Here is a 115,343-nt window from a genome sequence, read left to right on the forward strand (position 1 = left end):
GAGGATGTCTCGGCTATCATTGCTGATCTTAATGGTGATGGAAAACATGATCTTTTTGTAGGGTCAGGGGGGGCAGGATTTCACATCAACACAAAACCTCTTCAAGACAGCTACCTGATCCAAAATGACACAGCCTTGTTCAAGGCCCAATTGCCCGATTATTTTGGAAACGCATCGGTCATTAAAGCACATGATATTGATCAGGACGGTGATTTGGACCTTTTTGTGGGCAGCCATGTGGTTTCCAACGAATTTGGAAAAATTCCTGAATCATATCTGCTTATAAATAACAATGGACAGTTTGAATTACAGGAACAGCCGGAACTAAAAAACGTGGGTTTTGTAACAGATGCCGTCTGGACTGATTTTGACTCAGACGGTCTTAGCGATCTCATTGTGGTAGGTGAATGGATGGAGCCAACTTTTTTTAAAAACAATCAAGGCCTTTTGCAAAAAACAACGTTGATGGATCAATCGCTAAACGGCCTTTGGCAGAAAATTTACCCTTTTGATATCGACAGGGACGGGGATCTTGATTTTCTTTTGGGCAACTGGGGAACCAACACAAAGTTTAAGTCAAGCGCGACTTATCCCATGAAGATGTATTATCATGATTTTGATCAGGATGGAAAAACTGAAACCATTGTTGCCATCGAAAAAGACGGAAAATATTATCCGCTGCCCGGTTTAGACGAGTTAAGCGGACAAATGGTCAGGTTTAGAAGAAAATATACCAGCTACAAGGATTTTGCGGGAAAAACAATGGAGCAAATATTTGATAAAAGTGTTTTAAAAGAGGCAAAAGTTCTAAGCGTTGATGATTTGCATTCGGGGTATTTAAAAAATGAACAGGGAAAATTTATATTTGTTCCATTCCCTGTCAAAATGCAAGTTTCACCCATTACGTCTTTTTGCAGTTTTGACTTCGACAAAGACGGTCAAAATGAAGTCCTTGCGGCAGGAAATTATTTTGGAGTGCAACCTTTTCATGGCAGGTTTGACTCTTTCTCGGGAGCACTGATCAAAAATGAAACTGATATGCAACTTGGGTTTCAAATTGGGCTTGACTTTACCGAAAAAGCTGTTCGGCAACTCAATATCATTACATTAAAAAACAAACCCTACTTGCTGGTAACCGTCAATAGCGGAATGACCGAAGTATACGATCTTAAAAATTATTAAACTGACAAAAATGAAACACCTATTATTCCTTTTACTAAGCTTAAGCATTTTAGCTGCCTGCTCTAAAAAAAGTGAGCCCATTGTAATTACAGCAGAAGATTTTCATCACTCTGTAGATAAGGTAGGAGAAATCATGGTACATGATATATTTTCTCCACCAGTGGCAAGCAGGGTTTTTGCGTATCCGAGTATTGCTGCCTACGAAATTATTGCAAAAAATAATGATACATACCGATCTCTTGAAAACCAATTGACCGGTCTAACTCCAATTCCTGAGCCTCCTGCCGATCAACCCATCAATTTTCAGCTCGCTGCCTTGATTGCCCATATGGACCTTAACAAACGACTCATATTTTCAGAAGAAATTATCGAGGTTTACAGGGATAGCCTGTACGAAGTCTGGGAAAAGAAAAATTCAAATGAATTTAAGGCATCCAAGACCTATGGCCTTCAGGTTGCAGCACATATTTATTGGTGGATGGATCAGGATAATTACAAACAAACGAGAACCATGTCGAAGTTTTCAGTAGATACTGAAGATCCTTCAAGATGGCAACCCACGCCCCCCTCCTATATGGATGGTTTAGAACCTCACTGGAATAAAATAAGGCCTTTTGTAATCGATTCTGCCGCCCAGTTTAAACCAGTGCCTCCACCACCTTTCAGTATGGAGAAAGATTCTGATTTTTATAAAGAACTGAAAGAAGTATACGATATCAGTAATGAGATTACCAAAAGCGGAGATGAATCTGAAGAAGTGGCCATGGCCCAATTCTGGGATTGTAACCCCTATGTTTCTGTATCGCGCGGCCACCTGATGTTTGCGACAAAAAAAATCACACCAGGAGCCCACTGGATCGGCATTACCAAGATTGCCTGCAGACAGAGCAATTACGATTTTGACGACACGGTTCACGCCTATGCCAAAACTTCTGTGGCCATAGCTGATGCATTTATTAGTTGTTGGGATGAAAAATACCGCAGTAACCTGATCAGGCCTGAAACCCTGATTAATCAATATATTGATGAGTCATGGAAACCTGTATTGCAAACACCTCCTTTTCCTGAATACGTAAGCGGTCATTCAGTGGCTTCGGGTGCTGCCGCAGTTGCCTTAACAGATATTTTCGGTGATAATTTCGAATTTGACGATGATACCGAATTGCCCTATGGCTTACCCGTGAGAAAATTTAAATCTTTCAATGAAGCCGCGAACGAAGCTGCCATTAGCAGAATGTACGGAGGGATTCACTATCGTGCAGCCGTTGAAGTAGGTATTGAGCAAGGCAGGAATATTGGCGGTTTTGTGGTTGAAAATTTACATATGTTTAATTAAAAAATATCTCTTGAAAAAAAGTATCGTATTAATTAGTGTGTTATTATCGGGGTTCCTGGTTTGGTACTTGTTTATAAAACCTTATGACTATTTGGTAACCTTCAAAGCCAAGACCATTCCCGGAGTCATTAATCAAAGCCTTAAATTGTGGAATACTTCACTCGAAGGAGCCAAAATTGAGAGTACAGAGGATATCTCAGTGCTTAAACAAACCGTTCCTTACCGTGATTCGACATTTTTATATCAGTATAAAATTAAACCCATTAGTGATTCAACATCGATCGTTAAAGTTTATGTTACTGATCTAGACCACAGTTTTATGAACAAGCTAAGCCACCCATTTTCGCATACAGATTTTGAAAAAAGGGTTAAAAACAGCATGGTTGAGTTCTCTGATAAATTAAATGAGCATATTTCAAGGTTTACAGTAAAAGTTGAAGGTGAATCTGAAATTAAAGAAACGTATTGCGCTTATATCAGTATAGAATGCCGGCAGATAGAAAAAGCCCTGGGCATGATGAAAAACTTTACCTTATTAAGCGGCACTTTACTTGCCAACAATATAGAATTGAACGGGAGACCCTTTATTTCTGTTAATAACTGGGACATGAAGAATGATCGTATTCAATACGATTTTTGTTATCCTGTGAAAAACAATGATTCATCCTTTCAACATCCAAAGATTGCTTTCAAAAAAATCAACAGAAAAAAAGCCCTGAAGGCTATTTATAACGGAAACTATATCACGTCAGACCGAGCCTGGTATGCCTTGTTGGACTATGCAAACAAAAACAATATCAAACTTGAACAAAAACCATTTGAGGTGTTTCAAAATAATCCGAATATGGGAGGCGATGAACTTCTGTGGACCACTGAAGTATATTTGCCAATCATCGAAAATTGATTATAGGTTTTAAGAATTAAAAAAACTGTTTCAAACAAAAAAGCCTCTGCACATGTGCAGAGGCTTTTTTGTTTAAGGAAATAAAGTTTATAACTCCTTTATCTTTATATTTTTATAATGCACTTCATTATCATGATCCTGGAAACCAATTTTACCAGGCCCAGGACTGGCAAAATCCTCCAATTCTGAAAATTTACTTTTGGATATCATGTCATTCCATTCTTCAGAATTTATATCATAACTTACTACCTTGGTACCATTGAGCCAATGCTCTATTTTACCTTCCTTCTTAATGATTCGTACTTTATTCCACTCACCAAAAGGTTTTACACGCACGGGGTCAGCAGCTATTAAATCATAAAGATCTCCAGCTCTATGCTTGTAAATAAGTCCATCTCTGTGACCTTCATTATCCATAACCTGCATTTCCGGGCTTGTCTTCCAAATTTCATCATATTTTGGATCTTCTTTTACAGTGTAAAACAATCCGTTATTTCCTGCTTTTGATATTTTCCATTCCAGATTGAGCTCAAAGTTTTCATACGACTCATCAGAAACAATGTCTTCACCACCATCTTGTACTTTATCCACAGGTCCTATTTCAACCTTTCTTCCTGCGACATAAAACTCAAACCTTTCTCTGCCTTCAAAAACCAAAGCCCCATTTTCGGCCTTCCACTTTCTTCCGATGGTACCAGGTTTGTTATATGTATGCCATCCATTAGTTGTTTTCCCGTCAAATAATAATTTCCATCCTTCCTTAATCTCATCGTCCGACAGGCTATTGTCCGCCTGGCGGGCAACTGTCGTTGATTCTTCTTCCCCTTCCCAAGGATGCACCGTCAGCGCATCTAAATTATTGAAAACATTATCAGGAACCACTTCAAAATTCTCTCCATCTTTTGACCATTCCAGAACAAGATAAGGATCCATGTTTCCGGGAAAATACTCAAACTCAAAAATGGTTGGGCCTGAATCAAGATACATTTTACCTTCATTGACCTGTTTCTTGTCTGTATCCTCTACCTTAACAATTTCCTTGTTATTTAATCTCATTAAAATCTTACCAGCACTGTTAAGCCTGAAATAGTAAGTTCCTTTTTCCTCTATATCGAGACTTCCCATCCCATAAGCATAAAAATTTTGTTTGTCGCCCCAAAACTGATCAGGGTCTGTCAAGTTTAAATTTCTAAGCAATCGGGTCTCCTTTAAAATGTTTTTATCCACATCATCCGGAATCATTGTGTTATTCACATCAATAAAAATAGCCTCATAAATACCCTGGGGTTTGTCTACAGTTACCAAGTCCTGTTTCTTTTCATTTTTACAGGCAACAATTGATACAATAATCGCAAGCAGCATAAATATCTTATTCATAAATGAATTTTAGTTGTTATTAATTTTCTTAAGTTTCAAAAGAAAAGATTACATTTCTTTAACCTTGATACTTCTGAACCAAACATCATCTCCATGATCCTGAAGCCCAATCAATCCTTTTTTAGCAACGTTTGCCCAATCAGGATTATACTCTGGGAATTTACTGTTTTTGATCATTTCATTCCATTCAGGTGTCCATAAATGATACTCTACAACCTGTTCACCGTTTTGTCTGTGAATAACAGTTCCCTTATAAACAAGAATTTCCACACTATTCCATTCCCCTGCCGGTTTAGTGTTCTGTGGTTTGGCCGGTATAAGATCATACAACGATCCTGCCTTATGATTTCCATCTTTCCCTAACTCGGCGTCAATGTGTCTCTCATTATCCAGTACCTGCATTTCTGGAGCTGTTCTCCAAATTTTATCCTTTCCTTCCTGCGCCAGATAAAAAATACCTGAATTTCCTCCCTCTCCAATTTTCCACTCAAGCTTTAGCTTAAAATTCTCAAAGGGTTTATCATAAACTATATCCCCTCCGTTTTCTGCCCCGGCTTCTCCCCGACCGGATGCAACACAATATAGGGTACCATCCACAATTTTCCAGTTTTCCGGAAACGTTTCTTGGTTATAACCTCTCCAACCCGTTGACGATGTTCCGTCAAACAGTAACATCCAACCATCTGCTTTCTCTGCCTCTGTTAGGGTATTAGGAGCAGCTACTTCAACAACTTCCACAACTTCTTCAACAACTTCTTCTGCAGGTGCTTCCTTTTTGGCACCTCCTCCGCAACTCACCATAAATGCAGTTGTTGCGATTCCAATGGCAATTACAAAAATTCTTTTTTTCATTTTATTTGAATTTTATTCGTTTTTAAGTTAATTATTAATCTTATTGTAAAATACTGAACCTTAAATTTTTGAAGTTAATTCTTCAAAACTAAAGCTCAGTATTTCATGCTGTATAACATTTATTATTTAGGCATTGGTGGTAATTCCCAGCCATCTCTATACGTATGCTTAACCAATTCCTCAGCATAGGCACGTGCATTCATTGGGTCGGTATAATCCTTTTTAAAGGTTGGATGCCCTTCATGAATTTCAAATCCATCTTTGATGATATTTGTGATCTTTTCATCGGCTCCAATATTGGTAAACTTCATGTTTTCACCATCCCATTCAAGCGTCTTGTTGAGATCCTGAAGACGAACAGCCAACACACCCATAACCACCATTTCATTAAACGGACCTGCCTCAGCAAAATCTGAAGTACAGGGTTTTCTGTTTTCCGGGCTTTCTTTACAAGCTCTAACCCAGTCCATTTCATGTGCACCTTTGTTCCAGGCCAATCCTGTTTCTTCTTCCACGCGTCGTTCTGTTTTTGCAGGAGTCACTTTTTTACCTGATAACAATTCCGGCTCGACACCGTAACAGCCTGTATGAAGAATATCTTTTGTACCATAGAAGTAAGTACCTCCACCGCTTTTATTTGGATTCTTACCTGCTGGCCAGTTATCCGGTAATTCAGGTTTAATTCCACCGTCATACCAATGAACATCTACCTCAGGTAATTTTATCTTACCAACGCTTCCTCTGTCAGGGAAGGTTAATTTGGCTGCCTGAGCCACAGGAGCAGAATCGTTCAGCAATAAAGACGAACTCGCCTGAACCTTTGTAGGATAACCTAATTTTAAACCTTCAAATACAGGGTGAAGTATATGACAAGCCATATCTCCTAAAGCTCCAGTACCGTAATCCCACCAACCTCTCCAGTTCCATGGATGGTAAACCTCATTAAACGGACGCATTTTTGCAGGCCCTGTAAACAAATCCCAATTCAAAGTGTCAGGAATCGGATCTACAGTTTCAGGTGTGTTTAATCCCTGAGGCCAGATTGGGCGGTCAGTAAAAGATTCTACTTTTACGACGTCTCCCAAAGCACCACTCCACAAAATTTCACAAGTCTCAGCAACACCGGCACCTGAAGCACCTTGATTACCCATTTGAGTCGCCACTTTGTGAGTTGCAGCCAGTTTGGTCAATAATCTTGATTCATAAACAGAATGTGTCAAAGGTTTTTGAAGGTATACGTGTTTTCCCATGGTCATGGCATGGGCAGCTGTGATGGCATGTGTATGGTCTGCTGTTGCAATGACTACTGCATCAAACTGATCTTCCATTTCTTCATACATCTTACGCCAATCCCAGTACTTTTTAGCTTTTGGAAATTCATCGAAGGCACCTTTGGCATACTTCCAGTCAACATCGCATAAGCCCACAATGTTTTGTGATGTTAAATTCCTGAGGTTTGCTAATCCCATACCCCCAACACCAACGCCGACAATATTTAATTTATCACTTGGTGCCATATGACCTAATCCACTTACAGCGAACGAGGGCACAATGGTAAAAGCCGCACTTGCGGCAAGGGTCCGGTTTACAAAATCCCTTCTGGAAATTGAACTCTTTTTATCATTCTTACTCATAATATTATAAAACTTAATTAATTAGAAAAAATCGGTGATCTATATGTGTTTATTTTAAATTCTGATTTATGCTCAGGCGAAATTTAATGAAAACCTCCTGAAAAAATATCATCCTCATACCAACTATCTGATCCTTAAGGTGACATTATCTTGTTTTTTTTATCGCAAAAGGTAAATATACTAACTTATACTTAAAAATCTTTGATTCTGAATTAGAAATATGCCCCTTTAGCAGCCAGTATTCTTCCCTTTCACATGGCGCCATCGACACAAGAGAATATTATTCCAACTCCCTGATCTTTATATTTCTGAACCAAACCCCATGAGCGTGATCCTGAAGCCCGATATGACCCTTTCTCTGAGTTCCAAAATTCTCCCAGCCTTTAAATTTCGAATCATTGACAAGTGCCTCCCAAGCCTCACCGTTTACCGGATATGATACAATCTCCTTCCCATTAAGACTTACACTTCCTTTATTGTTCTTATGATCAATACGAATCAAGAAATGATTCCATTCGCCTGCCTTATGCATCAGATCCTTTTCGGGCCCTGTGATGCCAAAAATCGCCCCTGACATTTGCTTCTTATCGTTAAATTCAGGAATATTGGTATAATCTCTTATCTGAATTTCGGGAGCCGTCATATAGGGAACTACGTATTTCTCATCTTCAAGTATGCCGTAAAAAACACCACTGTTACCATCTACAGAGATTTTCCATTCCAGGGAAAGTTCAAAATCTCCATATTGTTTATCTGTAATCAGGTTGTTCATACCCTGATTCTGGTCCGGATCGGGAAGGTAGTACATGACCCCGTCCTTAATCTTCCACTGATCTGAAATCGTATCTGTTAAATAGGTATGCCAGCCGTCAAAGCTTTTGCCGTCAAAGAGATGGGTCCATGCATCTTCGGTAACAACCTCTGTACGTTGTTCGATTCCTTCAGAAGCCTTGTCCTTTTGTTTACACCCCCAGACCAGCGCAATGACTGACATTAGAATTATATATTTTCTCATGCTGATGTGTTCATTTATTCGATCATAACTTATCCAAAGTTTTCCAAACATTCCCTTCTGCATTCGATGCAACGGTTTGTTCTATAAAATTCATTCCCCTTATTCCATCGGTTATGGTTGGAAATTCTCCCGGGTCATAGGGCTCGCACTTGATGGCTTTTGCAACCCCTTTATAGATATTACCCATCGCGTCAAATATTCCTTCAGGATGTCCGGGAGGTAATTTTGTTCCCCCCAATGACAAGTCACTGTTGTAAGCATGTCCCGGTTTAAGTATCCTTAATGGCTGCCCGTCTTCCAACAGAAACAGATAATTAGGATTTTCCTGTTCCCATTTTACACCGGCTTTTTCGCCGTATATTTTTACTATAAAACTATTTTCTTCACCCGTGGCAATCTGACTGGCCCTGATGACACCCTTGACTCCATTAGAACAGCGGATCAAGACAGTGCCGTCGACGTCCATTTTATTATCTTCATACAGGTAATTTAAATCTGAAAGCACCTTGCTAATATGCAAGCCTGATACAAATTCAATCATGTCAAAGGCATGGGTTCCAATATCACCAATACAGCAACTGATCCCGGACTTTTCTGGCTGTAAACGCCATGTTGCCGCTCTTTTTGCCGGATCGTGAATTACAGGATTGATCCATCCCTGATAATATTGAACATCTATTTTTTGAATCTTACCCAATTGCCCTTCTTCGATCATTTTTCTCATTTGACGAACCATCGGATAACCGGTATAGGTATAAGTTACCGCAAATACAGAATTCGAAAGATCCTGAGTTTGCTTTAATATAAGCGCTTCCTTATATGAGGTGGTCAATGGTTTTTCACAAATAACATTAAAACCGTTTTCCAATAGTTTTTTTGCCATTGGAAAATGAAGAAAATTAGGGGTGAGAATCGAAATCACCTGCATCCGCTTATTTTCGGGCAACCTGACCTCCTCACTCACCAATTCGTCAAAATCCTTGTAAATACGATCGGCAGGGATACCAATTTTTTTAGCGAAACCTATGTTCTCTTCCCATACTGGGTTAAAAACACCCCCTACAATCTCATACTGGTCAAACATATTTGAAGCTACCCGATGCAGCACACCGATTAGGGAGTCACCTCCACCGCCTAAAATACCCAGCCTGATTTTTACACTCATATCGCTTTTCAAGTAGATGGGCTATTTGAGCTTCGCAGCCGAGTCAAGTAATAATTTTTTTGTAGCATTGATCCCGTCAATTTCAGATAGATTTTCCCCTTCGTATTCTACCCCAATAAAACCTTTATAACCTGCATCTTTTACGATCTGTAACATTTTGGTATAATCGATTTTTGGCTGCTTCCCATTTTCGTCAAAGTCATAACTTTTAGCGCTCACCGCTTTTGCATAAGGCATCAACTCACCAACACCTTTATAAATATCATAAGGATCTTCACATTCTTCACTGTTGATCGACCCATACCCTTCTGTCATACAGAAATTACCAAAGTCAGGCAAGGTGCCGCAATTCGGCATATTTACCCTGGCCATTACTTCGGCTAACCATTGCCCATTGGAAGTGTATTCGCCATGATTCTCAACCAATACATTTATTCCCTGCGTAGCTGCATAGGTCGACAAAGCTGTTAAACCTTTGACTGCAGCTTCAGCAACTTCCTCGGCAGTTCCTACGCCATGAGCATTCACCCTGATCGAATGACAACCTAAGAATTTGGCAGCATCGACCCATTTCTTATGATTTTCTATCGTTTGAGCCTGTTCTTCTTCGTTTAATGTCGCCAGGTCCCCTTCCTCGTCTACCATGATCAAAACATTGGTTACATTATATGTTTCGCTCTTTTCCTTTAATATTTTTAGCATCATGTCCATGGCTACTTTTGGGTCTGCATCCTTTTTCAATTCATCAGTATATAACTGGCTCACATATTCAATGCCTTCAAACCCAAGTTCACTGGCTTTTTGAGCAAAATCATAAGGGCTCATTCCCTCTTCCTGAATGGCATTATGAAGCGACCATTGTGCCAAAGACAATTTAAAAAAGGGTTCCTTAACTTCTTCTACCTCCTCATTAACTACATCAGGAGTAGCTTCTTTTTGTTTGTTTCCACAACTAAAAAATGTGAACATCAAAATTGCCATCAACAGGTAAGATCCTTTTACCATTATATTTGCTTTTTTCATTTTTAAAAATTTATTGGATTTGTGAGTGTGAATGTAATGGATAATTCACTGATTAATGTGTGTTTTTATTCAGTGAAAGAAATTATACAATATGAACCCTAAACTGTTTTATATTAACTTCTTGTATATAGGGCAAAGATGAAGATGAAACGTCTGTATCATAAATTTTCAACTAAATATCAAACATTCGTTTTAAACTCCAGTGGCGTGCATTTTTCCTGTCTCTTAAATACAGTCGAAAAGTATTGACTGGTTGCAAAACCACAACTATAGGCCACTTCGGCCACACTAAGTTCAGGGTTTTTACTCAATATTCCTTTCGCCATTTCTATCCTTTTCATGGCAAGGTACCTCATCGGTGTAGTGTTTGTCAACTGACGGCAATGATAGGTGAATCTTGTAAGCCCCACACCTGCCGATTCTGCCATTCGTTCTATGGTCCAGTTTTCGGATAAATTCTTATCCAGTTCGCCCAGAAACAATTTGACGCTTCTCGAACTGTCGGTCAGCGCTTCATTAAATACCACTTCTTTTGAATCGACCAATTCCAACAATAAAATTAACAATTCATTGACCAGTAATCGGATTTTAGAGGCACTGCTCCCCTCGACATCACGATCAACTGCTGTTCCGATTTTATAAAAACACTCTCTGATCCTGCTGTTTGACTGCCATAGCCATTGATCGTCCTGCCTGAGGATTTTTGTCAACCTGCTAAGGTCATTTTGAGTCATCATGATCCATTCGGGCCATACCCATTCCTGATGGGGCCTCCTTATTCCCAGGTCAATAATGACCCAATAAAATTTACCCATTCCTATGGCAGGGTTCCCAACTTTATGAGCCTCCCAGGGGCGCGTAATGGTAAGGTGATTAGGCAAAAGGTCAGTCTTTTTGTTCTCTTGAGAATAAGGCATTGAGCCAGATTCCAAAAAATGAATTTCAATCCCTTCATTTCGATGCCAGTTCAGCCCCCAATCCTGAGGTTCCATTGCATTCCAGTAGCCTATAGAGTTTAACCCAAGTGTATCTTCAGTTAACCGGTCTCCCGGGTAGGTGTATCGGGCAAGGGCCTTAAATTTTAACTTTTCTCTGGAAACGGCATCGATCAGAGGCTGACAGGTGTCAGCATGATACACTATTCCTTCTGCCCTGTAGGGTTCTATTTCATGTATACTGTGTTTCACTGAAGTATTTTGAACATTTCCAATTCACAAAGTAATTGATTTGGTTTGGATTTTACAACATTATTTTGAAAATCAGATTTTTTGGCCTGTTGATATATGTTGTAAAACTTTACAGGAATTTTGTAGAAAAGAAAATATACCATCCTAACTTGCTAAAAGAACAGGTTTGAGGATTTCTTATGAAAGCACTTCTGAATATCACAATTAGTGTCTTAATGTTGGTTTTTTTATCAAATTGTAAAAAAACGAAGCAACCATTAAAAGATAGTGCATCTTCAAAACAAACCTGGGTGTCTTTATTTAATGGAATAGATCTTGACAACTGGAAAATTAAAATTAAAGGTCATCCTTTAGGAGATAATTGGAATCAAACTTTTCGGGTTGTTGACAGTGCGATAAGGGTAGATTACAGCAGTTATGAAAAATTCGGGAATTCGTTCGGTCATATTTTTTATGAAACTCCTTATAGTAATTACAGATTGAAATTAAAATACAGATTTATCGGAGAACAGGTTGAAGGCGGCGAAAGTTGGGCCTTGCGCAACAGTGGCGTTATGATACATTGTCAAGCTCCAGAATCCATGGATTTGAATCAGGACTTTCCTGTATCTATCGAAGTACAGTTATTAGGTGGCCTGGATAAGGGCAAAAAAAGAAGCACTGCGAATTTATGCACCCCGGGAACACATGTTTGTATGAATAAAGAATTGTTGACCACGCACTGTATTGATTCAAATTCGGACACTTTTTATGGTGATCAATGGGTTGAATTAGAGGTGGAAGTTAGACATGATTCTCTTATCTCACATTATGTGAATGGGAAAAAAGTAATTGAATATGAACATCCTGTTATTGGTGGTGAATACAATTCATTGACTGAACTTGAAGGAAAGCGCCTAACAACGGGCTATATCTCATTGCAAAGTGAAAGTCATCCAGTGGAATTTAAAAATATATTTTTGCTTTCATTGAATAAATAAAATTTATATATTGCATGGTCAATTTTAAGAAAAATTTAACTCATTTGGATAACTATTTCTTTAGTTGGTAAAAAAATGTTATCCATCGTTTATATGATGTTATTTGTATAGTAAATTATATGGTCAATCTTAAAACTTCTATTCTTATGCTGTGAAAATATTTTTTTGCGTTTTTTTTATTAAAAAAAGCGTTCGCTTACAATCAATTTATTAATTAATAATTATTATTATGGGAAAACAATTATTTAAAAGTTTAATGATTCTGGGGATCTTCTTCACCTGTAGCTTTACAATGGCGCAGAAGACGGTCACAGGAACAGTTTCAGACGCTGATGGGCCGCTGCCTGGAGCAACTGTTGTTGTTCAAGGCACCACAACAGGTGTGACAACTGATTTCGATGGAAATTATTCTATTGAAGCCAATGAAGGTGATGTTTTAGAATACAGCTTTATCGGGATGACTTCTACTACTGCTACTATTGGTAGTGAAGATGTAATTAACATCACGCTTGAAATGGGTGACAACCAACTTGAAGAAGTAGTGGTTGTTGGTTATTCAACTCAAACAAGAGGTGACATTACAGGTTCTGTTTCTTCCGTTGACATGGACGAAGCCTTAAAAGTACCTGTAGCGAACGCTTCAGAAGCCTTGCAAGGCCGTGTTACTGGTGTAACGGTAACTACTTCGGGTTCTCCGGGTGCCTCGCCAAAAATTGCTATTCGTGGTTTTGGAACAGGTAACAATACAGATCCACTGTTTATTATTGATGGTGTTCAAACAACAGATGCAAATATTTTAAACTCTATCAATCCTGCTGACATCGCACAGATGAACGTATTGAAAGATGGAGCAGCTGCCATTTATGGAGCAAGAGCTTCGAATGGGGTAATTATCGTGACCACAAAAAGTGGGGGTTACAATCAAGACAAGGCCACTTTGACCTTAGATGTCTGGACAGGTAGCTCACAACCCACCAAATTGGTTAAAACGCTAAACATTCAACAACACGCTGATATGTTATGGCAAAGTTACAATAATGATGGTGTAGATACAACACACCCTCAATATGGTAGCGGTGACACTCCTGTAATTCCTTCAACAGTTCAGGGGATTCCTGTAACTGCAACAGTGAAACCGGGAGGAACCAATTGGGGAAAAGAACTTACCCAAACAGCGCCTACCAGTAACATTTCCTTGTCTGCATCTAACGGTACTGAATCAGGAAAATACTACATGTCTGCCAATTACTTCACAAGAGACGGTGTTGTAAAATACACTGGATTTGAAAGAGCCGCAGTTGCTGTGAACTCTGAATTTAAAGTGATAGACAGAATACGTGTTGGTGAGCACATGAATGTGGCTTACACTAACGGTAATGGTGGAGATCCAGTGACTATGGAGTATGCGATAAGAAGTTCTCCGGTGCTGCCTGTATATGATGACGCAGGGAACTTTGTTGGGCCTTACAGCAATTCAACTGGACTTGGAAACTCACCTAATGCTTATGCGGGTCTTTACCGAGGCCGAGATGATTACAATAAATCATTAAGGGTTTTTGGTGATATTTACGCCGAGGTTGATATTATTGACGGACTTACCCTTAAATCAAGTTTTGGGGTGTCTATGCAGCATTTTGACAGAAGACAGTTTTTGGCCTTAAACCCTGAAGCTGCCGAGCCTAGATCAACTAACACATTGATCAATCAAGACTTAAGCAGTTATGAATGGACATGGTCAAACACGCTGGTTTATAACAAGCAATTTGGAGATCACAATGTCTCTGCCGTACTTGGTATTGAAGCCGTTGAAGGCGGTGGAGTGGGAAAAGAAGTACAACGTAATGAATTTTTGTTTGAGGATCCTGAATATTACAACCTGCAAACAGGTACGGACCCTGCAATTGTAAATTATGCCTATGAATATAAAAACACTTTGTTTTCATATTTCTTAAGTGCTAATTACAACTACAAGGACAAATATTTTGCAACATTTACGTTGAGAAATGATAAGTCCTCAAGATTTAGAGGTGACAACAGGTCTCAAACTTTCCCTTCGTTCAGTGCGGGATGGTTGATGAGTAAAGAAGACTGGTTTGACAGCAATGCTGTGAGCCGGGTTAAGTTAAAAGCTTCCTATGGTCAACTTGGTAACCAGGATTTACCTGGTAGTAACCCAACTTTGAACATTTCAAATTTGGATCAGGCTTATGCCGACTACGCGATTAACGGAACTAACATCACAACAGGTGCTATATTATCGTCTTTTGGTAATGCAGATCTTAAATGGGAAACATCAGTAAGTATCAATGGTGGGGTCGATTTTGGCTTTATCAATGACAAACTGACTGCGTCATTTGAATTTTGGCAAATTACCACAACAGATCTAATTGCACAGGATTTCAGTTTGATCAGTACTACAGCGATCGATGCTGCGGCTCCTTATGTAAATTTAGGTGAAATCCAAAATACTGGTATTGATATCAGCCTTGGCTATAACAACACCTGGGACAGCGGACTTACATTCAGCGCTTTAGCGAACATTTCTCATTATAAAAATGAAGTTAAAGAATTGATTAGTGCCTTCCAAACCGGTCGAAACGACCTGAGAAGTGGTGCCATGACAAGAACTGAGGTAGGAAGATCAATCTCTGAATTTTACGGTAGAAAAGTGATCGGATATACAGATGAGGGAAGGTTTGAATACGAGGATATCAACGGAGACGGAGTCACCAATGATGAAGACCGTGCTTACATTGGATCTCCGCATCCTGATTTTACCTGGGGTCTTAACCTTAGCGCTGCCTATAAAGGGTTTGATGCTTCTCTTTTCTTTACGGGATCAGTTGGTAATGAGATTTACAATTATCAAAAGGTCTACTCTGATTTTCCTTCTTTCGTGGATGGAAACAGAAGTACAAGAGTTTTAGACTCATGGACACCTGATAACACAAATGCCAGTTTACCAGCCTTGAGTACGACGATCAAGAATGATGAAATCAATCCAAATTCCTATTTTGTTGAAGATGGTACGTATATGAGATTGAAGAACATGCAAATTGGATACACATTCTCTGATGACATCGCTGAAAAAATAGCCATGGAATCATTAAGGATTTATGTTGTAGGTACAAATTTATTCACAGTTACTGGTTATGACGGTATCGATCCTGAAGTTGTTGCTTATGACAACCTGACTTTAGGCGTTGATAACGATATTTATCCTCAGTCTAAAATTTATACCATTGGTGTAACTTTCAAATTTTAAAAACAAATGAAAAATAAAATAATATATCTATTTATTATGCTAGTGGGAGTACTAGCATGTAGTGATGACTTTAGTGAAGTTCCGGCTTACGGTGCCCTTAGTGATGAGGCGCTGCAAAATGCCCAGGGAGTTGATCTATTGCTTATCGGAGCTTACTCATTATTAGATGGTAACAGTAATACCGGAGGCTCTGATTATGCAAGAGCAGCTGACGGATGGTGGACAGATGTAATGTCTGACGATGCCCATAAGGGTAGTACAAACTCTGATCAACCTGATCTGTACGCTTTTGAAGTAATGAACTGGCAAACCAGTAACGGTTACATCGACGCAAGATGGGTTGGACTTTTTGCAGGTGTAAACAGAGCCAATGCCGTGATCGATTTGATCGGGAAACTGGACCCTTCTGAAGGAGACTTTTCAGCTCAATTGGCACAGGCCAGGTTCTTAAGAGGTCACTTTAACTTTGAATTACAAGTCATGTGGGGGAATGTTCCTTATATTTCTGATGTTAACTTCGCGGATGTTGAGTTCAATCAACCGAATCCGGGACCAATCTGGGATAAAATAATAGACGACATGTCTTACGCAGAAACAAACCTTCCAGAGACACAAGATGAAGTAGGCCGTCCTACAAGCTGGGCTGCTAAAGCTTACCTTGGAAAGGTTTACTTACACAAAGGAGACACTGGACCAGCCTTGGCAAAATTAACAGAAGTCATTAATGGTAATCATCGTTTCGGATTACTTACTGAATATGCTGATAACTTTCGTTTAGCTGGTGACAACAGTGATGAATCACTGCTTGCCATTCAATTTACAGCTGATGACGGTTTATCATTCAATGGAAATATTGGGGGAACTCTGAATTTTCCCGGCCCGATCAACTGTTGTGGATTCTATAATCCAACACAGGATTTATTGAATGCATTCCAGACTGATGCAAATGGTTTACCTCTTTTGGATACCTACAATCAGACTGATGTAACCAGTGATTACGGAATCAACAGTGATGAGCCGTTTACTCCTTTTGCCGGAAACCTGGATCCAAGAGCTGATTATACAGTTGGAAGACGTGGTATAGAATTTAACGGATACGGAGTGCATCCTGGTAAAGATTGGCAAAGAGCTAATTTCAGTGACCTTAGTGGGCCATATACACCTAAGAAAAATGTTTATCAAGCTTCAGAAACTGCCAATCAAGGTGCTGGTGGATGGGGAGAGCAAAGATCAGGTGTAAATTACCACATCATAAGATTTGCTGATGTTCTATTAATGGGAGCTGAAGCTGCCGCTGAAGAGAATCAATTGGAATTGGCTACAGACTGGGTCAATGAGGTTAGAAGAAGAGCTAAAAATAGCACCTACGTTTCTAACGATGGTACGAATCCGGCTGCTAATTATAAAATAGAAGAGTATCCAGCAACTTTCCCAAATCAAGAATATGCTATTAAAGCTGTAAGATTTGAAAGAAGGCTTGAATTAGGTATGGAAGGTAAACGATTGTTTGACATCAGAAGATGGGGAGCAACAGATATCATGAATGCTTATTTCGTAAATGAAGGTAGAACTATTACGTCATTCGCAGGATTACCTGCACCTTATGACCCACATTTCGACCTGAGCCCGATTCCTTTAAGAGCTATTGATTTAAGTGGTGGAATTCTAACACAGAATCCTGGCTATTAATTTTTTTAGTTATTATTAATAAAGAAAAAGAGCATTTTTTAATGCTCTTTTTTTTTTATTCATTTCCTACTAATTCTTACCTTTACCGCCTTCAAATTTTCTTTACATGAACAGACAGTTTACGCTTTTGATAGCCGTATTGGCCCTATGGTCCTGCACGAAAAACACAGATAATCCAAATACAAACAAGGAGGTTAAAATATTCAAGGCACTCGATTCTGACAGATCGGGAATTCTCTTTGCCAATAATCTTGTTGAAAATGATTCTTTGAATTACTTGAGTTACCCCTATATCTATATGGGTGGCGGAGTTGCTGCCGGTGACATTAATAATGACGGGCTTGTCGATTTGTTTTTTACTGCAAATATGGTCGAGAACAGGCTTTATCTGAACAAAGGGGGGCTAAACTTTGAAGATATTTCGGGAACGGCACATATATCGGGAGATCAAAGATGGTTTACAGGAGTAACAATGGCTGATGTAAACAATGACGGCTATTTAGATATCTATTGTTCTGTAGCCGGTAAGTTCAACCCGAAATCAAATCTTTTATACATTAATAATGGTGACCTGACATTTACAGAACAAGCCGAAGCATATGGAGTCGCAGATGTTGGAAACAGCATACAGTCAACATTCTTTGATTATGACCTCGATGGCGATCTGGATCTTTATGTGGCAAACTACCCCCCTACTAACTTTAATGCGCCAAATGATTATTATGTGTTTAAAATGTACAACGCGCAAGATACGGAAACCGATAAATTATTCAGAAATGACGGAGATCGATTTACTGATGTGACCGACGCAGCCGGCTTAAGATCATTTGGTCTTAGCAATAGTGTTACGGTGAGTGACATCAACAGCGACGGATGGCCCGATATTTATATTTCCAATGATTTCAAAGTACCTGATTATTTATGGATCAATAATAAAAACGGGACTTTTAAAGAAGTCTCTCAAAAATCGACACAGCAAACGGCTCTTTACGGGATGGGCGTTGATATAGCCGATTTCAATAATGATCAGCTGCTTGATATTATCCAAATGGATATGACCCCGGGGGACAACAGAAGGTCCAAGGCGAATATGGCAGGAATGAATCCTGACCTTTTCTGGCAAACCGTAAAATCAGGGTTTCACTACCAGTATATGCAAAACCAGCTGCAAATAAACAATGGAAACCTAATCGATTCCCTGCCCTCTTTTAGCAATGTGGCCAGGCTTGGCGGATTGGCAACAACAGATTGGAGCTGGGGGCCTTTAATGATGGATCTTGACAATGATGGTTGGAAAGATATATTTATCTCCAACGGAACAAGAAGGGAAATCAACAACAAAGACTACTTTAATAAATTATCCAAAGAACGTTTGACCAAAGAACAATGGCTCGAAAAATCTCTGGCAATTCCCTCCGAAAAAATTGACAATTTCGTTTTTAAGAACAACGGAGACTTAAGCTTTTCTAAAATGAACAAAGAATGGGGCCTCGAATTTGTGGGTTGGTCAAATGGCTGTGTTTATGCAGATCTCGATAATGATGGAGACCTTGAAATCGTTCTGAACAATATTGACGATATCGCCGCCGTATTTGAAAACTTTAGTTCGGAGAAAAATAATTTTATCTCTTTGAAATTTAAGGGCCCCGATAAAAACAGATCCGGGGTGGGCGTAAAGGCTTTACTCAAAGCAAATAACATGACTCAGTTTCAGGAAATGACCTTAACAAGAGGATTTCAGTCTTCTGTTGCTCCTCAGTTACACTTTGGAATTGGAGATGCCCTTTTGGCAGAGGAACTTAAGATTACCTGGCCCGACGGTAAAATCCAGGTGCTTAAAGACCTTGATAAGAATCAATTTATCACGATCGATCATGCTGATGCTTCCATAGTCAATACCAACGAAGAACCTGAGCTTAAACCGCTGTTTGCAACAGTTACCGATACCGCACTCACAGTTGTCCATAAACACGTTGAAAACGATTATGATGATTTTAAAGATCAGGTGTTACTGCCACATAAAACGTCGACCTTTGGGCCCGGTGTCTCTGTTGGGGACCTTAGTGGTAACGGCATGGATGATTTTGTTGTAGGTGGTGCCCATAACAACCAAACCGCCGTTTATTACCAAACAGAAAATGGTTTTAGAAAACAAAGTTTTAATGATTTGAATGATGACAGTGATCGTGAGGATCTGGGAAGTCTGATCTTCGACGCGGACGGAGATGGTTTCAACGATCTGTATATAGTAAGCGGAGGAAGTGAATTTGACCCTGATTCAGAATTATTGCAAGACAGACTCTATGTAAATGATGGAAAAGGCAACCTGAGCAAGTCTAGCTCTGCCCTGCCCCAAATGTTTGTCAGTGGTTCTCGTGTACAAAGTTTTGACTACGACAAAGACGGAGACCTTGATCTTTTCGTGGGAGGCAGGTTAATGCCCAAAAACTATCCTTTGCCTACTCATAGTTATATACTGGAAAATGTAAGTACGGCAGGAAATCCAAAGTTTAACGATGTTACTGATAAAATTGCTCCGGGACTCCAAAGCCTTGGTATGGTTACTGATGCCAGTTGGACAGATTATGATAAAGACGGTTGGGTAGACCTTATTGTCGTTGGAGAATGGATGCCCATTACCGTATTTAGAAATAACCGCGGTGTTTTTGAAAATATCACGGAGAAATTGAACCTTAGTACTTCAACCGGCTGGTGGTTTAGCATTGAAGAGGGTGATTTTGACCAGGATGGCGACATAGATTTCATCGTTGGCAATTTAGGACTCAACTATAAGTATCAAGCCAGTGAGGAAGAAACTTTTGATATCTACATCAATGATTTTGACAAAAACCAATCAAATGACATCGTTTTAAGCTATTATGACCAGGGTGAGAAATTTCCCGTTCGTGGGCGTCAGTGTTCTTCACAACAAATCCCTGCCATAAAGAATAAGTTTAAAGATTATGACGCTTTTGCTGTTGCGACTCTTGAAGATGTATATACCAAGCAAGATCTTGAAAAATCACTTCATTATCAAGTAAATACCTTTGCAAGTATCTATCTGGAAAACAAAGACGGTGAATTTGTGCTGCACAAGCTGCCCAACCTGTCTCAGGTGTCGAGTGTGAATCAGATCATCGTAAGAGATTTTAATCAGGATACGCATTTGGATATGGTAATCGCCGGTAATTTATACGGTTCAGAAGTTGAGACACCAAGAAATGATGCAGGAATAGGGCTTTATCTCGAAGGTAATGGCCAAGGAGAGTTTAATGCCGTACCGGCAAGGGAAAGTGGCCTTTTTATACCGGGAGACACAAAGGATCTTTCTTTAATTAAGATCAAAGAAAAGAATTATATTCTGGCGGTCAAAAATTATGATTATATACAATTTATAGAGCTTGTTTCAGGATTATAAACCGGCTGATACTGTTTAGATATCATGATATGATTTCAGGTCTAAGGGTGCGCTAAGAATGCTTAAGAACCTTGTTTTTTTAATGAATGCTGTAATTACTTCATGGTTTTGGCCTTGAAAAAAGGTTGATGTTTTTTAGAGAGTTTTATGTTTAAAAAATTGTTTTCGGAATTTAGAATACCCATCAGGTACCATCTGCTCTTTTGGCTGATTTATTTTGTCTTCAATTTTTTCCGATTCGCCACAATCAATAATGATTACTGGTATTCATTAAAATCAAATTTGATTGAATTTCCTTTAAATATTGTCATCACCTATTTTACGATCTATTACCTGATTCCAAAATACATACTTCCAAAAAAATACCTGCAGTTCTTCGTTCTGTTTACCCTGTCATTAATGCTGTTTTACTTAACGAGAACGGGCTTAAACTATATTCTTGTTACAAAAAATATTTGGCCCGAAGCTCAGGGCAGTCAAGAACCATTTACGGTGATTCACATTGTCGAACTCATCATTGGAGCGGTTTATGTTATTGCTCTGGTATCGGCCATCAAACTTACTTATGACTGGCTGAACGAAAAAAAACGAAATGATGACCTTCAAAGAATGCAACTTGAAACCGAATTAAATTTTCTGAAATCACAGATACAGCCTCACTTCTTTTTCAACACACTGAACAACCTTTATGCACTGGTTATCAAAAAGTCGCCCAAAGCACCAAATGTTGTTTTGAAACTTTCGGAGATTATGCAGTATGTTTTATACGAAGTCAAGGAACCGAAGATCAGTTTGATGAAATCGATCAACTACCTTTACAGCTATTTGGAACTGGAACGATTGCGCTATGGCGAAAGAGTCAAATCGGAAATCAATATAGAAGGAAATATTGACGATATTGAGATTCCTCCCTTGCTTTTTCTTCCATTTTTAGAGAATTGTTTTAAGCATGGAACCAATCACAATGAAGATATAAAAGTCTCCATTGACTTTGTTGTTAAAGACAATTTTCTTTACTTTACGGTTGAGAACAACTTTGTCAAAAATAACAATGAAGCCCCAAAACACGGTATCGGGATTGAAAATGTCAAGAGAAGATTGCAACTGCTTTATGGTACTGCATATAGTTTAAAGACCAGATCAAAATCGAATACGTATACTGTCAATTTGAAACTTCCACTTTATGAAGATTAATTGCATAATAATAGATGATGAACCTCTTGCTGCAGAGGTCATAGAAACTCATCTTAAGGAGTTTCCCCATATGAATCTCCAGGGTAGTTATGTGAATCCTTTTGAAGCACTTGCCATGATTGAAAGTGGCCAGATCGATGTGGTTTTTATCGATATCAACATGCCAAAAATGAATGGTCTTGATTTTATCAAAAGCCTTGATTCAAGTCCATACTTTATTATCACAACTGCTTACAGGGAATACGCTGTCGAAAGTTTTGATCTTGATGTACTTGATTATCTGGTCAAACCGGTTCCTTTTACCAGATTCTTAAAATCGATCAACAAATTGTCGCAAAAATTTATCATTGACAGATCGACGGGACCAGTACTTCCAACCACAGAGAAATCATTTATCTTTCTAAAAGTGGATAAAAAATTGATCAAGATTAAATTTGAGGATATCTATTTTATTGAAAGCCTCAAGGATTATATCAAGGTATTCACAAAGTCTGGCGACTATCTTGCTCATAAATCGTTATCCGGGATTACTGAAGAATTGCCTAAAAATCAATTTTTAAGACTTCACAGGTCATTTACGGTGGCACTTGATAAGATACAGGCCTTGGAGGGCAACTCCGTACTGGTGACCGATAAACGAATACCTATAGGACGTAAATATATAAATCACGCCAAAGACGTGATTTTAAATACTCCAATTTAAGAAGATTGATCAACCGGTAACCTGGCTCACACTTCCGCCTGAGTTCTTGTGCCTATCAATTCTTTCAGGATTCCCTATAAACTTAATATCAGCGCCACTGCTGGCATTTCCTTCAAATGACTTTGTGACGTTTAACTTTATCACTGAGCCGCTGCTGGCACTGGCGATACAGTTTTTTGCAATTAACTCATAAGCTTTTATATCGCTTCCACTGGAAGAAGAGGCGTTAAGCGAATTTGCCTCTCCTCTTAATTCCATACCGGCTCCGCTTGAACTCTCGCAAATGAGCTGGTCAACCTTGAGGTCCATTCTTACGTGGGCGCCGCTACTCACACTTAAAACCAGTTTTTCTGAAGTAAACGTATTCTCTGAATACACTTCGGCCCCACTGTTTACTTGAATCTCATTGATATGGTCAGCCGAAACATGAATCTTTTTGGCGCTTGACGTATAGATGTTTTTTTTAGCCGTTATATAAAGGGTCCCGTCTTTTACTTCAGTTTCAATGAGGTCATGCAGGTTTTGATCTGCCTCAACCTCCAATGAGATATTTTTGCTCTTGGTGATATACACATCGAGGCCTCTGCTGGCATTGATACGAACAAAATCATTTGAGATTTTCCTTTTCTTTGAAACGACGTTTCCATCTCCTCTTACGCCATTATACATACATGAACTTGTTGAAAAAATAAGCAGGGCGACAGTTGCGAGTTTGATAAAATATTTCATAATAAAGATTTTTTGATTAGGCTTAAATAATATTTGATGTGTTTGTTTTAAAAAAGGTTACATGCAGGTGTGAAAATAAAATTAAAAACTATATAGTGTCTTTTGTACTTCTTACAACAACTCCCGAAGCATCAATTTTCACTTCTGACTTTTCCTTCCCGTCTTCTTGTATTTCAATGCGTACCCCTTCTTCATCAATTTTCATGTTGAACGAATCGTTATTGTTTTCAATATTGATGATACCTTCTGAACAATCAAGACAATAAAATCCTTCACGAGTCATTTTAAAATAGTGTTTGGCCATATCGTTATCATAGATATTTTGTGCGTTGTCAACGTCATAAAGAAAGGTCCTGGTTGAATGGTCAAGGAAAACAACCTGATTTTCGGGTAAATACAGATCCACATAGATCCTTTGTTCACTGAATCTATTGTTCAATTGTGCTAAAAAGTAGCCATTGATCCTTAGTTCATCCTCCGAAAGTTCGTATTCATATTCAATCAAATCAGCATTATCCCTGGCATCTTTGCGGCTTTTACCTTGAGAAAGCTTTCTCACCTTTACATACATTGTCTCATTATCCGAAGGCAGAATATTGAATCTTATATTATTTGAATAAATTTTCTCCTGATTGTTGTTGTCAATGATAATTTCGGACCTCCAACTGCGTTTCAATTCGCGGCGATTCGATAAATCTTTGTTGTCAACCATTTTTATTTCCAGGGTATCGCTTGGGCTGTATATAAGCTCTTGTGTATTAATCACTGATCCGTCATAGGCCGAATTCATGAATTGACGCGTACCAAAGAAAATAGCTATCAAAAGTGCAACGATCCATACTCCAAGCAAGGAAAGCTTGGTGGTTTTACCAATGGATTTGGTATTGTTTGACAATATTCTTAATCCAAGGGAAAACAGAAAAAAGAAAGGTATCGCGACCAAAACAAAGATCAAGGCAGACAGGACCCACACAGGTAATCCAGAATTATTGTAGATTACTGAGTTGCGAAACAACCAATCGTCATGCATAAAATCCAAAGATCCAAGTGTAAACATGCCGATTAACATGCCAAGAATGGTCAGTACTGCTAGAACGATCAATAAGACTCCGATAAATTTACCAATGATCATAAAGATGGTTACAAAAATCTTACCTAAAGTATCGACAAAATCTTGTGAACCTGATTTTGCCCTTGCGCCATATTTTTTATAATCAGCGTTTTTTACTTTTTCAGATACTTCGTCGATGCCGTATTTGACTCTAGTTGATGCCTCTGAGATCTCATCACGAATTTTTTTTTCAATATTGCTTATATTGACTTCAGCGCCTTCCATTTCCAATTTCTCGGCTGTTGTATTGGCTTCGGGAAGCAATATCCATAAAAGCGGGTATAAGATGAACCCAAACCCAAATCCAAAAGCTGCAACCAACCAAGCCAGTCTGATCCAAATCACATCAATATTAAGATAATGTGCCATACCAGATGAAACACCACCCAGGAACTTGTCACTTCCGTCTCTGTATAATTTTTTGCGCCTTTGACTACTGTAACTGCCATAAGCATCATCATTAAAGATCTCTTCGTCAACCATATAGTCTTCAGGTTTACCCATGACTTCTATCACTTCATCTATATCCTGCTCATTGATGACTTGTCTTACATCTTTGACTTTTGCCGATAATAATTCACCAATTCTGGTTTCTATATCAGTTATGATTTCATCCCTGCCCTTGGGGTCATCACTTAAAGAACGTCGAATAGCATCTAAATAGCCTTTCAGTTTTTGATAAGCAACTTCATCAATATGAAAAAATATACCACCTAGATTTATATTTATAGTCTTGTTCATTTTGTTGTATTTTTTGATTTATTATTCTTTGTTACCAGGTTCACTGCTTTAACCAATTCGCTCCAGGTAGTGTTTAAACCTGCTAAAAATATCTTTCCGGTTTCGGTTAAACCATAATATTTTCTTGGCGGTCCGGAAGTTGATTCTTCCCAGCGATATGTCAAAAGTCCTGCATTTTTCAATCTTGTTAGTAAAGGATACACAGTACCCTCAACCACAAGCAGTTTTGCGTCTTTTAACTGGACCAGGATTTCAGAAGTATAAGCATCCCCACCTTCCAAAATTGATAGGATGCAGAATTCTAGAACTCCTTTACGCATTTGTGCTTTTGTGTTTTCAATCTTCATGTTTTTCTCTTTTAATCTTTTAATTAATGATTTATAAGACCCATTCCTTTTAGAACAATACCGACTGTATGGTATTGGCAATAAATATTACGATTGAGATTAGTATAGTGATCATAATGTCTTTATTTAATAAACTTAATTGTTAGGGGGTACTCATACACTTCACCTTGATTGGCCTTAATCGCAGCAAAAATGATCAATACGAATTTTACCATGGCCAATATGCCAATGAGTGAACCAACACTGATCATTCCGAAAAGATCCAAATGATGAAAATCATCCATGATGGTTCTGATCGCAAAAGGCACAATTGACAAACCAAGAATAAAAGTGTACAATAAATAACTCAGGTTAAAATTGATGGCCTCTTTACCATTCCTGTCAATAAAATCACTTTTCCTTTTGTTCAATTCCCAAATCACAAGTGGGCCTACAACGGCTCCAAAAGGAAATATATATCCAAAGAAAGCAGATAAGTGTAATAAAAATGCGTTGTTGTTATCGTTTCGTGTTGCCATAATATAAAAGTGTATAATACTTTCTTATGCAAATATATATACAAAAGATAATACCATGCAATACCAAGTACTGTAATTTAACATTTTTTTAACATTTAAATCATACGAATAAATCACATTTTTTGTTGTATTTTAGGGGCTTAAAGAAAGAAAATGCCAAAATTTACAGTAAGCAATTTAAATCGGTTTTTAGCAATAAAATTACCTTCTGCCTTTATATCCGGGGTCAGGGTCAGCGCTATTTCGGCTACTGAAGCTCATGCCAGAGTCACTCATAAATGGATTAATCAAAACCCATTTAAGTCACTTTACTGGGCAACACAAGGAATGGCAGCCGAATTGGTTACCGGCATCCTAATGATGAAAAAAATCAAGGAATCCAACCATAAAATATCTATGTTGGTGGTGAAACAGGAAGGCAGTTTTCATAAAAAAGCTACCGGTAAAATTGTTTTTTCTTGCCTTCAGGGAAAAGAGATTGATACGGTTATTGCAAAGGCCATAGAAACTGGAGAAGGCCAGAGTATCGTGCTTAAAGCCGCCGGGTTTAACCAGGAAAATGATATGGTCTCAGATTTTGAATTCACCTGGAGCCTAAAATTAAAAGATTAATGAATCCTTTTAAATATCCCGCCATATGAACGCACACGAAATAGACTACAAAATTTATGGAGAAGAAATGCAATTTGTCGAAATTGAACTTGATCCCCAAGAAGGAGTTGTAGCTGAAGCAGGCAGTTTTATGATGATGGATGATCAGATAAAAATGGACACGATACTCGGAGATGGTTCAGGACAGTCAAAAGATATCCTGGGAAATTTGTTCTCAGCCGGAAAGAGGCTTTTGACAGGTGAAAGCCTTTTTATGACAGTGTATACGAACTTATCAAATATCAGGAGAAAAGTTTCTTTTGCCTCTCCTTATCCTGGTAAGATTATACCAATTGACCTTAAAAGTTATCAAGGTGTATTTATCTGTCAAAAAGATGCGTTTCTCTGCGCCGCAAAAGGAGTTTCCATCAGCATAGAATTCTCAAAAAGATTGGGCAGAGGTTTTTTTGGAGGTGAAGGATTTATTATGCAAAAAATAGAAGGAGATGGCATGTCGTTCTTACATGCAAGTGGTACCGTAGTGCAGCGCGAATTAAAAGAAGGTGAAATCCTAAAGGTAGACACCGGTTGTATTGTGGGTTTTAGCCAAACGGTAAATTACGATATCGAATACATCGGAGGAATCAGGAATACTGTATTTGGAGGTGAAGGTTTCTTTTTTGCCACCCTTAAAGGTCCTGGAACCATTGCAATACAGTCTCTTCCATTCAGCCGGCTTGCAGATCGCATCATTGCGAGTGCCCCTTCTCAGGGAGGAAAACGAAAAGATGAAGGAAGTATTTTAGGAGGCTTAGGAGATTTGTTAGATGGCGACAACAGAATTTAGCCCTTCCCTACTCCTTCTCTGAAACCTTGATCTCGCTGATAAAGGCATCCAGCTGTTTACCGTATTTTGACGCCTTTACTTCAGGAGTCAAAGAGTTGTTAATCGTATCGAGCAATTTTATATTCGCATTGACCAATTCTGTCAGGGCTATATAAGGAGCAACTTCATAATTCGCATTTTTTACAGCAAAATTCGTTGTGTACAGGTACTTCTTTCTTTGCCAGTTTTTTAATTTTTTAGCCACTATATCAATAGAATCCTGACTTCCGGCCTTTCTGGCCTCAAATTCTTCCTTTACAAGATCGAGTTTCTGGTTGTTGAACTGTTGCTGCATGGCACTGAAATCGTCTAACAATTTCTGGTTTTCAGAACCTGTAACTTTTGCCTTTAAAGCAAAAAGATCAAGTTGAGTCTCGATCATGACAGTATCCTTTTCTCCAAAGAAGGCAATCCTTTTACTACTGTTACCAAGCGTAAGGTAATACATCTCGGGACTTTCTACTTCATCGGTCAGTAAAAAGTCTTCTTTTCCGCTGACATCAACTGAATCAACAGATATGATCATTGAATCGAGTTGTTTCTGTAAATAAAAAGTTCCCTTTTTAAGCCCTTTTACAGAAGTTTTAACATACATGGTGTTTTCATTTTCCTTTGAACAAGCCATTACAGTTATCGCGATGACCATGATCATACCTATCTTCTTCATATAAATTGGGTTTTACAGTGGGCAAATATATTAGAAAAAATGAATAATTCTACACTATTTTAACTGATTTAAGGAGATACCAATTGCATTAAAATTGTGCAGCCAATGGCAGCAATGGTTCCAACCGCATAACCAAATACGGCAAGCAACACCCCAACTGTTGCAAGCGAGGGATGAAAAGCCGCGGCTACGATAGGTGCAGACGCTGCTCCCCCCACATTTGCCTGGCTGCCAACGGCAAGAAAGAAATACGGCGCTCTAATCAATTTGGCCACGACAATAAGCAACACGGCATGAATACTCATCCAAATAAGGCCTATGGCTACAAGACCCACATTATCCAGGATCAGGGTAAGGTCCATTTTCATTCCAATCGAGGCAACAAGGATATAAATAAATACACTCCCTATTTTGCTCGCACCTGCTCCTTCGTAATTCCTCGCTTTGGTAAATGACAGCAAAATGGCTGCCACTGTTGATAAACTGATCATCCAGAAGAAAGAAGAGCCTAAAAAAGTAAAAATGTTTTTTACGGTTGGATTATCTATCCCATTTACAAAATCACTAAAAAATTCACTCAGATAACCGGCCCCCAGATGCGCCAGGCTCACTGTTCCAAATGACAGGGCCAGCATGATCATCAAATCGGTCAAACTAGGATTGCGTTCAACTTTTTTTGAAAAAGAGCTTACTTTTTCCTTTAATGCTTCAATAGCCGCTGTATCAGACTTTAACCATTTATCAATACCTTTTGACTTTCCTACCCCAATCAATATAATGGCCATCCAGATATTGGCTACCACGATATCGACAAAAACCATTCCGCCATAAAGTTTTTGGTTATATCCATAGATCTCCAACATCGCCGTTTGGTTGGCTCCTCCTCCTATCCAGCTTCCGGCAAGAGTTGACAACCCGCGCCAAACTGCATCAGGTCCGGCTCCGTTCAAAGCCTCCGGATAAATGACCGAAATAATCATTATTGCAATGGGGCCACCAATAATGATTCCTACAGTCCCTGTAAAAAACATGGCTAATGCCTTCCATCCCAGATTAAAAACTGCCTTTAAATCAATACTCAAGGTCATTAGCACCAGGGCCGCAGGCAATAAATACCTGCTGGACATAAAATACAGGTTAGAAGAATGTTTCTCAATATCCCCGGATGCAGTAACTGTCTCCCATTCAGGAGCTATTAATCCCAAAGTAGTTAAAACAGCAGGAAGCATATAAGCCATAAATAAGGCTGGTACCACTTTGTAAAATTTGTACCAAAACCCTTTTTTTCTTGAGGAAGTATAAAATATGATCCCCAAAGAGATCATCAATAAACCAAAAACAATTGTATCACTAGTAAATATAGGGGCGTTTTCCATGGTATATTTTTCTGTTTAAATTATTCATTGCCAACCGTAAAGGGAGCATTATTAAAAAGCAGTTTGGCAAACATAGAAATTCCCTGCCCTATTACCAATAATTTACCTCCACATTTTTACTGAGATGTTGAGCCGATTTATCTCATCTTTCGAACGCATTTCTTTATACGTCTCATTCAGCAGGATTCAAGTGCTGTCTTTGCTGCAGATCACCTGATTAAAATTATCAATCGCACCTGGATAATCCGCAAACTGGTCTCACAATTCATATCCTAGAATGCCTGCCGGTCAATTTGCCTGCGAAAAACTGAGTCATAGATAAAACATGTAAAACATTTTGACCATAAATTGAATCCATTGGATCATGAAATTTTTACAAAAAAGAATGATCGAAAATCTTGTTAGGGTCATTGTTAAAATGTTAGTGGTAAAAAATTGATTATTTAGGATGAATCAATGGATGATTCTTTAATATTGCTTTATATTTATTGTAGGATTTACGCCTGAAAACATGACCCGATTTTTGTTTATTTTTCTAGTCATACTACCTGTAATTTCATTAGCTCAAATGCAGGAAGATTTTACCTCCAACAGTTATTTTACGAAAATGAACAATACACTAAACTTGAGATTGGATCTTGATAACGATGTGCGATCATTTGAGTACGAAGGGATTGATGAAAATTATTCCATAGAGCCAAATACAAATTTGAGAATGGGCATCGCAATTAATTATCGATTCATTTCTCTCAAAATTGGTTTTTCACCAAAATTTTTGGAAGCAGACGATTCAAACCTAAAAGGAAGTACTAAAATATTCAAATTGAGCCTGAATATCTTTTTCAAAGACCTGATGCAGAATTTTGATTTTAATAAGGTGAAGGGATATTATGTAACCGGTATAAACGACCCTATCCCGGGAAATTTAGAAGATACTAACGAGTATTTAATTCTTCCTGATCTCAAGACTTTGTCCTTTACAGGGACTACCTGGTATAGATTCAATGAAAATTATTCATTTAAAGCGGTCATAAATCAGAATGAAATTCAAACAAAAAGTACCGGTAGTTTTATCCCCAGCCTATATTACGGTTATTTCGAAATTACTGATCAAAGCACCCCTGAGGATATTAAAAGTTTTTTCGTACTCTTAAATGCAGGATATTACCACACCTTTGTTTTTAGCAAAAACTGGTACTCAAACCTGGGTTTGTCAACTGGCATGGGGGTCGAATTCAACAAATTGATTACCAGGTCTGATGAAAATCTTAAAGATATTATCAGCTATCACAATAACCTGGCGCTTAACATCAGTACCCAAATAGGATTGGGATTTAATTCAACCCGATTTTACGGGGGTACAAGTCTCAACGGAAGTGCCATGAACAGGGATGAGAAATCGGTGATTAAATTCAACAGCGTACGGGGATATTTCAAGGTTTATGTCGGATACAGGTTTGATGCACCAAAATCATTTGAAAAAGGCATGGACTGGATTGAAGACAAAAACCCTTTTAAAAAGAAATAATTTTTCGAACATATTTCGAACATATTAGGACTCAAAAAGAGTATAAAATGCTAACTTTGGCCGATATTTTCTAAAAGTTAAAATTCTATGAAATACCTAAAAATACTTTTCTTATTCCTTGCCGTTCAGATGATGGCCCAGCAAGGGGGAATGTGGATACCCTCTCTTTTGGAAGGGATGAATGAGCAGGAAATGAAAAGCCTTGGCAGTGAGCTAAGTGCATCAGACATTTACGATGTAAATCATTCAAGTTTAAAGGATGCCATTGTGCATTTCAACGGAGGTTGTACATCAGAAATCATTTCAGACAGTGGCTTGCTCCTTACGAACCATCATTGCGGATACGGAGCTATTCAATCTCATTCTTCTGTAGATCACGATTATTTACAAGATGGATTTTGGGCTAAGACAATGAACGAGGAACTTCCCAATAAAGGAATGGTCGCTACGCTTATTATCAGGATTGATGATGTCACAAAAGACATCTTGCAAAACATTCCGGATACTTTGAGCCTTCAGGAAAAGCAGCAGCTCATCGATAAAAATATATCGGTTGCCAAAAAAAATGCAATAAAAGAAGATTGGCAGGAGACAAGGGTTAAATCGATATTTCAGGGAAACCAGTACCTTTTGTTTGTCACCGAGACCTTTAAAGATATTAGGCTTGTCGGGGCACCACCAACTTCAATTGGTAAATTTGGGTCTGATACAGATAACTGGATGTGGCCCAGGCATACAGGGGATTTCTCCTTGTTCAGGATCTATGCCGATAAACAAAACCGACCTGCAGAGTACAGCGCCGAAAATGTACCCTATGACCCAAAACACTTCCTGCCTGTATCTTTAGACGGTATCACGGAAAATGATTTTACAATGGTATTTGGTTTCCCTGGAAGCACAAATGAATATTTACCTGCCATAGCCATAGACCAAATTGTTTACAAACTGAATCCTCCAAAAATTAAAATAAGGGAAGAAGCATTGAAAATCGTTGATGAGTACATGAGAAATGACACTGAGATCAAAATTCAATATGCCTCCAAATATGCCCGAATTGCCAATTATTGGAAAAAATGGATTGGAGAAAATCAAGGGCTTAAGCAGTCTAATGCAATTGATAAGAAGAAAGCGCTTGAAGCTGTTTTTCAAGAAAAAAACAATAACAACGAGGCATATAACCACTTGCTAAGTGATTTTGAAACACTATACACCGAGATAGAGGAAGTATCAGTTGCTCGTAATTACTGGACTGAAGTAGTATACAGAAACGTTGAATTACTAAATGCATCGGTCAGGCTGTATCAGTTTGAAAGAAAGCTTTTAAAGACTCCCGAAAATTTTGAAGAGGACAGGTCAAACCTTTTGAAAAGTTTTGAAGGCTTCTATAAAAACTACAACGCCAGTGTAGACAAAGATGTTTTTGAAAAATTGCTCACACTTTATAAAGAAGAAAGTCCTGACTCCTATTTGACCCCTGCCCTCAAAAGTACAGATATTGAAGCGCTGACCCAAGATGTATATACAAATTCTGCCCTGACTAATATGGATGGAATGAAAACTTTGATGGAAGGTTCTTATGAAGATATCATGAAAAAACTACATGAGGATCCAGGATATCAGTTTGGAAAGGATCTGGTTGAAAACTACTATCAAAACATTAGCCCTAAATTTCAGGAATTGAACCTTCAAATAAAAGCTGTTCAAAAAGTGTATATGAAAGCCTTGATAGAAACCTTCCCGGATGAACGTTTTTTTCCTGATGCCAATGGTACCCTTAGGGTAACTTATGGAAAGGTTAAGGGGTATCGACCTAAAGACGCTGTTGTGTATGAGCCGGTTTCTTATCTGGAGGGAGTAATCGAAAAATATCAGCCCGGTGACTATGAGTTTGATGTTCCTGAAAAATTAATTCAACTGTATAACAATAAAGATTACGGTGATTATGGTATTGAAGGAAGGATGCCGGTAAATTTTATTGGAACAAATCATACTACAGGAGGGAACTCGGGAAGCCCTGTAATTGATGCCAAAGGAAATCTGATTGGTTTAAATTTCGACCGCGTATGGGAAGGCACCATGAGTGACTATAATTATGACCCTTCGATATGTCGTAATATCATGGTAGACGCCCGTTATATATTATTTATCATCGATAAATATGCCGACTGTCAAAGATTGATAGATGAAATGAAATTGGTTCACCCCAAGAAAAAATAATGAGTAAGGGCCTCACTTAGTTGAGGCCCTCTTTATCGTCATCAACAGGAAGTCTTCCGGATTCCTTTAATTGTTTGCTAAGCATCCACTCAATTTGGCCATTGGTAGAACGAAACTCCTCCTTAGCCAGCTTTTCTACTTCCCTGAAAATATCAGCTTCAATTCTCAGAGCAAATGCTTTTTTACTTTTCATATCAATAACTTAGTTACACGCTTGATAAAAACATCGGGTTCATATCATTCAATCAAGATTCTTCTTCCTTTTTATCCCTTTCAATAAGGGCTTTTAGTATACCGCGATGCGTAAACATATTGATCACAGTCCAATTCATTTTTGCATAGCTATTAATCAGATCTTCAAAGTTCTGTTGTGATTTTACAGCAGTGCCCGTTTGTTTGATTATTTTATATTCTTTCATATCTACTCTTTTGTCTTTGGTTCTACTTATAACATATACTCACTATTTGTATCGGTTATAACAAAATTATCAATTTTTTATCGAAAATGACCACTTCTGAATATCAGGCCTATAAGTATTCAAAAATCTAACTTTTTGATTCATTTAAAGCCAATTGTTGTTAATATATGCTTTATGACATATTATTTTAATACCACAAATATATTATTTTAATATCATATTATCTTATTTATTATGAAATTATCCCTTAGAATATTGAGGATATAAAAATAAATGCATTTTTTATTCATATACCCCAATTTTTATAGGGGTCTTTTTCATATATATATAATTTTTCATGTCATACCCTCTTTTTTTTTGGGGTAATGCTTTAAAAAATTACTTTTACCCCGATTAATCAATTGAAATTTAATTATTACTAACAAATTATTAATTACTTAAAATTAAAACATGAAAAATCTATTTACCCTTGCAATGTTATTCTCAGTTTTTATAATGTATGCACAAGACTCAATACCTGAGTCAGAAGAAGCTCCAAAAAAGAAATTTTCTTTTAGTGGTAGTGTAGATGGCTATTACAGAACAAATTTAGGAGCTCCAAATGGAGGAGAAAATAGCCAAACACCTAATACCTCTTTTGCTAATGGAAATGGTTTTGCTATTGGAATGGCAAATGCGATCATATCTTTTGAAGGTAAAAAAGTTGGTGCCGTTGCTGACCTTGTATTCGGACCACGTGGAACAGACGCTGTATTTGGATCCTTACAGTGGGATCTTGATGGTGATGGCACACCTGATTTAGGGAACAGCTCACAAGTTGTGAACCAACTATATGTATACTGGAATGTATCAGACAAAGTAACGTTGACCTTTGGTAATTTCAATACCTTTCTAGGTTATGAAGTAATTTCGCCAACAGGGAACTTTAACTATTCTACTTCTTATATGTTCTCTTATGGTCCATTTTCGCACTCTGGTTTAAAACTGGATTATGCAATTAACGATGACTGGTCTTTAATGGGGGCTATTATGAATGACAATGATTTAACCAATTTTAACCTTACCAACAATTACACTTTAGGTGCACAAGTAGGATATAAAGGAACTTACCTAAACTTCTTATATGGTCCTCAGTTTCAAGTTGATTTGACTACAGGTTTTGACATCACAGATTCCTTCTATTTAGGATTGAACTCAACTTATTATGTTGACAATGATTCAGATGCCTCATTTTATGGAGTAGCCATTTATCCTCAATTAAAAACTTCAGAGTCTTTTGTTCTTGGATTCAGAGCTGAGTACTTCGGAGAAGGTAAAGGCGGGGTTGGTGCTATCGGTGGATATGATGATGACGGAGATGCAAATGCATTCGAATTCACTTTAACAGGAAACTATGCTATTGGAGATCTAATGATCATTCCTGAATTCAGGATAGACACCACAAGTGAAGATACTTTCTTGAATGATGACCTTGAACCAACAGGTTCTTTGGCATCCTTCTTAGTAGCAGCAGTATACAAATTCTAAACAATAATTCATTATGAAAAAAATCGAAGCAATTATCAGAAAATCAAAATATTCTGATGTAAAAGAAGCGCTGCACAGCGTTGGAGTTAATTTTTTCTCTTATTGGGATGCTACGGGTCGTGGCAACGAAAAAGAAGGCCATGTTTACAGGGGCGTTACCTATAGCACAAGCAGTATTCAACGACGTTTCCTGTCTATAGTAGTCAACGATGATTTTGAAGAAGTTACCATTAAGGCCATCCTTGAGGCCGGCGCAACCGGGGAGGTTGGAGATGGAAAGATCTTTGTATCAGAAATTACTGACTGCTATAGAATAAGAACCGGTGAAAAAGGTGGTGAAACACTTTAAAATAAAAACTAACCTATAATTAATTTAGACATGGAATTACTTACTATAAATAATGTATGGATGATGATCTGTACAGCACTGGTTTTCTTTATGCACCTGGGCTTTGCTTTCCTTGAAATAGGCTTAACCAGACAAAAGAATACTATTAATATTTTATTCAAAAACATCTTTATCATTACCGTAGGGCTTTTGCTTTACTGCCTTGTTGGCTTCAATTTGATGTACCCGGGGTTCGCAGAAGGATCTTCAGGGTTTTTCGGATTCGCCGGTTTTGGCATCACAGCCCCTGAAGGAGGGATGACTGCAGCTTATGCAGACGGTGGCTATACATGGTGGACAGATTTTCTTTTCCAGGGAATGTTTGCAGCAACAGCAGCAACGATAGTTTCCGGTGCCGTAGCTGAAAGAATCAAGATTGTTCCTTTTATGATTTTTGTTATCGTTTATGTCGGGCTCATCTATCCATTGGCTGGCTCTTGGAAATGGGGTGGCGGATTTTTGGACATGAGAGAAACTCCTTTCTACGACTTTGCAGGTTCTACTTTGGTTCACTCTGTAGGAGGATGGGCTGCTTTAGTTGCCGTGTGGTTGCTGGGAGCCCGTATTGGAAAATTCAAAGACGGAAAGCCTATGGCAATTCCCGGTCACAATATTCCATTAGCAACTGCTGGTGTATTGATCCTTTGGTTAGGATGGTTCGGATTTAACGGTGGCTCTGTGCTTTCTGCTGATCCTGAGTTGACCTCTTTAACCTTGGTGACTACATGTTTGGCTGCCGCTGCAGGTGGGGTGGTGTCATTCTTGGTATCAACTGCAATGTATAAAAACCTTGACCTTACCATGTATTTAAATGGTATTCTTGGAGGACTGGTAAGTATAACAGCAGGGGCCGATCAAATGTCGCCTACAGATGCTATCTTAATAGGAAGTATTGGTGGTGCAATTATTGTTTTTGCGGTAGCATTTGTAGATAAAATTAAACTTGATGATCCTGTTGGAGCCATTGCCGTTCACTTAATCTGTGGTATATGGGGAACATTAGCCGTTGGAATATTCGGCGCCCTGGCAGGCGTAGATCAATTAATCAGCCAATTGGTTGGAATTGCATCATATGCCGGTATTTGTATCCTTTCTTCTTTTATTATACTATATGCTTTGAAGAAGACGGTAGGTATCAGGGTTTCTGAAAAAGAAGAACTTGAAGGTCTTGACGGATTTGAGCATGGAATGGATGCTTACCCTGATTTCAGGATGAATGAACACTAAGACTGTGTTCTTTTGTAAGAATCTCTTGGCGTAAATGCGTTGATTAGATTAAATTTGTGTAATGAGAGGGTTTATTTTAAATAAACCCTCTTTTTTTTTATAACTTTATCGCCGTTAAAACCCTGCCATGAAGCAAATCACCATCTTTTTTGTCATTTTATTTATTTCCCAATACAATACAGTGGCTGCGAGCCCTGAATGGGGTGCCACGGGCCATCGAACTATTGGTGAAATTGCCGAAAAACACTTAAGTAAAAAAGCGAAAAAACAGATCGAAACATTATTACAGGGCCAGGGCCTGGCCATTGTATCTACCTTTGGAGATGACATTAAATCAGATGACGCCTACGACAAGTTCTACACCTGGCATTTTGTCAACTTTCCTTTTGATCAGAAATACAAAGACAGTGAGAAAGAAAAAAGGGGAGACATTGTTATGGGTATAACATATTGCATCGACATTCTCAAAGACACGAATGCTTCTCAGGAAGATAAAATCTTTTATCTTAAATTTTTAGTACACCTTATGGGAGACCTCCACCAACCATTGCACGTTGGCCGGGCAGAAGACAAAGGCGGAAATGACATCAAAGTATTATGGCATTATAAAAAATCAAATCTTCATAGAGTATGGGATTCTGACATGATTGAATTTTACAATATGAGTTATTCTGAATTAGCCCGTAATACCTCAGATTTATCCAAGGCTCAAATCCAGAGTATTCAACAAGGATCTGTTCTTGATTGGACATATGAATCTCAGTCTTTGGCCAAAAAAGTTTATAATTCAGCGCAACCGGATGAAAAATTGAGTTACAGGTATTCATATGACCACTTTCAAATTGTAAGGTCTCAATTGCAAAAATCCGGAATAAGGCTCGCCAAGGTCTTAAATGATATTTTTGATTAATCAGCACTCTTTCTGGTGCCTGAACTCATTCTTTTAGAAATACAGGTCATCGGTATACCCTTCCAATTTATTTTCAAAGTCCTGAAGGAATCTAATTTATGAAGTCAATACAATACTTATGAACCAATCAACTGAAATTACCAAGATAAACACCGTAATAATAGATAAAGTATTATTTTCGTTTTGAAACTGAGCCTTCAAATGTTAAAAAATTGAGAGAATAAAATACTAAAAATGTTAAAACTTCGTTCTAAACAAGCATTCTTAACAATTGCAATAATGAAATTGAATATAATTTTAAAAAGTATCGTAGTATTTGCGCTACTAAGTTTTTCTACTTTAAGCGATGGGGGGCCTACCAACCCGCCTTCGAAAGAAGATTTTATCGACTTAAAAGAAATCATGCCAAACCTTAGATCAGATTTAAGGTATTATGGATCCAATAACTTCGTAGGCCAACCCATTGAGGGTTATAACCAACCTAAGGTTTATCTGACCAAAGATGCAGCGTATGCACTTAAAAAAGTTCAGGATGAATTGGAAAGGCTCGGTTTTGGACTGCTTGTATATGACGCCTATCGTCCTCAGCGCGCTACTGACCATTTTGTCAAATGGGCTCAAGATGAAAGTGATACAACCATGAAATTACAATATTATCCAAATATTGATAAAAAAGATTTGTTTTCTAAAGGCTATCTCTCTATGAAATCAGGTCATAGCCGCGGAAGTACCGTAGATTTGACCATTGTTTCATTAAAAACAAAGCAGATCCTTAATATGGGAAGTCCTTATGATCTTTTTGATGAAGTATCGAATACTTCACATACCCAATCGATCACAAAGAATCAACACTCCTTAAGGTTGTTGCTGAAAAGAAGAATGGAAAAACACGGATGGCAATCTTATGACCAGGAATGGTGGCATTTTACTTTAATAAACGAACCTTTTCCGGAAACCTATTTTGATTTTCCGATTGAATAAGGATATATATAATGATAAAACAAAGCCCGATTGAACATTCAATCGGGCTTTTTGTTTACAATGACCACTGAGAGGTTTTTCTGCAATTCGGCAGCATTGTTTATTTTAAAGCCCCAACAGCTGTACCTTCAAATCAAAACCCTCGATATAGATCTATCTAAAACAAATCATTTGCAAGTCATTGCAGCAGTCAATCAGCTCGTTGTCACGCTATAATATTGAAATAAAAAAAGCCCTCTTTTCAAAGGGCCCTTTAACTCTTAAGGAGCAGGATATCAGTTATTCATCAAATCATAACTGCGCTTGATAAATTCAGTCATTTCCTTACCCTGTAAAAGGTTTTGAGATAACCTGGCAAGATCAAGTGCCTGATTAATGTATTCACTTCGCTTTCCTTTTGCCTTTAGGATTTTTTGCATCAGATCATTGTTGGTATTTACCACCAGATTGTACATTTCGGGGAATCCACCCATTCCCATCATGCCACCGCCACCGGTTTGTTGCATTTCCTTCATCCTTCTCATAAACTCAGGCTGGGTTATAATAAATGGGTTAGACTTTGAATCCATGGCCTCCAACTGAACAGAATACTTTTCTTTTGGTACTATCTCCTCGATATACCCTTTAAGTTTCTCTTGATCAGCATCAGTAAGCTTTGATATCTGTGCGTCTTCTTTTTGAATCAACTTATCAATAGGATCAGCATCAACCCTGGCGAACTTCACCTTTTCTCCTTCTGATTCCAGTTTCTGAATTAAGTGTGAAATAATCGGAGAATCCAATAACAAGACCTCATAACCTTTTGCTTCAGCCTCTTCTATAAAACCATGCTGTGCCTCTTTATCATTAGCATATAGCATAATAAGATTTCCATCCTTATCGGTCTGTGCTGCCTTTGTTTTTTCCTGAAATTCCTCAAATGTAAAATATTCATCTTTTGTTGTAGGAAACAACGCGAATTTCTGTGCTTTTTCGAAGAATTTAGGCTCAGATAACATACCGTATTCAATAACAATCTTGATATCGTTCCATTTTTTCTCGTAGCCTTCTCTGTCATTCTTAAACAGAGAGCTCAGTTTATCAGCTACTTTTTTAGTGATATATGACGAAATTTTCTTCACTGCCCCATCAGCCTGCAAATAACTTCTTGAAACATTCAGTGGAATATCAGGCGAGTCGATGACTCCTCTTAACATCTGAAGAAAATCCGGTACAATACCTTCCACATTATCAGTTACAAATACCTGATTTTGATACAATTGTATTTTATCCTTTTGAACATCGATATTGGTGGTCAACTTCGGAAAATAAAGGATCCCGGTAAGGTTAAAAGGATAATCCACATTCAAATGAATATGAAATAGCGGTTCCTCAAACTGCATTGGATACAATTCTCTGTAAAAACTTTTGTATTCTTCATCGCTCAAATCACTTGGCTGTTTGGTCCAGGCCGGATTCGGATTATTAATGATTCTGTCTACAGTGATCATTTTTTGAGCCTCCTTTGTTTCTTTGCCATCCTTATCAGTGATCGTTTTAGGCTCATGATCCGGATCTGCTATCTCCTTGGTTCCGAATTTAATAGGAACAGGCATAAATTTATTGTATTTATTCAATAATTCATTGATCCTGCTTTCTTCCAGAAATTCCAAAGAATCATCATCAATATGTAGGATAATCTCAGTACCTCTTTCTTTTTTATCTGCTTTTTTCAGTGAATATTCGGGTGAACCATCACAAATCCAATGTGCACCAGCCTCTTCCTCTTTAAATGATTTTGTAAGAATCTCAACCTCCTTAGCTACCATAAAAGCCGAATAGAAACCTAAACCAAAATGTCCGATAATGCCAGAGTCATTTTTTTCATCCTTGAATTTTTCAAGAAACTCTTCTGCACCTGAAAAAGCAATATCATTGATGTATTTCTTCACCTCATCCTGAGACATCCCAATACCCTGATCAATAATATGCAGCTTTTTGCCTTCCTTATCAATCTTAACTTCGAGCTGCAGGTTATCTACATCTCCTTTGAATTCTCCAATGGATGCCAAGTGTTTTAACTTTAGAGTTGCATCCGTGGCATTCGAGATCAATTCCCTTAAAAATATTTCATGATCTGAATATAAAAACCGTTTGATCAGAGGAAAGATATTCTCCACTGCCACATTTATTTTTCCTTTTGCCATAATTATTTACTTTATAATTTTAATATGTACATCTTACCTAATCAAAACGAATACCAAAAAAGCTATTATGACAAGATGACATAATAATACATTATAAAGTGATCCTGCATCAAAGATATACCTCATTAAAAAAATCGAATGAATTGCGTATCTTTGATTATTGGAACAAAACGAAGCGAAACTCACTAACTGGCATTGAGGCCTAAATAAGGAAAGTACTTCATTTTCAAATAACTGAAAACTAAGCAATATTACCCATGTATAACTCTAAAATTACCGGTCTGGGCTTTTACGTGCCTGACAATATTGTAACCAATGATGACCTGTCAAAAATAATGGAAACCAGCGACGAATGGATCCAGGAAAGAACAGGTATCAAACAACGACATTGGATCAAAGAAGGCAGTGATGAAACCTCTGCCTCCATGGGTGCCAAGGCAGCCAAAATCGCCATAGAAAGAGCAGGAATGACCAAGGATGATATCGATTTCATCATCTTTGCCACTTTAAGTCCTGATTTTTACTTCCCCGGATGTGGTGTTCAGATACAGGATATGCTCGATATGGATACTGTTGGCGCATTGGATATTAGAAATCAATGCTCCGGTTTTGTATATGCCCTGTCTACGGGAGACCAATTTATCAAAACAGGAATGTATAAAAATATTCTTGTAATCGGTTCAGAATACCACAGCAACGGACTGGATAAAACCACCCGCGGAAGGGGTGTATCGGTTATATTTGGTGATGGAGCAGGTGCCTGTGTCCTTTCAAGAACCGATGATAACAAAAAAGGTATTCTTTCATCCCATCTTCACAGTCAGGGTAAATTTGCAGACAAACTCATTGTAGAATCACCAAGCATCAAGCACTGGGTTCCCGAAATACTGAATTCAAAAGAAGAGGATGTTTCTTATTTCCCCTATATGGATGGGACTTTTGTATTTAAAAACGCTGTCGTGAGGTTTAGTGAGGTTATCATGGAAGCCTTGGGAAACAACAATATGACTTCGGCCGATATAGACCTTTTTATTCCGCATCAGGCAAACTTAAGGATCTCTCAGTTCATACAGCAAAAATTTCAACTAAGGGATGATCAGGTTTATAACAATATCATGGATTATGGAAACACCACAGCGGCGTCTATTATAATTGCGCTTAGCGAAGCCTGGGAAAAAGGAAAAGTCAAAGAAGGAGATATTGTCTTACTGGCTGCCTTTGGTAGTGGATTCACATGGGGTAGCGTATTAATGCGCTGGTAGGCCCTGTACCTCTGCCACCATAAACAGGGGCCTTCCTTTAATTTTTTTGGAGTATTGCTCTTAATTTTAAAGCCCTGTCAGAAGTTTTATCACTGGTGACCAATACGTGCCGGTCAATTTTGGTATAAAGGGTTTCTGTGATCTGGAGTTTATTTTCATCCCTAATAATGTCAATTGTATAAGAATCCCCTACTTTCATTGTATTGATACTGTCCATGATAGCCCTATAATTGGCATTGTTAAAATCCTTATTCAGCACCCTTACAATTTTGTCGCCAACTTGTAAAAGATCTCCCTTGTATTCTGGTAAAAACTCCTTAATGACAACATTGCCAGCCTTGTCAGCATCCCACATCAGGCCCATGACAGGAAGTTTATCAATATTTTCTCTTTGTTCAATATAGGTCACCCCGATAACCCCCAGAAGCTCTTGAAAATCAAATGCTGTATTGTTCTTTATATGACTCTCTATAAATTGTGCTATCTGAGGATAGGTCATTTGAACAAATTCATCGAAAAATTCATTATTATCAAAAGGTTTATCTTTTCCATAACCGGAGATCAATTCAAGATATACTTCTCTAAGGCCTTTCTTACCATCCGACAAGTCAAGTAACTTCAGATCTAACATTGCCGCTGTTAACGCTCCCAGCTGATATATGTTACCGTATTGTTTATTTCCCTCATCGGTTGACCATTCCTTGCTAATTCTTACAAGACTGTAATCACTGCTATAATCCTGACTTTTGTTAATCTTCTCAGATAAATAATTTAAATAATCCCGGAAAGAAACCAATCCATTTGTAAGCTGCATTTTATAAGAAACCCATTCGGTGACCCCTTCATATAACCAGACGTGCATATCATTAGAAACCGGATCAGAATAATCGAAATTGGCAAGTACATCACTGTGTAAATGAAGCGGACTCAAGATATGCATGAATTCATGCGCAATAATATCTTTTAGAAAATGCAGATATTCAGGATTATCCGGAAGCGCATAAGTAGAGCTTAACGAATGCTCCAAGGCCCCGCCAAAATTAAACACTTTCATTTGATCAACATCTTGATGATCAGCAAAATAAAACAAAAAAGTGTAGCGGTCGACTGGAGAATAGCCTATAAATTCTTTGGCAGCATTCAGTATGGGTTGGGCCTGCTCCAGAATCATTGAGGCGGTAATATTGTTTTTTGAATGAACATAAGCTTCTACCTTTATTTCATCCACAAGTACTGAGGCATATGATAAACTATCTCCAATCAATATGGGTGAATCAGTGAATTGATAGTATGAATCAATCTCATATACTCCTCTATTATTCAGATGTAATGAAGTGCCTACTTTTGGGTCGCCATTAAGTTTAAGTTTTAACTCAATTGGCCTGTCTTTGAGCTTTTCAAAATAACCAAAAACACCATGAGTGTTAATGACCGTATAATCTTTGGTAATACCCGTACCACTCATTGGGTATACAGGATGATGCTCAATACTCATATCAAACGAATCATCTATTTCATAAACGATCCTTGCCACTTTTTCGGGTTCAAGAATTCGAAAATCATTCAATGATATTTTTTGCACCATCAGCTCTTCACCATTTTTGTCAAAAACCTTGAATAACCTTATAAACCTTCCAAAATCCAATGGCTGATGAACCCCCGGAGCAAATGACACAAAACTGTAAACCTTATCCTCTGGTCCTAATTCAGGTGCGTTTAAAATGACATTAAACGCGTCGTTCTTTTTAGTCAGATCGAGCTCATATCGAAAAACACTTTCCTGAGCATTGAGGGGAAATGTTTCTAAAACTATTAAACAAAAAATCAAAATGGAATAAGCAAGTTTCATTTCTTTTAAGTTTTTATTGATTTTCCTTCGTCATATTCACAAATATGTTCCTATCCTTTATAATTATCGTCCCAGTCCTTGACCTTGGGTTCACTTAACTTATTTTCTGATTTGGCCACCAACAACGAAACCGTAGCATCACCGGTCACATTGACCACAGTTCTGCACATATCCAAAGGCCTGTCGACGGCAAATATAAGTGCCAATCCTGCTTCAGGTATTCCTGCCTGGGCCAAAACGATCACCAGCATAACCATACCGGCTCCTGGAACGGCAGCCGAACCTATGCTTGCCAAAGTTGCGGTAGCCACTATGCCTAACTGCACTCCCAACGACAGATCCATTCCAAAAGCCTGAGCAATAAATACAGCAGCAACTGCCTGGTACAAGCTCGTGCCGTCCATATTAATCGTGGCACCTATGGGTAACACAAAACTTGAAACCTCTTCATCGACACCTAAATGCTCATGTACTCTTTCCATCGTAACGGGCAGGGTAGCGGCGCTGGAGCTTGTCGAAAATGCAAGTAGTTGCGCCGGAGATATGCCATTTAAAAATTCTTTTGGATTTTTACCTGTAAAGATCATAACCAAGGTTGTATAGAATACAATCATAAGAAACAGACCTGACACGACACATAAGGCATACCATCCGAGTGCTTTAAAAAGATCCGCACTTGGAGATTCAACGATGAGCGCTGCCAATAGGGCAAAGACTCCATAAGGCGCAGCCAGCATGATCAGATCAATCATTTTTAAAATAACCTCATTAAAACTGGAGAAAAAATCTTTAACCGGTTTTGCCTTGTCTTCAGGCAACAGAATTAACCCTACGCCAAAAAATATCGCAAAAAAGATCACCTGCAACATGTTTTTATTCTCTCCCGAAGCTCCAATGATATTATCAGGGACAAGGTCTTCCAGAGCCCTTAATGGGCCGCTTTCTTTTTGGTTAGCCGCTTCTTCCTTGTATTTTTCAGTGCTTTGCGAATAATTGGCAACCAATTCTGTTCTGGTTTCCTCACTAATCGATTCACCGGGTCGCACCACATTCACCAAAATCAGTCCTAAAGTGACGGCAACAACTGTTGTAATCAAATAAATCAAGACCGTCTTCCCTCCCATTTTTGATAATTTTGAAATGTCTTTTAAATCGGAGACCCCGGTAATCAAAGATCCTAAAATCAGCGGTACCGCTATCAATTTTAAGGCATTTATAAAAATGGTGCCAAAGGGTTTGATCCAATCCTCAACAATATCCTTTCCTCCGGAGAAACTGACCATCAAGAAGCCAAAGGCGACGCCAAGAAGCATTCCTAACAAGATTTTCCAGTGTAAAGCCAATTTCCTCATAATGTTGATATTTTGAGGGAAGATACTAAAAAAAATACTTGCCGTTATTTATAAAAAGTACTTCTCCTGAAATATTCATAAGAGGTTTATTCTTTTTCAAAATTTGTTGATTTATATATTATACTTACATTTGCCGAAAAGAAAGAATTTAATGGAAAAATTAAAAAAAAGATGGGGAATCAGTTCTAATTGGCAGCTCATTGCCATTATTTTGGTTTTCTCTGTTAATGGTTCTTTTGCCTCCTGGGTTGCAGGCCCTGTGACACATTTCTTTGGATTGAATCCCGAAACCACCAAACCCTATTTACTCTATATCCTTTTTAGAATTCTATTGATTTTTCCGATATATCAAATTACACTTCCTTTGGTAGGATGGATTTTCGGACAATTTACTTTTTTCTGGAATTTTGAAAAAAAAATGCTTCAGCGCATGGGATTAGGCCGCTTTTTTAAGTAGTGCTTTTTTTGTTGATTAAGAAAACATAACACCAAACAAGGGTAAATGAAGGGAAAAAATCAAGCCCTGGAATTGCTTCCTCCAAAAATGAAATGAGCCCTCCAATCTTACCCGTATTTCCCTTGTACATTTTCACCATCAGATAAGCTGATAAAGGTGCCCATACAACGTCTAAACCGGGAAAAACATACGAGAGCATTCCTATCAAATCAAACAGGATGCCAATGATCAACTTTTGCTTTTTAGTAAGTAATTCCATTTGAATTTACTGATCCCAGCTTCTCTTAGCCCTGATCTGTTTGTATAATTTTATTCCAAGCATCAGCAAAACTGACACACCAACAATGCCTGCTACGCCAAAAACCCAACCTAAGGTAGTTTTAAGGACCACAAGAAAAACACAGGCAAAAAGAATAATCGTGGCTACTTCATTCCATATCCTAAGGCCAAAGGAAGAGAAATTCAAGTGCCCTTTAGCCATTTGATTATACATGACCTGGCATGACCAATGATAGGCATACAGCAGGGCCACAAACACCAGTTTTATGATCATCCAATTGGCTTCAAGCCAGTAAGGTTGCAAAACCAACATCCAAATCGCAAAAATAGTAGCCAAAACGGCCGAAGGCCAGGTAATGATATACCAAAGCCTTTTACTCATAAGCACATATTGCTTTTTAAGAATTCCCTGAGCAGGTTCTTCCTTTTCTTCCGACTCTTTATAGTAGATAAATAAACGAATGATATAAAATAATCCTGCAAACCAAGTAGTTACAAAGATTATATGCAGCGATTTTACATATAAATATGCCATAAAGACCCCTTTAAGATTTCCACTTTTCAATCCAGTCAACCATTACCTCAACCCAGGCATCATCATCATTTAAACAACTTATATGCTTAAAATCTTCACCGCCAAAAGATAAAAACTCGCTTTTGCCTTCCATGGCAATCTCTTCAAGGGTTTCCAAACAATCAGATACGAATGCCGGTGTAATTACAGCCAGTTTTTTAATTCCTTGTTCCGGCATGGCCTCAAGTTCATGATCTGTATAGGGCCTTAGCCAAGGGTCTTTAAGTAATCTGGACTGAAAAGAGTTTCTATATGTTCCTTCTTTTAACCCAAGTTCTTTTACTACACCTTTTGTGGTTTCAAAACACTGATGCCTGTAACAGGTCTTATGAGCTTCTGATTTAATTTCACAACAGGTTCCATTGAGTTTACAATGGGATCCGGTCGGGTCACCCTTATAAATATGCCTTTCGGGAATTCCGTGATATGAAAACAAAATATGATCGTAATCAAATCCTTCCAACTCCTTGGAAAGATGCTGGGCCATCACTTTAATATAATCAGGTTTATCATAAAATGGAGCCATAACGTCCATTTGCATTTCCTTAAAAGAGTCTTCAAGTAACTCCTTGGCTTTCTCGACAACTGTTTCAAAAGATGACATAGCATAATGAGGATAAAGAGGAACCAAATACACGTCAGTAACGTTTTGTTCTTGTAATTCCCGGAATGCTTTTTCCATGCTCATTGAACCATATCTCATCCCCAAAGCCACGGGAAGGTCAATTTTGTCTCGAATTTTTTTAGTAAATCTTTCTGAAATTACCACCAACGGAGATCCTTCTTTCCACCAGATTTTTTTATAGGCCTCAGCAGATTTTTTTGGCCGAACGTTCAAAATGATTCCTTTGATCAATAAAAACCTTTTCCAATACGGAATATCAATAACTCTTTCGTCCATTAAAAACTCATCCAGATAGCGCCTCACATCTTTTACTTCGGTACTATCCGGAGATCCTAAATTTACCAACAACACACCTTTCTTTCCCAAATTAAAGCTCTTTAAATTTTACAAATTTGAAGCGTAAATATAATAGTTTTCAATCTTGAAACTTGTATATGATGTAATTTTTTTTCTCATACGGCTTTTAACTTTTATCGTTATTTTTTTTATTTCAAGCGATATCTTTTCCCGTGCTATCTATCTATTTTTGTCTGATACAGTTTTTTTTATTGTTTATGAAACCACCTATATTCATTGTAGTCTACCGTATTTATTGACAATTAATACTATGGGTTTAGAATATGATAAAAATCATGGTTTAAAAAATTCTTGTAGCGTAATTTTGGTTTGAATTTATTGACAATAATAATACAAACTACGATTTAAAGAATCATCCTGATATGACGAAAAATTCAGATTGCAAAAAGTTCTATGTTATTGGATTAAATTACCAAAAAGCGGATGTCGTTACAAGAAGTAATTTTAGTCTGAGCAAAGAAAATCAAAAGCAGCTTTTATCTGAGGCAAAAAAGATCAATATAAAAAGTGTTGTCATCCTGTCTACTTGTAATCGCATTGAAATCATGGGATTTGCCAAGCACCCATTTCAATTGATTTCTTTATTGTGTAAATATTCAAAAGGTACTGTTGAAGAATTTGCCAAAGTTTCATATGTGTATAAAAATAGTGATGCTGCCGAACATGTGATTAGAATCGCCACCGGAATTGAAAGTCAGATACTTGGTGATTATGAGATTGTAGGCCAGCTAAAAGATGCTTTTGCCATGGCAAAAGAAGCTGATACTGTTAATGCATATCTTGAAAGGCTTTTTAATGTAGCGCTACACGCGAGTAAGGAAACGAAAAACAAAACAAGTATTAGTTCAGGGACTACTACCGTATCCTACGCCGCGATTCAGTATATTAAGGAAAATTACAGCAAAAAAAATCCACAAAACATTCTTGTTTATGGCCTGGGAGACATCGGACAAAGTACTGCCAGAAGTTGTGCTAAATATTTAAAGGCTCACCATATCACTGTGATCAACCGCACGGGAAGTGTTGCGAAAGAATTGGCAGAGGAAGTTTGTTTAGAGGTTGCCGAACACGATGACTTAAGTGAGCAGGTCAGGTTTTCGGATATTGTTATCGTTGCAACCGGAGCTTCGAATCCAACCGTAACTTCAGACATGATCTCGGAGGAAAAGAAAAAGCTCATTATTGACTTGTCGATTCCCAGAAATGCCGACCCTGAAATCAATGATAAGGAAAATGTCAAGGTAATAGATGTAGATGTTTTATCGAAGAAAACTAAAAAGACACTTGAGGAAAGAAAGCAGCAAATTCCACAGGTAGAAAAAATTATTAAAAAGTATAAATCTGAATTTTACGAATGGCTAATGTTTAGACGAAGTACTCCCGCAATAAATTCTCTTAAAAAATCCCTGGAAGTCATACAGCAGGACGCCATTTCTTCACATTCTAAAAAGCATCAAGACATGGATGCTGAACTTATTGAAGACGTCACATCTCAAATGATCAATAAGATTGTATCTAAATTTGCCATGCATCTTAAATCAGAAAACACCCAGGCCAATCAGAGTATCAAAGTGATGAAGGACGTTTTTAATTTAGAGGCTACAGAACATTAATATGAAAAAAATTATTAGAATTGGAACCAGGTCCAGTGAATTGGCACTTTGGCAGGCAGATACTGTCTCTAATCAACTGCAATATCTCGGGCATGACACTGAAATCGTAAAGATAGATTCAATTGGAGATGCTGTTCTTAATAAACCATTATATGAACTTGGAACTACTGGTGTTTTTACAAAAAACCTTGATGTGGCTTTGTTGAATGACAAAATCGATATTGCTGTTCATTCATTAAAAGATGTTCCTACAGTATTGCCCAAAGGCATCGTGCAGGCTGCAGTTCTTAAAAGAGGTTTGCACCATGATATTCTTGCATTAAAAACTGATGAGGAATTCTTTACGAGAAAAAAAGCCGTGATTGCCACTGGTAGCCTAAGACGCAAGGCACAATGGCTGCATAGGTTTCCTCACCATGAAATTACAGGTTTGAGAGGGAATGTAAATACCCGGTTGAGGAAGTTAAAGGAAAATGACTGGAATGGCGCAATTTTCGCCATGGCAGGGCTTAAAAGGATTGGGCTCTTACCTGATAATCTTTTGAAACTTGACTGGATGATTCCTGCTCCGGCACAGGGTGCTGTTATGATTGCAGCGCTTGAAAAAGACAAGGAATTACTTGAGATTTGTGCAGAACTCAACGATAAGGAAACTGAAATTTGTGTGGGTGTAGAAAGAGATTTCCTCAATAAACTCGAAGGAGGATGTTCTGCCCCGATCGGTGCTCTTGCCATGATCAAGGACGAAGAATTGAAGTTTAAAGGAGCACTGTTTAGTGACGATGGAGAACAGAAAATAGAATTTTCAAAGACTGTGCCTGTAAATCATATTTCAGATCTCGCATCGTTTGCAGCGAATTATATTCTGGATCGGGGTGGTAAAAAAATAATGAGGAAAAAAGGTGAAGTCGAGAAAGAAATCAATATTTTTTCTACAAAAAACCTGTCCATTGCCCAAAAAAGCATCCTCAATCAGAACATAGGAACTGATATGAGTGATTTTATAACGATCAGGTTCAACCGGATCAAAGCGGCTGTTGTAAAACAACCTATAAAACACGTAATCTTTACAAGTCAAAACGCAGTAGAAGGAATAACCGATAGCTTTATGGCCTCAGAACTTAATTTTGACAATATATATTGTGTAGGAAGAAGAACCAAAAGACTGATTGAAAGAAAAATAGGAAAAGTTGCACATGTTGAGAATTCAGCTGCAAAATTGGCCGAATATCTGGTAGATCACATTAAAAAAGAAGAGATTACCTATTTTTGCGGTAACAAAAGAAGAGATGAATTACCCGGCATTCTTAAGCGTAATGGAATCAGTTTACATGAAGTTATCACATATCAGACCATACTGACTCCTGATCAACTCACGAAAAAGTATCAAGGGCTGCTATTTTTCAGCCCTTCTGGAATCGAAAGTTATCTTACAAAAAACAGTGTTGATCAGGAAGTAGCATTTTGCATCGGAGCCACAACTGCCAAGGAGGCACAGAAGCATTTTAAAACTGTTGTGGAAGCTAAACAACCGTCAGTTGACAGTTTACTGAATGAGGTAAATTCATATTTTATATAGTAAATTAGATTATGATAAACAGAACAAGGCGACTTCGAAAAACCGAAAATATCAGAAGGCTTGTCAGAGAAAACAGCCTTCAAGTCAGTGATCTTATCTATCCTGTTTTTATTGAGGAAGGAAAAGATATCGAAACTGAGATTACTTCTATGCCCGGCATCAAAAGATTCTCCCTCGACAAACTTTCAAAAGAACTTGATGAGGTTAGTCAATTAGACATACCGGCTATTCTTCTATTTGGCATTCCAAGTTCAAAAGATGAGGTTGGCTCAGAAACCTGGAACGATCAGGGGATTATTCAAAAATCAATTCGCTTTATAAAAAGGCACTATCCTCATTTATATGTCATTACGGATGTTTGTTTTTGCGAATACACGAATCATGGACACTGCGGAATCATTAATGACAACGATGTAGACAATGATGCAACCTTAGTCAATTTGGCCAAACAGGTTATTTCCCATGCTAAAGCCGGGGCTGACATGGTTGCTCCTTCAGGAATGATGGATGGAATGATTACTGCTATACGCACAGCCCTGGATGAATCAGGGTTTCCAAACCTTCCCGTCATGTCATATGCCGTTAAATACGCTTCTGCCTTTTATGGACCGTTTCGTGACGCGGCAGATTCTACACCAAGTTTTGGCGACCGAAGAACATATCAAATGGATCCGTCAAATCGTGATGAAGCTCTGAGAGAAGCGAATTTTGACGATCAGGAAGGTGCTGATATTTTAATGGTGAAGCCGGCACTCTCTTATCTCGATATCATCCGCGACATTAAAAACAATTTTGATCGCCCCGTTGCCTGTTACAACGTGAGTGGAGAGTATTCAATGATAAAAGCTGCGTCGGAAAAAGGATGGATTGACGAAGAAAGAGTTATGATGGAAAGTTTACTTTCGATGAAAAGAGCAGGTGCAGACATCATTATAACCTATTTTGCAAAAGATGTGGCAAAACTGCTCTTGAAAAAATAAAAATCGCTAACGAAATAATCAAATAATGAAATTAGAAAAATCTGCAGAACTGTTCAGAAAAGGTCAAAAACATCTTGTTGGCGCCGTGAATTCGCCTGTCAGGGCGTTTAAGTCGGTTGGTGGTGTACCCGTTTTTATCGATCACGCCAGAGGAAGCAGGATCTTTGATGTTGACGAAAATGAATATGTAGACCTTGTCCTTTCCTATGGTCCGATGATTCTCGGCCATCGACATAAAAAAGTAGAGAGGTCCATAAAGAAAGCTCTTAAAAAGGGATACACTTTTGGTGCGTCAACCAATAAGGAGATCAAGCTTGCAAAAATAGTTTGCGACGCATTTCCAGGCATGGATAAGGTCCGCTTTGTCAATTCGGGTACAGAGGCTGTGCTCAGTGCTATAAGGCTTGCCAGAGCTTTTACCGGACATAATAAGATTATAAAATTTTCGGGTTGTTATCACGGTCATTCGGATGCCTTGCTAGTTGCTGCAGGATCAGGTTTGGCCACTTTGAGTATGCCAGGGAGCAAAGGTGTTCCGGACGAAGCCGTAAAAAATACATTGATCGCAGAATTCAACAATCTCGACAGTGTTAAAAAACACATGGATGCCCAGAATGATATCGCAGCCGTTATCATTGAACCCATTGCAGGCAATATGGGTGTGGTAACACCTGATCAGGCTTTTATTGACGACCTGCGAACCATAACCAGAGATAAGGGGATTCTGCTCATAGCTGATGAAGTCATGACCGGGTTCCGATCGAAATTTGGAGGCGCTCAGGAATTATTGGGATTTGAAGCCGATATCACCTGTCTTGGAAAAGTGATCGGTGGTGGATTTCCTGTGGGGGCTTATGGAGCAAGAAACGAAATCATGGAATTAGTAGCGCCTTTAGGTGGCATGTATCAGGCAGGAACTCTGTCGGGTAACCCGATTGCCATGGCATGTGGAATTGCCACATTAAAAGAGCTAAAAAGACAAAATCCTTATAAATCATTTGACAAAAAAGCTAAAAAAATCAAGGCGATGTTGCTTGAATCAGCCGAAAAACATGGTATTGACATCCAGGTAAACCATTTTGGATCGATGGTCAATGTCTTTTTTACAAAACAGGAGGTTACAGATTTTAAATCTGCTCAATCGTGCAATACTGAAAACTTTAAGGTATTCTTCTGGCAGATGATGGAGCATGGCGTGTTTTTGCCACCTTCCCAATTTGAAGCGTGGTTTCTTTCATCAGCATTAGGAAAAGCAGATCTTAAAAAGATCGAACAAGCGATCGATATATCCATGGCAAAAGTAGCAGAGAAACAAAAATAAAAATTAGATAGAGAAAACAGTATATACTGTTTCGTGATACAGCATTATAATTATGATCAAAAACGATTTATTTTTAAGAGCCTTAAGGGGCGAAACCGTTTCAAGACCTCCAGTCTGGATGATGCGACAAGCGGGTAGATATTTACCAGAATTTATTGCAATTAGAGAAAAATATGATTTCTTTACAAGGTGCCAAACTCCTGAACTTGCATCTGAAATTACGGTTCAGCCCATTCGAAGATACGGAATGGATGCAGCCATATTGTTTTCGGATATTCTGGTGGTTCCTCAGGCGATGAACATTCCCTTTGAAATGAAACCCGGGGTTGGCCCATACCTGCCAAATCCGATTCGATCGCAAAAAGACGTCGATCAAACCATCTTACCCGACATCAACGAACGATTAGGTTATGTGATGGAAGCAATAAAAATGACCAAGGAAATGCTGAATGATGAAATTCCCTTAATTGGTTTTGCTGGCTCGCCCTGGACGGTATTCTGTTATTGCGTTCAAGGCCAGGGTTCCAAGTCTTTTGACAAAGCGAAGGAATTTTGTTTTACCCAACCTGTAGCCGCACATCAATTGCTTCAAAGAATTACCGATACCACAATAGCATATTTAAAAGAAAAAGTTAAGGCTGGTGTTGATGCCGTTCAGGTTTTTGATTCCTGGGGAGGCATGCTTTCACCTGCTGATTATCAGGAATTCTCTTGGAGATATATCAAACAAATTGTTGATGCACTTCACGGAGAAGCCCCTGTTATCGCTTTTGGTAAAGGATGCTGGTTTGCTTTGGAAGAAATGTCAAAATCAAAGGTGTCTGCCTTGGGTGTTGACTGGACAGTTAGCCCTAAAACAGCTCGTGAACTTACGCATAACAGTGTTACTTTACAAGGAAACATGGATCCTTCAAGGTTATTGTCACCGCCAAAAGAAATTAAAAAGCTTGTGACTCAAATGATCAATGATTTTGGAAAAGATAAATATATTGTAAATTTAGGGCATGGCATTTTGCCTAATATTCCTTTGGATCATGCCAAGGCATTTATTGATGCAGTAAAAGAATACAAGGCTTAACAGGTCATATAAGAACCGTGAAATGAATAAAGAACTCATCCAAAAATACAATATTCCAGGGCCAAGATATACGAGTTACCCAACAGTTCCGTTTTGGGACGAGGAGGGTATCGATCTTGAAGACTGGAAACGAACCACAGTGAAGGCCTTTAAGGAAAGTAACGATCTTGAAGGCATTAGCTTGTACATCCATTTACCCTTTTGCGAAAATTTGTGCACATTTTGTGCCTGCCATAAAAGAATCACCAAGCGGCACAGTGTTGAGCAACCTTATATTGAAACCCTGCTAAAAGAATGGGACCTGTATTGCGACCTATTGGTTGACAGGCCTAAGATCAGGGAAATCCATTTGGGCGGAGGCACACCGACCTTCTTTTCTTCAGAAAACCTAAAGAAATTAATCGATGGAATTTTCAAAAGGGCCGATAAATTTGACGATTTTGAATTTAGCTATGAAGCGCATCCTAACCATACGTCTGAGGATCAGTTAAAAACCCTGTTTGATTTGGGTTCCCGCAGAAACAGTTTTGGAATTCAAGACTACGACCCGGTAGTTCAAAAAGCGATTAACCGAGTTCAAAGTTTTGAACAGATAGAAAGAATTCACAATTTGTCAAAAGAAGTCGGATATACTTCTATCAGTCATGATCTGGTTTTTGGTCTCCCCTTTCAAAATGAACAAAGCATAAGAAACACCATTAAGAACACAATTGCGCTAAAACCTGATCGTATAGCATATTACAGCTACGCACATGTTCCCTGGATCAAGGGTGTCGGACAACGTGGATTTGATGATAATGACCTTCCAAAAGACAAGGAAAAACGTCATTTATACGAATTGGGTAAACAACTTTTCTTTGATGCAGGCTACGTTGAAATTGGTATGGATCACTTTGCCTTGCCCAGTGATTCGCTTTACAAGGCAATGGAATCGAAAAAGTTGCACAGGAATTTCATGGGCTATACTGCCGGAAAGACCGAACTTATGATCGGCCTGGGCATGTCTTCGATCAGTGATTCCTGGTATGCTTTTGCTCAAAATGAAAAATCAGTTGAAGCTTATACCGAAAAAGTGAATCAAGGCATTATTCCAATTTTCAGGGGGCATTTACTCAGTAAGAACGACCTTATCATCAGAAAACACATCCTGAATTTAATGTGTAATTTAGAGACTGAATGGAACCTTGATCTTGACGAAGACACCAAAGCAGGAATTTTAGATCGATTAAGTGAGATCTTTGAAGACGGACTTATAGAATTGTCAGAAAACAAACTCATCGTTAAAGAGGCAGGACGGATGTTCGTAAGAAACATATGCATGGCATTTGACCTGAGGTTGATCAACAACAAACCCGAAACCAGGATCTTTTCAATGACGATTTGATTGACGTTCAAAAACGCCCTGTGTTAAAAGCTGTTATTTGGTCTTGGAACCGTATTTCTTCATGAATTTGTCTAACTTGGGATTGATCACAGCCCTGCAATAGCCCTGATTCTTATTGTTTTTATAATAATTCCTGTGATAGTCTTCGGCCTGATAAAATACATCAATAGGCGAAACTTCTGTAACAATCGGATCATCATAAACACCTTCTTCAGTTAATTGGGCAATAATAATTTTTGCATCAGATTCTTGCTCTTTATTGTGAAAAAAAATGGCAGACCTGTACTGGGTACCCACGTCACCACCTTGTCGGTTAAGGGTTGTGGGATCATGCGTATAGAAAAATACATCCAGTAATTCCCGGTAAGAAATGACTGCAGGATCATAGGTAATCTGTATCGCTTCAGCATGTCCGGTTGAGCCCGTGCAGACTTCCTTATAAGTAGGATTTTTTACTTCACCTCCCGTATATCCGGGAAGAACAGTTTCCACCCCCTTTAATTGTTGAAATATGGCTTCTGTACACCAAAAACATCCATTTCCAAAAGTGGCCACAGCCAATTGATCATTCATATTTTTACTATTTTTTTGAGCGGATAAACTTATTGTTAGTATTAAAATCAAAGGTAAAACAAATCTCACTTTTTTCATCTTTCAGTTTTTTTTAATCTCTGACGACCAAAGAACCATAACATTACAAAATTAACCTATTTTAAGCTTCTTCTCATGTACTGATTTATTCATATTGGCATATGCTCGAGAACATGTACAACCTTTTCAAGCATCGCATCGGTAAAATCAAGATGGGTCACGATTCTCAATTTGCCCTCCCCCATGGATATAATCCTGATCCGGTGCTTTTCCAGCTCACTCAAAAACAACATTTCATCAAGCTCCTTGTGTAATTGAAAAATAATGATATTTGTTTCAACAGGCTCTACTTTAGCCACCCAGTCAGATTTTTTCAACGCCTCACCAAGGCTCGTTGCCCTATGATGGTCTTCACTCAATCGATCCACATGATGATCAAGAGCATAAATACCTGCTGCAGCGAGATACCCCACCTGCCTCATGCCTCCGCCAAATAACTTTCTGATGCGGATAGCCTTTTGAATATTCTCTTCTGAAGACAGTAATAATGAGCCTATTGGCGCTCCCAGGCCCTTTGACAGGCAGATTGAAATAGAATCGAATAACTTCCCGTACTGGGCAGGTGTTTGATTTTTAGCGACCAGGGCATTGAATAAACGTGCTCCGTCAAGGTGATAAGACAGGCCATTTTCAGCGCATATCCGCTGAATTTTCCCTAATTCAGCATAATCCCAGCAGGCGCCACCACCTTTATTGGTTGTGTTTTCCACCACAACCAGACTGGATAATGGCAGGTAATACTGCTTTGGATCATTGATCACCTCTTTTAATTGATTGGATTTGAACATACCCCTGTTTCCATCAATGAGTTTACAGGAAACACCTGAATGAAATGACGCCCCGCCACTTTCATAATTATACACATGCGACCACTTATCACAAATTAATTGTTCAGCAGGCTGAGTATGTAATTTAATAGCCGTTTGATTGGCCATTGTTCCACTGGGGAAAAACAGGGCTGCCTCCATACCAAATAAACTCGATATTTTTTGCTGAAGTTCAATAACAGTGGGATCCGAATTAAAGACATCATCTCCTACCTCCGCCTTCATCATAAAGGCCAGCATTTCTTTGGTAGGACGGGTGATGGTATCACTTATCAGGTTTATTTCTTCCTTAATCATAACGGTTAAATTTAAAGGATCAGTCTTTGAAACGACTCACCAATCTGCCCAGAAAGTTAAAACTGCTTTCCAAATCAAATTTAAACGTGTCATTTTCCTTTTTCTGTGCCAACTGATTAATTGCTAAATCAGTTAATTGTAAAATTCTTGGATACCCGCCGGTTGTCGGACAATCTCTCATCATGATAATTAATTTTCCACTGGGCGTTAATTGAACAGTGCCAGGAATAATGGCAGAAGTAATTATTTCTGAATCCTTTATGGGCGGAAACTTATTCTTTAACCGATATCCCATCCTGTTGTTAAGTTTGTCAATTTTAAACTGTTTCGAAAAAAGCAACTCACGATGTTTCTTGGTGAGGCGGTTAAATTCCGGACCTTTGGTCACTTCGAGTTTCTTGAGGTTGAAATGTGAGCTTTTTACCTTAATCTTCGAAGAAGTTACTTCAAGGTTTGCATCATAACTAGCAATTTTCAACCTTTCTCCTTTAATGATTTTATTTTTTGAGGTAATGCCGTCATAATATGAATAACTATTCATTATTTTTTCCGTCTGAAATCCTCCCTTAACCCCGAGATAAGTTCGAACACCCGCTTTAAGAGCACCAAAACTTAAAACGTCACTCGTTTTCACCTCATACACATAATTCATTTCGATAGGTGTTCCATTGAGTTCAGGAGACATATCAGCGCCTGTCAATACAATAAGAGAGTGGTCTTCGAACATCATTTTAGGTCCGACAAGAGTGATCTCCATTACAGGTAATTTTTCATCGTTATTGAGGAGCTTATTGGCAAGGATAGCACTGTATTTGTCCATGGCACCTGCTATGGGTACGCCAAACGACCTGTAGCCTTTCCTTCCAAGATCCTGTATGGAACAATGCATCCCTTCTGATAATATCAAAATATTGTTATCCATACATCTCGCTTTCTATTTCATAACTGCCTGCCTCCACTTCTTTCATGATTTCCGCATGCGTTAATGTATCTATAGGAATGAATTTTAATTTATCCCCAGAAACCGCGAAACAAGGCGGGAATTCATCCTTGTTAAAAAAATTTAGGGGGGAATTCCCAATAACATTCCAGCCGCCCGGACTCACTCTGGGATATATCCCGGTTTGATTTCCTGCCACGGCCACATCACCCTTATTGACCTTTATCCTGGGATTGGCTTTTCGGGGATATTCCAATTCCGGTACCAAGCCCCCGAGGTATAAAAATCCCGGTAAAAACCCTATAAAATATACATCATACAGAGGTTTACTATGAAGTTCAATAATTTTCTTCTTGGTCATTTTTTTAGACTTAGCCATCTTTTCCAGATCAATACCATATTCATCGTCATAACAAACCGGTATTTTCCAAATTTTATTTGCAGTTAAAAGTTTCTGATCCTTAGAGGTATATATCTCTTTAAGGTCAGTAACTACAGATGAATACTTGATCTTAGTTGTATCGAAAAAAACGGCAAGAGAATTATAGGCAGGAGTCATTTCTAATATATACTCCCCCATATCAGCCCGGATTTTGTGCCTGAACAGATTGATATTTTTTAAAATATCGGTATGTATCATTTTAGGCCACGAAACGAGAACAGCTATACTTCCCAACGGCTTATATGTTAATTTATATAAATTCAATTTTTTTTTATTTTAATATCACGCAACTCCTTTAGAATTTCCAATGCTTCGGGATGGTCTCCATGAACACATATCGTATCAAAATCAATATTCAACTCATGACGGGTACTGGTGATCACTGATTTTTCGTTTATCATTCTATACACTCTTTTCTTAATTTCTTTTGGGTCGTTAATCACCGCGTTCGGAACTGACCTTGGCAATAACTGTAAGCGATCATCATAATTTCTGTCTGCAAAAACTTCAACCCAGTGCCTTATCCCTTTCCTCCTGACCTCCTCCTCCAACATGGATCCGTACGGAACGAATATACAAAGATCTTCTTTGAAAAAATTAACTGCTTCAATCAAAATATTTGCCATTTCTCTTGAATGAGCTGTCTCATGGTATAAAGCTCCATGTGCTTTTACATGATATAATTTCATCCCTTCTGCCTTGGCAAGTTCATTCAATGAAGCTATTTGATGAATCAATTGAGATTTCAGCGCATTCAAAGGTACACGTAATACAACTCTTCCAAAGTTCTCCTTATCCTCAAAAGAGGGATGGGCCCCTGCCTTCACCCCATACCGCTTCGCAAGCCTCAGAGTTTCCAACATTGATTGCTTGTCTCCGGCATGGCCGCCACAAGCTATATTGCAAGAATCGACTTTAGCCATAAGTTCGGCGTCATTTGTCATTCCTTCACCCAAATCACAATTGATATCCATAAAATAATTTCAACAACAATTCCTATCCAATCGTTTCAGCAAATACCTAGTCGAAGATAAGAAATCTCAAAATATTTCTAACCAATTGATTTATTCATTTAACATCTGTTAATTCCTCAATCCCACCAACAGATAATTCTTGAATGTAAACGTGAATTATCGTAAGAAAAATAAAAGGAAAAATAAGTTTGGTCATCATAGGTTGGTTTTGCTAAACCTATAAAAATAAGGCAACAAATTCAATTTCATTTAAATTTCTAATGTCGTTTTTTAGTTTATTTTTGCCCTATGGTTACATCCGATCAAATAAAAGACATTATTGAACGCATAGATAATTTGAAAGATTATCTCGACATAGATAAGAAACTCATAGAAATTTCTAATGAGGAAGAAAAGGCATCTGATCCTGATTTTTGGAACAATTCAAAAGAGGCAGAACGTGTCATGAGAATCCTGAGAGGAAAGAAAAAGTGGGTCGAAGACTACAACCAGTTAAAATCATACGGGGAAGACCTGAATGTTCTTTATGATTTTTTTAAAGAAGATGAAGCTTCTGAGCAGGACGTGAACGACCAATACGACAAAACGATGAATTTACTCGAGTCGCTGGAGTTCAAGAATATGTTGTCGGAAGAAGGCGATAGCTTAAGTGCAGTGCTTCAGATTACTGCAGGAGCCGGAGGAACAGAAAGTTGTGACTGGGCCCAGATGCTTATGCGCATGTATATGATGTGGAGCGAAAAACAAGGGTTTAAGATTAAAGAACTGAACTATCAGGAAGGTGACGTTGCCGGGATAAAAACAGTAACCCTGGAAATTGATGGAGAATATGCCTTTGGTTATCTCAAAGGAGAAAACGGAGTCCACAGGCTTGTCAGGATCTCTCCATTTGACAGTAATGCAAAACGCCATACCTCGTTTGCCTCTGTTTATGTATATCCCTTGGCCGATGACACTATCGAAATTGAGATCAATCCAGCAGATATCACCTGGGACTTTGCCAGATCGGGCGGCGCCGGCGGGCAAAATGTCAATAAAGTTGAAACCAAGGCTATTTTGAGGCATAAACCCTCTGGTATCATGGTAGTAAACTCAGAAACACGCTCCCAACTTGAAAACAGGGAAAAGGCGATGCAGATGCTAAAATCACAACTTTACGAGATCGAACTTCAAAAACAGCGTGAAAAAAGAGACAGTATCGAAGCAGGTAAAATGAAAATTGACTTTGGGTCTCAAATTCGGAATTATGTGATGCATCCTTACAAATTGGTCAAAGATGTCCGTACCCAGGAAGAAACGGCTAATGTAGATGCGGTAATGAATGGTGACATTGACAATTTTATCAAGGCTTTTTTAATGATAAATTCTGACAAGGCCAACTCTAAAAACGAGCTTTGAACATGAAAATGCCTAAAATAGAAGCAGTAATATTTGATCTTGGAGGCGTTCTTGTTGACTGGAATCCTGAATATTTATATGCAAAAATCTTCAAGAATGATGCGAAAAAGATGACATGGTTTCTCAATACAGTTTGTACCCCTGCCTGGAACATGGAGCAGGACGCCGGCAGAACCTTTGAAGAAGGCATTGAAATTTTGACGACAGCGTACCCGGAATACGAACCGGAGATCAGGTCATTTTTTGAGAGGTGGGAAGAAATGATCAAAAGTGAAAATCAGGATACAGTTGTGATTTTAAAATCATTAAGTGAATTGAACAAAGTAAAACTTTATGCTTTAACAAATTGGAGTTCGGAGACTTTTCCCATCGCCCAACGCAGGTTTGACTTTCTGAAACGCTTCGAAGGCATCGTGGTATCGGGAGAGGAAAAAACCCGAAAACCCTTTTCAAAAATTTATGAAATTACCCTTGACAGATATGGACTAAAAGCTGAAAATTGTCTTTTTATAGACGACAGCTTTGAGAATATAGAAGCAGCAAAACTACTGGGATTCAATACAGTACACTTTACAAATGCTTTGCAATTAAACATGGATTTAAAAGAATTTGGGCTTATTTAGACAAGCTCTTCCTTTGTATATACACTATTGCTAAAATCTTGATTCTCATAATTCGGGGCTTTAAGACCTCGGTTAATTCTGCGTTTATTTTATTGTTATATCTCATGAAAAAACAAGCGTCCGAACCCGTGAAAATCAAAGAAAAACAAGCAAAAATGATCATTTTACAACTATAGACAATATTTATAGCTATAATCTATAAATTTATATATCAGTATAATATGAAGCTTATTTGAAGTTTTAAATTAGTATGTTTATGATTTTCTGAAAAATTAGTTTTAGCGCTCATTTTACCATGATGAAGAGCAAAAACCCTTATAAAAAAAATAAAATTTTTACTGTTTAGCATACAAATCCGAAAGACCTTACATCAAGATTATATTGCTATTAGTCGATCACTTTTATCCTTCTGTCTAGATATATTTTCTTCTCTTATTATAATTTTTAGTTTAGCTTTATCAAATGCAAATCTTAAAATAACTTCTATGCCTCTTTTAATCGTTGTTCTTGGAATCATCTTATTATTCGTTTTGATTGCCGTAGTTAAGCTCAACGCATTTCTGTCTTTTGTGATTGTTTGCCTGCTTGTTGGATTTTTTCAGGGTATGGAACTGAACAGCATTATAGAATCCATTCAAACCGGCATCGGGAATACCCTTGGTTTTCTTGTTTTAATTCTGGGCCTGGGTGCCATGCTGGGAAAATTAGTTGCCGACAGCGGCGCAGCTCAACGAATCACCACCAAACTTGTTGACAGTTTTGGAATTAAATACATTCAATGGGCAGTTGTTTTAGCCGGGTTTATAGTCGGGATACCGATGTTCTATACCGTAGGTTTTGTCATTCTGATTCCATTAGTTTTCACTGTTGCAGCTGCAACGAATCTTCCGCTCATCTATGTGGGGCTGCCCATGCTTACATCGTTGTCTGTAACACACGGGTTTTTACCTCCTCATCCGGCTCCGACAGCTATTGCAGGAATGTTTGATGCCAGTATTGGCAAAACGATGCTCTATGGCATCATCGTGGCAGTTCCTGCGATAATAATCGCAGGGCCCCTATTCTCAAGAACGATAAAAAAAGTAGTGGCCACCCCTTTACCCGAGTTTTACAATCCGGTAATTTTAACTGATGAGGAGATGCCAAAAATGGGCGTTAGCGTCTTGACGGCCCTTTTACCAGTGATTCTCATTGGTCTTTCAACCCTTCTTGATTATGCATTACCCACTGAATTCCCTTTGAGAAACTTCCTTATTTTTATAGGAAATCCCGTTATGGCTATGCTGATATCAGTGTTGGTAGCCATTTATACATTGGGCTTGTCCAGAGGAAGAAAAATGACCGAGGTCATGAGTTCCGTAGCCACTTCAATTGCCAGTATCACCATGGTTTTACTGATCATTGCAGGCGCGGGTGCCCTTAAACAGATCCTTGTAGACAGTGGTGTTAGCGATTATTTAGGGACTCTTTTAAAAGGTTTCAGCATTTCTCCACTCCTTCTGGGTTGGTTGATAGCCACGGTCCTGAGAGTCTGCATAGGCTCGGCAACAGTAGCGGGCCTCACTGCTGCCGGTATTGTACTCCCCCTGGTATCAGGAACAGGAGTAAAACCGGAACTGATGGTACTGGCCATCGGATCAGGAAGCTTAATGCTTTCTCACGTCAACGATGGCGGGTTTTGGCTTTTTAAAGAATATTTCAATTTATCTGTAAAAGAAACACTGTCTACCTGGACGGTTATGGAAACAATGGTAGGTGTCATCGGTATTACAGGTGTCCTTATTTTAAATCTAATTGTATAAATCTAAACATTTTATGAGCAAATTAGTATCTGAACGAATTAAAGAACTGAATTTACAATTTCCTCCGGCACCTAAACCTGCCGGGGTTTACCGCCCGCTATTGGTCATAGACAAGTTTTTATATGTCTCCGGGCAAGCTCCCGTCAATTTTGACGGCTCTTTGATGCAGGGCCGCGTAGGAGACACCCTGGATACCGAACAAGGGAAACTGGCTGCGAGACAGGTTGGGCTTACAATGCTTTCAACCATACGCACGCATTTTGGAGATATCGACAAGGTAAAAAGAGTGGTAAAAGTGCTTGGCATGGTCAATTGCACGCCTGATTTTCAGCGCCAGCCTCTGGTAATGAATGGCTTCAGCGAGTTAATGGCAGAGGTATTCGGCAATGAATTTGGAATAGGTGCGAGAAGTGCCGTAGGAATGATGCTTCCCGATGGGATCCCAGTCGAAGTGGAAGCCATGTTTGAACTTTACTAAATCACTTATGAGAAATTCCAAATGGTATGAATTAAGCGACAACAGCAAGGTTATAAGTCCTTCATTACTTGTTTACCCTCAAAGGATACAGCAAAATGCAGAACTTATGTTGCATATCGCTAAGAACCCCGAACGCCTTCGACCTCATATCAAAACCCATAAGATGGTTGAAATTATTCAACTGCAACTAGAGCTGGGTATTTCCAAATTCAAATGCGCTACTCTCTCAGAGGCCGAAATTTTGGCCAAGGCAGGAGCAAAAGATGTGCTCCTGGCGATGCAACCTGTATCAGTACAACTGGAAAAATTTACCGAGCTTATAGTCAAATACCCCCGAACGGGTTTTTCAACCCTGGTTGACAGTATGGCAGCCAGAAATGCTTTTGAAGAAGTAGCTTTGGCAAAAGATATGATGATCGCTCTTTGGCTGGATATCAATAATGGCATGAACAGAACAGGCATAATTCCGGGAGAAGAAGCTAAGAATCTTTATATATCGCTTAAAAATTGCCCTTCACTTGATGTAAAAGGCCTTCATGTTTATGACGGGCATATTCATGATTCCGATCCAATATTGAGAGCCCGGAACTGTGATCAAGACTATCAGGCTGTACTAAACTTACAAAGGGATCTTGAATTGCAGGGGCATGCAATCCCTGTGGTTATTGCCGGAGGAACCCCTACTTTTCCTATTCATGAGAAAAGAAAAAACGTAGAATTAAGCCCGGGAACGCCAATGCTGTGGGATGAAGGATATGGCAGGAATTATACCGATCTTGCTTTTCTTCCAGCAGCGGTTCTGCTAACCAGAATCATCAGCAAACCGGATAAAAACCTGCTGTGTTTTGATCTGGGCCATAAATCTGTGGCATCTGAAATGACACTTCCGAGAGTTAAATTTTTAGGAAATCACGACTTCCTGCAAGTCTCACAGAGCGAAGAGCACCTTGTGGTAAAGTGCAGGAATAGCCATCTTTATGATCTTGGCCAAGCCCTGTATGCAGTTCCAGTTCATATTTGCCCAACGGTTTCCAAATATCCTGAAGCGCTTACTGTTGAAAATCATGTAATAACCGGGACATGGACCGTGGCTGCCAGAGACCACACTTTAAATGAATACTAAATCAGAATTGATGAAACCGATTGTAATAATGCTGCTAGCAATCTTTTTGCTGCCTTCCTGTTCCGACAATAACGAGGAAACTAAACATTTAAAACCCAAAATCATAAATCCAATAGAAGGCTCATGGAAACTCGTTTATGCCCACATCCTTGAAAAAGACTCCTTGCAGGTCAAAGACCTTAGCAAAACTGATTTTATAAAAATCATCAACGCTACTCATTTTGCTTTTTTCAATCAGGAAGAAGGCACGAGTGAAAATTTCATGGCGGGAGGCGGTTCCTATACTTTTAATGGATCCGACTATGCAGAGACTCTTGAATTTATAAATGCCCCTGATTACAGAGGGCATGTATTCCCATTCAAAGCAGAGATCAAAGGGGATTCCCTCATTCAGCAAGGCCATGAAAAATTAGAAGCGGCCGGCTTAGACCGGTATATCCTTGAAAAATATGTTAGAATTAAATCTAAAAATTAAATTATGCTGATTTTTGATGCTCATTTAGACCTGTCAATGAACGCCCTGGAATGGAACCGCGACCTGCGCTGGCCAATCAAAGAAATCAGGGAAAGTGAACAGGGAATGAACGATAAACCCGATCGTGGAAACAACACGGTTTCATTCGACGAAATGAGAAAGGGTCATATTGGTTTGTGTGTAGCTACTCAAATAGGGAGATACGTCAAAAAAGAGAGCACGCTTCCGGGTTGGCATTCTCCGGAGCAGGCATGGGCCCAAACCCAGGGTCAGTTGGCCTGGTACAAAGAAATGGAAAGAGCAGGTGAAATGAGGTCAATTTGTAATCTCAATGACTTGGAGAGTCATCTGGATCTGTGGAAAAACCCTAAGCCTGATAGCCCAATAGGATATATTTTAAGTCTTGAGGGGGCTGATTCCATAGTCAGGCCTGATTATTTGGAACATGCATGGGAGAATGGATTACGCGCAATCGGTCCGGCTCATTACGGCCCTGGAACCTATGCGCATGGAACGGATTCGGTAGGAGGAATCGGTCAAAAAGGGCGTGAATTATTAAAAAAAATAACTGATCTGGGGCTAATTCTTGACGCTACACACCTTTGTGATCAAAGTTTCTGGGAGACCATGAAAATATACGAGGGACCTGTTTGGGCCAGCCATAACAATTGCAGAACCTTCGTAGATCACAACCGTCAATTTTCTGATGAACAAATACGTGAACTCGTTCAAAGAAAAGCCGTGATTGGGATAGCCCTTGACGCCTGGATGATGGTTCCTAAATGGGTAAGAGGTAAGTCAACCCCAATAGATATGGGAGTCACGCTTGATCAGATGATTGATAATATTGATCATATTTGCCAGTTGGCAGGCAACTCAGAACACGTTGGTATAGGAACCGACCTTGATGGGGCTTTTGGCAAAGAACAATGCCCTTCAGATCTTGATACGATTGCCGATCTTCAAAAAATCCCCGCTAAATTGAAGAAGAGAGGCTATTCACAAACAGATATTGAAAATATCACGTCCGGAAATTTTATTTCCTTTCTAAAAAGAACCTGGAAATAAGCCTGTTTCATATTCTTCGAAAGACTCAATTTTATTAAGATTCATTAAGAATAAAAAATCATAAATTTTATCTAAATTTTAGTTAAATCCTTTATGGTTTTGCCAAGAATTCTATACATTTGGATTGACAAAATTCTTTTACAAAACCATAATTATTTCAAAATTTGTTTCGTATGAAAAAAATAGTATTTGTTTTGACCTTAGGTATATTTTTAATCACAGGAAGTTGTCAAAAAGAGCTTCGTGTTAAAAAATCAAAAATCAAATTAGACAGGAGAGTGTTGATGTTGGACGGTGAGGCATTTACAGGTGTTGCCTATGAAAATTACTCGAACGGATCGCTTAAAAGTGAGTGGAACGTTTTAAAAGGCAAAGAAAATGGTTTCAGTACCACCTATTATTCCAACGGCCAGATGGATGAAAAAGTGATTTGGAAGGATGGTATAAAAGAAGGCCCGTATGAAAAATATTACGAAAACGGACAATTACAGATTAAGGCCCAGTATTTGTCAGATCAAAAAGATGGCTACTTTGAAACCTTTTACAAAAATGGCAATCCATGGAGGAAAGGTTACTATGACAAAGGGCTTCTTGAAGGCAGTATAGAAGAATATTATGAAAACGGCCAGCTAAAGTCATCTATCACATGGAAAGATTCCAAAAAAGAAGGGCCTTATGAAGAATATTATGAAAATGGCCAGCTTAAAACCATCGGGTATTTTAAAAATGACAGGAAGGATGGAACTTTTGAAGCCTATTCCGAAACAGGTGAATTAATAGAGAAAGCCAGTTTCGAGAACGGAAGACCAATTTAATCGGTTACGATAATCTGAATTGCGACCCCTGATAAGCCACAAAATTTTAGGGAGCAAGAAAGAAACTTCTAATAAAAAGACGCTACCCTTAACCGGTAGCGTTTTTCTTTTTTTAGAGATTGTATCGAATCTAATCCAACCTTGGCTTTTGAACTGCTTTACCTGCCCCCTCTTATGATGCCTGGCTCATGTTTCTTTTTAGGGAATTTCTCACATACTTGTGAACTTATTTACTTTATGTTTCATGAACCAATACCCAAAGATACCTTTCGTTAATGACATACATGACGACACATCATGTCATAACCTAAGCAAGTCATGTTTTCTTACATACAACGATGCATATTAAAGATACTTATCCAAAGAAACAGGACCTTCTAAAATAGTTTTTATAATACCATTTGCCGGCCCATCTTCGCTGTCCTGGTGCCATTTAACCAGTGAAATATGAAAATCATTTATTTCTATACCTATAATAGATTCAGGATGAACGCAACTGCCGTCATTGAACAAAGGAATATCTCCCGGGTCTGGAAAACGCGGGCGATGCGTATGTCCACATACTATCATTTGCTGATTATTGTTAACAATCCATTGGTTTAGTTTTCTTTCAACTTTAATGAGACTCTTGTAATTTTTTGCGGGACTTGTCGGGTCATTTATTCCAAACCATTTTTGCACATACTTCCAAAAATATCGCACAAAGAACCTGTTGAACTTCCAATGCCGATAATTCATATAATCGGCCTGATGCCCATGAATGGCAAAAATTGTTCTGCGATTATTTTCAAACTCCAGCAGTAAGCTTTCATGGTATTCGAGATCAAAAAACGCTTCTTTATGCACAATGTTCTTTGGCGTAAAAAAAGTGCGCAACACTCTTTCAACTGTAATTGGATCTCTAAATTCCATGTCGTGATTTCCCCATATAAGCTAGAGTCGCTTTTGAGCCTGAAATTTTTCAAGAAGTTCAAAAATGGGTTTATATGTTTCAAAAATAGGTTTGAAAGAATTATTTTCCCAAAGCTCTATCCCATCACCCAATTCTATATAGGTAAAACCCTGATCGAAATAGGTTTTTAAGGCGTATTTATAAATTTTAATGTTATGCCGGAAATCATCCGCATAGCTATTGTCACCCTTGTGTAGATCGCTAAAAAAAATGATTTTAGCTTCTCTTGAAAGTATTACTTTTTTAGCCTTTTTAAAGGCTTTGTCAAGAATTGAACTGACCATGCGAAAAATAAAGGTTTAAATTACTATATTTTAACTTACAATTCAGCACAGCGGTATCCGATCAGCTTCATCCAATAATGCCTGTCTAAGCAAATGGATTAAACTAGTTTGTAAATTTCTTATATTTACGAAAACCGCTCGGTACTCTTAAATGCTTTTTTTACAAATTATAAAAATCACATATATCAGCATAAAAAATGTTCAATTAATACCCGTACAAAAATGAAAAATATTGAGAAGGAAGATTTGAACCAGGAGGTTTTTGACCTTTACGATGATTACGCCCATAACAAAATTCAAAGACGCGACTTTGTAAAAAAATTGTCCGTCTATGCCGTAGGTGGTTTAACAGTTTCTTCACTCATGGGTTTTTTGATGCCCGATTATATCAGTTCAGTTCAGGTTCAACCTGATGATCCAAGGCTTGAATCCGGCTATATCAATTATGAATCGGCCAAAGGCGGAGGAAATATCAAGGCATTAGTATCAAAACCTGCTAAAACAAAGGGTAAACTAGGCGGTATCGTGGTAGTTCATGAAAACAGAGGGTTAAATTCTTATATCGAAGACACGGCAAGGATTGCCGCACTTGAAGGGTTTCTTACCATAGCGCCCGATGCATTGACCCCGCTTGGCGGTTATCCCGGAAATGATGATGAGGGAAGGGAATTACAAAGGAAAAGGGACAGAAATGAAATGCTGGAAGATTTTATAGCTGCTTATGACTATTTAAAAGTGCATCCGGATTGTAATGGCAAAATTGGTGTTGTCGGTTTTTGCTTCGGAGGGTGGATTTCTAATATGATGGCTGTCAAATTACCTGGCTTATCTGCGGCAGTTCCATTTTACGGAGGACAGCCCAAAGAGGACATCGATAAGATCAAAGCTCCTCTGATACTTCAATATGCAGGTTTAGACAAAAGGATTAACGAAGGCTGGCCGGCTTATGAAACGGCTCTGAAATCATCTAATATTGAATATACAGCCTATGTGTACCCTGAGGTTAATCATGGGTTTCACAATAACACCACCCCAAGGTACAATAAAGAAGCCGCTGAACTCGCATGGAAAAGAACAATTGATTTTTTCAGGGAGAAACTGAAATAAATAACATCCCTTGAAAATAACATATAAGAACGTTTTATAATGAAAAATTACCCCGCCGGATTAGTACTTGTTTTCTTGATACTTCTCAGTTGTACAGAATCAAACCAGCACCAAAAAGAATCTATTCTGCCCAAAACAGAGCAAATTGAATCATTCAAAATTATTGATCTGTCTCATGATTATTCCAAGGAAACCATTTATTGGGTTACAGCCAAGCAATTTGAGCTTGATACGGTTTACATGGGAGAAACAGAACAGGGGTTTTATTATTCAGCAAACAATTTCAGCACGGCAGAACACGGAGGCACGCATATAGACGCTCCGATTCATTTTGCAAAAGGAGGACAGACAGTTGATGAAATTCCATTGGAAAAATTGATTGGGCCAGCCATTAAAATAGATGTGTCTGAGAAAGCGATTCAAGATGTTGACTATTTGATCGGTATTGAGGATTTTGTGAATTGGGAAGCACAGCAGCAAATGACCATCCCTGAAGGATCTATCGTTCTTTTACAAACAGGCCATTCAACGTATTATCCGCTTAAAGAAAAGTATCTGGGAACCGATCAACGGGGAGCTGAAGCCATTGCCCTGCTGCATTTTCCGGGATTATCTGCCGAAGCAGCAAGCTGGCTGGTTGAAAAACGGAATATCAACGCCATTGGCATCGACACCCCGAGTATTGACTACGGGCAATCACAGGATTTTAAAAGTCATGTCATCCTTCTCTCGAAAAACATACCTGCTTTTGAAAACCTGACCCACCTCGATCAATTACCAAACAAAGATTTTGAAGTCATAGCCCTTCCCATGAAAATAAAGGGTGGCAGTGGCGCTCCCCTTCGGATTGTGGCGATGTTAAAAGAGTGAATAAAAAGACCTTTTATACATATCGAACTGTATTCAACTAAAAAAGTATCAGTTAGAAAAATGCAAGGTTATGCGCACATATAATAATATGAAGAAAATAAATGCCATCATAAATTTTTGAGAGTGACTAAAATCGTTCAATAATGAACATCCCAGAATTAGTTCAGGCTTTTTTACATGTCGAAAGAAGGCTGAGACCTTAATGTAAGTTCCTTTATTTTGTTGGAAATTCTTTCGTAATAAATACTTCTGGCAAGAATACGTTTGTCCCCGTCCATTTCGATCAGGACATAGGTATGGTCTTTGAATTCCACCGCCAAACGTAAATATTCGCATTCAAATCTGTATTCAGAAACTCTTTTCCAAAGACTCATGTTAAGCAAATTAGGATGTGGTACAAAAGCAGAAGATTTATACATGGTATCGGTTGACGACTCAATGCGATCTTCGGGCCTTTCATGGAACTGGGACCACATCGGTAAAGACATGAAAAAGAAAAGGAATATTGGTACGAGGGTCTTCATGTATAAATTTAAAAAAATCACTTCTAATTTACCCTTCCATCGACTACTTCTTAAAATGATTTTTACATAAAGTAAAGTTAATTAACAATTGCTTAACCTGCAATGATTCTATCAAATAAATAAAATTTTAATCACTTTGGAATACTTCAGCTAAATCCACTTATACACTTCACCGAACGCCTTTTGTTCTGTAATCCATTTTGAGCAGCTGTCCAATGTCATATATGTAATAAATCTGTCTGTTTAAAGATGCATAAGAAAATTTATAAAAGCATTGATTTTATCTTAAAACCAGCTGTTTCAATTTATTTATGCGTTTATCCTAACCACCCCTCTCTATCCAAACTCCTGTATTGAATGGCTTCTGCTATGTGCTCAGGTAAAATATCGTCACTCTTTGCGAGATCAGAAATCGTTCTTGAAACTTTCAATATCCTGTCATAGGCCCTGGCTGACAAATTAAGGTGCTGCATGGCATGTTTTAATAATTGCTGTGAAGTTTTATCAAGCCGGCAATATTTTCGTATTTGTTTTACGCTCATTTGAGCATTGTAATGAATATGATTCTTGGAGCTGTATCGCTCCGATTGTATATTTCTGGCGACCATGACTCTTTCCCTGATTTGTTTGCTTTTTTCACCGGATCTTTTTCCCGATAGTTTTTCAAATGGAACAGGCTGTAATTCAATATGCAAATCGATACGATCTAACAAAGGACCGGAAATCTTACTTAAATATCTTTGGGCCTCCATAACCGTGGCGCTTGATACCTGATCCTTATCAATAAAAAATCCTCCCGGACTGGGATTCATGCTTGCAACCAGCATAAAACTGCTGGGATAAGTAATCGTAAATCGTGCACGTGATATGGTGACTTCTCTATCTTCCAGGGGTTGCCTCATGACCTCCAAGACACTTCGCTTGAATTCCGGTAATTCATCGAGAAACAGAACACCATTGTGGGATAAGGAAATTTCTCCCGGTTGCGGATAGGTGCCTCCACCAACAAGTGCAACATCACTAATGGTATGATGAGGCGACCTAAAGGGCCTGCTGTACATTAAACCTGTATTTCCATTTAATTTTCCGACTACCGAATGAATTTTTGTAGTCTCCATGGCTTCTGTCAATGACATAGGAGGTAAAATTGTGGGTAATCTTTTGGCCAGCATGGTTTTTCCTGAACCCGGCGGTCCAATAAGAATGATATTATGACCCCCTGCAGCAGCAATCTCCATGCAGCGTTTGATCGTTTCCTGGCCTTTTACATCAGCAAAATCAAGGTCTTCCGAATTCGTTTTTTCATAAAATTCCCTTTTGATATCCACACATAATGGTGCTATGCGATTTTCTCCCTTTAACAAATTGATGACTTCTTTGATGTTGCTCAAAGCATAAACGTTAAGCCCTTCTACTACTGCAGCTTCCTTGCCGTTTTGACTTGGAAGTATAAATCCTTTAAAGCCATCTTTTTTTGCCTGTATCGCTATGGGAAGGGCACCTTTGACAGGGTTTAAACTTCCATCAAGTGACAACTCTCCCATAATCACAAATTCACTGAGTCTCGCAGATTCCATTTGACCCGAGGCGGCCATAATACCCACTGCAAGTGCAAGGTCATAGGCAGATCCTTCCTTTCTCAAATCGGCAGGCGCCATATTAATCGTAATCTTTTTACCCGGAAATTTATACCCTGAATTTTTAAGTGCTCCTGAAATCCTGTAACTGCTTTCCTTGATGGCACTATCCGGTAAGCCTACCAAATGATAACCGATTCCTTTATCTATATTGACTTCTACCGTGATTGTTGTTGCTTCTACCCCAATAACAGCGCTCCCATAAACTTTGACTAACATCGATTATCGTATTTACTATTAAGTGTTCTAAAACCTTAAAGTAAACATGTAACGGCATTGTTAGTGTTAGAATTCGAACCGCACCCTTAGCAGGTTCATGATAAGCTCAACCGGGAGATCCTCAGGTCAGGGATACAACGCAAAAAATAAAAAAAACCGTTATTAAAAATAACGGTTCTCTATCTGTTCAATAATCAGTTCCTATTTATTCCTGCCCGTGCAAATGCATCATCATTCCTGTAAAATCTCCGTAAACCTGTTGGTATCTGATTTTACCTTCCTCATTAAAATCAAAAGATTCATACAATTTAATGACACCTGATTTTGCCTCTGTAGAATCTGTAGCAGAAAGTGTAATTTCCCATTCACTATAATGGCGAACGGAGCCATCAACAGCTTTGGTAGCCGCATTTACTCCAGGCAATAAAACAGGCTCATTCAACATTTTGAAATCGTAGGTTTGCCACATTTTTTTGTCCATTTCCATCATCTCCGTGAGTGATATAGAATCTTTTTCTGAACCAAAACCTGTTTCCAGCATGGCAAAATCTTCAGCATACATGGAATAGTCTAAATTCTCATTTTGCCAACCTTCCAAATTTGCTAAAACTGTTTTTGAGTTCTTTTCAAAAGCTTCGTTTGCAGAGTTATCTGCAGGAGGAGGCGTGCAACTTACCATGATCAGGACAGCGCACAGATAAAAAATAATTTGTTTCATAAGATTTAAAGTTTTACGTTAATTAATTGTTTGGAAAGTTAGAAATTATATCTAACTAATTTGATAAAAAGGATGAAATATGTTAATTAGTGTCCAAAAGTCCTGATTTTTTTATACATGAAAAAAAAAACAGCATTACAATAAATCTCCAAATTAAAAGGTGAACCCCTCGGAAGTGAGAGGTTCACGTCCGAGGGGTTCACGTCAAAGGCCTCATCTCTGAGGGCCTCAGATAAACATATTATAAGGTTCCGCGCTTGGCCTGTTCTCTTTCAATACTTTCAAAAAGTGCTTTAAAGTTACCGGCTCCAAACCCTCGAGCTCCCATTCTTTGTATGATCTCAAAGAACAAAGTTGGTCTGTCTTCTACAGGTTTGGTGAAAATCTGTAATAAATACCCTTCCTCATCCGCATCGATCATGATACCTAAGTTTTTTAACGTTTCAATATCCTCTTTTAACTCATGACTAAATTCCTCCAATCTACCGGGAACCGCTCTGTAATATTCTTCAGGAGGCGTACTTAAAAACTCTATTCCCCTGGATCTCAACTTAGAAACTGTGGAAATAATATCATCTGTAGCCACTGCAATATGTTGTACTCCAGGGCCTTCATAGAAATCGAGATATTCCTCAATTTGAGATTTCTTTTTCCCTTCTGCCGGTTCATTTATTGGGAATTTAATTCTGCCATTACCGTTACTCATTACTTTACTCATCAAAGCTGAATATTCTGTGTGGATTTGCTTATCATCAAAAGACAAGAAATTTTCAAAACCCATAACGTCTTCATACCATTTTACCCATGTATTCATCTCTCCCCAACCTACATTACCAACCATATGGTCAATAAATTTTAAACCACAGGGTTCCGGGTTGTAATCAGATTTCCATTCAGTAAATCCCGGTAAAAATGTTCCCTTATAGTTTTTTCGCTCCACAAACATATGCACAGTTTCTCCGTAAGTGTAGATACCCGATCTTACAACCTCACCATGTTTGTCTTTTTCTGTAACTGGTTTTAGATATGATTTTGCACCACGAGAAGTCGTTTCTTCCCAAGCTTTTTTAGCATCCTCTACCCAAAGTGCCACAACTTTAACACCATCACCGTGTTTTACGATATGTTCGTTGATTTTTGATTTTGAATTTAAAGGCGTGGTTAAAACTATTCTAATTTTATCTTGTTTTAACACGTATGAAACAGCTTCCCTACTTCCTGTTTCAAGTCCTTTGTAAGCCAAAGATTGAAAACCAAATGCTGATTTATAAAAATGGGCTGCCTGCTTCGCATTACCCACATAAAACTCCACATAATCTGTTCCCAGTAATGGTAAAAAATCTTTTGCTCCTTTAAATATTTTTTCCAATCCGTATTCTACATTTTTTATATCACTCATCATTTCAATTTTAATGATTTAACCAACTTTTATAATAATCATCATCGGCCATTTTCATAGCAGCTTCAGTAACCATCAAAGGTTTAAAAGTATCCACCATCACGGCAAGTTCTTCTGTTGATTTCTTGCCAATACTTCTTTCCATAGCACCGGGGTGCGGCCCATGAGGGATTCCTGCAGGATGCAAGGTGATCTGACCCTTTTCAATATTATTTCGGCTCATAAAATCTCCATCAACATAATACAGTACCTCATCGGAGTCAATATTACTGTGATTATAAGGAGCCGGAACAGCTTTAGGATGATAATCGTATAATCTTGGAACAAATGAACAGATTACGAAACCTGCAGACTCAAAAGTTTGGTGAATTGGGGGAGGCTGATGTATCCTTCCTGTTATAGGTTCAAAATCATGGATCGAAAACTTGTAAGGGAAATTATATCCATCCCAGCCTACAACACTGAAAGGATGTGCTGCATAAATATATTCATGCATGGTATCCTGTTTTTTTACCTTCACTAAGAAATCACCCTGTTCATTAAATGTTTCCAACTCACTGGGGGGATGCATATCTCTTTCACAAAATGGTGCATGTTCAAGCATCTGACCAAACCAGTTCCTGTATCTTTTTGGTGTATAAATTGGATTTTTTGACTCAACAATAAAAAGTCTATTTTCATGAGTATCAAAATCGACCTGATAGATCATGCCTCTGGGAATCACCAAATAATCTCCATAAGAAAATTCAATATTTCCCAGCATGGTTCTGAGTTTCCCCGAGCCTTTGTGTATAAATATTACCTCATCAGCATCTGTATTTTTGTAAAAATAATCTCGCAGGGAATGAGTCGGTGCCGCCAAACTGATCTGACAGTCACTATTTACTAAAATTGGTACGCGACTCTTCAAAAAGTCTTTTTCAGAAGCCACCTCGAAACCTTTTAAACTTATAGATTTCATATTCTTCTCAACAGCCACTTTGGGGCTAACATCATAAGATGAGACAATTTTTTTTACCTGAGTAGGCCTTTGGGTATGATAGAGCAAGGTAGACATCCCATCGAAACCAACAGTTCCAAACAGTTCTTCATAGAGGAAATTATCTTCTGCATCTTTAAAAACAGTATGTCGTTTTGAAGGAATGCTGCCTAAAGTATGATATCTCGGCATATTTACAATTTTAATATTTATAAAAGAAAGAAGTACTTATAAAGAAGCTAAATTACTCCGGCTTTCTCTTTATCAGGAATTTTTGAAGTGATAATAATTCGGCAAAAATGTAGCTCATATTATACCTGTTCTTTCGATCTTAACAAAGATAACGAATATTATTTAAGAATATGAGAATATAGTTTCTGAGAAGGCTATTTGACCTCCACAACTTTCCTGATCTGGGGCGCATACTTTTTTACAGTTGCCTCCACTCCATTTCGAAGGGTCATCTGATTCACATTGCAACCGATACAGGCTCCGTGGAATTTAACATTCACGACGTCATCTTCCAATGAAACAAAGGAGATATCTCCTCCGTCAGTCAGCAGATAAGGACGAATCTCGCTCAGTGCCTTTTCAATGTTATCCATTAGCTTCTTTTTGCCCATTTTAAAAATATTTTCTCATTATACGTTTATCGTATCATGGCTATTTTATTTTGTACTGCAACCCGACATGGTTGTAATTCTAACTATTTCAGTTGGAGGTAAATCTTCGTTTCGTTTTACCAATTGAGACAACATTTTCTTGGTGGTTTCAGCAAAGGCTTTTTCCAATGCTGAATCTTCCTGTAAAGCCACAGGATGCCCTACATCTCCGGCCTCTCTGATGCTTTGTACAAGTGGAATCTCTCCAAGAAGCGTTGTTTTAAGGTCTTCAGCCAGGTGTTTAGCTCCGTCTTTTCCAAATATATAATACTTATGATCAGGTAATTCGGCAGGGCTGAAATAACTCATATTCTCAACGATGCCTAAAACAGGCACCATAATATTTTCCTGCTCAAACATGGCAACGCCTCTTTTCGCATCAGCCAAAGCGATGGCTTGAGGAGTGCTGACAATAACAGCTCCCGTAATGGGAACCGCCTGCACCATAGAAAGATGTATATCCCCTGTTCCCGGAGGAAGGTCAATCAAAAGGAAATCCAATTCCCCCCAGTTGGCGTCAAATATCATTTGGTTCAGCGCTTTGGACGCCATGGCTCCCCGCCAGATTACTGCCTGATTTGGATCTGTAAAAAAGCCCAGCGACAATAATTTAACTCCGTAATTTTCAATAGGTTGCATTTTCGATTTTCCATCTACATTAATCGATAATGGCCTTTCTTTGGCCACGTCAAACATGATAGGCATGGAAGGCCCGTAAACATCGGCATCAAGAATACCAACACTAAAACCCATTTTAGCCAAAGAAACTGCAATATTGGCAGTAACTGTTGATTTTCCAACACCACCTTTACCCGAAGCCACGGCAATAATATTCTTTACTCCAGGAATCTGATTACCTCTCATGGGAGCAGGCTTTGCCGGAGCATCAACCTTTACATTAACCTTAACATCGGTTTTTTCATCGACCTTGTCGTGTATGACCTTCATGATCTCCACTTCAACCTTCTTTTTCGCCTGAAGCGACGGGTTTTTGATCGTAACGTCAACAACAATCTCTTTTCCAAAAACAACAACATTTGTAACTGCTTTGCTTTCGATAAGATTCATTCCTTCACCTGGAGCCGTAATACCTTCCAGTGCTTTATATATGTCTTGTTTCTTAAAACTCATTGATATGCTTAATTAAAATGATTCTAAACAACAAAGATACTAACTTCTTACAAAGTAAAAAGAAATATAAATCACATTACAGCATTTAAAACAACATTCAGTCGAAAAAAAAAATAAAAGTGCATCAGGGTTGAAGTAAAATGTTCTCTTCCACCTCCCAATTGGCCTTCGCTTCGATGATTGTTTTTACATAATGTACCTTTTCAGGTTGTTGGTTGCGCAAAAAATTTCCAGTATCCCACTTTTTGTTGCCATTGTCGTCATAAATGATTCTAATCATGAATCTGGAAGGATTCAAATTCCGAAATTCGAATTCACGGGGTCCTTCAGCGAAGGTTTTCGCTACAATATCTCCTTTCTCATTTATCAGGTCAATAATCACGGGAAATCTTTCGATATTTCTTATTGTCAGAAAGATTGAGCAGTAATCGGATACCTTTCCGGTCTTTATGGCGGATTTGATCGTGTCATTTTGAATACCTAAAATATCTTCGATTCCACCGGGTTCTATAAAGAGTTTATAGTTCTGCTGAAATTCCTTTTCAAAATCGATATCTATTCTGTCATGACTTTTGGATAATTCAAGTCGAAAGGGAATCTTGACTGAATCATTGTCTATAAAATGAAATTTAGAGGTGTCAATTTTTATTATCGGAACCGTTGAACCCAGTTGTAAAGTATCTCTTATATGCAACAACCCATAAGTCGATAACTGTATGCGCATAGAATCTATTTCCTCTTCGTCTATTTTGATTTTTACCGTATCAATAAACTGATCCTTGCTTACTTTTAATATCAAAGTGTCCAGTTCAAAACGATTGAACCAATAATTCAATGTATCCGTCTCTCTGTCTTTGGCATAAAAGGATTTAAAGTCTTCCGGCACATTGGATAGAACCTGAATATCCACGTCATCTGTGTCACCCTCAATTCCGATAATCACATGTCCTTTTGATACATCTTTAGGCCTCGAAACCAATTTAAACGGAAGGATTTCTTTGAATAAAGTCAGGTCAAACACACTATCTCCCGGAATGTTTATCAAATCAGCATAATACGCAATCCTGTCTTCCTTAGGGTCATATTTATAATTCTTTCTTGAATCGTTCAGGGCAATGAGGCGATAGATCCCGGCCTTGATATTTGTTATCTCCCAGTTCAAACTGTCTATTGTACTTCCCACATACGTGGGCTTCTCGAGGAATACTAATGAATCTTTATACATGTCGTTGACAGGATATAACATAATCGTGGGATTTTCGATCATATTGAGATCAAAAGCATCTTTGATTGTCCCTTTGACCCTTAGTGAATCGATATAGTCACCGGTAGAAAAAATATATTTAAAATTATCCAGGATATTACCTTCAGTGTTGTCGATAATACTCTGGGCAAAATTGAATGTATAGGTCGTATTCTCTTGTAAGGTATCACTGATTTTGATTGTAATCTTTTTACTGGGAGATCCCAAGGGACTAATCACCGGTGAATTCTTAAGGGGTGGAGAAATGATGAGTTGAGAATTCACATCTTTAAGTTTGATGTATTCATCAAAATAAATCTTGATTTGATCATCATCAAACTGAAGACTTTTAAACTCAGGGTCTGCCCTCACCATAATGGGTTTGTCAAAATCCTTGGGGCCTCCTTCAGGGCGGCCCATTCTCGCACAGCCGGTTAACAGCAACAGCATAAAAATGAAAAAATAATACCGGGATATCATAGTACAAATAAAATACAAATTAACAATTATTCCAGGCCAATCGATCCTTTTTTATTAAAATTAAATTGTAAACGCCATACTGGCAAAACTTAACTGAACACCAGGAACATGAAGCAGTTCGATGCTGCAGGCTTCAAGAGTAGCTCCGGTTGTAATAATATCATCTACCAGCAGGATATGTTTGTTTTTGAGTGACTGTCTGTATTTTATTTTGTAATCTCCACGTGTATGACTAATTCTTTCCAATCTGCCTTTATGGGTTTGTGTTCTGCGGTCTGCGATCTTGACAAGCACCTCAGGCCGGAGTTCAGCGTTTAATTGCACAGATAGAGTCTCGGCAAACAACATCACTTGATTATAGCCTCTTTTTTTCTGCCTGTTGGGATGTAAAGGCACGGGAACTACCAAATCAATTTTTTTAAAACGCTTACTTATCAACATCTCCTCCCCTAACCACTTACCTAAAAAAACACCGATATGAGGCTGTTGACGGTATTTCAAACTATGCATCAGTTTTTGAACCAAACTCTTTTTTTCAAAGTACAATAAACTTGTGGCTGCCTTGACTGGAACCCTTCCTTTAAATGTTGTTTCAACCGTATTTCCCGGCATAAAACTGAAATGCGTAAGGGGCATTTCAGAAAGACAGTAAAAACATACATATCTACCCTTAATTTGAAGCAATTCATTGCAATTCAAGCATACTTCAGGGAAAAAAAGATCAAAAAGTCCTGTTAAGAAATTGAGCATTACATGATTATTTATCAACACATCTATTGAATTCTTTAAATAAATTGTTTTAAATCTTTAAAAAAAATTAGATTTGCACACAATTTTTCTGATTTATTACGTTAAATAAGTTAAGATTAATCTAAAATGTAAACCTAATTATATAATTATGGAAGAAAATTCTAAATCTTCAAACAGTAAAATTTTAATAATAGCCCTGACCATATTACTATTCGGATTGATTGGCTATACGTTCTATAACAACAACGACCACAAAGAAGCCATTAAGTTTCTGCAGGATGAAAAAGAACAAATAATAGGCAACCTTACCGCCATGGAAGAAAAGTATGATGTAGCTATTGCTCAAAACACAAGCCTTTCTGACTCGCTGACCATGGAAAAGGAAAAAATCGCAATTTTGAAAGACTCTGTTCAAAATCTTAAGCAAATTAATTCCAATGTCTTAAGAAGGTACCGGGGTCAATTAGCCACTTTGGAAAAAACCAACACCAGATTACTGGATGAAGTTGATTCTTTAAAACTTGCTAATAATATCCTTACAGAAGAGAAAGACAGTATAAACAGTCAACTTGAGATACAGACCACATACAATGACACCTTGGTGGCACAAAATATGGAATTGGCAAGAAAAGTTGAGATCGGAGGAGCAATTAATGTTGAAAATGTAGAAGTTCTTGCCATGAAAATGCGCTCTAACGGAAAATATACTGAAACCAACAAGGCTCAAAAAACTGATGCTATCAAAGTAGCCTTCAGATTAATTGAAAATGAAATTGCTGAACCAGGTGATAAAGAAGCTTTTATTGTCTTAAAGAATCCAGCCGGAATGGTTATCAATGCAAAAGGAACTTTTACCATGCATGAAGGAGAAGAGGCTAAATATACAGACCAAACCATTGTAAATTATGAAAATGCTAACCTTGATGTTGTGATGCTTGTTGAACGTAAAGGAGACAAGTATGAAGCCGGAGTTTACCCTATTGAAGTTTATGTAGAAGGTAAGTTGGTAGGTTCGGCTAATCTGGAACTAAATGATTCTTTCTTAGGCTTATAATTAGATCATTATACAGGATATAAAAAAGGAAACACAAATTGTGTTTCCTTTTTTTATGCGCTTTGTATAATTTAATTATTTTTGCCGCATCAAAAAGATATGATCAATGTAAGAATTGCATCAGTATTATCGATAATCCATAGGGAAGCCTGTTGTCTAGCTGGAGGTGTCTGAAAAACAAAAAATATACATGAAAAATCAAGAGGATAAATTCAAAAAAGTAGTTTCACATGCCAAAGAGTATGGTTTCATCTTTCAATCAAGCGAAATATATGATGGCTTGAGCGCTGTATATGACTACGCACAGAATGGGGCTGAATTAAAGAATTCTATCCGTGAATACTGGTGGAAATCCATGGTACAAATGAATGAAAATATTGTAGGAATTGACGCTGCGATATTTATGCATCCTACCACTTGGAAGGCCTCCGGACATGTTGATGCTTTTAATGATCCCTTGATTGACAACAAAGACTCCAAAAAGAGGTACCGAGCAGATGTGTTGATTGAAGATTATGCAGAAAAACTCAATATAAAGGCCGAAAAGGAAATCGCGAAAGCTGCCAAACGCTTTGGAGATGCCTTTGACAGAAGTGAATTTGTAAATACAAATCCAAGAGTTGTCGGTTATCTTTCAAAAAAGGAGGCAGTGTTAAGCCGTATGGCCCGTTCTCTTGAAAATGAAGACCTGAAGGATGTCAAAGCACTTATTGAAGAGTTGGAAATCGCTTGCCCCCTTTCAGGATCTAAAAACTGGACGGATGTGAAACAATTTAATTTGATGTTTGGGACAAAATTAGGTGCATCAGCAGAATCGGCCATGGACCTGTACTTAAGACCTGAAACGGCTCAGGGTATTTTTGTTAATTTTGCCAATGTCCAAAAAACAGGAAGGATGAAAATTCCTTTTGGTATAGCCCAAACCGGGAAAGCCTTTAGAAATGAAATCGTGGCGAGACAATTCATTTTCAGGATGAGAGAATTCGAACAAATGGAAATGCAGTTTTTTGTAAGGCCGGGAGAAGAACTCAAATGGTATGAATTATGGAAGGAAACGAGATTAAAATGGCATTTATCACTCGGTTTAGGTGAAAATAAATACAGGTTCCACGATCATGACAAACTCGCACATTACGCAAACGCAGCTGCAGATATAGAATTCGAATTTCCTTTTGGGTTCAAAGAATTGGAAGGCATACACTCCAGAACCGACTTCGATCTGAAAGCCCACGAGGAACACTCAGGGAAAAAATTACAGTTCTTTGATCATGAAATGAACAAAAATTATGTTCCATATGTGGTTGAGACTTCCATTGGCCTTGACAGAATGTTTTTGGCTGTTTTTTCTTCTGCGCTTCAGGAGGAAACCCTTGAAGACGGATCGGAAAGAGTCGTATTGAAATTACCACCGGTACTGGCTCCAACCAAGGCAGCAATTCTGCCGCTGATCAAAAAAGACGGATTACCTGAAATTGCCCGGGAAATCATGGATGAGTTAAAATTTGATTTCAGTGTAGCCTATGATGAAAAGGATGCTATTGGCAGGCGTTACAGACGACAGGATGCCATTGGAACGCCTTTTTGCATCACGGTTGACCACGATACTAAAAATGATGGTATGGTAACCATCAGGTACCGTGATACCATGGAGCAAAACCGCATAAAAATAGAAGATTTGCGCAGCATTATTTCTAAAGAAGTATCCATGGCAGACTGGTTGAGGAAAAGTCAGTAGGAAAGATTCCTTTTTTAAGTTTATAAGAAGGAAAAATTGTTAAAAAGTTGCCCTGAGTTGCACGTTACCGGTATGAATCGTTTTTGAATCCTCAGATTTTCTTCCAAAATAATTGAGGTTGAGGTCTAAAAATGAGGTCAGTCTTTTTTGGAGACCGAGCAACCAGGTAAGGTTGGTTCCTGGTTGTAAACCTTCAAGCATTTGGTAAGCTACAGGAGAATTTGTATCACCTACGAATTCATTAAAATACAGATTAGCATTGGCATTGACCGAAAAGCTTTGTTTGCTGGCATATTGGAAATTGGTCCCAATTACATGCATCTGAAGTGTTTCCTCGTTGAGGATTCTATTTTCTTTGTTTTTAAATATATAAGAGAATTCCAGCCTTGTATTTTGATTGTATAAATAAGATATTTTGGGATGCAGGTTTACATTGTCCAGGTCGTAGTTTCTGTTGGCATAGCTATTTGAGCTGCTTATATTTTCGTTAATCCCCGCCCCTAAATCCAAAAGCCAGAATTTCCCTAATTTATGGGTAAATTGAAATTGATGGGTTCTGAGGGTAACATCCTGATCACCAAATGAAAAAACAGTTTTCTTCCTGAAATTCAAAAAGGAATATACAAAACTAAACCTTTGCAATCCTCTGTTAAAAAAGAAACTATTCTTAAAATTTTGATCCAGACCTAAGAGGTTTTCATCATCTGAAACAAAAGGGTTAAGGTTAAAATCATCCTGATTTCGTTTTGTCTTGACATCGATCAGAAAATAGGTCTGATTGGCAAAATGAGAAAGTATTTTTTTAAAACCATCCTTGTTTCTCCATGCCGAAGCATTGAGGTTAAGCGACTGACTCCATTTGTTTTGATTTGTCTTAATAAAAGAAATGCTAGGGAGCAAGACCCTTACATATATGGCTTTATCCTGAAACTTGGCAACCACAAACTCATCCAGTTCTTGTATCCCGTTAGCATTAAAATCAATCCATTCATAGAATCCTTTACCCGGCTCAACTTCCACATAGCTGAACTCCTGCTGAGGCAAACTGCCCGATCTGGTTTCGTAAAGTGTTTGAAGACTTATAAAGTCGCCAAATATTCTCTGTCTGTAGCTTATCCTTGCGTTCAAAGAACTCTCATCTGAAGTATTTACATTATTGACCGTTCTGTAATTCACAAATAACGCAAGATCCGTATTTTGATTTTGAACAAGTTTCGACTTTAAAAAATAAGTGCTCGCTTTGTTCACAAGCCCTAAGACCGAGCCCTGTAAACTATCAGTTTCCCTGTAATTGTATCCAATCTCTGTAAAAACTTTCGTTGAATCACCTATTCCTACAAGGCCTTCGATTTCAGAAAACCTGTGTGATAGCATATCGAGATCATCCGTCTCCTTATTTCTTCTTATATTCTTTTCATAATTGTATTTGGCACCAATCCAGAAGTTGGAGATTTGCTGAGTTATTCCACTGTACATCCTGTTAAATGAATTTTCTTCAAATCCATTTTCGTTTTGCATGGAACTCCCGTTTACAAATAATTGTGTTCCCCCAAAATCAAGGTCAGTCAAGAGATTGTGTTTATCTCCGGTATAAGTATCTCCCAGGATAAGGTTTTCGTATTGATAACGAATTACTCCGGTACTGTCATTTTTAAAATCCAGCCCGGCCAAAACGTATTGCTGTTTCCGGCTAAGGCTGCTATTGTCGGTAAGGATATTCCAGTCTCTTGAGAATTCCACGTTTCGAATTCGTTCAACTGAGCTGAAATTTTCACTGAAATATTCGTAGTTAAGATCACTGTTCAATTTCCATTTTTTGTTTACTATATTTTGTCTCCACCCCAGTTTTGCAGCAATTCCTTTATTGTTTTCGTTGTCTATCGACGAAAAAAGGTTTTGGTCTTTGTCACTCAGGGCCAATTCTGTCTCTATCAGTGTTCTTTCTCCGGGGGCATAATTGGCTTCAATATTCAGTATTTGTAATTTTTCGGGAGCAACAAGCTGTACAACAGGAAGGTACGACCCTTGTTTTTGATTATTAACTTCCGGCACATAACGGTAAACCCGTCCCGCAGCCAGTGTGGTTTCTAACATATAATCTCCATTGTTCTCTCCTGCATAAGAAAAATTTACCTGGTATAAGGATTGATTTGAATCATTGGAATATTCAAATACTTCATTTCCACCAATAATGGTCTTTCTATAAAGAATCCTGTTCTCACTATAGGCAACTTCAACTTCAGAAGGCGCAATCATCTTTGATTTGTCATTACCGGCCTCTGCCAGAATCTGTTTTTGCTCGTCTGAAAGATTTTGATCCACCGGACTGTTTTTGGCATCTGTTTCATTAAAATAGCGAACACCCACTTTTAATTTGTCAGATTTAAAACTTACCCCGTCATAGGTAAGAAATCTCGTATAATTTCTTTCTGAAAGCTGATATTCAACTGTAAATCGAAGGTTGGCACTTACCGTATACAAGGTGGTAAAAGTAACTTCTCCGGTGTTATAATCTATAGTATAATCAAAATTCTCCCCTCTTCTAAGCAGTACTCCATTGGCATAAACACGCTCGCTCCCGGAGATCATAATGATAAATTGCTGATTTTCTGAACCAAGAATTTTATAGGGCCCCTGGTTGCCTTCCACTCCGTTGAATTTAAAGCTTTGGAACTTACCCCTTACCAATGCCCCTGATGCAAAAAAATCGGTTTGCCCGGCAGCCTTATCCAAGTGTCCTTTTAGGAGTACGCCGGAGATCTTTTTGTTAAACCTCATCAGATAACTATCTGTATTGCCGAGGTCGATATCCCCTGCAGTAAGCGACCAGTTATCGGCATATAACTCTATAAATACCCTGTCAAACTCATCAAGCCGCTGTGTAAAACCTCCTGATTGAAGAGGGATTTCATTGTCGGTAATTGATGCCCTGATTCCTACTTTATCCGATAATTTACCTTCGATCTGCAAGTTAAAATTAGAATTGACAACGGCATCCTGATTGCTTCCTATTGTTACTCCTCTCGACAAACTTCCACTCGTATACAATCCATCAAAGGGTTTGTTTTTTTTTAAGCCCGAGTTCGCAAGTGAACTGTATAACTGAGATTCATCGGTAGCCTGAGAAACAATCAATGACCTGTCGAATACTCCATAATTTCGGGTCATAAAGTCGGGAAAAGGCAGGTAATGAACTACAATTTTTTTTCCATTCCATTTCTCTTGATCGAGAAACCAAAGGCGTGCCCCTGCATAATCAACTTGGTAATTCTCTGGTTCAATTTCAATTCCCTGAGCACCGTACATCTCCAAAAAACCAGGATTGATACTTAAACTATCGATACGAAGCGTATCGCTTTGAATCACAAATTCCTTGATTTTCAACCCTTTTGGATGTGATTGTCCCATAGCCAGAACACCATTGAAAAGGAGCAGTAAAACCAAGAATCTTTTCATGAAGCAATACATCATTAAACAATATTGGGAATTTCTCCCTTTAGCTTTTCAAAACAAGCTGGTTTGACCTGTGGGGCTCTCGTGTTCAAGCAACCATTGCTTTCTCCACAGGCCTCCTGCATACCCGGTTAGTGAACCATCAGATCCAACTACTCTATGACAAGGGATGATAATCCAGATAGGGTTCTTTCCATTGGCACCTGCCACGGCCCTGATTGCCTTTTCACTGCCCATTTGCAAGGTCTGCTTCATATAGGTAATTCTTTGCCCAAATGGAATTTTTAATAATTGGGACCAGACCTGTTTCTGAAACTCAGTACCCGACGGATTTAATTTGACAGAAAATTCCTTTCGTTCCCCATTAAAATACTCTTCGAGCTGACTCATACACTCACGAAGCTCATCAGGCGCATTTTCAGTAGCAGGTATTTCTTCATCTCCTACAGAAACTTCAACGATACCATCGCTGTTTCCTATGATTTTAGCCGTCCCTAAAGGGGTTTTTAAATAAGCACATTTATATTGAGTCATCATCAAAAAATTATATCCCAAATATATTTCGGGAATTTTCGGTAGTGATCCTGGCGATCTCAGCAGGACTCATTTTATATAAATCAACAAGTTTGTCTACTATGTGGATAAGGTAACTGCTGTCATTTCTTTTCCCACGAAAAGGTGCTGGTGCAAGGTAAGGGGAATCCGTTTCCAATACAATATGTTCCAGGGGAATCTCAGCAATGAATTTATCAAGTCCTCCGTTTTTAAAAGTAACAACACCCCCAATACCGAGTTTAAAACCAAAATTGACGATTCTGTCTGCTTGTTGCCGGTTTCCGGTAAAACAATGAAAAATTCCAAATAACCGGTCATCGTTAACCTGTTCCATAACTTCAAAAATCTCGTCAAATGCGTCGCGGCAATGGATCACTATAGGTAATGCTCTTTCTTTTGCCCATGAAATCTGCAAAAGAAAAGCCTCTTGCTGTTCTTTGACGAAAGTCTTATCCCAGTATAAATCCATACCAATTTCTCCAACGGCATAAAAGCGATGGCTGTCCAATTGATTTTTTACGATCTCAAGCTCCCTTTTATAATCAGCTTTCACATGCGTAGGGTGCAATCCTGCCATAAGAAAAATATTTTCTGGATAAGACTTTTCCAAAGCAAACATGCTGTCGTAATAATTGCTATCTATAGCAGGAATAAAAAACCTTGTAATACCCAAACCCAAAGCTTTTTCTATAACCTGATCCCGGTCTTGGTCAAATTGTTCGGCGTAAAGATGGGTATGCGTATCTGTTATCATCATGCGACAAATATAGTTGAACCTTGAAATATTCTTACGTGGTCATGTTAATTTTTTCTTTTAAATTTCACTTTGTTTATAACTCAGAATCATTAAACAAATAGCAGGAAAGGCTTTACATTGAACAAAAAATATTTTATTTTTGGTTCTTTAACGACTCAAACCAAACCAACCTCTCATGAAAATCTACCATAATCCAAGGTGTAGCAAAAGCAGGCAAGGCCTTGCCATATTGCAGGAGGCACATCAGGATCCTGAAATCATTAATTATTTGAAAAACCCTGTTTCATTTGAAGAATTACGTGATATTTTAAATAAATTGGGGATTCCTGCTATTGACCTGATCAGAAAAAATGAAGCGATCTGGAAAGAAGAATTTAAAAACAAAAACCTTAGTGAAACAGAACTGATTGAGGCCATGATCACATATCCGAAGCTTATTGAAAGGCCCATTGTAGTTCATGGAGACAAAGCTGTAATAGGAAGACCTCCGGAAAAAATAAAGGATATTATCTGATGTTTTTTGTTTTATGTAGATGACTGAAAATACCCCTAAACCACTATTTTTTTATAGTCCTGAATAAGCTATTTTTATCGGATTACACATTTTTGTAATGAAATTTATAAGCATCCTGATCATATTCCTCCTCTCCTTTAACATATCAGGTCAGGAATCGAAAGTAACAAACGCGGTTAGCGGACAAGTAAAAGATGCCGACACGCATCTTCCGTTGCAGTTTGTAACAGTTACGCTACAGGATATTAATACACGGGATCTTATTGGTGATGTGACTGACAAAAACGGTAAATTCGAGCTAAGCGTGCCAAACGGCAGGTACTATTGCATTATAGAATCGTTGTCATTTCAGCCCTTTATTATCCATGTATTGAGCATTGATCAGGATATTGAAATGGGGCTTATAGAATTAGAGCAAAATTCAGAAAACCTAGAGGAGATAGAATTGATAGCGAAAACCAACCTGATTGACCATCAGTTAACAAAAAAAGTCTATAATGCCTCCCAGGATATAGCCAACATTGGCGGAAATGCGGTTACCGTGCTTGAGAATACTCCCTCAGTAAAAATTGACAATCAAGGAAATATAACAATCAGAGGCAACACAGCGCTGGTTTTAGTCGATGGCAAACCCTATGGAGGGCAGAGGAGCAACGCTGATGTCTTGAGTCTGATACCGGCAAATTCGATCAATAAGGTGGAAATCATTTCTCAATCGGCAAAATATGATGCTGAGGGCGGAGGTGCAATTTTAAATATCATTCTTAAAAAAAGATCCGGTGAAGGGTATAGCGGAATGGTTGAAGCACATATAGGCCTGCCAGATAATGACGGAGTCTCAACTTTTGTTAATTACAGGACTGACCAAATCAATATTTTTTCCACGGTCAGTTTCAATCACCAGGTCCAAATTAAGGATACGGAGATTCAACAGGTATTTTTGGATGACATACAACAACCCACAGGTAATTTTGACGAAATCCGGTCTGATTACAGACAGAGAAATAGTTTTCTGATCAATCTTGGAAGTGATTTTTATCTGAACGAAAAAAATACGCTGACGACTTCAATTCTTTATACAAATTCAAATAAAAATTATGATTCAGACCTGTTTTTAAACGATTACCAACCCTTGGACGAACTTATCCAATCTTCTTTAAGAAAAGTAAATGATAATTCTGATGAAGGATTTTTGGAAGCCTTTTTGCAATTCACCACGAAGTTTAACAAGGAAGGGCATCAATTATCCGCAGACATAAAATATGACAATAACCTGGCTGATAATAAGACCGATATCGTGAATACCGAAACATTTCCGGGAAGCGCCGATACAGAACAAAAATATGTGAAAGATGAAAAAGTCGATAATTTTTATGCAAAAGTTGACTATACCTTACCGGTAAAAAAGAATGGAACCTTTGAAGCAGGAATCAAAACCAACTTTCGAAGTTATAACAATGATTTTGCCTCAAGCAACTTAAATCAAAGCACCCATCTTTTTGAAACGATAGACTATTTTACAAGTAAAATAGATTATCAGGAAAACATTTATGCTTTTTATGCCAATTACAGTAAACAATTCGAAAAATTAAGTTATTCTGTGGGCCTTAGAACTGAAATTACCGAAACATCAATCACTGAAAAAACAGTTGACAATAAGTATGTGAATAATTACACAGATGTGTTTCCAAGTGCCTTATTTACTTATCCATTGAACGATCACAGCGCTTTGTCCCTGGGCTTTACCAAATATATTGACAGACCGACGATCGCAGAATTGAACCCATTTAATTCCTTCACCGATGAAAGATTCATTCTAGTTGGAAATCCCTATCTCAACCCCTATTATACCAATTATTTTTATTTGGAATACTATTATGAGTTTGAAAAAGTTTCATTTAATTCAGCCATATTTTATTCCAATTCTACTGACCGTATCCTTAATGTTCTGGAAAAAACAGGAAATCAAACAAGCGACGGTTTTGAAATTTACAGAAGAATTCCGATCAACAACGGTACATTAAATTACACTGGTTTAGAGTTAGAAGCTACATATAACCCTACGAATAAAATAAGGTTATACGGATTAATAAGCCCCTATTTTGCGCAATTATCCGACACACGTGACTTCGCATACGACTATGATAACTGGGTCTGGTATGGCAACTTCAGGTTGCTTTACCGAATTAACAACACGCTTCGATTCAATATTGATTATATATATCAGTCAGCTCAAAAAACCGCTATCACCGAATTAAAGGCATTTCAATTTGCCAATTTAAGTGTCTCAAAAGATTTTTGGGAAGGCAAATCAACCCTAAGTTTCAAAATAAATGACGTTTTCCATACGAGAAAAGCAGTATTCAATTCTCTGGAAGCCAACACGATAACTCAAAGAAATTTTATTTTTGATACGCAATATCTGTTATCCTTTTCATATCGTTTTAATAAAAACGGCAGGAAAAACACCCAAAACAGGTCTAAAGAAATTGATAAGAATATATTTGAAATAGAAGATAAGATCAAATAAAAAAAGCTTGGTCTCACAAGCTTTTCAATATGTATGTTTTAAGATTTAGCCTTTTTTTTAGCCTCCTTTTTTAATTTCCAATTTTCCATCAGGTTGCCAAACAACCAATATGGAACTACCGTGGTCAATAAAAAAATCAACATCCAAAACCCCATTGTAAAGACCGTTAAGAAAACTAAAAAACCCAAAAACTGACCAATTTCCATGTGCGTAACTATTGTTTGAATCAGTGCCAAAAATAATACATATTTTTTAAATGACAATTACTTCTTAAGGTAATTTATCATTTGATTTAACATACATTTAACAAAACAGTTATTAAACTTGGCTTTATCTTCGCGGTCTTAGTTCATATCCTATACAAGACCTTATGAAAATATTATCTGTATTGCTTTTAATTACCTGTTTACCCCTATTGGGAATAGCACAGACAGATGAAAGAGGTCAAAGACCAAACAGGCCTTCTCAACAAAAAGGAGAAATGTTCGAATTAAGTGGAGTGATATTTGAAAAAGACCCTCGTATCCCACTTGAATTTGCCACTGTTATTTTAAGACCCGTCAAAGGTAAACAGGTTTATGGGGGCTTAAGCAACCAAAAGGGGAAATTTAAGGTTGAAGTCCCAGAAGGCCGTTATAATATCAGCTTCGAATTTCTTTCGTTTAAAACGATTTCCATAGAAGACGTTGAGATCAACGGCGACATGGATCTTGGCGAAATTCTTATGGAAGTGAATGCAGAAGCCCTGGAAGAGGTCGAATTAATCGCGGAAAAAAGCACCATGGAGGTGAAACTGGACAAGAAGATCTATAATGTAGGCAAAGACATGACGGTAAAAGGAGGAACAGCAAGTGATGTGCTTGATAATGTGCCTTCGGTAACTGTGGATGCCGAGGGAGTCGTTAGCCTGAGAGGCAATGAGAATGTGAGGATACTTATCAACGGTAAACCAAGCGGACTCATAGGATTGAATGATACAGAAGCCCTGAGACAATTTCCCGCCGACGCCATTGCCAAGGTAGAAGTTATTACGAGCCCTTCAGCAAGATATGATGCCGAAGGTACAGCAGGTATTCTAAATATAATATTAAGAAGGGATAAAATAACCGGTTTTAACGGAGTCGGTACTGTTAATTTAGGTTTTCCTGAATACTATGGTTTTTCCACCAGCCTTAATTACAGACTTGAAAATGTTAATTTTTTTACCAATATCGGCTATTCAGACCGTGATTCACCAGGTAATTCGAGTGCTGAAACCACCTATTTTTCACCAAACGCGGCTTATGCCTCAACAGCACAATCCATTGACTACAATAGAAAAGGCAACAATTTAAATCTCAATTTCGGTATTGAGTATTATATTGCAAAGGAAACTTCTATAACTGGAAGCTTTTTATACAGAAATTCAGACAGGGACCGTATTTCTGAAAATATGACAGATGCTTTTGATGAATTCAGTGACCTTGCCAATTCAACGCTTCGGATAGAAAATGGAGTATCAAAAGACAATGTTTTTCAATACGATTTTAATTTTTTACATAAATTTAAAAAAGAAGGACATCAAATTGACCTCGACCTGCAGTATCAGGATAACAGCGATGATGAAAACAGTTTGATCACCAATGAGGAGACCTTCCCGAATATGTTTGACCAACTTTCTGAAAAATTCGACTCCTATGAATTACAAAAGCGGTTTTTGATTCAAAGTGATTATGTATTGCCCATTGGCGAAGACCAGCAGGTTGAAATCGGCTTTCGGATCAACAGCGATAACAGGGAAACTGATTACAGGTTTTTCAATGAAAATGATGATGGTGATTTTGTGGTCAACGACAGTCTGACGAACCTGTTTGATTACGATGAAATGGTAAGTGCTGTCTACGGCCAATACGGTAATAAATTTGGAAATTTCTCAGCTTTGGTAGGCCTTAGGATCGAGGGAACAGACATAGACATACGTTCAACGGGAAAAGAAATTGATTCGGTGAATCAAAAGAATTATGTGAACGTATTTCCAACAGCGAACCTGGTTTACGAATTTTCGGATTCCGAAAACCTGACCCTGGGGTACAACAGTCGAATAAGAAGGCCCAGATCCTGGTTTATTAACCCCTTTCCTTCTCAGTCGAGCAGAACAAATATATTTCAGGGAAACCCTGATTTAGATCCTTCAATATCCCATGGCGTTGATCTTGGTTATTATAAAAGGTGGCAAAAGGTAACCTTTAATACATCTGTTTATTTCAGTCATGCTACTGACATTTTTCAATTCATAAGCACAGACACCGGATTGAGCACTGAAGATGGTATTCCGATCATCAGGAGGACACCGATAAACCTGAGCACAGATGATCGCTATGGATTTGAATTCTCTGCCAACTATACTCCTAAAAAAAACTGGAGGTTTAATGCCAGCTTTAACTTCTATAATTCGACTATTGAAGGAGAATATGAAGGTGTGGATTTTGGATCTGAATTCTATAGCTGGTTCGCCAGGGGTAGCTCAAAAATAACCTTACCTGCTGCAATAGACTGGCAAACAACCTTAATGTACAGAGGCCCAAGACAAAATTCCCAATCAAAAAGCGAAGGTATGTTTGCGTCAAATATGGCTTTTAGCAAGGATATTTTAAAAGGAAATGGAACCTTGGTCTTGAATGTGGATGATCTTTTCAATTCACGAAAAAGAGTTTCTGTAACGACTACTGACACTTTTGTTGAAAACAATGAATTTCAATGGAGAGAAAGGCAATTCAGGCTTTCATTTACATATCGCTTCAACCAGAAAAAACAACGACAACGTGATCGGAATGGGATGAACGGAGATGACGGTGAGGGTTTCGGGGGATAGCTTATTAAGGCATTCCCAGGCATGAAAATTACTTGATCTGAATTAGAAATTTCAAGTCCATATCAATTCTTTTCTGGGCGCTATTTTGTATCTTTGATGCTTATCAGTAAGACAAAATATTTACCCATGAAATACAGAATAGAACACGATACCATTGGCGAGGTGCAGGTTCCTGCAGACAAGTTCTGGGGAGCTCAGACCGAAAGATCAAGAAACAATTTTAAGATAGGAGTTGAAGCATCGATGCCAAAGGAAATCATAGAAGGATTTGCCTATTTGAAAAAGGCTGCCGCTTATACCAATCATGACCTTGGCGTTCTTGATAAAGACAAAAGAGATGCCATTGCAACAGTATGCGATGAAATATTAGCAGGAGAATTGTTTGATCAGTTTCCCTTGGTAATATGGCAAACAGGATCAGGTACGCAAAGCAATATGAATTGCAATGAAGTGATTGCGAATAAGGCTCATGTTAATCATGGAGGAGATCTAAACAGCAGTGACCGGTTCATTCATCCTAATGATGACGTGAACAAGTCGCAATCTTCAAATGACACTTTTCCTACGGGTATGCATATTGCCATCTATAAAAAAATTGTAGAAGTAACCATCCCGGGGGTAGAACAATTACGCAATACTTTGCAACAAAAATCAATTGAGTTTTCCAGTGTCGTTAAAATTGGCAGGACCCATCTTATGGATGCTACCCCGCTCACATTAGGCCAGGAATTTTCAGGCTATGTTTCACAACTTGATCATGGGATAAAAGCCTTGAACAATACCCTTGATCATCTGTCTGAATTGGCCCTTGGAGGCACAGCGGTCGGAACAGGTATCAATACTCCTGAAGGATATTCAGAACTTGTGGCAAAATATATTGCAGAATTTACGGGCCTTCCTTTTATTACAGCTGAAAATAAATTTGAGGCACTGGCTGCACATGACGCAGTGGTTGAAACTCATGGCGCCTTAAAGCAACTGGCCGTCTCACTGATGAAGATAGCAAATGATATCAGAATGCTGGCATCGGGCCCGAGAAGTGGTATTGGTGAACTTATTATTCCTGCCAATGAACCCGGTTCATCAATCATGCCCGGCAAAGTAAATCCTACACAGGCCGAAGCGCTTACCATGGTTTGCGCACAGGTAGTCGGAAACGATGTCGCTGTAACCGTTGGAGGGATGACGGGCCACTATGAACTAAATGTATTTAAACCGGTCATGGCGGCCAATACAATTCAATCAGCACAACTCATTGGAGATGCCTGTATGTCATTTAATAATAATTGCGCCATTGGAATTGAACCAAATTATCCCCAGATCAAGCAACTTTTAAACAATTCACTAATGCTGGTAACTGCTTTGAACACCAAGATCGGTTACGAAAACTCTGCTAAAATTGCCAAAACAGCTCATAAAAACGGAACTACTTTAAGAGAAGAGGCCATTAATCTTGGTTATTTAACAGGAGAAGAGTTTGATGAATGGGTTCGCCCGGAAGATATGGTGGGAAGCTTAAAAGTTTAAATAAAAGAGCAAGGAAAGAAGGCTTTTTAATTATTTTTTTTCTGCTAAAAGAGATCAATAAATTATGTGCAATAGTTTTAACAAGAAATTCCTCGATGAAGCGGCAAAAGCTCTGGAAGGGGAAAATGACTCAAGTTTAACTGACCATGCGCTATATATGGATCAAGCTATCGATGCAGCCATAAAAGGAGTTTTGAATAATGAGGGTGGACCTTTCGGCTGTATCATTATAAAGGATGGCAAAATAATTGGCAAAGGAAACAACAAAGTGACTTCAACAAATGACCCGACGGCCCATGCAGAGGTCATTGCGATTAGGGAAGCCTGTAAAGCTTTAAATTCATTCCAGCTGGACGATTGTGTTTTATATACCAGTTGCGAACCCTGTCCTATGTGCCTGGGGGCCATATATTGGGCCAGGCCAAAAAAAGTATATTACGGTTGCAAGAAATCTGATGCAGCCAAAATTGGTTTTGATGATGACTTTATTTACAAAGAGCTGGATTTGGAACCTGGCAAAAGAACAATTCCATTTGAACAAATTAACAGAAAAGAAGCTATCAAGGCATTTGAAGCCTGGGAAAAGAAAGAAGATAAAATAGAGTATTAACTAAATTGTTCCGTTATGCGCAAAATAGGTATTTGGATCGATCAAAAAGAAGCAAACTTGATCACACTGACCAAGAATGACGTTTACTCAAAAACAATTTATTCTGATATTGAAACCAGGGTTCGTATCGATGGAGAAAAAAAACAATTCGGAAGATTCGGTGATCAATTCCTTGTGGATGAAAAAGGTAAAGAGAACAAACTAAAAGAGTACACGCAGAAATACCTTCTTCGGGTGTTAAAGGAATTATCTTCGGCCGATGAGATTTTGCTGTTTGGTCCTGCTCAAACAAAATTTAAATTGGAGAAGCTTATTTCGAGTGTACCCGAATTAGCCGTAAAACATAAAGAGACCAAGACATCCGAAAATATGACACATAACCAGAAATTGGCTTATGTGAAAGATTTCTATAAAAACAGCTGATTATAGACCCCGGCTTAGCTGCCTGATCTTGTCGTAATATTCCTGGTATTCTTTTTCTGCCATCCTTTGCGCCTTACTGTTAAAGATTTCCTTTTCACTGCGCTTTTTGTTATCAGATCCTTTGGGGGTTCCAATTCTGTCATTTTTCATTTCTTCGCAATTTTTTTATACTTAACGCAAGAAATACACTGTTTATTATGTGAACCCAATTGAAGGTCTTATAATTATCTATTAAAAATAGCTGAAAAACAATGAGTTACAATGCTGTTCTTAAAACTATCTTCACCATTTTGTGTGATAGAAATCTGATTCGGGAGCATCGATCCGTTGATAGGTGTGTGCCCCAAAGAAATCTCTCTGAGCCTGAATCAAATTAGCCGGCAACCTTTCGGTAGTCATATCCACCCAATAATGATAAGCAGCCGAAAAACAGTGCAGGGAAAACCTGCTTCTCAAAGCTGTCATCAGGATTTCACGAGTCGCAGATTCGCCCTTGACCAATGCTTTGTTAACCGTTTCCATCTCAAATAGATCCTCTTTTGTTTGAAATTCTTTATAAAGAATATTCATAAGATGAGACTTTATAATACATCCATTTGACCAGATTCTGGCAATTTCCGAAAAATCAAGATTCCATCCATAAGACTCGGAAGCCTGTTGCATTAGTTTAAATCCTTGCTGATGATTGACCAGCCTGGCAAATTCATACGACTTTTCCAGTATACTGATATTCAACTCCTGCTCCATATTAGAATCAGTTCTAACCAGTTTTGACATATTTTCCCGTACCTCTTTAAATGATGAAATATACCTTGCAAAAACTGCAGCAGACATCATTGTATTGGGAATTCCCAAGTCAAAGGCCGCCTTGCTTGACCAGGAACCGGTCCCCTTATTTCCGGCCTTATCTAAAATCATGTCAATCAAATAACTGCTCCCCTCCTTTTTCCTTAAAATTAATATAGTGATTTCCAACAAGTAACTTGACAGTTTTCCTTTATTCCAAGATTCAAATACTGCTGCAATTTCATCATTTGTCATCCTTTTTGACATCAATCCATACAACTCGGCCAGCAATTGCATTTCAACATATTCTATGCCATTGTGCACCATTTTTATAAAATGACCAGAACCGTCAGGCCCGATATAAGTACAACAGGTTTTACCGAAATCATCTTTAGCAGCAATGGCCTCCAGGATCTCAGACACATAGGCATAACTCTCTTTCCTGCCCCCCGGCATAATTGAAGGCCCTTTTCTGGCACCTTCCTCGCCACCTGATATCCCGGCTCCAATAAATTCTATTCCTTGGCTTTGCGCCAAGTCAAACCTCCTTTTTGTATTCAAATAATGAGAATTTCCACCATCGATAATAATGTCTCCTTCAGACAGCATTGGGATCAAACTGTTTAAAACAAGGTCAACGGCCGGGCCCGCTTTGATCATGATAAGGATCTTTCGCGGTCGGGCCATAGAATCTATAAATAACTTCAGATCGGTGAACCCCTTGATGTTAGGTCGATCCGCGTTTGCCGAAATAAAATTTTTTACTACTTCTTCTTCTCCCGAATCAGCCCTGTTATACACAGACAATTCATAGCCCTTGTCTGCTATGTTCAAACTTATGCTGCTGCCCATTACTCCAAGGCCAAATACACCAAAATCACTTTTCTTACTGCTCATAAACTTGACTTTATTATTTCAACTATTTCTTCGGGAGTTTTATCAATATCAACGTGGATTCCGTATTCTGGAACTTCAAGGGCCTCAAACTGAGAGCGCAGCATTTCCTCACTCATATAATGATCTTTTCGTTTACGCATCCTGTCAAAGATCAAATCATAAGATCCGGATAGAAAAACCCAATAACAATTGTTTAAACCTTTTGCCAATATTTTCCTGTATTTTTCCTTAAGGGCCGAACAAGCTAATATGGCTCCACCCTGTTTCTCCCATTCCACAAGATTTTTTGAAAGAGTTTCAAGCCAGGATTCCCTGTCTTGATCATTGAGTGGTTTTCCACTGCGCATTTTATCAATATTTGCCTGTGGATGAAAATCATCTGCGTCATAAAAGGGAAGTCCCAAATCTACTGACAGCTTTTTTGCAATGGTGGTTTTACCGCACCCACTAACACCAATCACCTGTATGATCATTTTTTCTGACTAAAAAAATTACCTGCCACTCCTTTTATTCCCGGCCGAACTTCAAACAATGAACCGGCCAATGGAAACTCCTTATTCTCTTTTTCGGTCATATCGAGGCTCGATGTTGTAATATACAAGGTTTCAAAATTCTTTCCTCCAAAAGTACAGGAAGTGACGTTATGAGCGGGAACATTTATCTTTTCGATCAATTTCCCGGTCAGCGGATCAAATCGTGCCACTGCATTGCCATTCCATAAGGCAACCCAAAGTTTGTCTTCTGAATCAATCGCCATCCCATCTCCAAAACCTAATGACTCATCAATATACACTGCTGTTCTTTTATTCGATATCGTACTGTTGCCGGCATGAAAATCAAATGCTTGAATCTTACCTGTCGGGGTATCAATATAGTACATCGTTTTATTGTCGCTTGTCCAGACAATGCCATTTGAGATTGTTACACTGTCGAGCATTTTAGTAGCTGTTCCCTTAATATCTATTTTATAAAGATTGCCCTTTGGTGCCGATTGTTTCAGGTGCATGGAACCAACCCATAAATTTCCGTTAGGATCGCATTTACCATCATTAAACCTGTTACCGGTTGATTCAGCTTCAACGTCTGACAACAAACTTAAGTCTCCGTTATTGGTGTTTATCAAATAAATCCCGTCTTCGAGGGCGATAACCGCTTCATCACGATTCTTAGGTACGACAGTTCCAACCCGCGAAGGTGTATTAAAGGCCTTACTCTTTTTAGTTGCAGGATCAAAGATATGCACTGTTTTACCTTCTATATCAACCCAGAATAACCTCTGATTGTGATGATCCCAAAAAGAACCTTCCCCTAATTTTGATTTTATCTCAATAGTAACTTTCACCTTGTCTGATCCCTGATCTGGTTTATGTAACTTATAATATGAAAAGCCTAAAAGACTTAAAAGTCCTACAATGAGCATCGTAAATTTGATTTGCATTTGTGCATTAGGTTTAGTTATCGATTAAATGGTCCAGGCATTTCCAACCTCTGAAACGGGAATACATGCTTTATAAGCACCTGGAATCGGATCGAAACTCAGCACTTCCTTACCGATTTTTTCCGAAGTAAAATAACCCAAAAGAGTTAGACTCCTCACCATTAAGAGAAATTTATAGATGGTAAAATTCTTCATATCTTCTCCCGAAACATTTTCAACACTTCTGGATTGCAACAATTTTACCTGGTCCTGCTCAGCCTGATCCAGATCAAAATAAAGAGAAAAGAGTTGTTTCACGTCTTCCTTATTTGATTTTCCAAGGTCTTTTTTAACTCTTTGCTGATATTCATTGGCAAAGAACCGGCTGCCTTGATGAAACAGTTCTTTATCTGATTCTTTAAGTGTATCATTACACATCATATCTACAAACTGAGGTACATTGAGGTCTAAACCCCCCGGAGTATCAGTTGCAGGCAGAATAATGTCTACAAGGTGCTTCACCACGTGTTTTTCGTCCTCTGTGAAAAATACAGAAGTCCAGCTTTCTTCTTTGCCCGAACATGACTGTAATACACCAATTGCAGTAGGAGCTGCAATAACATAACCCATACTGAGCCCCAAACCTTTTAACGCTTCTCTCCTATTCATCTTTTATGATTTGTTGTTCTTTTTAAATTCCTTAGCCGCGTAATTGGCTGCCCTTGCAGTTATTGCCATATAAGTCAGTGAAGGGTTTTGACATGCAGAAGAAGTCATACAAGCCCCATCAGTTACATAAACATTTGTAACTGCATGCACCTGGTTATATTTGTTCAGCACTGAGGTCTTGGGATCTCTACCCATTCGTGCCCCGCCCATTTCATGAATTGCCAGTCCGGGAGCAAATTTATCTAAATGATCATAACCAACAACGTTGTCGTACCCGGCTGCCTCGAGCATGGCAACAGCCTGGGCTTTTATATCGTTGCGCATCAATTTCTCATTCTCTTTAAATTCCACGTCAAAATCAACCGTCGGGAGCCCCCATTGATCCGGTTTGTCATAGTTTAAAGAAATTTTGTTTTCATGATAGGGAAGACATTCTCCAAAGCCACTGATTCCAATGACCCAGGGACCGGGTTTAATCAATTCTTCTTTAAGGTCCTCTCCATAACTCAATTCGCTTATTGCCCTTCTCCAATTTACCCTGCTGGCACTTCCCTGATACCCATAACCTCTTAAAAAATCGGGATGCTTAGAATCTTCGTCTAAATTTCTAAACCTGGGGATATAAATCCCGGCAGGTTTTCTTCCCTTATAGTATTTATCCTGATGTTCATTAACCGTGGCATAGGCTCCAACACTTAGCTGATGATCCATAATATTATGACCTAATTCACCGCTGTCGTTCCCTAATCCGTTTGGAAACCTATCTGATTTAGACTGCATCAGTATGGCAGTCGAAGCAATGGCTGAAGCGCAACAAAATATGATCTTGGCTTCAAAAAATATTGTCTCTTTGGTTTCGGCATCAATTATTCTAACCCCGGATGCCTTTTTGCTTTGCTCGTCGTAAACAATTTCATAGGCAATTGAATTAGGCCTTATCGTCATGTTTCCTGTTCGCTCTGCTGCCGGCAAGGTCGAAGCATTACTGCTAAAATAGCCGCCAAACGGGCAACCCCTGATGCAACGATCCCGAAACTGACACTTAACTCGCCCTTCATGGATCTTGTCTCCTGTTATATGTGCAATTCTGGCATGTGTAATTACTCTCCCATCCATTTTCTCCGCAACCCTATCCACCAAATCGGCCTCCACACAATTCAACTGCATTGGTTCGGTTAATTTACCATCCGGCAATTGGGCCAAACCGAGATTTTTTCCACATACTCCTATATATTCTTCCACTCTATCATACCAGGGGGCAATATCCTTGTATCTGATGGGCCAGTCTACTCCATATCCGTCTTTTTTATTCGCCTCAAAATCCATTTCACTTAACCTGTAAGAATGCCTGCCCCAGGTTATTGACCTACCTCCGACATGATACCCCCGCATCCAGTCAAACCTCTTGGTTTCATTATATGGATGGTCAATATCGTCAACAAACCAATGCTTGCTCTCCTCTTCGGTGGTATACCCTGTTCTGGACTGTTTTTTCTGGCGTTCCTCTTGGTCGGCGGTTATCTTGTTACGATGCTTAAAATCCCAGTCCTCCTTATACATTGTAGGATAATCAATAATATGTTTTACCATCCTACCCCTTTCTAAAACAAGGGTTTTCAAACCGTTTTCACAGAGTTCTTTTGCCGCCCAACCTCCTGAAATTCCTGTACCAATTACTATGGCATCATAGCTCGTTAATTTTTCATTTTCTTGTTCTGCTTTCATATATAATCTCAGGTAACTGTAATAAAAATTATTTGTTTTTGTATCATCCCTCCTGCAAAATAGCCATATCAAAATTCCTTGCTATTCACAATTTTTCACTGAAAATTTATAAATAGTTCAATTTAAAAGGAGAAATCAGACCTTGTATATATTCCCTCAAAGATATCTTTCTTCAATTACATTCAAATGATGTAACACATGCCCACTACATATAAATCCGAGAGCCTTAACCGAAATTGAATTGCCTTCCACAGTTCCTGTAATATCTAAAGTAGTGTTGTCAAAATCCTTAAACATCAATATAGTAGCCCTTCTGACCAAACAAAATTCATCGCAAAGTGCATGAAAAGAACGCTTGTTACTGTCGTAATTATCTACATAAGAATTTTCATCAAACCCTGGTAAGGGAATTTCATCTTTTCTGGAAAACCTTAAAGCCCTGTAAACAAATACACGTTCTGCGTCAATGAGGTGTTGGACGATTTCCTTTAAAGTCCATTTTCCTTCCTGATACCTGTATTCATATTTCGCTTCCTCAACATTGTAGAGAATTCGTTCAAAACGCTCAAGCGTAGCTTCTAAATGATCAATTAAACCTAAATTCTTATCCAGAACAGTTAAATAAGGCTTAAAAAAAATAGGATAGTCTACGATTTGAGGCCTGGGCATATTTATTTTTTAATTAATAAAACTTTGCTAATTTAAATAATTCCTGTTAATCTCAATAAAGGATAAATGAATTTAGGTAATGTCTCTATTCAGTTGGGCGTCCTTATCTGTTGATAAGTTCAAACGATTGTATTGCAATCTCAATCTCTTCATTGGTCGGAATCACAATGATTTTAACCCCTGACCCTGAAGCTTGAATTTCTCTTAGTTCTTTGCTTCTTACCTCATTTTTGTCCAAATCGAGATTAATTCCTAAATAATCGAGATCTGAACAGATCAGTTTTCGCATGATATCCGAATTCTCTCCTATACCCGCGGTAAAAACAAGGGCATCCAAACCATTCAGAACTGAAACATAAGCCCCAATATATTTTTTTACCCTATATGCGTTCATTTTAAGTGCCAGAATGCAACTTTGATCTCCTTGTTCGGCCTTCATTTCAATTTCCCGAAGGTCACTGTATCCGGTCAAGCCAAGCATCCCGCTTTCTTCCTGAAGTATCTTTTTAACCTCTGCAGAACTATATCCCAATTCATCCATCATATAAAAGATCACAGACTGGTCAATATCTCCGCTTCTCGTGCCCATGATCAGCCCGTTCATCGGGCCAAACCCTAAGGAATGATCAACACTTTTACCATCTTTTACAGCTGTTATACTGCACCCATTTCCTAAATGCACACTAATAATTTTTGACTTTTCCTTTTGCAGATAAGCGATGGCTTGCTGAGAAACATATTTATGACTGGTACCATGGAAACCGTAGGTTCTTATTTGATTTTCACGATAAAATTTTTCGGGGATGGCATATCTAAATGCTTCTTCAGGAATACTTTGATGAAAAGCAGTATCAAAAACAGCGATCTGAGCAGCTTTTTTAAAGATTTTTTCAGCAACCTCAATTCCTTTAAGGTTATGAGGATTGTGCAAAGGTGCCAGGCTAAAAAGCTCTTTGATCTTCGCTTTTACTTCTTTGTCAATCAGCACGGTTTTTGAAAAAGTATCTCCACCATGAACTACCCGATGCCCAACCGCATCAATCTCATCGGCATCCTTTAACACTCCGACGGAAGCATCCAATAAGAGTTTAGCGACCAACTCCAGGCCTTGCTCGTGATTCTCAATGGCTCTTGTTTCCTCAAATTTATTGCCTTTTGTCTGAAGCTTAATTTTGGAATTGTCCAATCCTATTCTTTCCACCATTCCAGAAGCGGCAACTACTTTTTCGGGCATTACTATCAATTGAAATTTGATAGAAGAACTCCCCGAATTGATCACTAATATTTTCATTATTTTGATTCTCTTTACAATTAAAATTAACTGATCTTCTCAATCTAGCAACCAGTAATTGCGATTTGTGGTCAACAATCGATTCATTTTAAAACACCCCCTTTAACCAACTAACAGGAAAAAAGCATTTTGGGCATATAGAAACTCCTTACTGGTCAATAGCTTATGGACCTGATGATTCATGATGCTATTGTGCCTGGATGGAAGTAATAATTACGGTATTAAAAATGTCATCTACGGTGCATCCCCTGCTCAGGTCGTTTACAGGCTTATTCAATCCCTGAAGCATAGGACCAATAGCTATTGCCCCGGTTTCTCTTTGAACCGCCTTATAGGTATTGTTTCCGGTATTAAGATCTGGAAAGATGAAAACACTGGCTTCTCCTGCCACTTTTGAATTGGGTAATTTCTTTTTACCAATCTTAATGTCAACCGCCGCATCATATTGAATTGGACCTTCGATTTTAATGTCTGGCCTGAGTTGTCTGACAATTTCTGTAGCCTTTCTCACTTTATCAACATCTGCACCCGAACCAGATGATCCTGAAGAATAAGAGAGCATGGCCACTTTTGGTTCAATACCAAAGGCCGCACTGGAATCGGCTGAAGAAATGGCAATTTCAGCCAATTGTTCCGCTGTTGGATTCGGATTAATCGCACAGTCTCCAAATACAGAAACCCGGTCATCCAGACACATAAAGAAGACTGAGGAAACCACTGATACATTTGGTTTTGTCTTGATGAATTGCAATGCAGGCCTAATCGTATGTTGCGTGGTATTTACAGCTCCGGATACCATTCCGTCAGCGTCTCCTTTATAAACCATCATCGTGCCGTAAAAAGAAACATCCTGCATGATATCGCGAGCCATATTTAAATTGATGTTTTTGTGTTTCCTCAATTTATAAAAAGTGTTCGCATAGTCTTCAAATTTAGGGGATGTTACCGGATCTATGATATTGACATTTTCAAGATTCTCACTGATTCCCAATTCCTTTATCTTTTCCTGAATGCTGCTTTTAGAACCCAATAAAGTAATATCCACCACATCAAGCACTTTTAAGCGGGCTGCTGCCAATAAAATCCTTTCATCAGTTCCTTCAGGCAAAACAATATGCTTTTTGATTTTCTGTGCTCTTTTCAGGAGGTTATACTGAAACATTCTTGGTGTCAGTCCTTTTGGCTTAAAGGTTAAATATTTTCTGGTTAAATCATTGATATTTACATATTTATCAAAAGTGTTAAGTGAGGTATAAATTTTTTGCTCATTGCTTGGGTAAATATGTGACCTTATCGCTCCCATTTTATTTGCCACTTCAAACGTTCCATTCTTAATGGCAAGAATTGGCACCACCTCTTTTAAACCTTGGATTAATTTCATGATCGGTTTCTCCGGTAACAATCCACCAGTAAGCAAGATACCTGCAATCTTGGGGTAATTCTCTGAAATACTCGCCTGAAGAGACGTCAGGATAATATCGGCTCTGTCTCCAGGAGTAATCACCAAGCAATTTGGCTTCAGGTGAATCAAAAAATTTCTCAACTGCATGGCACCCACAGCAGAAGTTTCAACCTGATTGTCGAGTTTATTTTCCCCAATCAAAATAGTTGCTTTCAATTCGTCAACAATTTCCTTGATAGTGGGATTGTTCAAACTCCGAATCATAGGTATTACCCCGATAAATATTTTCTCTTCAATCGCTTCCTCAAGCGACTTAGCTACCGTTTTTATCTGCTGCTCCTCAACCTTATTGGCCACGATCCCAAGCACTTTTACCTCTTTATCCAAAAAAGAATCATAGGCAAGGTTCAGATTCGTAACCAATTCTTCATTACTCTTATCCTTCCCGCTGCCAACCAGTATTACCGGAATGCCAAGATTTTTAGCGATCACAACGTTGATATCCAATTCCACAAATACAGCTTCACCCGAAAAATCAGTTCCCTCTACCAGGATAAAGTCAAACCGGTCTTCCAAGGCCTTGTATTTCTTAATGATAATATCAAGTATATCGCTATCGTTTCCTTTAGTTTTTTTCTTGATGACTTCATTTCCGGTTAAGGCATAACATTCTTCATAGTCCATGTCAAGCTTAAAATGAGACAGAACTGTTTCTATATGGTTGTCCTTTTTTGTCTTGTCAGGTACTTCAATAATCGGCCTGAAATATCCTACTTTCCTGGTCCTTCCAAGAAGAATACGCATCAGACCCAAGGTGATGATTGATTTTCCGCTTTCTGCCTCTACCGTAGCAATATATATGGCTCTGCTCATTCTTAAAAAATTTTCACAAAGATACTTATCTTCAAAGTAATACAAAGTATTTTCAAATAACATTTATAACAATATTCACTAATTTGACAAGATTAATTCTATAAATTAGCCTAGCTGTTCAAATAATCAGATTTACATTATGAAAACCTTATTCTTCAACATCAAGGAACTCGTTCAAATACGTGACAGTTCAGTGAGAAGAGTTTGCGGAGGATCCATGAAAGAACTACCCTCTCTGAAAAACGCTTTTCTCAGAATCAACAACGGAAAAATTGAAGATTTTGGTTTTATGTCCGAACTGACTGATTTTAATGCAGATCAGGTGATTGACGCAAGAGGGCAAACCATATTGCCCGCATGGTGTGATTCACATACTCATATTGTCTTTTCAGGGTATCGGGAAGGAGAATTTGTTGACCGAATCAATGGATTGAGTTATGAGGAGATCGCTTCCAGGGGTGGAGGCATCCTGAATTCCGCAAAAAAACTGCAAGAGAGCTCTGAACAGGAATTATTTGAGCAATCTTCACAGCGCCTTGAGGAGATCATGAAAATGGGAACAGGGGCCGTTGAAATTAAATCGGGCTATGGCCTCACTACTGAGTCGGAGGTAAAAATGTTACAGGTAATAAAAACACTGGCCAACTCCTATCCGCTTACAATCAAAGCCACTTTTCTGGGTGCCCACGCCTTCCCTGCTGTTTTTAAGGATCAAAAGGAAGCCTATGTCAACCTGATTTGCGAAAAAATGATACCTGAGGTAGCAGAAAAGAATCTGGCTGAATTCATTGATGTATTTTGTGAAACAGGTTATTTTGATGTAACCCAGACCGAAAAGATCCTTCAAACAGGTAGTGAATACGGGTTAAAACCAAAGATTCATGTAAACCAGTTCAATAGCATTGGTGGGGTTCAGGCAGGTATTAAGTACAAAGCACTCAGTGTTGATCATCTGGAGGTGATGACGCAGGAAGATATAGACAGCTTAAAGAATACAGAGGTAATGCCCGTTGCCTTGCCCTCCTGCTCTTATTTTCTTAGTATTCCTTATACCCCGGCAAGAAAAATGATTGATCAAGGACTGGGAATTGCGCTGGCGACTGATTTTAACCCGGGATCCACGCCCAGCGGAAACATGAATTTTGTAGTAGCCACAGCCTGTATAAAAATGAAAATTACACCAGAAGAAGCTATAAATGCGGCCACCATAAATGGAGCTTATGCCATGGGAATCAGCAACTCTCATGGCAGCATTACCAAGGGGAAATTTGCGAACCTGATCATTACTAAAAACATACCTTCCTATCATTTTATTCCCTATGCATTTGGAAGTAATCTTATCGATAAAGTGATGATAAAGGGTGTATTTATTTAGATCAACAGGTTCTTGTATTAAAGCTGATCTTACACTAAGTCGTCTTGTTTGTTTGTTAACATCATATTTCAAGATCTTCCTTTGTTATGGAAATCCTTACAGGAATTTAAAAGTATAGTCCAATGAATGTACTTATCAACAATCTGATCTTTCAAATGGAACAAATCCAAAAGGGGAAAAACTGGATCGGCACAAATTTTAAGACCATCATAAACCCACTGTCGGAAACCGATTTTTTTTATCAACCGAAAAGTATGCACAGTGTGGCTGAAATCATCTCCCATCTGACCATCTGGAGAGAAGAAACAATTCTTAAAATTGAAACGGGAGAAGGAAGCATCACTGACGATGACCCTTCAAATTGGAAAACCAATGAAGAATTAAAGCCTTTAGGGAAAGAAAGCATTCTTCTTGCATACAATACAAGTCTTAAAAAATTTCTGCAGCTGCTAAAGGGTAAATCAGATGATTTTCTTGAAGACATCTATTACGATACTGATTTTAAGGATTACTTCAGCTATAGCTTTTTACTAAACGGAATGCTTCACCACGATCTGTACCACCTTGGACAACTGGGGCTTATGATTAAAATTCTCAATTCAAATCAAAATAGTTCACTGTGATTTCAGGGATTTTAATCCATTGGATATCACTGAAAATATTTAAGATATTTCTTTGTAAATTTGCCAACCTAAAAGCGATTATATATGTCGGATAAATCAGTCATCATTCCAAGAACAAAGAAACCTGATTGGCTAAGGGTTAAACTACCAGTTGGGAAAAAGTATACTGACCTGAGAGGATTGGTGGATAAATATAAATTGAATACCATCTGTACAAGCGGAAGTTGCCCAAATATGGGAGAGTGCTGGGGGGAAGGAACAGCTACTTTTATGATTCTTGGGAATATTTGTACTCGCTCCTGTGGGTTTTGCGGAGTCAAAACCGGCAAACCTGAAACTGTAGAATGGGACGAGCCTGAAAAAGTAGCAAGATCGATTCATATAATGAAAATCAAACATGCGGTGATTACTTCTGTTGACAGAGATGACCTTAAAGACGGTGGTTCTATCATTTGGGCAGAGACGGTAGAGGCTATTCGCAGGACAAATCCAAATACCACCCTGGAAACCCTTATACCTGATTTCAGAGGGATCAAAAATAATATAGACCGTATCATTGAAGTTGCACCTGAAGTGATTTCGCACAATCTCGAAACAGTGAGGCGGCTTACCAGAGAAGTGAGGATTCAGGCTCAATACGACAGAAGTCTTGAAGTTCTCGCATATTTAAAGGATTCGGGACAAAAAAGAACCAAATCAGGAATTATGCTTGGACTTGGCGAAACTGAAGAAGAAGTCATTGAAACACTTCACGATTTGCACAAAGCAAAGGTCGATATCGTTACCATTGGCCAATACCTTCAGCCAAGTAAAAAACATTTACCTGTTCATGAATTCATAACACCTGCTCAATTTGAAAAATACAAGGCCTATGGCCTTAAACTTGGTTTTAAATACGTTGAAAGTGGTGCCCTGGTAAGATCCTCCTATCGAGCAGAAAAGCATTTAATATAGAAAATATCTCCAATTAATATATGATTAACAAGATGCTGATCATTTTGGCATAGAAATTGATATATTCCTTATGAAGCAAAATTCCCCATTAATTTTGACTTCGTATGATTAATTTTGAGTTAGTAAGCTAAAGGCACCTCCTACAAGAGGTGCTTTTATGTTATATGACTGACTTAATAATGAAATATTTGTTCAACTTTATACAATTTGAATGAAATCGCCAGGCTAAAATGGTACTTCATCATAAAAAATGAACTTTTTTATTCATATTAATAAAATATTAACATTTAGCGTTGATTTTGGCATAAGAATTGCAATTGATTTAGAAAGCAAAATTCCCCACTAATTTTGTTTTCATTATGATTAATTTTGAGTTAGTAAGCTAAAAGCACCTTTGAAAAGAGGTGCTTTTTTCATGTTGAAGTCTCTTAACAGTTTCTATTATGTGATTCTCAGTTGTAAAGGGTTAATATAAATAGATTCACAATATTAAATAGAATAAAAAGAGATTTATGTAAATATTTTTGTTTAAAATTTGGGAATTCACTAAATATTCTTTAATTTTGGAAATGAACAAGATCTATCACAAATTTTGTTCTTCATTTATGATTAATTTTGAGTTAGTAAGCTAAAGCACTTCTGCATCCGGAAGTGCTTTCTTCATTTTATACATTATAACTTGCCTATAAATGCTTCTACCAATTTGCTTATTACAGCTTCCGATGCTTTAGCAGCAAGCTGAACAGCTTCATGGGATACCTCTTCTATTTTTCCCTCAACTCCAAGATCGGTAATTACTGATAAACCAAAACAATCCATACCCATATGCTTGGCCACTATTACTTCGGGTACCGTGCTCATCCCAACAGCATCCGCTCCCATTAACTTAACCATTCTGTACTCGGCGGGCGTTTCAAAAGTCGGTCCTTGCAAAGCAAGATAAACTCCTTCTTGAACATTAATATTATTTTCTCTTGCCACGGTTTTCATCAATGTGATCATTTTTTTGCTGTAAGGCTCATGCATATCGACAAAACGAGGCCCAAATTTTTCCTCATTCTCTCCTCTCAAAGGATGCTCAGGCATCATATTAATATGATCGGTAATAATCATGATATCGCCGACCTTAAACATCGGGTTAACACCGCCTGAGGCATTGGATACCATTAATTTTTCTACTCCCAGCAACTTCATTACACGAATAGGAAAAGTAACTTCGGGCATTTCCCACCCCTCATAGTAGTGAAATCTTCCTTGCATCGCGACTACTTTTTTACCTGAAAGCTCCCCATAGATCAAGGTTCCTGAATGTCCTGAAACGGTACTTACCGGGAAATTGGGTATATCGTGATAAGGAATTCTCTTTTCGACCTCCATCATGTTTACGATCCCGCCCAGTCCGGTTCCTAAAACAATTCCAATTTCTGGTTTCTCTATACCTATATCCAATAAAAACCTGGCAGTTTCTTTAATTTTTTCGTACATAATTTTTAATTAAATCATTAAATTTTTCACTATTGTCTAATATTTCCGTTTTGATTGGTAAATAAAAGACGGGCAGTGTTGTATGGAGAAAACTTCTTACATAATCCTTCTCAGTAGTCAGTATTAGTTTTTTTTCGCCATCAATAAGGGAGAAACTTTTCTTGATTTTTTCCAACTCCCGATTTCCTATAAACTGATGATCGGAAAATTTTAATTGTTGAAAGTTAATTTGAAGTGAAGTCAGGAATTCCTCCATAGGTTCAGTGTCGGCTATACCAGTCACCATCAAAACATTCCATGAACTTAGTTCATCTGTTGGGATCTTCCCCTCCCTCCCAAATACATATGAATCGTATTGAATGCAACTGAAAAAGACATTTTGATTTGGCTTTGGCCGTATCTTTTTCACGATTTCAAGCTGTTCTTTTTTATCCAAGTCAGACGGACATTTACTAATGATGATAACGTCCGCCCGGTCAGCACCTTTCCTACTCTCCCTTAAATCACCTGCAGGCAATAGCAAGTCATCCGTATAAAGCTTGTCATAGGCAGTTAATAGCACATTGTATCCAGCCTTTACATAACGATGCTGAAAAGCGTCATCAAGTAATACCACATTTAATTCAGGCTTGAGTTTTTGCAATTGCTCCAAACCGTTTACGCGCTTTTCATCGACTGCCACGATCACATCCTTAAATTTGCGGTAAAACTGTAAGGGTTCATCACCTAATTCTTTGGCTGAACTATTTTCAGACGCCAGTAAAAACCCCTTTGTTTTTCTACCATACCCTCTGCTTAGCACAGCCACCTGATAAGATGGCTGAAAAAGCCTGATCAGATACTCGATCATTGGTGATTTTCCAGTACCTCCTACGCTGAGATTCCCAACCGATATAACAGGAAAGTCAAATGATTCAGACCTAAGCAAACCCAAATCAAATGCTCTGTTTCTAATGTTGGTGATCAATCCATAAACAAAGGAAAAAGGATATAATATTTTTCGAGCCGAATTCACATTAGCTAACATACAAAAAACCTTGTTGAATAGCTAAAATGAAACGTAATCAACCACTTCCAGGCCGTATCCAATCATACCAACTCTTTTCCCTGAATATTTACTGTTTGAGATCAATTTGATCTTATTGATCCTTAGGTCATGAAGAATCTGTGCTCCTATCCCAAAATCCTTTTCATCCATTTTATGCAATGGTTCCGGAACTTTCTTCCCCTCTTGGGTATTTTTCAAATATTTCAACCTGTTGATAAGGTCAAATGACTGATATTCCTGATTGATAAATACAATGGCTCCTTTCCCGGAAGCATTGATAATATCAAACATTTTCGCCAATTTATCATCCGGATTATTCGTAAGAGTTCCAACAATATCATTATTGATCAATGTCGAATTGACCCTAACAAGCACTTCTTCGCCCAATTCCCAGTTACCCTTTGTGAGCGCCAGGTGAACCTGGCCGTTTGTAGTCTGCTTATAGGCCCGTAAACAATACTTCCCGAATCTTGTTTGGATTTGAAAATCTTCAATCTTATCGATCAGTGAATCATGCTTTAATCTGTAAGCTACAAGGTCTTCTATGGATATAATTTTCAAATCGTGTTTTTGGGCCACTTTCATGAGTTCAGGAAGCCTGGCCATGGTTCCGTCTTCATTGAGGATCTCAACCAATAATCCCGCTGGCTTCAAACCTGCTAACCTTGCCAAATCTATAGCTGCCTCTGTATGACCAGTTCTTCTTAATACCCCTCCGTCTTTTGCCCTTAAGGGGAAGATATGCCCGGGCCTTCCAAGATCCTCTCCTTTGGTTCCCTTTTTCGTAAGGGCCTTCACCGTTTTAGCCCTGTCATGCGTTGATATACCTGTCGTGCAACCATGACCTATTAGATCGACAGAAACGGTAAACTGCGTATTGTGTAATACTGTGTTTTTACCCACCATCAATTCAAGATCCAACTCATCACAACGAGTTTCAGTTAATGGCGCACAGATCAATCCGCGACCATTTGTCGCCATAAAATTGATCATCTCAGGAGTGACCATTTCGGCAGCAGCTACAAAATCGCCTTCATTTTCCCTACTCTCATCATCAACCACAATGATCATTTTACCTTTTTTAATATCCTCAATGGCTTCTTCAATGGTGTTCAGTTTGATAACAGATTCTATTTTATTCTCCATAAATCCCGAATTAGTTCTTTTCTAGTTTAAATATTTTGTTAAACAGGTTAACCACAGGTTGCAAAAATGCATCCAAATTAAATATTCCTTTATCCTTGGTAGCCCTTATCATTAAAAATACTCCAAAGGGAAGTAAAATAAAGGTAGCGAGCCAACCTCCTACGAAAGGAGAAACCTTATTAGATTCGGCCATGTTTTTACCAAAAGTGGAAATAAAGAAATAAATAACAAAAATAGTAATAGCAATAATCATGGGCAGTCCAAATCCTCCTTTTCGAATAATTGATCCTAAAGGAGTCCCTACAAAGAACAAGACCAGACAGGCAATGGAAAAAGCAATCCTTTTGTGAAATTCCACATTATAGCCGTTAATGATTTTCCGTTTATCTTTTAAGGTTTCCTTAAAACTCTTTAAATTATCAAAATTCCCCTGGACCGCAATAAATGCATTTTCTGTAATACGTTTCTTTTCTTTATCTGTGAAATTCTCTAAGATATCAGGATTCAGTGCTTTTCCTTGTACAGTATCGGTCATGAGCAAATTAGCTTTCAAAGTCTTGTATACCCGGTCAGCCCTGTTGTTAACAAATTCATTATAAGGTGTTTGAAGAGAATCAATAAAAAAATCAAGCTGCTTAAGACTCAGCATTTCTTTACCCGTTTTATATTTCACATCATCAGGGTCAAAATCACCTATGTTCGAAATGTCAATACTTACTTCGTATTTATCAAAGTGAGCCTTCGTAAAAGGAGACCTCTTTCTTGATTCCACCGATGTTTTATTTCCAATCATATCCTCGGCATAATAACCATCCTCCAAAACCAAAGTGAGATAACGGCTGCCTTCTTCAGACACGATCTCTCCTTTTTTTGCTGTGATCACCTTATTGTTAACTGTATTTGACCTCAGGTCATAAATGAGAACGTTCCTTAATAAATTTTCATCTTCTCCATACTTTTCCTCAAATTTAATGCTGTAATTCGGGATTTCAGTATTAAAGGTTCCAGGAACCAGTGCCAATCCCGGTTCTTTCATTTTCATGTTGTAAATAAGATTCTTTGATTTTAATGAGGCATAAGGGAATACGTAATTCAGGAATAAAAAATTTGATAAACTAAGCACCAACATCAGGATTACCAGAGGGCGGATAAACTTTTGAAGGGAAATGCCCGCCGATTTTACAGCGGCAAATTCATAATTCTCAGCCATGTTGCCAAGAGCCATAATAGATGACAACAAAATTGCAATAGGCAATGCCGTTGGAACCATCATCAGGGCCATATAACCAAGAAACTTAAGAATAATGACCAAACTGATACCTTTCCCGGCGATTTTATCAAATTGCAACCATAGGGCCTGCATGATCAATACAAACAGGATGATAAAAAAAGTCGCTAAAAAAGGGCCCAGAAAGCTCTTAAGTAAATATCTGTTTAAGATTTTCATTCAGCACGATTCACACTAGAGATCAATTTAATTATTGATCATATAATTCAATTCTTCATATTTTTTTTCATCGAAAACAAAGACAGATCCATCAATAGGCTGGTTAGTTTTGATATTATTCGCTGTTAAAATAGTCCGTGTTTGGTTCATCCCTATTTCAATAATCTGATAAATGTGATTTGATTTTGTATCAATACCTACCAGAATTTCACTAATTTCCGAATTAGAATCAATAGGCGTAAGTTTTATGAATTGTATTTTTTTGCCATTGACCTGCTTTATATCACCCAGGGCATAATTATACCCGGATTTGTAAAAAGAATAGAACTTTGAAGGCGTAAAGGTATTGTCTTCATCAATATCCGTATCAGAAATATTCACTTCTTCATTTTCGGGAATAATCGTGTAGGTTTTGGAACCATCAAATATTTGCGTTGACCCGAATAAATTGACCACATATTTCTCACCTTCAAGAATCACGTCACCCGACATTTCCTGTTTTACATCTTCAGCCGAATTATCCAGAACATAATCAAAATCCATCGAAACATTATTGTAACTGCTCATGGTTCCTGAAGCATCATCCAAAATCTTTTTTGCCGCTTCATCATTTTGACCAAGTATTGCATTGACGCAAAAAATACTCAGTATAATCCCTGTATATAGTTTTAATTTA

The 115,343-nt window shown here is 38.2% G+C and carries 101 protein-coding genes (2 of these 101 cut by a window edge); 47 read left to right on the forward strand and 54 right to left on the reverse strand.

Annotated elements, in window-relative coordinates; all coding sequences use genetic code 11:
* The 3 genes in view from AABB81_RS05430 to AABB81_RS05440 are tightly spaced (at most 10 nt apart) and all read left to right on the forward strand, a layout consistent with a single transcriptional unit that may run on beyond the window.
* Positions 1-1,182, forward strand: partial view of a VCBS repeat-containing protein gene (locus tag AABB81_RS05430; protein WP_425287326.1) — the 3' portion only. 2,097 nt of this gene lie to the left of the window's left edge; the window shows 1,182 of its 3,279 coding nt (coding positions 2,098-3,279); its start codon lies off the left edge, out of view; its stop codon occupies positions 1,180-1,182.
* 10 nt (positions 1,183-1,192) lie between these two features.
* Positions 1,193-2,518: a vanadium-dependent haloperoxidase gene (locus AABB81_RS05435; protein WP_342159143.1), complete on the forward strand. Its 1,326-nt coding sequence runs from the start codon at positions 1,193-1,195 to the stop codon at positions 2,516-2,518.
* A 10-nt stretch (positions 2,519-2,528) separates the two neighbouring features.
* The gene (locus AABB81_RS05440) at positions 2,529-3,422 is read left to right on the forward strand and encodes a GyrI-like domain-containing protein (protein WP_342159145.1); all 894 of its coding nucleotides are present in this window, start codon (positions 2,529-2,531) and stop codon (positions 3,420-3,422) included.
* Between the two features lie 87 nt (positions 3,423-3,509).
* On the opposite strand, the gene AABB81_RS05445 is transcribed toward AABB81_RS05440, so the two are convergent.
* The 7 genes from AABB81_RS05445 to AABB81_RS05475 form a co-directional block, all read right to left on the reverse strand.
* Complete coding sequence (locus AABB81_RS05445) at positions 3,510-4,799, reverse strand: 3-keto-disaccharide hydrolase (RefSeq protein WP_342159146.1); 1,290 nt, start codon at positions 4,797-4,799, stop codon at positions 3,510-3,512.
* A gap of 48 nt (positions 4,800-4,847) precedes the next feature.
* The gene (locus AABB81_RS05450) at positions 4,848-5,651 is read right to left on the reverse strand and encodes a 3-keto-disaccharide hydrolase (RefSeq protein WP_342159147.1); all 804 of its coding nucleotides are present in this window, start codon (positions 5,649-5,651) and stop codon (positions 4,848-4,850) included.
* 122 nt (positions 5,652-5,773) lie between these two features.
* Positions 5,774-7,285: a Gfo/Idh/MocA family protein gene (locus AABB81_RS05455; RefSeq protein WP_342159148.1), complete on the reverse strand. Its 1,512-nt coding sequence runs from the start codon at positions 7,283-7,285 to the stop codon at positions 5,774-5,776.
* 280 nt (positions 7,286-7,565) lie between these two features.
* The gene (locus tag AABB81_RS05460) at positions 7,566-8,300 is read right to left on the reverse strand and encodes a 3-keto-disaccharide hydrolase (protein ID WP_342159149.1); all 735 of its coding nucleotides are present in this window, start codon (positions 8,298-8,300) and stop codon (positions 7,566-7,568) included.
* A gap of 22 nt (positions 8,301-8,322) precedes the next feature.
* Complete coding sequence (locus AABB81_RS05465) at positions 8,323-9,465, reverse strand: Gfo/Idh/MocA family protein (RefSeq protein WP_342159150.1); 1,143 nt, start codon at positions 9,463-9,465, stop codon at positions 8,323-8,325.
* A 21-nt stretch (positions 9,466-9,486) separates the two neighbouring features.
* A complete protein-coding gene (locus AABB81_RS05470; RefSeq protein ID WP_342159151.1) occupies positions 9,487-10,488 on the reverse strand; it encodes a sugar phosphate isomerase/epimerase family protein in 1,002 nt (333 codons plus the stop codon).
* Between the two features lie 179 nt (positions 10,489-10,667).
* A complete protein-coding gene (locus AABB81_RS05475) occupies positions 10,668-11,675 on the reverse strand; it encodes a helix-turn-helix transcriptional regulator (RefSeq protein ID WP_342159152.1) in 1,008 nt (335 codons plus the stop codon).
* 290 nt (positions 11,676-11,965) lie between these two features.
* Between AABB81_RS05475 and AABB81_RS05480 the strand changes: the two genes are divergently transcribed.
* From AABB81_RS05480 to AABB81_RS05505, 6 genes are all read left to right on the forward strand, one after another.
* Positions 11,966-12,655, forward strand: coding sequence for a 3-keto-disaccharide hydrolase (locus AABB81_RS05480; protein WP_342159153.1), 690 nt, complete (start codon positions 11,966-11,968; stop codon positions 12,653-12,655).
* A gap of 229 nt (positions 12,656-12,884) precedes the next feature.
* Complete coding sequence (locus AABB81_RS05485) at positions 12,885-15,920, forward strand: SusC/RagA family TonB-linked outer membrane protein (protein ID WP_342159154.1); 3,036 nt, start codon at positions 12,885-12,887, stop codon at positions 15,918-15,920.
* 6 nt (positions 15,921-15,926) lie between these two features.
* A complete protein-coding gene (locus AABB81_RS05490; protein ID WP_342159155.1) occupies positions 15,927-17,609 on the forward strand; it encodes a RagB/SusD family nutrient uptake outer membrane protein in 1,683 nt (560 codons plus the stop codon).
* Positions 17,610-17,715: 106 nt separating this feature from the next.
* Entirely contained in the window at positions 17,716-21,027 is a 3,312-nt protein-coding gene (locus AABB81_RS05495) for a VCBS repeat-containing protein (RefSeq protein WP_342159157.1), read from the forward strand.
* A gap of 282 nt (positions 21,028-21,309) precedes the next feature.
* Positions 21,310-22,221 (forward strand): sensor histidine kinase, encoded by a 912-nt coding sequence (locus AABB81_RS05500; protein WP_342159158.1) that lies wholly within the window; start codon positions 21,310-21,312, stop codon positions 22,219-22,221.
* Positions 22,211-22,924, forward strand: a complete 714-nt coding sequence (locus AABB81_RS05505; RefSeq protein WP_342159159.1) for a LytR/AlgR family response regulator transcription factor — start codon at positions 22,211-22,213, stop codon at positions 22,922-22,924. Before AABB81_RS05500 ends, AABB81_RS05505 begins: the two co-directional genes overlap by 11 nt.
* A gap of 9 nt (positions 22,925-22,933) precedes the next feature.
* Here the strand turns inward: AABB81_RS05505 and AABB81_RS05510 are convergent, their stop codons facing one another.
* The 4 genes from AABB81_RS05510 to AABB81_RS05525 all read right to left on the reverse strand — a co-directional run bounded on the left by AABB81_RS05510 (position 22,934) and on the right by AABB81_RS05525 (position 26,370).
* Positions 22,934-23,653 carry a head GIN domain-containing protein gene (locus AABB81_RS05510; protein ID WP_342159160.1) on the reverse strand — a complete coding sequence of 240 codons (720 nt, stop codon included), beginning with the start codon at positions 23,651-23,653 and terminating at the stop codon, positions 22,934-22,936.
* 88 nt (positions 23,654-23,741) lie between these two features.
* Positions 23,742-25,505, reverse strand: coding sequence for a PspC domain-containing protein (locus tag AABB81_RS05515; protein WP_342159161.1), 1,764 nt, complete (start codon positions 25,503-25,505; stop codon positions 23,742-23,744).
* The gene (locus AABB81_RS05520) at positions 25,502-25,852 is read right to left on the reverse strand and encodes a PadR family transcriptional regulator (protein WP_342159163.1); all 351 of its coding nucleotides are present in this window, start codon (positions 25,850-25,852) and stop codon (positions 25,502-25,504) included. The genes AABB81_RS05515 and AABB81_RS05520 overlap by 4 nt, the downstream gene beginning before the upstream one ends.
* A 122-nt stretch (positions 25,853-25,974) precedes the next feature.
* Positions 25,975-26,370, reverse strand: coding sequence for a DUF4870 domain-containing protein (locus tag AABB81_RS05525; protein ID WP_342159164.1), 396 nt, complete (start codon positions 26,368-26,370; stop codon positions 25,975-25,977).
* A gap of 153 nt (positions 26,371-26,523) precedes the next feature.
* On the opposite strand from AABB81_RS05525, the gene AABB81_RS05530 reads away from it, so the two are divergent.
* Entirely contained in the window at positions 26,524-26,982 is a 459-nt protein-coding gene (locus AABB81_RS05530; RefSeq protein WP_342159166.1) for a DUF4442 domain-containing protein, read from the forward strand.
* 25 nt (positions 26,983-27,007) lie between these two features.
* Positions 27,008-27,808, forward strand: a complete 801-nt coding sequence (locus tag AABB81_RS05535) for a TIGR00266 family protein (RefSeq protein WP_342159167.1) — start codon at positions 27,008-27,010, stop codon at positions 27,806-27,808.
* 7 nt (positions 27,809-27,815) lie between these two features.
* On the opposite strand, the gene AABB81_RS05540 is transcribed toward AABB81_RS05535, so the two are convergent.
* Complete coding sequence (locus AABB81_RS05540) at positions 27,816-28,514, reverse strand: DUF4369 domain-containing protein (RefSeq protein ID WP_342159169.1); 699 nt, start codon at positions 28,512-28,514, stop codon at positions 27,816-27,818.
* Between the two features lie 68 nt (positions 28,515-28,582).
* Positions 28,583-29,890: a DUF819 family protein gene (locus AABB81_RS05545; RefSeq protein ID WP_342159170.1), complete on the reverse strand. Its 1,308-nt coding sequence runs from the start codon at positions 29,888-29,890 to the stop codon at positions 28,583-28,585.
* A gap of 568 nt (positions 29,891-30,458) precedes the next feature.
* Here AABB81_RS05545 and AABB81_RS05550 point away from each other — a divergent pair.
* Both AABB81_RS05550 and AABB81_RS05555 read left to right on the forward strand, forming a co-directional pair.
* Entirely contained in the window at positions 30,459-31,418 is a 960-nt protein-coding gene (locus AABB81_RS05550; protein WP_342159662.1) for a DUF4421 family protein, read from the forward strand.
* A gap of 87 nt (positions 31,419-31,505) precedes the next feature.
* On the forward strand, positions 31,506-33,635 hold the full coding sequence (locus AABB81_RS05555) for a S46 family peptidase (protein WP_342159171.1): 2,130 nt from the start codon (positions 31,506-31,508) through the stop codon (positions 33,633-33,635).
* A gap of 16 nt (positions 33,636-33,651) precedes the next feature.
* On the opposite strand, the gene AABB81_RS05560 is transcribed toward AABB81_RS05555, so the two are convergent.
* Both AABB81_RS05560 and AABB81_RS05565 read right to left on the reverse strand, forming a co-directional pair.
* Positions 33,652-33,828 carry a type II toxin-antitoxin system antitoxin gene (locus tag AABB81_RS05560; RefSeq protein ID WP_342159172.1) on the reverse strand — a complete coding sequence of 59 codons (177 nt, stop codon included), beginning with the start codon at positions 33,826-33,828 and terminating at the stop codon, positions 33,652-33,654.
* Between the two features lie 52 nt (positions 33,829-33,880).
* Positions 33,881-34,054, reverse strand: coding sequence for a DUF4177 domain-containing protein (locus tag AABB81_RS05565; protein ID WP_290291640.1), 174 nt, complete (start codon positions 34,052-34,054; stop codon positions 33,881-33,883).
* A gap of 450 nt (positions 34,055-34,504) precedes the next feature.
* Here AABB81_RS05565 and AABB81_RS05570 point away from each other — a divergent pair, with 450 nt between their 5' ends.
* The 5 genes from AABB81_RS05570 to AABB81_RS05590 all read left to right on the forward strand — a co-directional run bounded on the left by AABB81_RS05570 (position 34,505) and on the right by AABB81_RS05590 (position 39,087).
* A complete protein-coding gene (locus AABB81_RS05570) occupies positions 34,505-35,581 on the forward strand; it encodes a porin (RefSeq protein ID WP_342159173.1) in 1,077 nt (358 codons plus the stop codon).
* Between the two features lie 13 nt (positions 35,582-35,594).
* Positions 35,595-35,930 carry a P-II family nitrogen regulator gene (locus AABB81_RS05575; protein ID WP_342159174.1) on the forward strand — a complete coding sequence of 112 codons (336 nt, stop codon included), beginning with the start codon at positions 35,595-35,597 and terminating at the stop codon, positions 35,928-35,930.
* Positions 35,931-35,960: 30 nt separating this feature from the next.
* Positions 35,961-37,196, forward strand: a complete 1,236-nt coding sequence (locus tag AABB81_RS05580; protein ID WP_342159175.1) for an ammonium transporter — start codon at positions 35,961-35,963, stop codon at positions 37,194-37,196.
* Between the two features lie 127 nt (positions 37,197-37,323).
* Positions 37,324-38,106 carry a S1/P1 nuclease gene (locus AABB81_RS05585; protein WP_342159176.1) on the forward strand — a complete coding sequence of 261 codons (783 nt, stop codon included), beginning with the start codon at positions 37,324-37,326 and terminating at the stop codon, positions 38,104-38,106.
* 279 nt (positions 38,107-38,385) lie between these two features.
* On the forward strand, positions 38,386-39,087 hold the full coding sequence (locus AABB81_RS05590) for a M15 family metallopeptidase (RefSeq protein WP_342159177.1): 702 nt from the start codon (positions 38,386-38,388) through the stop codon (positions 39,085-39,087).
* A gap of 275 nt (positions 39,088-39,362) precedes the next feature.
* Here AABB81_RS05590 and htpG read toward each other — a convergent pair whose 3' ends face one another.
* Entirely contained in the window at positions 39,363-41,273 is a 1,911-nt protein-coding gene (htpG, locus tag AABB81_RS05595; protein WP_342159178.1) for a molecular chaperone HtpG, read from the reverse strand.
* A 257-nt stretch (positions 41,274-41,530) separates the two neighbouring features.
* On the opposite strand from htpG, the gene AABB81_RS05600 reads away from it, so the two are divergent.
* Positions 41,531-42,535, forward strand: a complete 1,005-nt coding sequence (locus tag AABB81_RS05600; protein ID WP_342159179.1) for a 3-oxoacyl-ACP synthase III family protein — start codon at positions 41,531-41,533, stop codon at positions 42,533-42,535.
* A gap of 37 nt (positions 42,536-42,572) precedes the next feature.
* Here the strand turns inward: AABB81_RS05600 and AABB81_RS05605 are convergent, their stop codons facing one another.
* Positions 42,573-44,384: a M61 family metallopeptidase gene (locus tag AABB81_RS05605; protein ID WP_342159180.1), complete on the reverse strand. Its 1,812-nt coding sequence runs from the start codon at positions 44,382-44,384 to the stop codon at positions 42,573-42,575.
* Between the two features lie 50 nt (positions 44,385-44,434).
* A complete protein-coding gene (locus AABB81_RS05610; protein WP_342159181.1) occupies positions 44,435-45,736 on the reverse strand; it encodes a dicarboxylate/amino acid:cation symporter in 1,302 nt (433 codons plus the stop codon).
* 151 nt (positions 45,737-45,887) lie between these two features.
* Here AABB81_RS05610 and AABB81_RS05615 point away from each other — a divergent pair, with 151 nt between their 5' ends.
* Entirely contained in the window at positions 45,888-46,193 is a 306-nt protein-coding gene (locus AABB81_RS05615; RefSeq protein ID WP_342159182.1) for a DUF6787 family protein, read from the forward strand.
* On the opposite strand, the gene AABB81_RS05620 is transcribed toward AABB81_RS05615, so the two are convergent.
* Genes AABB81_RS05620 through hemH form a run of 3 tightly spaced genes read right to left on the reverse strand, consistent with a single transcriptional unit; the run spans position 46,186 to position 48,037 of the window.
* Positions 46,186-46,452 (reverse strand): hypothetical protein, encoded by a 267-nt coding sequence (locus AABB81_RS05620; protein ID WP_342159184.1) that lies wholly within the window; start codon positions 46,450-46,452, stop codon positions 46,186-46,188. The genes AABB81_RS05615 and AABB81_RS05620 overlap by 8 nt on opposite strands.
* A 6-nt stretch (positions 46,453-46,458) precedes the next feature.
* Positions 46,459-47,007, reverse strand: a complete 549-nt coding sequence (locus tag AABB81_RS05625) for a CopD family protein (protein ID WP_342159185.1) — start codon at positions 47,005-47,007, stop codon at positions 46,459-46,461.
* A gap of 10 nt (positions 47,008-47,017) precedes the next feature.
* Positions 47,018-48,037, reverse strand: a complete 1,020-nt coding sequence (hemH, locus tag AABB81_RS05630; RefSeq protein ID WP_342159186.1) for a ferrochelatase — start codon at positions 48,035-48,037, stop codon at positions 47,018-47,020.
* Positions 48,038-48,390: 353 nt separating this feature from the next.
* On the opposite strand from hemH, the gene hemA reads away from it, so the two are divergent.
* Genes hemA through hemN form a run of 6 tightly spaced genes read left to right on the forward strand, consistent with a single transcriptional unit; the run spans position 48,391 to position 55,983 of the window.
* Complete coding sequence (hemA, locus tag AABB81_RS05635; RefSeq protein WP_342159187.1) at positions 48,391-49,641, forward strand: glutamyl-tRNA reductase; 1,251 nt, start codon at positions 48,391-48,393, stop codon at positions 49,639-49,641.
* 1 nt (position 49,642) lies between these two features.
* On the forward strand, positions 49,643-51,220 hold the full coding sequence (hemC, locus tag AABB81_RS05640; RefSeq protein WP_342159188.1) for a hydroxymethylbilane synthase: 1,578 nt from the start codon (positions 49,643-49,645) through the stop codon (positions 51,218-51,220).
* Positions 51,221-51,234: 14 nt separating this feature from the next.
* Positions 51,235-52,200: a porphobilinogen synthase gene (hemB, locus tag AABB81_RS05645; RefSeq protein ID WP_342159664.1), complete on the forward strand. Its 966-nt coding sequence runs from the start codon at positions 51,235-51,237 to the stop codon at positions 52,198-52,200.
* Positions 52,201-52,225: 25 nt separating this feature from the next.
* Positions 52,226-53,521, forward strand: coding sequence for a glutamate-1-semialdehyde 2,1-aminomutase (gene hemL / locus AABB81_RS05650; protein ID WP_342159189.1), 1,296 nt, complete (start codon positions 52,226-52,228; stop codon positions 53,519-53,521).
* Positions 53,522-53,573: 52 nt separating this feature from the next.
* Positions 53,574-54,599, forward strand: a complete 1,026-nt coding sequence (gene hemE / locus AABB81_RS05655; RefSeq protein ID WP_342159190.1) for a uroporphyrinogen decarboxylase — start codon at positions 53,574-53,576, stop codon at positions 54,597-54,599.
* A gap of 22 nt (positions 54,600-54,621) precedes the next feature.
* On the forward strand, positions 54,622-55,983 hold the full coding sequence (gene hemN, locus AABB81_RS05660; RefSeq protein WP_342159191.1) for an oxygen-independent coproporphyrinogen III oxidase: 1,362 nt from the start codon (positions 54,622-54,624) through the stop codon (positions 55,981-55,983).
* A gap of 33 nt (positions 55,984-56,016) precedes the next feature.
* On the opposite strand, the gene msrA is transcribed toward hemN, so the two are convergent.
* The 5 genes from msrA to pxpA all read right to left on the reverse strand — a co-directional run bounded on the left by msrA (position 56,017) and on the right by pxpA (position 60,114).
* Positions 56,017-56,556, reverse strand: coding sequence for a peptide-methionine (S)-S-oxide reductase MsrA (msrA, locus tag AABB81_RS05665; protein WP_342159192.1), 540 nt, complete (start codon positions 56,554-56,556; stop codon positions 56,017-56,019).
* A gap of 167 nt (positions 56,557-56,723) precedes the next feature.
* Positions 56,724-57,758, reverse strand: a complete 1,035-nt coding sequence (locus AABB81_RS05670; RefSeq protein ID WP_342159193.1) for a threonine aldolase family protein — start codon at positions 57,756-57,758, stop codon at positions 56,724-56,726.
* Between the two features lie 19 nt (positions 57,759-57,777).
* Entirely contained in the window at positions 57,778-58,680 is a 903-nt protein-coding gene (locus AABB81_RS05675) for a 5-oxoprolinase subunit C family protein (protein ID WP_342159194.1), read from the reverse strand.
* Complete coding sequence (gene pxpB / locus AABB81_RS05680; RefSeq protein ID WP_342159195.1) at positions 58,673-59,404, reverse strand: 5-oxoprolinase subunit PxpB; 732 nt, start codon at positions 59,402-59,404, stop codon at positions 58,673-58,675. The genes AABB81_RS05675 and pxpB overlap by 8 nt, the downstream gene beginning before the upstream one ends.
* The gene (gene pxpA / locus AABB81_RS05685; RefSeq protein ID WP_342159196.1) at positions 59,401-60,114 is read right to left on the reverse strand and encodes a 5-oxoprolinase subunit PxpA; all 714 of its coding nucleotides are present in this window, start codon (positions 60,112-60,114) and stop codon (positions 59,401-59,403) included. The genes pxpB and pxpA overlap by 4 nt, the downstream gene beginning before the upstream one ends.
* 288 nt (positions 60,115-60,402) lie before the next feature.
* Between pxpA and prfB the strand changes: the two genes are divergently transcribed.
* The 8 genes from prfB (at position 60,403) to AABB81_RS05725 (ending at position 67,896) form a co-directional block, all read left to right on the forward strand.
* The gene (gene prfB / locus AABB81_RS05690; RefSeq protein ID WP_342159197.1) at positions 60,403-61,512 is read left to right on the forward strand and encodes a peptide chain release factor 2; all 1,110 of its coding nucleotides are present in this window, start codon (positions 60,403-60,405) and stop codon (positions 61,510-61,512) included.
* Between the two features lie 2 nt (positions 61,513-61,514).
* Entirely contained in the window at positions 61,515-62,135 is a 621-nt protein-coding gene (locus tag AABB81_RS05695) for an HAD family hydrolase (protein WP_342159198.1), read from the forward strand.
* Between the two features lie 485 nt (positions 62,136-62,620).
* Entirely contained in the window at positions 62,621-63,937 is a 1,317-nt protein-coding gene (locus tag AABB81_RS05700; protein WP_342159200.1) for a gluconate:H+ symporter, read from the forward strand.
* 13 nt (positions 63,938-63,950) lie between these two features.
* On the forward strand, positions 63,951-64,415 hold the full coding sequence (locus tag AABB81_RS05705) for a RidA family protein (RefSeq protein WP_342159202.1): 465 nt from the start codon (positions 63,951-63,953) through the stop codon (positions 64,413-64,415).
* 7 nt (positions 64,416-64,422) lie between these two features.
* Positions 64,423-65,538, forward strand: coding sequence for a D-TA family PLP-dependent enzyme (locus tag AABB81_RS05710; protein WP_342159203.1), 1,116 nt, complete (start codon positions 64,423-64,425; stop codon positions 65,536-65,538).
* 10 nt (positions 65,539-65,548) lie between these two features.
* Positions 65,549-66,013 (forward strand): hypothetical protein, encoded by a 465-nt coding sequence (locus tag AABB81_RS05715; protein WP_342159204.1) that lies wholly within the window; start codon positions 65,549-65,551, stop codon positions 66,011-66,013.
* Positions 66,014-66,016: 3 nt separating this feature from the next.
* Complete coding sequence (locus AABB81_RS05720; protein ID WP_342159205.1) at positions 66,017-67,081, forward strand: dipeptidase; 1,065 nt, start codon at positions 66,017-66,019, stop codon at positions 67,079-67,081.
* Between the two features lie 173 nt (positions 67,082-67,254).
* Positions 67,255-67,896, forward strand: a complete 642-nt coding sequence (locus AABB81_RS05725) for a toxin-antitoxin system YwqK family antitoxin (protein ID WP_342159206.1) — start codon at positions 67,255-67,257, stop codon at positions 67,894-67,896.
* Between the two features lie 345 nt (positions 67,897-68,241).
* Here AABB81_RS05725 and AABB81_RS05730 read toward each other — a convergent pair whose 3' ends face one another.
* Together AABB81_RS05730 and AABB81_RS05735 are read right to left on the reverse strand one after the other, a co-directional pair.
* Positions 68,242-68,808 carry a metallophosphoesterase family protein gene (locus AABB81_RS05730; RefSeq protein WP_342159207.1) on the reverse strand — a complete coding sequence of 189 codons (567 nt, stop codon included), beginning with the start codon at positions 68,806-68,808 and terminating at the stop codon, positions 68,242-68,244.
* Positions 68,809-68,829: 21 nt separating this feature from the next.
* Positions 68,830-69,132, reverse strand: a complete 303-nt coding sequence (locus tag AABB81_RS05735; protein WP_342159208.1) for a hypothetical protein — start codon at positions 69,130-69,132, stop codon at positions 68,830-68,832.
* Positions 69,133-69,354: 222 nt separating this feature from the next.
* Here AABB81_RS05735 and AABB81_RS05740 point away from each other — a divergent pair, with 222 nt between their 5' ends.
* On the forward strand, positions 69,355-70,239 hold the full coding sequence (locus tag AABB81_RS05740) for a dienelactone hydrolase family protein (RefSeq protein WP_342159209.1): 885 nt from the start codon (positions 69,355-69,357) through the stop codon (positions 70,237-70,239).
* 39 nt (positions 70,240-70,278) lie between these two features.
* Positions 70,279-71,109: a cyclase family protein gene (locus AABB81_RS05745; RefSeq protein ID WP_342159211.1), complete on the forward strand. Its 831-nt coding sequence runs from the start codon at positions 70,279-70,281 to the stop codon at positions 71,107-71,109.
* 173 nt (positions 71,110-71,282) lie between these two features.
* Here the strand turns inward: AABB81_RS05745 and AABB81_RS05750 are convergent, their stop codons facing one another.
* The 9 genes from AABB81_RS05750 to AABB81_RS05790 form a co-directional block, all read right to left on the reverse strand.
* Positions 71,283-71,633, reverse strand: coding sequence for a hypothetical protein (locus AABB81_RS05750; RefSeq protein WP_342159212.1), 351 nt, complete (start codon positions 71,631-71,633; stop codon positions 71,283-71,285).
* 317 nt (positions 71,634-71,950) lie between these two features.
* On the reverse strand, positions 71,951-73,489 hold the full coding sequence (locus AABB81_RS05755; RefSeq protein ID WP_342159213.1) for a YifB family Mg chelatase-like AAA ATPase: 1,539 nt from the start codon (positions 73,487-73,489) through the stop codon (positions 71,951-71,953).
* A gap of 205 nt (positions 73,490-73,694) precedes the next feature.
* The gene (locus tag AABB81_RS05760) at positions 73,695-74,207 is read right to left on the reverse strand and encodes a hypothetical protein (RefSeq protein WP_342159215.1); all 513 of its coding nucleotides are present in this window, start codon (positions 74,205-74,207) and stop codon (positions 73,695-73,697) included.
* 241 nt (positions 74,208-74,448) lie between these two features.
* A complete protein-coding gene (hppD, locus tag AABB81_RS05765) occupies positions 74,449-75,609 on the reverse strand; it encodes a 4-hydroxyphenylpyruvate dioxygenase (protein WP_342159216.1) in 1,161 nt (386 codons plus the stop codon).
* Between the two features lie 7 nt (positions 75,610-75,616).
* Positions 75,617-76,777 (reverse strand): homogentisate 1,2-dioxygenase, encoded by a 1,161-nt coding sequence (locus tag AABB81_RS05770; protein WP_342159218.1) that lies wholly within the window; start codon positions 76,775-76,777, stop codon positions 75,617-75,619.
* A 194-nt stretch (positions 76,778-76,971) separates the two neighbouring features.
* Entirely contained in the window at positions 76,972-77,190 is a 219-nt protein-coding gene (locus AABB81_RS05775) for a NifU family protein (RefSeq protein ID WP_425287327.1), read from the reverse strand.
* 63 nt (positions 77,191-77,253) lie between these two features.
* Positions 77,254-78,378 (reverse strand): Mrp/NBP35 family ATP-binding protein, encoded by a 1,125-nt coding sequence (locus AABB81_RS05780; protein WP_342159220.1) that lies wholly within the window; start codon positions 78,376-78,378, stop codon positions 77,254-77,256.
* 124 nt (positions 78,379-78,502) lie between these two features.
* Positions 78,503-80,071: an Ig-like domain-containing domain gene (locus AABB81_RS05785; protein WP_342159221.1), complete on the reverse strand. Its 1,569-nt coding sequence runs from the start codon at positions 80,069-80,071 to the stop codon at positions 78,503-78,505.
* A gap of 90 nt (positions 80,072-80,161) precedes the next feature.
* Positions 80,162-80,851 carry a ComF family protein gene (locus tag AABB81_RS05790; RefSeq protein ID WP_342159222.1) on the reverse strand — a complete coding sequence of 230 codons (690 nt, stop codon included), beginning with the start codon at positions 80,849-80,851 and terminating at the stop codon, positions 80,162-80,164.
* Positions 80,852-80,999: 148 nt separating this feature from the next.
* Between AABB81_RS05790 and AABB81_RS05795 the strand changes: the two genes are divergently transcribed.
* Both AABB81_RS05795 and AABB81_RS05800 read left to right on the forward strand, forming a co-directional pair.
* On the forward strand, positions 81,000-81,905 hold the full coding sequence (locus AABB81_RS05795; RefSeq protein WP_342159223.1) for a kinetochore Spc7 family protein: 906 nt from the start codon (positions 81,000-81,002) through the stop codon (positions 81,903-81,905).
* A 190-nt stretch (positions 81,906-82,095) separates the two neighbouring features.
* Positions 82,096-83,640, forward strand: a complete 1,545-nt coding sequence (locus tag AABB81_RS05800; RefSeq protein ID WP_342159224.1) for a glycine--tRNA ligase — start codon at positions 82,096-82,098, stop codon at positions 83,638-83,640.
* A gap of 39 nt (positions 83,641-83,679) precedes the next feature.
* Here AABB81_RS05800 and AABB81_RS05805 read toward each other — a convergent pair whose 3' ends face one another.
* From AABB81_RS05805 to AABB81_RS05815, 3 genes are read right to left on the reverse strand one after another with little or no spacing between them, the layout of a single operon-like run.
* Positions 83,680-87,096 carry a hypothetical protein gene (locus AABB81_RS05805; protein WP_342159225.1) on the reverse strand — a complete coding sequence of 1,139 codons (3,417 nt, stop codon included), beginning with the start codon at positions 87,094-87,096 and terminating at the stop codon, positions 83,680-83,682.
* A 48-nt stretch (positions 87,097-87,144) separates the two neighbouring features.
* Entirely contained in the window at positions 87,145-87,630 is a 486-nt protein-coding gene (locus tag AABB81_RS05810) for a methylated-DNA--[protein]-cysteine S-methyltransferase (protein ID WP_425287328.1), read from the reverse strand.
* Positions 87,631-87,637: 7 nt separating this feature from the next.
* Positions 87,638-88,405, reverse strand: a complete 768-nt coding sequence (locus AABB81_RS05815; protein ID WP_342159226.1) for a TatD family hydrolase — start codon at positions 88,403-88,405, stop codon at positions 87,638-87,640.
* Positions 88,406-88,580: 175 nt separating this feature from the next.
* Between AABB81_RS05815 and arsC the strand changes: the two genes are divergently transcribed.
* From arsC to AABB81_RS05845, 6 genes are all read left to right on the forward strand, one after another.
* Complete coding sequence (gene arsC / locus AABB81_RS05820; RefSeq protein WP_342159227.1) at positions 88,581-88,919, forward strand: arsenate reductase (glutaredoxin); 339 nt, start codon at positions 88,581-88,583, stop codon at positions 88,917-88,919.
* Positions 88,920-89,016: 97 nt separating this feature from the next.
* Positions 89,017-91,449 (forward strand): TonB-dependent receptor, encoded by a 2,433-nt coding sequence (locus tag AABB81_RS05825; protein ID WP_342159228.1) that lies wholly within the window; start codon positions 89,017-89,019, stop codon positions 91,447-91,449.
* Positions 91,450-91,819: 370 nt separating this feature from the next.
* On the forward strand, positions 91,820-94,300 hold the full coding sequence (locus tag AABB81_RS05830; RefSeq protein ID WP_342159229.1) for a TonB-dependent receptor: 2,481 nt from the start codon (positions 91,820-91,822) through the stop codon (positions 94,298-94,300).
* A gap of 126 nt (positions 94,301-94,426) precedes the next feature.
* Positions 94,427-95,827 (forward strand): class II fumarate hydratase, encoded by a 1,401-nt coding sequence (gene fumC / locus AABB81_RS05835; protein WP_342159230.1) that lies wholly within the window; start codon positions 94,427-94,429, stop codon positions 95,825-95,827.
* A gap of 64 nt (positions 95,828-95,891) precedes the next feature.
* Positions 95,892-96,437, forward strand: coding sequence for a nucleoside deaminase (locus AABB81_RS05840; protein ID WP_342159231.1), 546 nt, complete (start codon positions 95,892-95,894; stop codon positions 96,435-96,437).
* 15 nt (positions 96,438-96,452) lie between these two features.
* Positions 96,453-96,860, forward strand: coding sequence for a hypothetical protein (locus AABB81_RS05845; protein WP_342159232.1), 408 nt, complete (start codon positions 96,453-96,455; stop codon positions 96,858-96,860).
* Here AABB81_RS05845 and AABB81_RS05850 read toward each other — a convergent pair whose 3' ends face one another.
* The 9 genes from AABB81_RS05850 to pta form a co-directional block, all read right to left on the reverse strand.
* Positions 96,861-97,010, reverse strand: a complete 150-nt coding sequence (locus AABB81_RS05850; protein ID WP_342159233.1) for a hypothetical protein — start codon at positions 97,008-97,010, stop codon at positions 96,861-96,863.
* Between the two features lie 132 nt (positions 97,011-97,142).
* Positions 97,143-98,543: an NADP-dependent phosphogluconate dehydrogenase gene (gene gndA, locus AABB81_RS05855; RefSeq protein ID WP_342159234.1), complete on the reverse strand. Its 1,401-nt coding sequence runs from the start codon at positions 98,541-98,543 to the stop codon at positions 97,143-97,145.
* Complete coding sequence (locus tag AABB81_RS05860; protein ID WP_342159235.1) at positions 98,540-99,016, reverse strand: gluconokinase; 477 nt, start codon at positions 99,014-99,016, stop codon at positions 98,540-98,542. The genes gndA and AABB81_RS05860 overlap by 4 nt, the downstream gene beginning before the upstream one ends.
* Positions 99,013-99,981, reverse strand: coding sequence for an SMP-30/gluconolactonase/LRE family protein (locus AABB81_RS05865; protein WP_342159236.1), 969 nt, complete (start codon positions 99,979-99,981; stop codon positions 99,013-99,015). The genes AABB81_RS05860 and AABB81_RS05865 overlap by 4 nt, the downstream gene beginning before the upstream one ends.
* Positions 99,982-100,005: 24 nt before the next feature.
* Complete coding sequence (locus AABB81_RS05870) at positions 100,006-100,629, reverse strand: gluconate 2-dehydrogenase subunit 3 family protein (RefSeq protein WP_342159237.1); 624 nt, start codon at positions 100,627-100,629, stop codon at positions 100,006-100,008.
* 3 nt (positions 100,630-100,632) lie between these two features.
* Positions 100,633-102,354: a GMC oxidoreductase gene (locus tag AABB81_RS05875; protein WP_342159238.1), complete on the reverse strand. Its 1,722-nt coding sequence runs from the start codon at positions 102,352-102,354 to the stop codon at positions 100,633-100,635.
* A gap of 156 nt (positions 102,355-102,510) precedes the next feature.
* Positions 102,511-103,023, reverse strand: a complete 513-nt coding sequence (locus AABB81_RS05880; RefSeq protein ID WP_342159239.1) for a DinB family protein — start codon at positions 103,021-103,023, stop codon at positions 102,511-102,513.
* 103 nt (positions 103,024-103,126) lie between these two features.
* Positions 103,127-104,314 (reverse strand): acetate/propionate family kinase, encoded by a 1,188-nt coding sequence (locus AABB81_RS05885; RefSeq protein WP_342159241.1) that lies wholly within the window; start codon positions 104,312-104,314, stop codon positions 103,127-103,129.
* A gap of 187 nt (positions 104,315-104,501) precedes the next feature.
* The gene (gene pta / locus AABB81_RS05890; protein ID WP_342159242.1) at positions 104,502-106,589 is read right to left on the reverse strand and encodes a phosphate acetyltransferase; all 2,088 of its coding nucleotides are present in this window, start codon (positions 106,587-106,589) and stop codon (positions 104,502-104,504) included.
* Positions 106,590-106,728: 139 nt separating this feature from the next.
* Here pta and hutI point away from each other — a divergent pair, with 139 nt between their 5' ends.
* The 3 genes from hutI to lipA all read left to right on the forward strand — a co-directional run bounded on the left by hutI (position 106,729) and on the right by lipA (position 109,541).
* Entirely contained in the window at positions 106,729-107,964 is a 1,236-nt protein-coding gene (gene hutI, locus AABB81_RS05895) for an imidazolonepropionase (RefSeq protein WP_342159243.1), read from the forward strand.
* 122 nt (positions 107,965-108,086) lie between these two features.
* Positions 108,087-108,587 carry a DinB family protein gene (locus tag AABB81_RS05900; protein WP_342159244.1) on the forward strand — a complete coding sequence of 167 codons (501 nt, stop codon included), beginning with the start codon at positions 108,087-108,089 and terminating at the stop codon, positions 108,585-108,587.
* An 84-nt stretch (positions 108,588-108,671) separates the two neighbouring features.
* Positions 108,672-109,541, forward strand: coding sequence for a lipoyl synthase (lipA, locus tag AABB81_RS05905; RefSeq protein ID WP_342159245.1), 870 nt, complete (start codon positions 108,672-108,674; stop codon positions 109,539-109,541).
* A 672-nt stretch (positions 109,542-110,213) separates the two neighbouring features.
* Here lipA and AABB81_RS05910 read toward each other — a convergent pair.
* The 5 genes in view from AABB81_RS05910 to lolA1 are tightly spaced (at most 27 nt apart) and all read right to left on the reverse strand, a layout consistent with a single transcriptional unit that may run on beyond the window.
* Entirely contained in the window at positions 110,214-111,026 is an 813-nt protein-coding gene (locus tag AABB81_RS05910) for a purine-nucleoside phosphorylase (protein WP_342159247.1), read from the reverse strand.
* Positions 111,010-112,053 carry a tetraacyldisaccharide 4'-kinase gene (gene lpxK, locus AABB81_RS05915; RefSeq protein WP_342159248.1) on the reverse strand — a complete coding sequence of 348 codons (1,044 nt, stop codon included), beginning with the start codon at positions 112,051-112,053 and terminating at the stop codon, positions 111,010-111,012. The genes AABB81_RS05910 and lpxK overlap by 17 nt, the downstream gene beginning before the upstream one ends.
* Before the next feature lie 21 nt (positions 112,054-112,074).
* Positions 112,075-113,220, reverse strand: coding sequence for a 3,4-dihydroxy-2-butanone-4-phosphate synthase (gene ribB / locus AABB81_RS05920; protein ID WP_342159249.1), 1,146 nt, complete (start codon positions 113,218-113,220; stop codon positions 112,075-112,077).
* Positions 113,221-113,230: 10 nt separating this feature from the next.
* Positions 113,231-114,667 carry an LptF/LptG family permease gene (locus AABB81_RS05925; protein WP_342159250.1) on the reverse strand — a complete coding sequence of 479 codons (1,437 nt, stop codon included), beginning with the start codon at positions 114,665-114,667 and terminating at the stop codon, positions 113,231-113,233.
* A gap of 27 nt (positions 114,668-114,694) precedes the next feature.
* Positions 114,695-115,343 carry the 3' portion of an outer membrane lipoprotein periplasmic chaperone LolA1 gene (lolA1, locus tag AABB81_RS05930; protein ID WP_342159251.1) on the reverse strand. Its footprint extends 17 nt past the window's final position, so the window shows 649 of its 666 coding nt (coding positions 18-666); its start codon lies beyond the right edge, outside the window; its stop codon occupies positions 114,695-114,697.

This window comes from Lutimonas vermicola (genome assembly GCF_038433205.1).
GTDB classification, from domain to species: domain Bacteria; phylum Bacteroidota; class Bacteroidia; order Flavobacteriales; family Flavobacteriaceae; genus Lutimonas; species Lutimonas vermicola.

What these genes read in the sequence shown, in the direction of transcription:
- AABB81_RS05600 (WP_342159179.1), top strand. Translation starts at nt 41,531, where the DNA reads ATGTATAACTCTAAAATTACCGGTCTGGGCTTTTACGTGCCTGACAAT.
- AABB81_RS05825 (WP_342159228.1), top strand. Translation starts at nt 89,017, where the DNA reads ATGAAATTTATAAGCATCCTGATCATATTCCTCCTCTCCTTTAACATA.
- AABB81_RS05750 (WP_342159212.1), bottom strand. Translation starts at nt 71,633, where the DNA reads ATGAAGACCCTCGTACCAATATTCCTTTTCTTTTTCATGTCTTTACCG.
- lipA (WP_342159245.1), top strand. Translation starts at nt 108,672, where the DNA reads ATGTCGGATAAATCAGTCATCATTCCAAGAACAAAGAAACCTGATTGG.
- AABB81_RS05785 (WP_342159221.1), bottom strand. Translation starts at nt 80,071, where the DNA reads ATGCTGTTGCTGTTAACCGGCTGTGCGAGAATGGGCCGCCCTGAAGGA.
- AABB81_RS05735 (WP_342159208.1), bottom strand. Translation starts at nt 69,132, where the DNA reads ATGGTCAGTTCAATTCTTGACAAAGCCTTTAAAAAGGCTAAAAAAGTA.
- AABB81_RS05455 (WP_342159148.1), bottom strand. Translation starts at nt 7,285, where the DNA reads ATGAGTAAGAATGATAAAAAGAGTTCAATTTCCAGAAGGGATTTTGTA.
- AABB81_RS05865 (WP_342159236.1), bottom strand. Translation starts at nt 99,981, where the DNA reads ATGCAAATCAAATTTACGATGCTCATTGTAGGACTTTTAAGTCTTTTA.
- AABB81_RS05450 (WP_342159147.1), bottom strand. Translation starts at nt 5,651, where the DNA reads ATGAAAAAAAGAATTTTTGTAATTGCCATTGGAATCGCAACAACTGCA.
- AABB81_RS05705 (WP_342159202.1), top strand. Translation starts at nt 63,951, where the DNA reads ATGAGCAAATTAGTATCTGAACGAATTAAAGAACTGAATTTACAATTT.
- AABB81_RS05445 (WP_342159146.1), bottom strand. Translation starts at nt 4,799, where the DNA reads ATGAATAAGATATTTATGCTGCTTGCGATTATTGTATCAATTGTTGCC.
- AABB81_RS05925 (WP_342159250.1), bottom strand. Translation starts at nt 114,667, where the DNA reads ATGAAAATCTTAAACAGATATTTACTTAAGAGCTTTCTGGGCCCTTTT.
- AABB81_RS05885 (WP_342159241.1), bottom strand. Translation starts at nt 104,314, where the DNA reads ATGAAAATATTAGTGATCAATTCGGGGAGTTCTTCTATCAAATTTCAA.
- AABB81_RS05670 (WP_342159193.1), bottom strand. Translation starts at nt 57,758, where the DNA reads ATGATTAAGGAAGAAATAAACCTGATAAGTGATACCATCACCCGTCCT.
- AABB81_RS05520 (WP_342159163.1), bottom strand. Translation starts at nt 25,852, where the DNA reads ATGAAGATTGAAAACACAAAAGCACAAATGCGTAAAGGAGTTCTAGAA.
- AABB81_RS05585 (WP_342159176.1), top strand. Translation starts at nt 37,324, where the DNA reads ATGAAGCAAATCACCATCTTTTTTGTCATTTTATTTATTTCCCAATAC.
- AABB81_RS05530 (WP_342159166.1), top strand. Translation starts at nt 26,524, where the DNA reads ATGCCAAAATTTACAGTAAGCAATTTAAATCGGTTTTTAGCAATAAAA.
- AABB81_RS05790 (WP_342159222.1), bottom strand. Translation starts at nt 80,851, where the DNA reads ATGCTCAATTTCTTAACAGGACTTTTTGATCTTTTTTTCCCTGAAGTA.
- AABB81_RS05620 (WP_342159184.1), bottom strand. Translation starts at nt 46,452, where the DNA reads ATGGAATTACTTACTAAAAAGCAAAAGTTGATCATTGGCATCCTGTTT.
- hppD (WP_342159216.1), bottom strand. Translation starts at nt 75,609, where the DNA reads ATGATGAGTGATATAAAAAATGTAGAATACGGATTGGAAAAAATATTT.
- AABB81_RS05715 (WP_342159204.1), top strand. Translation starts at nt 65,549, where the DNA reads ATGAAACCGATTGTAATAATGCTGCTAGCAATCTTTTTGCTGCCTTCC.
- AABB81_RS05555 (WP_342159171.1), top strand. Translation starts at nt 31,506, where the DNA reads ATGAAATACCTAAAAATACTTTTCTTATTCCTTGCCGTTCAGATGATG.
- AABB81_RS05535 (WP_342159167.1), top strand. Translation starts at nt 27,008, where the DNA reads ATGAACGCACACGAAATAGACTACAAAATTTATGGAGAAGAAATGCAA.
- AABB81_RS05875 (WP_342159238.1), bottom strand. Translation starts at nt 102,354, where the DNA reads ATGAAAGCAGAACAAGAAAATGAAAAATTAACGAGCTATGATGCCATA.
- AABB81_RS05560 (WP_342159172.1), bottom strand. Translation starts at nt 33,828, where the DNA reads ATGAAAAGTAAAAAAGCATTTGCTCTGAGAATTGAAGCTGATATTTTC.
- AABB81_RS05775 (WP_425287327.1), bottom strand. Translation starts at nt 77,190, where the DNA reads ATGGATAACATTGAAAAGGCACTGAGCGAGATTCGTCCTTATCTGCTG.
- AABB81_RS05755 (WP_342159213.1), bottom strand. Translation starts at nt 73,489, where the DNA reads ATGTTAGTCAAAGTTTATGGGAGCGCTGTTATTGGGGTAGAAGCAACA.
- fumC (WP_342159230.1), top strand. Translation starts at nt 94,427, where the DNA reads ATGAAATACAGAATAGAACACGATACCATTGGCGAGGTGCAGGTTCCT.
- AABB81_RS05550 (WP_342159662.1), top strand. Translation starts at nt 30,459, where the DNA reads ATGCAGGAAGATTTTACCTCCAACAGTTATTTTACGAAAATGAACAAT.
- AABB81_RS05510 (WP_342159160.1), bottom strand. Translation starts at nt 23,653, where the DNA reads ATGAAATATTTTATCAAACTCGCAACTGTCGCCCTGCTTATTTTTTCA.
- AABB81_RS05605 (WP_342159180.1), bottom strand. Translation starts at nt 44,384, where the DNA reads ATGAAACTTGCTTATTCCATTTTGATTTTTTGTTTAATAGTTTTAGAA.
- AABB81_RS05730 (WP_342159207.1), bottom strand. Translation starts at nt 68,808, where the DNA reads ATGGAATTTAGAGATCCAATTACAGTTGAAAGAGTGTTGCGCACTTTT.
- AABB81_RS05570 (WP_342159173.1), top strand. Translation starts at nt 34,505, where the DNA reads ATGAAAAATCTATTTACCCTTGCAATGTTATTCTCAGTTTTTATAATG.
- AABB81_RS05795 (WP_342159223.1), top strand. Translation starts at nt 81,000, where the DNA reads ATGGAAGAAAATTCTAAATCTTCAAACAGTAAAATTTTAATAATAGCC.
- AABB81_RS05815 (WP_342159226.1), bottom strand. Translation starts at nt 88,405, where the DNA reads ATGATGATAACAGATACGCATACCCATCTTTACGCCGAACAATTTGAC.
- AABB81_RS05780 (WP_342159220.1), bottom strand. Translation starts at nt 78,378, where the DNA reads ATGAGTTTTAAGAAACAAGACATATATAAAGCACTGGAAGGTATTACG.
- AABB81_RS05720 (WP_342159205.1), top strand. Translation starts at nt 66,017, where the DNA reads ATGCTGATTTTTGATGCTCATTTAGACCTGTCAATGAACGCCCTGGAA.
- lpxK (WP_342159248.1), bottom strand. Translation starts at nt 112,053, where the DNA reads ATGTTAGCTAATGTGAATTCGGCTCGAAAAATATTATATCCTTTTTCC.
- AABB81_RS05615 (WP_342159182.1), top strand. Translation starts at nt 45,888, where the DNA reads ATGGAAAAATTAAAAAAAAGATGGGGAATCAGTTCTAATTGGCAGCTC.
- AABB81_RS05840 (WP_342159231.1), top strand. Translation starts at nt 95,892, where the DNA reads ATGTGCAATAGTTTTAACAAGAAATTCCTCGATGAAGCGGCAAAAGCT.
- hemL (WP_342159189.1), top strand. Translation starts at nt 52,226, where the DNA reads ATGAAATTAGAAAAATCTGCAGAACTGTTCAGAAAAGGTCAAAAACAT.
- AABB81_RS05625 (WP_342159185.1), bottom strand. Translation starts at nt 47,007, where the DNA reads ATGGCATATTTATATGTAAAATCGCTGCATATAATCTTTGTAACTACT.
- AABB81_RS05745 (WP_342159211.1), top strand. Translation starts at nt 70,279, where the DNA reads ATGAAAAATTACCCCGCCGGATTAGTACTTGTTTTCTTGATACTTCTC.
- AABB81_RS05495 (WP_342159157.1), top strand. Translation starts at nt 17,716, where the DNA reads ATGAACAGACAGTTTACGCTTTTGATAGCCGTATTGGCCCTATGGTCC.
- hemE (WP_342159190.1), top strand. Translation starts at nt 53,574, where the DNA reads ATGATCAAAAACGATTTATTTTTAAGAGCCTTAAGGGGCGAAACCGTT.
- AABB81_RS05590 (WP_342159177.1), top strand. Translation starts at nt 38,386, where the DNA reads ATGAAATTGAATATAATTTTAAAAAGTATCGTAGTATTTGCGCTACTA.
- AABB81_RS05675 (WP_342159194.1), bottom strand. Translation starts at nt 58,680, where the DNA reads ATGGATAACAATATTTTGATATTATCAGAAGGGATGCATTGTTCCATA.
- AABB81_RS05870 (WP_342159237.1), bottom strand. Translation starts at nt 100,629, where the DNA reads ATGAATAGGAGAGAAGCGTTAAAAGGTTTGGGGCTCAGTATGGGTTAT.
- AABB81_RS05545 (WP_342159170.1), bottom strand. Translation starts at nt 29,890, where the DNA reads ATGGAAAACGCCCCTATATTTACTAGTGATACAATTGTTTTTGGTTTA.
- AABB81_RS05470 (WP_342159151.1), bottom strand. Translation starts at nt 10,488, where the DNA reads ATGAAAAAAGCAAATATAATGGTAAAAGGATCTTACCTGTTGATGGCA.
- AABB81_RS05700 (WP_342159200.1), top strand. Translation starts at nt 62,621, where the DNA reads ATGCCTCTTTTAATCGTTGTTCTTGGAATCATCTTATTATTCGTTTTG.
- AABB81_RS05465 (WP_342159150.1), bottom strand. Translation starts at nt 9,465, where the DNA reads ATGAGTGTAAAAATCAGGCTGGGTATTTTAGGCGGTGGAGGTGACTCC.
- ribB (WP_342159249.1), bottom strand. Translation starts at nt 113,220, where the DNA reads ATGGAGAATAAAATAGAATCTGTTATCAAACTGAACACCATTGAAGAA.
- AABB81_RS05525 (WP_342159164.1), bottom strand. Translation starts at nt 26,370, where the DNA reads ATGGCAACACGAAACGATAACAACAACGCATTTTTATTACACTTATCT.
- AABB81_RS05695 (WP_342159198.1), top strand. Translation starts at nt 61,515, where the DNA reads ATGAAAATGCCTAAAATAGAAGCAGTAATATTTGATCTTGGAGGCGTT.
- AABB81_RS05710 (WP_342159203.1), top strand. Translation starts at nt 64,423, where the DNA reads ATGAGAAATTCCAAATGGTATGAATTAAGCGACAACAGCAAGGTTATA.
- AABB81_RS05460 (WP_342159149.1), bottom strand. Translation starts at nt 8,300, where the DNA reads ATGAGAAAATATATAATTCTAATGTCAGTCATTGCGCTGGTCTGGGGG.
- msrA (WP_342159192.1), bottom strand. Translation starts at nt 56,556, where the DNA reads ATGAATGATCAATTGGCTGTGGCCACTTTTGGAAATGGATGTTTTTGG.
- hemN (WP_342159191.1), top strand. Translation starts at nt 54,622, where the DNA reads ATGAATAAAGAACTCATCCAAAAATACAATATTCCAGGGCCAAGATAT.
- AABB81_RS05725 (WP_342159206.1), top strand. Translation starts at nt 67,255, where the DNA reads ATGAAAAAAATAGTATTTGTTTTGACCTTAGGTATATTTTTAATCACA.
- AABB81_RS05910 (WP_342159247.1), bottom strand. Translation starts at nt 111,026, where the DNA reads ATGTACGAAAAAATTAAAGAAACTGCCAGGTTTTTATTGGATATAGGT.
- AABB81_RS05805 (WP_342159225.1), bottom strand. Translation starts at nt 87,096, where the DNA reads ATGAAAAGATTCTTGGTTTTACTGCTCCTTTTCAATGGTGTTCTGGCT.
- AABB81_RS05860 (WP_342159235.1), bottom strand. Translation starts at nt 99,016, where the DNA reads ATGATCATACAGGTGATTGGTGTTAGTGGGTGCGGTAAAACCACCATT.
- AABB81_RS05580 (WP_342159175.1), top strand. Translation starts at nt 35,961, where the DNA reads ATGGAATTACTTACTATAAATAATGTATGGATGATGATCTGTACAGCA.
- hutI (WP_342159243.1), top strand. Translation starts at nt 106,729, where the DNA reads ATGAAAACCTTATTCTTCAACATCAAGGAACTCGTTCAAATACGTGAC.
- gndA (WP_342159234.1), bottom strand. Translation starts at nt 98,543, where the DNA reads ATGAGCAGTAAGAAAAGTGATTTTGGTGTATTTGGCCTTGGAGTAATG.
- AABB81_RS05850 (WP_342159233.1), bottom strand. Translation starts at nt 97,010, where the DNA reads ATGAAAAATGACAGAATTGGAACCCCCAAAGGATCTGATAACAAAAAG.
- AABB81_RS05830 (WP_342159229.1), top strand. Translation starts at nt 91,820, where the DNA reads ATGAAAATATTATCTGTATTGCTTTTAATTACCTGTTTACCCCTATTG.
- AABB81_RS05880 (WP_342159239.1), bottom strand. Translation starts at nt 103,023, where the DNA reads ATGCCCAGGCCTCAAATCGTAGACTATCCTATTTTTTTTAAGCCTTAT.
- arsC (WP_342159227.1), top strand. Translation starts at nt 88,581, where the DNA reads ATGAAAATCTACCATAATCCAAGGTGTAGCAAAAGCAGGCAAGGCCTT.
- AABB81_RS05515 (WP_342159161.1), bottom strand. Translation starts at nt 25,505, where the DNA reads ATGAACAAGACTATAAATATAAATCTAGGTGGTATATTTTTTCATATT.
- AABB81_RS05770 (WP_342159218.1), bottom strand. Translation starts at nt 76,777, where the DNA reads ATGCCGAGATATCATACTTTAGGCAGCATTCCTTCAAAACGACATACT.
- AABB81_RS05435 (WP_342159143.1), top strand. Translation starts at nt 1,193, where the DNA reads ATGAAACACCTATTATTCCTTTTACTAAGCTTAAGCATTTTAGCTGCC.
- AABB81_RS05505 (WP_342159159.1), top strand. Translation starts at nt 22,211, where the DNA reads ATGAAGATTAATTGCATAATAATAGATGATGAACCTCTTGCTGCAGAG.
- AABB81_RS05900 (WP_342159244.1), top strand. Translation starts at nt 108,087, where the DNA reads ATGAATGTACTTATCAACAATCTGATCTTTCAAATGGAACAAATCCAA.
- AABB81_RS05845 (WP_342159232.1), top strand. Translation starts at nt 96,453, where the DNA reads ATGCGCAAAATAGGTATTTGGATCGATCAAAAAGAAGCAAACTTGATC.
- htpG (WP_342159178.1), bottom strand. Translation starts at nt 41,273, where the DNA reads ATGGCAAAAGGAAAAATAAATGTGGCAGTGGAGAATATCTTTCCTCTG.
- AABB81_RS05760 (WP_342159215.1), bottom strand. Translation starts at nt 74,207, where the DNA reads ATGAAACAAATTATTTTTTATCTGTGCGCTGTCCTGATCATGGTAAGT.
- AABB81_RS05800 (WP_342159224.1), top strand. Translation starts at nt 82,096, where the DNA reads ATGAAAAATCAAGAGGATAAATTCAAAAAAGTAGTTTCACATGCCAAA.
- AABB81_RS05485 (WP_342159154.1), top strand. Translation starts at nt 12,885, where the DNA reads ATGGGAAAACAATTATTTAAAAGTTTAATGATTCTGGGGATCTTCTTC.
- prfB (WP_342159197.1), top strand. Translation starts at nt 60,403, where the DNA reads ATGGTTACATCCGATCAAATAAAAGACATTATTGAACGCATAGATAAT.
- AABB81_RS05565 (WP_290291640.1), bottom strand. Translation starts at nt 34,054, where the DNA reads ATGAAAGAATATAAAATAATCAAACAAACGGGCACTGCTGTAAAATCA.
- pta (WP_342159242.1), bottom strand. Translation starts at nt 106,589, where the DNA reads ATGAGCAGAGCCATATATATTGCTACGGTAGAGGCAGAAAGCGGAAAA.
- pxpA (WP_342159196.1), bottom strand. Translation starts at nt 60,114, where the DNA reads ATGGATATCAATTGTGATTTGGGTGAAGGAATGACAAATGACGCCGAA.
- hemC (WP_342159188.1), top strand. Translation starts at nt 49,643, where the DNA reads ATGAAAAAAATTATTAGAATTGGAACCAGGTCCAGTGAATTGGCACTT.
- AABB81_RS05540 (WP_342159169.1), bottom strand. Translation starts at nt 28,514, where the DNA reads ATGAAGAAGATAGGTATGATCATGGTCATCGCGATAACTGTAATGGCT.
- AABB81_RS05575 (WP_342159174.1), top strand. Translation starts at nt 35,595, where the DNA reads ATGAAAAAAATCGAAGCAATTATCAGAAAATCAAAATATTCTGATGTA.
- AABB81_RS05490 (WP_342159155.1), top strand. Translation starts at nt 15,927, where the DNA reads ATGAAAAATAAAATAATATATCTATTTATTATGCTAGTGGGAGTACTA.
- AABB81_RS05610 (WP_342159181.1), bottom strand. Translation starts at nt 45,736, where the DNA reads ATGAGGAAATTGGCTTTACACTGGAAAATCTTGTTAGGAATGCTTCTT.
- AABB81_RS05810 (WP_425287328.1), bottom strand. Translation starts at nt 87,630, where the DNA reads ATGATGACTCAATATAAATGTGCTTATTTAAAAACCCCTTTAGGGACG.
- hemA (WP_342159187.1), top strand. Translation starts at nt 48,391, where the DNA reads ATGACGAAAAATTCAGATTGCAAAAAGTTCTATGTTATTGGATTAAAT.
- AABB81_RS05740 (WP_342159209.1), top strand. Translation starts at nt 69,355, where the DNA reads ATGAAAAATATTGAGAAGGAAGATTTGAACCAGGAGGTTTTTGACCTT.